The 115,343-nt window shown below is 72.2% G+C and carries 96 protein-coding genes (2 of these 96 cut by a window edge); 68 read left to right on the top strand and 28 right to left on the bottom strand.

Translation table 11 applies throughout. The features are described from left to right. The 7 genes from NAEX_RS02615 to NAEX_RS02585 form a co-directional block, all read left to right on the top strand. Window positions 1-176, top strand: the 3' portion of a protein-coding gene (locus tag NAEX_RS02615; protein WP_096333499.1) for an acyl-CoA thioesterase. The gene continues 211 nt to the left of window position 1, outside the view; the window shows 176 of its 387 coding nt (coding positions 212-387); the start codon falls outside the window, past its left edge; it ends in the stop codon at window positions 174-176. A gap of 9 nt (window positions 177-185) precedes the next feature. Next, a complete protein-coding gene (locus NAEX_RS02610) occupies window positions 186-395 on the top strand; it encodes a hypothetical protein (RefSeq protein WP_096325939.1) in 210 nt (69 codons plus the stop codon). Window positions 396-408: 13 nt separating this feature from the next. Next, window positions 409-1,329 (top strand): hypothetical protein, encoded by a 921-nt coding sequence (locus NAEX_RS02605; protein ID WP_096325938.1) that lies wholly within the window; start codon window positions 409-411, stop codon window positions 1,327-1,329. A 520-nt stretch (window positions 1,330-1,849) separates the two neighbouring features. Further along, on the top strand, window positions 1,850-2,920 hold the full coding sequence (gene argC / locus NAEX_RS02600; RefSeq protein WP_096325937.1) for an N-acetyl-gamma-glutamyl-phosphate reductase: 1,071 nt from the start codon (window positions 1,850-1,852) through the stop codon (window positions 2,918-2,920). Further along, window positions 2,917-3,750 carry an acetylglutamate kinase gene (gene argB / locus NAEX_RS02595; RefSeq protein WP_096325936.1) on the top strand — a complete coding sequence of 278 codons (834 nt, stop codon included), beginning with the start codon at window positions 2,917-2,919 and terminating at the stop codon, window positions 3,748-3,750. Before argC ends, argB begins: the two co-directional genes overlap by 4 nt. A gap of 20 nt (window positions 3,751-3,770) precedes the next feature. Further along, window positions 3,771-4,985 carry a M20/M25/M40 family metallo-hydrolase gene (locus NAEX_RS02590; protein ID WP_096325935.1) on the top strand — a complete coding sequence of 405 codons (1,215 nt, stop codon included), beginning with the start codon at window positions 3,771-3,773 and terminating at the stop codon, window positions 4,983-4,985. A gap of 52 nt (window positions 4,986-5,037) precedes the next feature. Then, complete coding sequence (locus NAEX_RS02585; RefSeq protein WP_096325934.1) at window positions 5,038-6,324, top strand: hemolysin family protein; 1,287 nt, start codon at window positions 5,038-5,040, stop codon at window positions 6,322-6,324. A gap of 110 nt (window positions 6,325-6,434) precedes the next feature. On the opposite strand, the gene NAEX_RS02580 is transcribed toward NAEX_RS02585, so the two are convergent. Continuing rightward, on the bottom strand, window positions 6,435-7,316 hold the full coding sequence (locus tag NAEX_RS02580; protein ID WP_096325933.1) for a Smr/MutS family protein: 882 nt from the start codon (window positions 7,314-7,316) through the stop codon (window positions 6,435-6,437). Window positions 7,317-7,326: 10 nt separating this feature from the next. Next, window positions 7,327-8,772: an MYXO-CTERM sorting domain-containing protein gene (locus NAEX_RS02575; RefSeq protein WP_096325932.1), complete on the bottom strand. Its 1,446-nt coding sequence runs from the start codon at window positions 8,770-8,772 to the stop codon at window positions 7,327-7,329. A 449-nt stretch (window positions 8,773-9,221) separates the two neighbouring features. On the opposite strand from NAEX_RS02575, the gene NAEX_RS02570 reads away from it, so the two are divergent. Then, window positions 9,222-10,637, top strand: coding sequence for a S1 family peptidase (locus NAEX_RS02570; RefSeq protein WP_170135393.1), 1,416 nt, complete (start codon window positions 9,222-9,224; stop codon window positions 10,635-10,637). Window positions 10,638-10,911: 274 nt separating this feature from the next. Here the strand turns inward: NAEX_RS02570 and ruvA are convergent, their stop codons facing one another. From ruvA to NAEX_RS02535, 7 genes are all read right to left on the bottom strand, one after another. Next, window positions 10,912-11,541, bottom strand: coding sequence for a Holliday junction branch migration protein RuvA (ruvA, locus tag NAEX_RS02565; protein WP_096325930.1), 630 nt, complete (start codon window positions 11,539-11,541; stop codon window positions 10,912-10,914). Then, a complete protein-coding gene (gene ruvC / locus NAEX_RS02560; protein WP_096325929.1) occupies window positions 11,538-12,041 on the bottom strand; it encodes a crossover junction endodeoxyribonuclease RuvC in 504 nt (167 codons plus the stop codon). Before ruvC ends, ruvA begins: the two co-directional genes overlap by 4 nt. A gap of 13 nt (window positions 12,042-12,054) precedes the next feature. Next, on the bottom strand, window positions 12,055-12,801 hold the full coding sequence (locus NAEX_RS02555) for a YebC/PmpR family DNA-binding transcriptional regulator (RefSeq protein WP_096333498.1): 747 nt from the start codon (window positions 12,799-12,801) through the stop codon (window positions 12,055-12,057). A gap of 440 nt (window positions 12,802-13,241) precedes the next feature. Beyond that, window positions 13,242-15,494, bottom strand: a complete 2,253-nt coding sequence (gene recD2 / locus NAEX_RS02550) for an SF1B family DNA helicase RecD2 (protein WP_170135392.1) — start codon at window positions 15,492-15,494, stop codon at window positions 13,242-13,244. Between the two features lie 42 nt (window positions 15,495-15,536). Then, window positions 15,537-17,192 carry a hypothetical protein gene (locus NAEX_RS02545; protein WP_096325927.1) on the bottom strand — a complete coding sequence of 552 codons (1,656 nt, stop codon included), beginning with the start codon at window positions 17,190-17,192 and terminating at the stop codon, window positions 15,537-15,539. A gap of 358 nt (window positions 17,193-17,550) precedes the next feature. Then, window positions 17,551-18,570: an LLM class flavin-dependent oxidoreductase gene (locus NAEX_RS02540; protein ID WP_096325926.1), complete on the bottom strand. Its 1,020-nt coding sequence runs from the start codon at window positions 18,568-18,570 to the stop codon at window positions 17,551-17,553. A gap of 89 nt (window positions 18,571-18,659) precedes the next feature. Further along, window positions 18,660-19,619 carry an ATP-grasp domain-containing protein gene (locus NAEX_RS02535; RefSeq protein ID WP_096325925.1) on the bottom strand — a complete coding sequence of 320 codons (960 nt, stop codon included), beginning with the start codon at window positions 19,617-19,619 and terminating at the stop codon, window positions 18,660-18,662. A 100-nt stretch (window positions 19,620-19,719) separates the two neighbouring features. On the opposite strand from NAEX_RS02535, the gene NAEX_RS02530 reads away from it, so the two are divergent. Both NAEX_RS02530 and NAEX_RS02525 read left to right on the top strand, forming a co-directional pair. Further along, on the top strand, window positions 19,720-21,033 hold the full coding sequence (locus NAEX_RS02530; RefSeq protein WP_096325924.1) for a BamA/TamA family outer membrane protein: 1,314 nt from the start codon (window positions 19,720-19,722) through the stop codon (window positions 21,031-21,033). A gap of 193 nt (window positions 21,034-21,226) precedes the next feature. Then, complete coding sequence (locus tag NAEX_RS02525) at window positions 21,227-22,312, top strand: STAS domain-containing protein (protein ID WP_096325923.1); 1,086 nt, start codon at window positions 21,227-21,229, stop codon at window positions 22,310-22,312. 169 nt (window positions 22,313-22,481) lie between these two features. Here NAEX_RS02525 and NAEX_RS02520 read toward each other — a convergent pair whose 3' ends face one another. From NAEX_RS02520 to dacB, 7 genes are all read right to left on the bottom strand, one after another. After that, window positions 22,482-23,225 (bottom strand): hypothetical protein, encoded by a 744-nt coding sequence (locus NAEX_RS02520; protein WP_096325922.1) that lies wholly within the window; start codon window positions 23,223-23,225, stop codon window positions 22,482-22,484. Window positions 23,226-23,310: 85 nt separating this feature from the next. Next, window positions 23,311-24,039, bottom strand: a complete 729-nt coding sequence (locus NAEX_RS51925) for a hypothetical protein (protein ID WP_096325921.1) — start codon at window positions 24,037-24,039, stop codon at window positions 23,311-23,313. A 199-nt stretch (window positions 24,040-24,238) separates the two neighbouring features. Further along, window positions 24,239-26,140 carry a sensor histidine kinase gene (locus tag NAEX_RS02510; RefSeq protein ID WP_096325920.1) on the bottom strand — a complete coding sequence of 634 codons (1,902 nt, stop codon included), beginning with the start codon at window positions 26,138-26,140 and terminating at the stop codon, window positions 24,239-24,241. After that, window positions 26,137-26,832: a response regulator transcription factor gene (locus NAEX_RS02505; protein ID WP_096325919.1), complete on the bottom strand. Its 696-nt coding sequence runs from the start codon at window positions 26,830-26,832 to the stop codon at window positions 26,137-26,139. The genes NAEX_RS02510 and NAEX_RS02505 overlap by 4 nt, the downstream gene beginning before the upstream one ends. 332 nt (window positions 26,833-27,164) lie before the next feature. Further along, a complete protein-coding gene (locus tag NAEX_RS02500; protein ID WP_096325918.1) occupies window positions 27,165-28,226 on the bottom strand; it encodes a diacylglycerol/lipid kinase family protein in 1,062 nt (353 codons plus the stop codon). A gap of 882 nt (window positions 28,227-29,108) precedes the next feature. Then, entirely contained in the window at window positions 29,109-30,170 is a 1,062-nt protein-coding gene (locus NAEX_RS02495; RefSeq protein WP_096325917.1) for a DUF2167 domain-containing protein, read from the bottom strand. Between the two features lie 39 nt (window positions 30,171-30,209). After that, window positions 30,210-31,700 (bottom strand): D-alanyl-D-alanine carboxypeptidase/D-alanyl-D-alanine endopeptidase, encoded by a 1,491-nt coding sequence (gene dacB, locus NAEX_RS02490; RefSeq protein ID WP_096325916.1) that lies wholly within the window; start codon window positions 31,698-31,700, stop codon window positions 30,210-30,212. A gap of 163 nt (window positions 31,701-31,863) precedes the next feature. Between dacB and NAEX_RS02485 the strand changes: the two genes are divergently transcribed. The 3 genes from NAEX_RS02485 to NAEX_RS02475 all read left to right on the top strand — a co-directional run bounded on the left by NAEX_RS02485 (window position 31,864) and on the right by NAEX_RS02475 (window position 35,810). Then, entirely contained in the window at window positions 31,864-34,071 is a 2,208-nt protein-coding gene (locus NAEX_RS02485; RefSeq protein WP_143140400.1) for a gluzincin family metallopeptidase, read from the top strand. A gap of 4 nt (window positions 34,072-34,075) precedes the next feature. Further along, window positions 34,076-34,663 (top strand): hypothetical protein, encoded by a 588-nt coding sequence (locus NAEX_RS02480; protein WP_143140399.1) that lies wholly within the window; start codon window positions 34,076-34,078, stop codon window positions 34,661-34,663. A 196-nt stretch (window positions 34,664-34,859) separates the two neighbouring features. Continuing rightward, a complete protein-coding gene (locus NAEX_RS02475; RefSeq protein ID WP_096325913.1) occupies window positions 34,860-35,810 on the top strand; it encodes an HTTM domain-containing protein in 951 nt (316 codons plus the stop codon). Between the two features lie 245 nt (window positions 35,811-36,055). Here NAEX_RS02475 and NAEX_RS02470 read toward each other — a convergent pair whose 3' ends face one another. Both NAEX_RS02470 and NAEX_RS49465 read right to left on the bottom strand, forming a co-directional pair. After that, window positions 36,056-37,357, bottom strand: a complete 1,302-nt coding sequence (locus NAEX_RS02470) for a zinc ribbon domain-containing protein (RefSeq protein ID WP_143140397.1) — start codon at window positions 37,355-37,357, stop codon at window positions 36,056-36,058. A 216-nt stretch (window positions 37,358-37,573) separates the two neighbouring features. Continuing rightward, entirely contained in the window at window positions 37,574-39,757 is a 2,184-nt protein-coding gene (locus NAEX_RS49465) for a hypothetical protein (protein ID WP_170135391.1), read from the bottom strand. 589 nt (window positions 39,758-40,346) lie between these two features. Here NAEX_RS49465 and NAEX_RS47200 point away from each other — a divergent pair. From NAEX_RS47200 to NAEX_RS02435, 5 genes are all read left to right on the top strand, one after another. Then, entirely contained in the window at window positions 40,347-41,480 is a 1,134-nt protein-coding gene (locus NAEX_RS47200) for a hypothetical protein (protein ID WP_143825500.1), read from the top strand. 167 nt (window positions 41,481-41,647) lie between these two features. Next, window positions 41,648-42,991, top strand: coding sequence for an FHA domain-containing protein (locus tag NAEX_RS02450; RefSeq protein ID WP_096325908.1), 1,344 nt, complete (start codon window positions 41,648-41,650; stop codon window positions 42,989-42,991). Between the two features lies 1 nt (window position 42,992). Beyond that, window positions 42,993-43,847 carry a PP2C family protein-serine/threonine phosphatase gene (locus NAEX_RS02445; RefSeq protein ID WP_096325907.1) on the top strand — a complete coding sequence of 285 codons (855 nt, stop codon included), beginning with the start codon at window positions 42,993-42,995 and terminating at the stop codon, window positions 43,845-43,847. A 22-nt stretch (window positions 43,848-43,869) separates the two neighbouring features. After that, a complete protein-coding gene (locus tag NAEX_RS02440) occupies window positions 43,870-44,325 on the top strand; it encodes a nucleoside deaminase (RefSeq protein WP_170135390.1) in 456 nt (151 codons plus the stop codon). 12 nt (window positions 44,326-44,337) lie between these two features. Continuing rightward, the gene (locus NAEX_RS02435; RefSeq protein ID WP_211302343.1) at window positions 44,338-45,324 is read left to right on the top strand and encodes an NAD-dependent epimerase/dehydratase family protein; all 987 of its coding nucleotides are present in this window, start codon (window positions 44,338-44,340) and stop codon (window positions 45,322-45,324) included. 103 nt (window positions 45,325-45,427) lie between these two features. Here the strand turns inward: NAEX_RS02435 and NAEX_RS49460 are convergent, their stop codons facing one another. The 4 genes from NAEX_RS49460 to NAEX_RS02415 form a co-directional block, all read right to left on the bottom strand. After that, complete coding sequence (locus NAEX_RS49460; RefSeq protein WP_170135389.1) at window positions 45,428-46,480, bottom strand: hypothetical protein; 1,053 nt, start codon at window positions 46,478-46,480, stop codon at window positions 45,428-45,430. A 173-nt stretch (window positions 46,481-46,653) separates the two neighbouring features. Further along, entirely contained in the window at window positions 46,654-47,289 is a 636-nt protein-coding gene (locus tag NAEX_RS02425) for a hypothetical protein (RefSeq protein WP_096325905.1), read from the bottom strand. Between the two features lie 64 nt (window positions 47,290-47,353). Next, entirely contained in the window at window positions 47,354-48,031 is a 678-nt protein-coding gene (locus NAEX_RS02420) for an RNA polymerase sigma factor (protein ID WP_096325904.1), read from the bottom strand. Then, on the bottom strand, window positions 48,028-48,933 hold the full coding sequence (locus tag NAEX_RS02415) for a carbon-nitrogen hydrolase family protein (protein ID WP_245913591.1): 906 nt from the start codon (window positions 48,931-48,933) through the stop codon (window positions 48,028-48,030). The genes NAEX_RS02420 and NAEX_RS02415 overlap by 4 nt, the downstream gene beginning before the upstream one ends. Before the next feature lie 213 nt (window positions 48,934-49,146). Here NAEX_RS02415 and NAEX_RS02410 point away from each other — a divergent pair, with 213 nt between their 5' ends. The 28 genes from NAEX_RS02410 (at window position 49,147) to glmM (ending at window position 81,930) form a co-directional block, all read left to right on the top strand. After that, window positions 49,147-49,812: a ribosome maturation factor RimP gene (locus tag NAEX_RS02410; RefSeq protein ID WP_096325902.1), complete on the top strand. Its 666-nt coding sequence runs from the start codon at window positions 49,147-49,149 to the stop codon at window positions 49,810-49,812. Window positions 49,813-49,833: 21 nt separating this feature from the next. Beyond that, window positions 49,834-51,246 carry a transcription termination factor NusA gene (gene nusA / locus NAEX_RS02405; RefSeq protein ID WP_096325901.1) on the top strand — a complete coding sequence of 471 codons (1,413 nt, stop codon included), beginning with the start codon at window positions 49,834-49,836 and terminating at the stop codon, window positions 51,244-51,246. A 13-nt stretch (window positions 51,247-51,259) separates the two neighbouring features. Then, window positions 51,260-51,661, top strand: coding sequence for a YlxR family protein (locus NAEX_RS02400; RefSeq protein WP_170135388.1), 402 nt, complete (start codon window positions 51,260-51,262; stop codon window positions 51,659-51,661). Window positions 51,662-51,664: 3 nt separating this feature from the next. Next, window positions 51,665-55,117: a translation initiation factor IF-2 gene (gene infB, locus NAEX_RS02395; protein WP_096325899.1), complete on the top strand. Its 3,453-nt coding sequence runs from the start codon at window positions 51,665-51,667 to the stop codon at window positions 55,115-55,117. A gap of 27 nt (window positions 55,118-55,144) precedes the next feature. Further along, window positions 55,145-55,558: a 30S ribosome-binding factor RbfA gene (gene rbfA, locus NAEX_RS02390; protein ID WP_096325898.1), complete on the top strand. Its 414-nt coding sequence runs from the start codon at window positions 55,145-55,147 to the stop codon at window positions 55,556-55,558. Then, entirely contained in the window at window positions 55,536-56,558 is a 1,023-nt protein-coding gene (gene truB / locus NAEX_RS02385) for a tRNA pseudouridine(55) synthase TruB (RefSeq protein WP_096325897.1), read from the top strand. The genes rbfA and truB overlap by 23 nt, the downstream gene beginning before the upstream one ends. A gap of 134 nt (window positions 56,559-56,692) precedes the next feature. Beyond that, window positions 56,693-56,962, top strand: a complete 270-nt coding sequence (gene rpsO, locus NAEX_RS02380; protein WP_096325896.1) for a 30S ribosomal protein S15 — start codon at window positions 56,693-56,695, stop codon at window positions 56,960-56,962. Between the two features lie 179 nt (window positions 56,963-57,141). Then, complete coding sequence (pnp, locus tag NAEX_RS02375) at window positions 57,142-59,247, top strand: polyribonucleotide nucleotidyltransferase (protein WP_096325895.1); 2,106 nt, start codon at window positions 57,142-57,144, stop codon at window positions 59,245-59,247. A 4-nt stretch (window positions 59,248-59,251) separates the two neighbouring features. Next, window positions 59,252-59,704 carry a dUTP diphosphatase gene (gene dut / locus NAEX_RS02370; RefSeq protein WP_096325894.1) on the top strand — a complete coding sequence of 151 codons (453 nt, stop codon included), beginning with the start codon at window positions 59,252-59,254 and terminating at the stop codon, window positions 59,702-59,704. Window positions 59,705-60,131: 427 nt separating this feature from the next. Beyond that, window positions 60,132-61,313 (top strand): protein kinase family protein, encoded by a 1,182-nt coding sequence (locus tag NAEX_RS02365; protein ID WP_096325893.1) that lies wholly within the window; start codon window positions 60,132-60,134, stop codon window positions 61,311-61,313. 43 nt (window positions 61,314-61,356) lie between these two features. After that, a complete protein-coding gene (locus NAEX_RS02360; protein WP_245913590.1) occupies window positions 61,357-62,349 on the top strand; it encodes a phosphoribosylaminoimidazolesuccinocarboxamide synthase in 993 nt (330 codons plus the stop codon). 155 nt (window positions 62,350-62,504) lie between these two features. Next, window positions 62,505-62,870 (top strand): phage holin family protein, encoded by a 366-nt coding sequence (locus NAEX_RS02355; protein WP_100792862.1) that lies wholly within the window; start codon window positions 62,505-62,507, stop codon window positions 62,868-62,870. Between the two features lie 86 nt (window positions 62,871-62,956). Continuing rightward, window positions 62,957-64,345, top strand: coding sequence for an amidophosphoribosyltransferase (purF, locus tag NAEX_RS02350; protein ID WP_096325891.1), 1,389 nt, complete (start codon window positions 62,957-62,959; stop codon window positions 64,343-64,345). A gap of 13 nt (window positions 64,346-64,358) precedes the next feature. Next, window positions 64,359-65,508, top strand: a protein-coding gene (gene prfB / locus NAEX_RS02345) for a peptide chain release factor 2 (protein WP_096325890.1) whose coding sequence is annotated in 2 segments (ribosomal slippage) — window positions 64,359-64,445 and window positions 64,447-65,508 — 1,149 coding nt in all. Because the reading frame shifts where the segments join, the coding sequence is not laid out codon by codon here. Then, entirely contained in the window at window positions 65,505-67,568 is a 2,064-nt protein-coding gene (locus tag NAEX_RS02340; protein ID WP_143140396.1) for an FtsX-like permease family protein, read from the top strand. Before prfB ends, NAEX_RS02340 begins: the two co-directional genes overlap by 4 nt. Beyond that, window positions 67,565-69,439 (top strand): FtsX-like permease family protein, encoded by a 1,875-nt coding sequence (locus NAEX_RS02335; RefSeq protein WP_096325888.1) that lies wholly within the window; start codon window positions 67,565-67,567, stop codon window positions 69,437-69,439. Before NAEX_RS02340 ends, NAEX_RS02335 begins: the two co-directional genes overlap by 4 nt. A 158-nt stretch (window positions 69,440-69,597) precedes the next feature. Further along, window positions 69,598-70,299 (top strand): ABC transporter ATP-binding protein, encoded by a 702-nt coding sequence (locus NAEX_RS02330; RefSeq protein WP_245913935.1) that lies wholly within the window; start codon window positions 69,598-69,600, stop codon window positions 70,297-70,299. Window positions 70,300-70,343: 44 nt separating this feature from the next. Continuing rightward, on the top strand, window positions 70,344-72,953 hold the full coding sequence (bamA, locus tag NAEX_RS02325; RefSeq protein ID WP_096325886.1) for an outer membrane protein assembly factor BamA: 2,610 nt from the start codon (window positions 70,344-70,346) through the stop codon (window positions 72,951-72,953). 222 nt (window positions 72,954-73,175) lie between these two features. Further along, the gene (locus NAEX_RS02320) at window positions 73,176-73,676 is read left to right on the top strand and encodes an OmpH/Skp family outer membrane protein (RefSeq protein ID WP_170135386.1); all 501 of its coding nucleotides are present in this window, start codon (window positions 73,176-73,178) and stop codon (window positions 73,674-73,676) included. Between the two features lie 23 nt (window positions 73,677-73,699). Next, complete coding sequence (locus NAEX_RS02315; RefSeq protein WP_096325884.1) at window positions 73,700-74,263, top strand: OmpH/Skp family outer membrane protein; 564 nt, start codon at window positions 73,700-73,702, stop codon at window positions 74,261-74,263. A gap of 137 nt (window positions 74,264-74,400) precedes the next feature. Next, window positions 74,401-74,859 carry a 3-hydroxyacyl-ACP dehydratase FabZ gene (gene fabZ, locus NAEX_RS02310; RefSeq protein ID WP_096325883.1) on the top strand — a complete coding sequence of 153 codons (459 nt, stop codon included), beginning with the start codon at window positions 74,401-74,403 and terminating at the stop codon, window positions 74,857-74,859. Then, window positions 74,856-75,494: a hypothetical protein gene (locus NAEX_RS02305; RefSeq protein WP_096325882.1), complete on the top strand. Its 639-nt coding sequence runs from the start codon at window positions 74,856-74,858 to the stop codon at window positions 75,492-75,494. The genes fabZ and NAEX_RS02305 overlap by 4 nt, the downstream gene beginning before the upstream one ends. 365 nt (window positions 75,495-75,859) lie before the next feature. Then, window positions 75,860-76,039, top strand: a complete 180-nt coding sequence (locus tag NAEX_RS02300) for a hypothetical protein (RefSeq protein ID WP_143140395.1) — start codon at window positions 75,860-75,862, stop codon at window positions 76,037-76,039. Window positions 76,040-76,199: 160 nt separating this feature from the next. Then, on the top strand, window positions 76,200-77,588 hold the full coding sequence (locus tag NAEX_RS02295) for a sigma 54-interacting transcriptional regulator (protein ID WP_245913588.1): 1,389 nt from the start codon (window positions 76,200-76,202) through the stop codon (window positions 77,586-77,588). Between the two features lie 21 nt (window positions 77,589-77,609). Further along, window positions 77,610-78,584, top strand: a complete 975-nt coding sequence (gene folP / locus NAEX_RS02290; protein WP_096333494.1) for a dihydropteroate synthase — start codon at window positions 77,610-77,612, stop codon at window positions 78,582-78,584. After that, window positions 78,578-79,570, top strand: coding sequence for a diadenylate cyclase (locus NAEX_RS02285; protein WP_096325880.1), 993 nt, complete (start codon window positions 78,578-78,580; stop codon window positions 79,568-79,570). Before folP ends, NAEX_RS02285 begins: the two co-directional genes overlap by 7 nt. Beyond that, window positions 79,567-80,565 carry a YbbR-like domain-containing protein gene (locus tag NAEX_RS02280; RefSeq protein ID WP_096325879.1) on the top strand — a complete coding sequence of 333 codons (999 nt, stop codon included), beginning with the start codon at window positions 79,567-79,569 and terminating at the stop codon, window positions 80,563-80,565. The genes NAEX_RS02285 and NAEX_RS02280 overlap by 4 nt, the downstream gene beginning before the upstream one ends. A gap of 9 nt (window positions 80,566-80,574) precedes the next feature. Further along, window positions 80,575-81,930, top strand: a complete 1,356-nt coding sequence (gene glmM / locus NAEX_RS02275; protein WP_096325878.1) for a phosphoglucosamine mutase — start codon at window positions 80,575-80,577, stop codon at window positions 81,928-81,930. Window positions 81,931-82,101: 171 nt separating this feature from the next. Here glmM and NAEX_RS02270 read toward each other — a convergent pair whose 3' ends face one another. After that, on the bottom strand, window positions 82,102-83,379 hold the full coding sequence (locus NAEX_RS02270; protein WP_245913586.1) for a DUF1552 domain-containing protein: 1,278 nt from the start codon (window positions 83,377-83,379) through the stop codon (window positions 82,102-82,104). A gap of 113 nt (window positions 83,380-83,492) precedes the next feature. Continuing rightward, window positions 83,493-85,628 (bottom strand): DUF1592 domain-containing protein, encoded by a 2,136-nt coding sequence (locus NAEX_RS02265; protein ID WP_096325877.1) that lies wholly within the window; start codon window positions 85,626-85,628, stop codon window positions 83,493-83,495. Between the two features lie 191 nt (window positions 85,629-85,819). Here NAEX_RS02265 and NAEX_RS51920 point away from each other — a divergent pair, with 191 nt between their 5' ends. Then, window positions 85,820-86,815, top strand: coding sequence for a DUF4215 domain-containing protein (locus NAEX_RS51920; RefSeq protein ID WP_245913585.1), 996 nt, complete (start codon window positions 85,820-85,822; stop codon window positions 86,813-86,815). A gap of 306 nt (window positions 86,816-87,121) precedes the next feature. Here the strand turns inward: NAEX_RS51920 and NAEX_RS02255 are convergent, their stop codons facing one another. Continuing rightward, a complete protein-coding gene (locus NAEX_RS02255; RefSeq protein ID WP_096325876.1) occupies window positions 87,122-87,514 on the bottom strand; it encodes a DUF423 domain-containing protein in 393 nt (130 codons plus the stop codon). Further along, window positions 87,511-88,041, bottom strand: a complete 531-nt coding sequence (locus tag NAEX_RS02250) for a YfeK family protein (RefSeq protein WP_096325875.1) — start codon at window positions 88,039-88,041, stop codon at window positions 87,511-87,513. Before NAEX_RS02250 ends, NAEX_RS02255 begins: the two co-directional genes overlap by 4 nt. Before the next feature lie 22 nt (window positions 88,042-88,063). On the opposite strand from NAEX_RS02250, the gene NAEX_RS02245 reads away from it, so the two are divergent. Beyond that, window positions 88,064-89,431: a replication-associated recombination protein A gene (locus NAEX_RS02245; RefSeq protein WP_245913583.1), complete on the top strand. Its 1,368-nt coding sequence runs from the start codon at window positions 88,064-88,066 to the stop codon at window positions 89,429-89,431. A 265-nt stretch (window positions 89,432-89,696) separates the two neighbouring features. Here NAEX_RS02245 and NAEX_RS02240 read toward each other — a convergent pair whose 3' ends face one another. Beyond that, window positions 89,697-91,049: an FAD/NAD(P)-binding protein gene (locus NAEX_RS02240; RefSeq protein WP_096325874.1), complete on the bottom strand. Its 1,353-nt coding sequence runs from the start codon at window positions 91,047-91,049 to the stop codon at window positions 89,697-89,699. A gap of 127 nt (window positions 91,050-91,176) precedes the next feature. Between NAEX_RS02240 and NAEX_RS02235 the strand changes: the two genes are divergently transcribed. The 7 genes from NAEX_RS02235 to NAEX_RS02205 all read left to right on the top strand — a co-directional run bounded on the left by NAEX_RS02235 (window position 91,177) and on the right by NAEX_RS02205 (window position 100,407). Continuing rightward, a complete protein-coding gene (locus NAEX_RS02235; protein ID WP_096325873.1) occupies window positions 91,177-91,911 on the top strand; it encodes a pyridoxine 5'-phosphate synthase in 735 nt (244 codons plus the stop codon). A 32-nt stretch (window positions 91,912-91,943) separates the two neighbouring features. Further along, window positions 91,944-92,291 carry a (2Fe-2S)-binding protein gene (locus tag NAEX_RS02230; RefSeq protein ID WP_211302341.1) on the top strand — a complete coding sequence of 116 codons (348 nt, stop codon included), beginning with the start codon at window positions 91,944-91,946 and terminating at the stop codon, window positions 92,289-92,291. Window positions 92,292-92,355: 64 nt separating this feature from the next. After that, on the top strand, window positions 92,356-93,657 hold the full coding sequence (locus NAEX_RS02225) for an aspartate kinase (RefSeq protein WP_096325872.1): 1,302 nt from the start codon (window positions 92,356-92,358) through the stop codon (window positions 93,655-93,657). Window positions 93,658-93,667: 10 nt separating this feature from the next. Beyond that, complete coding sequence (locus tag NAEX_RS51915; protein WP_211302340.1) at window positions 93,668-94,180, top strand: ComEA family DNA-binding protein; 513 nt, start codon at window positions 93,668-93,670, stop codon at window positions 94,178-94,180. A gap of 330 nt (window positions 94,181-94,510) precedes the next feature. Then, entirely contained in the window at window positions 94,511-96,277 is a 1,767-nt protein-coding gene (locus NAEX_RS02215) for a DUF4215 domain-containing protein (protein ID WP_096325871.1), read from the top strand. A 393-nt stretch (window positions 96,278-96,670) separates the two neighbouring features. Beyond that, window positions 96,671-98,452 carry a DUF4215 domain-containing protein gene (locus NAEX_RS02210; protein WP_096325870.1) on the top strand — a complete coding sequence of 594 codons (1,782 nt, stop codon included), beginning with the start codon at window positions 96,671-96,673 and terminating at the stop codon, window positions 98,450-98,452. A 236-nt stretch (window positions 98,453-98,688) separates the two neighbouring features. Further along, a complete protein-coding gene (locus tag NAEX_RS02205; RefSeq protein ID WP_170135385.1) occupies window positions 98,689-100,407 on the top strand; it encodes a DUF4215 domain-containing protein in 1,719 nt (572 codons plus the stop codon). A 373-nt stretch (window positions 100,408-100,780) separates the two neighbouring features. Here NAEX_RS02205 and NAEX_RS02200 read toward each other — a convergent pair whose 3' ends face one another. Continuing rightward, the gene (locus tag NAEX_RS02200) at window positions 100,781-104,827 is read right to left on the bottom strand and encodes a hypothetical protein (RefSeq protein ID WP_096325868.1); all 4,047 of its coding nucleotides are present in this window, start codon (window positions 104,825-104,827) and stop codon (window positions 100,781-100,783) included. A 123-nt stretch (window positions 104,828-104,950) separates the two neighbouring features. Here NAEX_RS02200 and NAEX_RS02195 point away from each other — a divergent pair, with 123 nt between their 5' ends. From NAEX_RS02195 to coaBC, 13 genes are all read left to right on the top strand, one after another. Next, complete coding sequence (locus NAEX_RS02195) at window positions 104,951-105,949, top strand: YceD family protein (protein ID WP_096325867.1); 999 nt, start codon at window positions 104,951-104,953, stop codon at window positions 105,947-105,949. Window positions 105,950-106,068: 119 nt separating this feature from the next. Beyond that, window positions 106,069-106,254, top strand: coding sequence for a 50S ribosomal protein L32 (gene rpmF, locus NAEX_RS02190; RefSeq protein WP_096325866.1), 186 nt, complete (start codon window positions 106,069-106,071; stop codon window positions 106,252-106,254). 6 nt (window positions 106,255-106,260) lie between these two features. Further along, on the top strand, window positions 106,261-107,322 hold the full coding sequence (gene plsX, locus NAEX_RS02185; RefSeq protein ID WP_096325865.1) for a phosphate acyltransferase PlsX: 1,062 nt from the start codon (window positions 106,261-106,263) through the stop codon (window positions 107,320-107,322). Window positions 107,323-107,372: 50 nt separating this feature from the next. Next, entirely contained in the window at window positions 107,373-108,296 is a 924-nt protein-coding gene (fabD, locus tag NAEX_RS02180) for an ACP S-malonyltransferase (protein ID WP_245913581.1), read from the top strand. Next, window positions 108,296-109,093 (top strand): 3-oxoacyl-ACP reductase family protein, encoded by a 798-nt coding sequence (locus NAEX_RS02175; RefSeq protein WP_245913579.1) that lies wholly within the window; start codon window positions 108,296-108,298, stop codon window positions 109,091-109,093. The genes fabD and NAEX_RS02175 overlap by 1 nt, the downstream gene beginning before the upstream one ends. A gap of 55 nt (window positions 109,094-109,148) precedes the next feature. Next, window positions 109,149-109,394 carry an acyl carrier protein gene (gene acpP, locus NAEX_RS02170; protein WP_096325863.1) on the top strand — a complete coding sequence of 82 codons (246 nt, stop codon included), beginning with the start codon at window positions 109,149-109,151 and terminating at the stop codon, window positions 109,392-109,394. Between the two features lie 9 nt (window positions 109,395-109,403). Continuing rightward, window positions 109,404-110,642: a beta-ketoacyl-ACP synthase II gene (fabF, locus tag NAEX_RS02165; RefSeq protein ID WP_096325862.1), complete on the top strand. Its 1,239-nt coding sequence runs from the start codon at window positions 109,404-109,406 to the stop codon at window positions 110,640-110,642. An 8-nt stretch (window positions 110,643-110,650) separates the two neighbouring features. Beyond that, entirely contained in the window at window positions 110,651-111,091 is a 441-nt protein-coding gene (rpiB, locus tag NAEX_RS02160; protein WP_096325861.1) for a ribose 5-phosphate isomerase B, read from the top strand. Between the two features lies 1 nt (window position 111,092). After that, window positions 111,093-111,704, top strand: a complete 612-nt coding sequence (nrdR, locus tag NAEX_RS02155) for a transcriptional regulator NrdR (protein WP_096325860.1) — start codon at window positions 111,093-111,095, stop codon at window positions 111,702-111,704. Continuing rightward, on the top strand, window positions 111,701-112,936 hold the full coding sequence (ribD, locus tag NAEX_RS02150) for a bifunctional diaminohydroxyphosphoribosylaminopyrimidine deaminase/5-amino-6-(5-phosphoribosylamino)uracil reductase RibD (RefSeq protein ID WP_096325859.1): 1,236 nt from the start codon (window positions 111,701-111,703) through the stop codon (window positions 112,934-112,936). The genes nrdR and ribD overlap by 4 nt, the downstream gene beginning before the upstream one ends. A 60-nt stretch (window positions 112,937-112,996) precedes the next feature. Beyond that, on the top strand, window positions 112,997-113,731 hold the full coding sequence (locus NAEX_RS02145) for a riboflavin synthase (RefSeq protein WP_096325858.1): 735 nt from the start codon (window positions 112,997-112,999) through the stop codon (window positions 113,729-113,731). 7 nt (window positions 113,732-113,738) lie between these two features. Then, window positions 113,739-114,899, top strand: coding sequence for a 3,4-dihydroxy-2-butanone-4-phosphate synthase (gene ribB, locus NAEX_RS02140; RefSeq protein ID WP_096325857.1), 1,161 nt, complete (start codon window positions 113,739-113,741; stop codon window positions 114,897-114,899). A 16-nt stretch (window positions 114,900-114,915) separates the two neighbouring features. Continuing rightward, window positions 114,916-115,343, top strand: the 5' end (the start) of a protein-coding gene (gene coaBC, locus NAEX_RS02135) for a bifunctional phosphopantothenoylcysteine decarboxylase/phosphopantothenate--cysteine ligase CoaBC (protein ID WP_096325856.1). 856 nt of this gene lie beyond the right edge of the window; 428 of the gene's 1,284 nt are visible here — the first part of the coding sequence; its start codon is at window positions 114,916-114,918; its stop codon lies beyond the right edge, outside the window.

Genomic DNA, 115,343 nt, shown 5'->3' with positions numbered 1-115,343 from the left:
TCACGAACGTCGGGTCGACCTCGCTGACGATCCGCGTCCGGGTCGAGGCGCACGAGCCGATCGGCGGCCGCAGCGTCGAGGTCACCACCGCCGAGCTGGTCTACGTGCAAGTCGACGACCGCGGCCGCCCGGTGCCGATCCAGCGCACACTTCCGCCCCGCGACGCGGAGTGCTAGCTTGCCGGCATGAAGCGCCTCACTTGTTCCCTGTTCGCCCTGTCTCTCGGTCTCACCGCCGGCTGCGCCGAGCAGCCGGGCAAGAAGAAGGAAGAGGAGACGAAGACCGAGACGAAGACGGTCAACGGCAAGACGGTCGAGACGAAGACCGAGACGAAGACCGAGACGAAGACCGACACCAAGCCGGCCGACGCCGCGCCCGCGCCCGAGGCGAAGTAGTCCGGCATCGGCGATGCGGCTGCCGCTCCGCCATCCGCCGCACGGGCGCGACGCTCCGCTGCGGCGCTGCGCCTATCTCGAGGCGCTCGCCGAGCACGCGCGCGGCCTGGCCTTGGGGCCAGCCGCCGATCTGGTCACGCCTCGCGGCTCGCGCGGGCGGTTCGGCAGCGCGCTGCAGTGGCACTTCGGGCTCGAGCCGCACGACGGCCTCGATCGCCTCGACTGGGAGGACCGCATCGAGCTCAAGCTCGTGTCGGTCTGGCGCGCGCGCGACGGCCTCGCGTGCGACAAGCTCAAGGTCTGCGACCTCACGATCGACCCGTGGCACAAGCTCGGCAACGTGCTGTGGGTGTTCGCCGATCGTCTGACGCGGGTGGTCGTCGGCCATCGCTTCACGCGCCTGAGCGGGCCGATGCGCGAGCGGCTCGAGGCGTCGTGGACGATCGACCCGCACTTCGAGCGGCCGTCGCTGTTCGTCGAGGCGCGCGAGCAGGAGCAGCGGCAAGCGCCGGCGTACTACCTCAGCGCCGCGTGGTTCCGCGCCGAGGGGCTGTTGCCGCGCGAACTGCCGGGCGTGCTGCCGTTCGACTCGCGCTGGTGGTCGAGCGCGCGGACGGGCGGGCGCGATCCGCTGATCACACTGTGGCGCGGCGAGCCGCAGGGCGAGCTCGTCTGTCCGCGCTGCGGCGGGCCCATCCGTGCCGACCACGAGCGGCTCGGCCGCGACGGCTGGGCGCCCGCGGTCCACGCGATGCCGTTCGGCGAGCGGTGCGGTCTGCGCGCTCACTTCGCGGTGGCGGCCTCGCACCTGGCTCTCGGGCCAGGCGAGCCGGGCCGCGCCGAGCTCGAGTCGGCGCTGCAGGGGCTGCTCGGGCCCGACCAGGTCGAGCGGCTGGCCGACCACGTGGTCGAGCCCGAGGATCACCTGCACTGAGATCCGGCTGGGGGCCTTAAAATCGAGAACCCGAGATGCCGACCAAAGCATCCCGGGTCCCCCCCCAGATCTAAGATGTTGCTACTGCACCGACCAAGCGAAGCGCGACAAGCTCAAAACGACTCGATAAGTCAGGCGAAGTCTTTAGTTTTTAAGTCAGGCGCGAAGGTTCAAGCCAAAGAAGAAGCCAAGGCCAAGCGGTAAGCGGTAAGCGACGTAGGCGAAGCTAAGGAAGGCTCAAGTCAGAAGGCCAAGCGGAAGGGCTAAGGTAAGTAGGGTCGTCGGCGTTGTCCCCGGCGACACCGACCTAGGAGTGCAGGTCACGAGCCAGGGTGGCAAGTTCCCGAGATCATTGATGACAGGTTGTCAGGTGCGGCGCCGCTCCGCCCGGGTATGACATCGCTGTCAGGCATGGCCCGCCGGCCGCCGCGACAGGCCATGACACCGATGTCGTGCGGGTGCGAGGCCGGACATCGCGCGCGTCACGGGCATCTGCTAGGAAGTCCGGCACAGAGGCCCCATGTCCACGAATTCGCGGCCACGCGTGACGATTATTGGCGGAACCGGCTACGGCGGCGCCGAGCTGATCCGGTTACTTCGTTGGCACCCCGGCGTCGACCTGGTCCGGGTGACCAGCATCGACCAGGTCGGTGAGCCGCTCGAGGCGGTCCACCGCAACTTGCCCAAGACCGGCCTGGTGTTCGAGAACATCCCCGCGGCCGAGGCCGCCCGGGACGTCGACGTCGTGTTCCTCGCGCTGCCGCACAAGGTCAGCGCGACCATGGCGGGCGAGCTGGCCGAGGTGCCGGCGCGGGTGATCGACCTGTCCGGCGACTTCCGCCTGCGCGACAAGGACGCCTACAAGACCTTCTACGGCGACGTTCATCCGCACCCCGAGCACCTCGGCACGTGGGTCTACGGCCTGCCCGAGCTGCACAAGGCGGCGATCCGCGAGGCCCGCCGGGTCGCCTCGCCGGGCTGCTTCGCCACCGCGATCGCCCTCGGCCTGCTGCCGCTGGCCCACGCCGGCCTGCTCCGCGGGGCGATCCACACCGTCGCCATGACCGGCTCGTCCGGCTCGGGGGCGTACGCGCAGATCGGCACGCACCACCCGCTGCGCGCCGGCAACCTCAAGACGTACAAGGTGCTGAACCACCAGCACACGCCGGAGATCGAGCAGACGCTGCGCGACGCGGCCGGCCGCGGCGGCCACGGCGGCGAGTTCTCGCTGGCGTTCGTGCCGGTGTCGGCGCCGCTGGTCCGCGGGATCCTGGCGACCAGCATCGTCCCGGTGCCCGGCGACCTCGACGTCAAGGCGCTCTACGGCGAGTTCTACCGCGACGCCCCGTTCGTCCGCGTGCTCGGCAGCAAGGTCGGCGCCGAGGTCGTGGCGATCAAGGGCAGCATGTACGTCGACCTGTCCTGGACTTTGGGACAGGTCGATCCGGCGACCGGCCAGCGTCAGCTCGCGGTCGTCAGCGCGCTCGACAACCTCGTCAAGGGCGGGGCGGGGCAGGCGGTGCAGTCGATGAACCTGATGCTCGGGCTCGCGGAGACGGCCGGCATCGACGCCCCGGGGCTGTGGCCATGACGACGGCGGTCCTCAAGTTCGGCGGCGAGGTCATCGCCGACGCGCCCGCGCTGGCGGCGGTGCTCGCCGACGTCGCCCGGCTCACCGCGGCCGGGTGGAAGTTCGCCATCTGCCACGGCGGCGGGCCGCAGGCCAACGCGCTGCAGGAGCGGCTGGGGCTCCAGCCGGTCAAGGTCGGCGGCCGGCGCGTCACCGACGAGGCGACGCTCCAGGTCATGAAGTACGTCCTCGCCGGCGAGCTCTCGGTCGACGTCGTCGCCGCCGCGCTCGCGGCCGGGGTCGGCGGCGCGCTCGGGATCTCCGGCGTCAGCGCCGGCCTGGTGTCGGCGCGTCGGCGTCCGCCCACGCGCGTGAGCGGCGGCGGCGAGGAGCTGGTCGACTTCGGCCTCGTCGGCGACGTCGTCGAGATCCGCACCGCGCTGATCGAGCACCTGTGGGCCGGCGGTTACACGCCGGTGATCAACACGCTCGGCGTCGGGCTCGAGACCGCGGGCTTCGCCTGCCCGGTCTACAACATCAACGCCGACACGGTGTCGTCGGCGATCGCCGGCGCGCTCAAGGTCGATCACCTGTTCCTCATGACAGGTGTGCCGGGCGTGCTGCGCGACAAGGACGACCCGACCACGCGGATCGCTCGCCTCAGCGCGGCCGAGGCCCGCGGCGCGATCGAGATGAAGGTGATCGTCGGCGGCATGATCCCCAAGGTCGAGGAGGCGCTCGCCAACCTGGCCCTCGGGATCGGCGCAGTCCACATCCTCGGCGCCAGCGCCGGCGCGCTGCAGGCCGAGGCGGCCACGCCCGGCAGCGTCGGCACCGTGCTGGTCGCCTGACGCTGCTACACTCGCGGCCCATGCGCGACCCACTCCTCGGCGCCGCCCTGCGCGCGGCCGTCGACGCCGCCTTCGAGACCGAACAGGTGCCGCTGCTGCAGCGGCTGGTCGACCTCCCGAGCCACACCTACGCCCGCGACGACGTCGAGATCGCAGCCGCCGCGCTCGACGAGGCGGCCGCGGCGGTCGGGCTCACCTGTACCAAAGTACCTGACCCTACGGGCAGGTTCGCCGACCACCGGGTGTACGCCGACCCGAGCGTGGGCGACGGTCCGTCGCTGGCGCTGGTCGGGCACATCGACACCGTGTTCCCGCGCTCGCTCGGGTTTTTGAGCTTCCGCCGCGACGGCGACGTCGCCCGCGGCCCCGGCGTGCTCGACATGAAGTCGGGGCTGACCTCGGTCATCTTCGCGCTGCGGGCGTTGCGAGCGGTGGCGCCGGCGCGGGCGGGCTTGCCGGTGCGCTTCATCGTCGTCAGCGACGAGGAGGTCGGCTCGCCGAGCAGCGCGGCGATGTACCGCGAGCTGGCGCCGAAGCTGACCGGCGCGCTGGTGTTCGAGTCGGGCCGCGAGGGCGACACGATCGTCACCCGCCGCAAGGGCGGCGGGCTGTTCACGATCACCGTGCGCGGTCGAGCGGCGCACGCCGGCAACAACCATCGCAAGGGCGTCAACGCCATCCACGCGCTCGCGCTGCTCGTCGATCGCGTCGAGCGGCTCACCGACTACTCGCGCGGCGTCACGCTCAACGTCGGGCTCATCGAGGGCGGCACCGCCAAGAACACGGTGCCCGCGAGCGCGAAGTGCCAGATCGACGCGCGCTTCGAGACGGTCGCCGACGCCGAGCGGGTGGCCGCGTTCCTGAACGCGCTGCAGCGCGAGCCGTTCGCCGGGCTCACCGATGTCCCCGAGCGTTTGCGCGAGGTCGTCGTCGAGGTCACCGGCGGCATCACGCGCCCGCCGATGGAAGCGTCGGCGGCGAGCCAGCGGCTGCGCGGGGTCTACGAGCCCTACGCCGCGGCATGCGGCCTACAAGTCGGCGAGTGCCCGCTCCAGGGCGGCGGGTCCGACGCCAACTTGCTCGCGGCCGACGGCGTGCCCTGCGTCGACGGCCTCGGCCCTTACGGGCAACACTTTCACGAGACCGAAGAGTGGTGCAGCCTCGACAGCCTGCGCCGTCGCACTGCGGCGCTGGCGTGCTTCCTCGCGGAAGAGGCCGGTACTTGCTTCCGGTGACGCCCGCTTGCAGAGGTCTCGCGTCTCGTGAGAAATTCGTCGGGACGCGCCGATGAGCGATGCCGACGTCCTGGGGCTGTTGATCGTCGTCCTGTGTCTGGCCGCGAGCATGTTCTTCTCCGGCTCGGAGACCGCGATCACCAGCCTCGACGCGCACAAGGCCAAGCGCCTGGTCGAGGACGGCGGGCGGCAGGGGCGCGTGGCGGCGTTCTGGGTGCGTGAGCCGGTGCGGGTGCTGTCGACCATCCTGGTCGGCAACAACATCGCCAACACGTTGATGGGCGCGGTGGTGACCGCGCTGGCGATCCGTCACCTCGAGGGCGGGCCGTGGGGCGGCTGGGCGGTCGGGGTCGCGGTGTTCGTGACGACGGTGATGCTGCTGATCCTCGGCGAGATCACGCCGAAGGCGCTCGGCCGGATCTACTCCGAGCGGCTGGCTCTGCCGGCGCTGTGGGTGCTGCGCGGGCTCAGCAAGCTCATGGCGCCGGCGCTGTGGTTGCTCACCGCGGTCACGGGGGTGATCGTGCGGCGCTTCGAGCCGAAGGAGGGCGCGTCGGGCGGCAGCAAAGTGACCTCCGACGACATCGGCTACCTCGTGCAGGTCGGCCAGCGCGAGGGCTCGATCGATCCGGGGCAGGCGATGCTGCTCGCCGGCATCGTCCGCTTCGAGGCCAAGATCGTCCGCGACATCATGATCCCGGCCAGCCGGATCATCGCGGTCAACCTGGCGTGGACCGTCGCCCAGGTGCGCGAGGTGGCGCTGCGCTCGGGTCACAGCCGGCTGCCGGTCTACGAGGGTCAGCCGGGCAACATCAAGGGCGTGCTGCACATCAAGCAGCTCGTCGACCTGGCCGACAACGAGCGGCTGGCGCGGGTCGTCCGCCAGCCGGTGTTCGTCAGCCAGACGATGCGGCTGCACGACCTCCTGCAGCGGTTCAAGGAGCAGCGGGTCCACCTGGCGATCGTCGTCGACGACGCCGGCGACGCGGTCGGCATCGTCAGCCTCGAGGACGTGCTCGAGCAGATCGTCGGCCAGATCTTCGACGAGAGCGACCGCGCGCCGCTGACCCCGGTGCCCGACGTCAGCGGGGCGGTGATCGTCGAGGGCCAGGACAGCCTGACGCGGGTCGAGGAGCGCCTCAACGTCGAGCTGACCGACGTCGAGGGGGTGATCAGCGTCGGCGACCTGCTGACGCACCTGGCCGGCCAGATCCCGATCGCCGGCTCCGTGTTCGTGTGGGAGGGCCTGCGCTTCGGCGTGCTCGAGGCCGACGCGCGCCACGTGATCCGAGTCCGCGTCGAGCCGACCGGCGGCGACGAGGCGGACGACGACGACTGACCGTTTCGACATGCTCGCAAAGGCATGTCACCGAGGACATGGCGTGGAGGGCATGTCTGGAAGGGAATCTTTCGTGCTGCCGCGGAACGATGCCCGGCAGCTTCACGGGGTCACGCCCGCGGGCGCAGCTGGAGGATGACCGAGCCGTATTCGCCGCGGACGTCGAGCTCGGGGGCCCAGGCGGCCACGTCGGTCTCGCCGGCCACCGAGGCGCACCACTCGGCCAGGGCTTCCTTGAGGACGGGGTCGCCGGGGCTGCCGAGGCCCTTGCCGGTGACGACGCGGACGTAGCGGCTGCCTGCCGCGCGTTCGCGGGCGACGAAGGCGATCAGCGCCTCGACGGCCGGTTCGCGGCGCAGGCCCCGGAGGCGCAGGGTCGGCAGGCGGCCGCGGCGGGCGCGGGCGACCAGCTCGGCGGCCGCGCGCGCGTGCTCGCGGGTGCGGCCGGGGTCGTCGCGCCAGCCGGCGCCCGCCCAGGCCCGGCCCTGCAGGGCCGCGACGGGGCTCGTGGGGGGCGGGGCAGCGCGCTGCGGGGCCACGCCCTGCGCGCGCATCAGCGTCGTGAACGCCTCGGCGTCCTCGCGCTCGCTGGCGGGAGCGGCGGAGCGTGCGTCCGCGGCCGTGCTGTTCGCAGCCGGCCGGGACGCCGGCTGCGAGGCGCCGGTCGGTCGTCCTTGCGAGCCCGTCGTCTGCGGCGAGCTGGTCGCAGAGACCTGTCGCTTCAGACCTGCCCCAGCGGGCAGGCGAGTGACGACCCGCAGGGCGTCGAAGTCGAGCGGGTCGCCGGTGGCGAGGGCCGCGAACGCCCGCGCCATCAGCTCACGCTCGCTGATGAGCTGCGGCTGCGGCTGCGGCGGGGGCGCGGGCGGGGGCGGCGCGGGCAGGCCGTCGGGGAACAGGGCGGCCAGCGGAGCGCGCAGGCGGCCCTCCGGCTCCGGCGGCGCGGACCGGGGCGAGGCTCCGGTCCGGCCGGGACGTCGGCGACGCGGCATGGCCGCAGGGTCAGGTGCGGCGCCGGCGGACGAGGCCGAGGCCGGCGAGGGCGAGCATCCAAACGGACATGTCGCGAGAGACAGGCGCGGTCACGCAGTTGCAGCCGCTCTCGTCGGTGCCGGGCTCCATCGGCGCGGTGGCGGTGGCCGGGCCGACGGTGACGTTCGAGCCGCTGTCGTCGCTGCTGCCCTCGGTGTCGCTCTCGCCAGCCGGGCCGCCGCTGGTGGAGTCGGAGGTGTCGCCGCCGGTGGTGGGCTCGCCGCCGGTGGTCGGGTCGGTCGGCTCGACGCCGACATGGATGACGGCCTCGGCGAAGCCGATGTTGCCGTCGTGGTCGAGCGCCTCGACGCGGATGGTATATGTGCCCTTGGGCGGTTTGATCGACCACTGCTTCTCGCCGGAGTAGGCGGGCTGCTCGATGTCGGCCTCGGGGATCATCATGCGCCAGCCGTAGCCCTCGAAGTTGTCGCTGATCTCGGCCTTGACGAGCACGTCCGTGCCGGGCTCGATCATCGCGCCGTCCTCGGGCGAGAGCAGGGTGACGGTCGGCGCCACGTCGTCGACCGAGTTGGCGCCGAAGTAGGCCATCAGCTCGGCGACGTCGTTCTGCGCGCCGCCGTTCTCGCCGCAGAACTCGTCGTGGACGTACTCGCAGCCGATCGGCCCGGTCGCCGCGTTGTAGGCCGTGCAGGTGTCGGCCCACACCTTCTTCCCGAAGGTGGCGTACGGGTACATGATGTTGTCCTCGCCGTCGATGTGGTCGAGGCCCCAGGCGTGCGCGGCCTCCTGCAACGCGGTGGTGCCGAGGACCTGGATGTCGCCGGCGACCTCGGTGAAGGCGAAGGTCGTGTCGCGCCACCACGTGTCGCCGCAGTCGAGGTTGCAGGCCACGCCGAGCACGCCGTTGGGCAGGCCGATCACCTGCGGCTTGCCGCCCATCATCACCATGCTGTACGGCAGGTGCTTCGGCGGCGCCTTCTCGTAGGCGATCCGCACGCCGAACGGGGCCATCGCGTCCTTGAACACCTGGATGATCGCCAGCGCCTCCTGCTCCGAACGCTGGAACTGCGGGTACTGGACCGTGCCGCCCTGAATGCACGGCGACTCCATCAGCGCCGAGTTGGTGCCGCCCGTCATCTCGCCGCCGAAGAAGTTGAGGAAGACGGTGTGGCGCTTCGGCGGGGTGTCCCAGGCGTACGTCGGCCGCGGACCGGCGGAGAGATCGTCCTCGGCCATCGCCCGCGGCATCACGACGCTGCCGGCGTGGATGAGGTCGTTGTCCTCGAGGTACTTCTCGAAGGCGGCGCGGCGGGCCGCGATCTCCTCCTCGGTGAGCTCGGGCGCGGCCTGCACCGGCTGGCCGAACAGGGTCTGCTGTCCGGGATCGGCCGAGGCGGCGAGCGGGGCGAGGGCGAGCGCGCAGGGGATCGAGATGTAGGCGATGGGGCGAGTCATAGGGGTCCGACCGCACGCTATCACAGCGGTGCGGCGGCGATCTCGGCTGCGGCCGGCGGCGCGCGTGTGGCAGGGCATGCGCCGCCGCGTGGGCCGGGAGCGACAGGGGTGCCGCTTTCCGCGATTGCGGGCGTGGGCGCGTTCGATGAACGCCGACTCATGATCTGCGAGGCTGCCCGTGGATCGGCGGGCCGGATCTCGGCCCACTCCCCACCTCGCCGCGCGCCCTCCGCGGGCGATGTTCGTGCTGGCTTTTGGGACAGGTTCTTCGGGATAGGTGACATGTCGGTGGCCGCGACGGCGGGTGCGGGCTCGGCCGCGGCGGCCCGCAGGGACGCTGAAGTTCGCGCGGCGGCGCGCCCGGGCCGCGGAGCGCGTCCGTGGGCGCCACCACACGAGATTTGGCGCCGGGCTGGCCCGCGCCCGAGGCGTGCCGTAGCCTGGAGGTTGTGCCTGCTGCGCTCCGGATCCTGTCGCTCTGCGCCGCCCTCGTCGCCCTGGGCTGCGCGAGCCGTCCGATCGGCGACGTGACGCTCGAGCGCGGCAAGACCGGGCGCGTGCAAGGGGACCTGGCGGTGGCGCAGAAGGGGGCCGCCGCGGTCGCGGTGATCTCGACCGACGTCGGCCGCGGCCTCGCGTTCGTGGTCGATCCCGACGGCTACCTCATCACCAACCGCCACGTGATCGAGGACGCCGACCACATCGAGGACGTCACGTTCCCGGCGCTCCGGCCCCAGCGCAGCTTCGCCGCGGTCCGCATCGTCTACATCGACCCGAGCCGCGACCTCGCGCTGATCAAGCTCGACGTCGACGCGCCGCTGCCGTCCCTGTCCCTTGCGACAGTCGGCTCGGCGCCGATCGAGGAGTACCTGCACGCCAAGGACCGCGTGCTGCTGCTGGCGCGCCCGGGCGAGGACGAGGCCGCGGGCGCGGGCGGCAAGCGGCCCACCGGGTTCGTGGCGCGCACCGGCAACGTCCGCGAGCTCGAGGTCTACAACCCCGCGGTCGGGCCGGGGGCGTTCTTCGGGCTGTCGCAGGCGGTGCGGCGCGGGCAGAGCGGCGGGCCGGTGCTCGACCGCTACGGCCGTGTGGTCGGGGTCGTCAGCTGGACGTGGAAGCACCGCGTCGGCGGCTACGCGATCCCGATCGCCGAGGCGGCGCAGATGCTGAGCGAGCGCCCGGCGATGGACACCCCCGCCGAGCAGAGCGCGCGCGCGGCGGAGCGGGCCCGCGGCTTCCTCAAGGCGCTCGACGGCGGCGACCTCGAGGTCGCGCGGCGCATGATGTCGCCGACCTACAGCCGGAAGATCCGCCAGCGCACCATGACGACGATCGCCGAGCAGCTGCCGGGCGACGGGCGCGCGGCGGTCCAGCAGTTCGTGGCCGCGCTCGAGGACATCATCGACTCCCAGCCGACCGGCGCCGAGGAGCTGCCGTTCTCCAAGGTCCAGGACGTCGTCCTCCGCACCGGCACCCGCGGCTTCATGGAGGCGCTCGGGGTCGAGGGCGCGCTGTCGAAGGACCAGGTGATCAGCTTCTTCTTCGAGTTCGCCCAGGCCTACGTCGGCGCCCGCTACTTCGCCGAGAGCGACCAGGACGCGGCCATGAACGCGGCGATGATGCGCCTGCAGACCGTCGACGCCGCCCGCACCTTCGCGTTCGCCGAGGCGACCGGCCGCTTCAAGCGCGGCGCTCACCTCGAGGTCGAGCGGCTGGAGATCGTGCCCGGCGCCTACGCGCCGCACGCGGTCGTCACCCTCCGCAACCGCGACGCCGACGGCCGCCAGCCGACCACGCTGGTGATGCAGATGCGGCTCGAGTGGGGCGACTGGTATGTCGCCGAGCTGCAGACGGCCGGCGGCTGAGCTGGTTTGAGAGACAGGTCGCCGTGACGACCACGGGCGCCGCTGTGCCGGGCCAGGCGGGCCGGGGCCGGATCGGCCCGCGCGCCGCGAAGGAGCGGCCGTCGCGGGGCGGCGGCCATCCGGGCCGTCGCGGCCGCCGGCTGTCCCGAGGGGCAGGACGCTCGTCCGCGAGCGATCGCCGGCGCTGCGCGGTGTCCCGTGACATGTCTGGGACGACATGTCCTTCGAGACCGGTGCTTCAAAGCATGTCCCGATGGACATGCCTCAAAGCGCCTCAGCGCTCCATCAGCTGGGCCAGGGTCCGGCGGACCAGGTCGTCGAGCGAAGCGGTGACGGGGCCGCCGGCGGTGAGCTTGGCCAGGGCGACCTCGACCTCCTTGACGCGCCAGCCGAGGTCGACCAGCACCTGCTTGGCCTCCTCGACGATCGCCGGCGGCTCGGGCTCGGCCTTGGCAGGGGCCGGGCCGCGCGGGGGGCCCTCGAGCTCGGCGGCGAAGCTGGCGACCTTGTCGGCGAGCGACAGCAAGATCTGCTCGGCGGTCTTCTTGCCGATGCCGGGGATCTTCGTCAGCATGACCTCGCGGCCCTGCGTGAGGTGATCGACCAGCTCGGCCAGCGGGAAGCCGCCGAGGACCGCCATCGCGTGCTTGGGGCCGACCTTGGGCACGCCGGTCAGCAGCAGGAACAGCTGCTTCTCGGCCTGGGTGGCGAAGCCGAACAGCAGCAGCGCGTCCTCGCGGGCGTGGGTGTGGACCCACAGCGCGCAGTGCTCGTCGGGGTCGCCGACGGCGGCCAGGGTCTGCAGCGACACGCGCAGCTCGTAGCCGACGCCGCCGACGTTGAGGACGACGACGCCCTGCCTGGCGTCGCGGTGGACGACGATGCCCGACAACCAGCCGATCATGGACCTGTCCTCCGGGGCAGCTTGGGCGCGTGCGCGTGGCACAGCGCGATGGCGAGGGCGTCGGCGGCGTCGGCCGTGGGGGGGCGCGCCAGCCCGAACAGCAGCTGCACGCGAGCCATGACGTCCTGCTTGGTGGCGCGGCCGTGGCCGACGACGGCGCGCTTGACGTAGGCGGGCGGGTACTCGGCGACCTCGAGGCCGCGCTCGGCGGCGACGGCCATCACGGCGCCGCGGGCCTGGCCCAGCTTGAGCGCGGAGCTGGCGTTGACGCCGTGGAAGGCGGCCTCGAGCGAGAGGACGCGCGGGCCGAACTCGGCGATGAGCTCGGCGATCGTGCGGGCGAGGACGGACAGGCGCACCGGCATCGGGTCTTCCTCGCGCAGGCGGATGACGCCACACTCGACGTAGGCGGGGCGAGCCCCGTGCCGGTGATCGAGGAGGCCGTAGCCGACGATCCGCGTTCCGGGATCGACGCCGAGGATCCGCGTGGCAGGCGTCAACGGGGTCCGCGGCCTACGGGCCGTGCTCCTCCATGACGTCGTCGGGCAGGGTGGCGTTGGTGTAGCAGCTCTGGACGTCGTCGTGCTCGTCGAGCTTGGCCCACAACTTGGCCACCGAGACCGCCACGTCGCCGTCGAGCGCCTTCTCGTTCTCGGGCTTGACGATCCACTGCACGCCGCCGGTCGGCTCGAGATCGGCGAGCTCGGACTGCAGCCCGGCGAGGTCGCTCGGCGACGACATGATCGCCCAGGTCTCGCCCCAGTCCTGGATGTCCTCGCCGCCGGCCCCGAGGGCGCGCTCCATCAGCGCCTCCTCGCTGATCTTGGCCTTGGGCACCTCGAGCACGCCCTTGTGGTCGAACATCCAGGCGACGGCGCCGTTCGACACCATCTCGCCGCCCGACTTGCCGAAGGCGGTGCGGATCTCGGCGACCGTGCGGTTCTTGTTGTCGGTCAGCACCTCGACGATGAAGCACGAACCACCGGGGCCGCGGCCCTCGTAGAGCACGTTCTCGAAGGTGACGCCGGCGAGCTCGCCGGTGCCCTTCTTGATCGCCCGCTCCTGGTTCTCCTTCGGCATGTTGGCGGCCTTGGCGGCCAAGAGCGCGGTGCGCAGGCGCGGGTTGCCGGCCGGGTCGCCGCCGCCGTCCTTCGCGGCGACCATGATCTCGCGGGCGATCTTGGTGAAGATCTTGCCACGCTGGGCGTCGAGCGCCCCCTTCTTGCGCTTAATCGTGGACCATTTGCTGTGGCCGGACATGCTGACCGAGGTCAGTACCACACGCGCCAGACGGAAAAAAGCACCCCGCAAGGCCGGGGAGGGGGCCCTGGGGCGCGTCCTCGCCGAGGCCCGGGGGCGCGCCGGCAGTGCGTCGGAACGTGCGTTCCGGCTCGTGCGCCGGCCGGCGGCGGACGCGGCGACCGGCTGCCCCGGCGCCTTCGTCGACCCCGGGAGTTCCACCGCGAGAAGGCGACGTCGCCGACCGTGAAGAGGCCGCGAAGGCGACGGAGATCGAGCCGCGGCGCCACCCCGGGCCGCCGCAGCGCCTGGCGCCGATCCCGCGCGGCCAGGTCACGCCCGGGCCAGGGGGCCGGCGCGCCGCGGAGGGCGTTCGGACATGCCCTCGAGGACATGCCTGATAAACCATGTCCGTCAGGGCATGTCGTAAAGGACATGTCCGAAAAGCGTGGCCACGGCGCTCACGCGCCGTCGATGTGGCGCACGGTCCGGCGCTCGCCGAGGCGCTCGCGCAGGGCGGCGAGCAGGCGCTCGCGCAGTCCGGTGAACCGGCGGGCGGCGTCGCTGCGGTGGACGGCCTGGGTCAGGGCGCGCGGGTCGGCGACCAGGACGCACAGGCGGCGGGCGCGGGTGACGGCGGTGTAGAGCAGGTTGCGGCGGAGCATGACGTGGTGCTCGCCGAGCAGCGGCACGACCACGGCGGGGAACTCGCTGCCCTGGCTCTTGTGGATCGAGACGGCGTAGGCGAGCTGCAGCGCGCTGAGCTGCTTGCTGTCGTAAGGGACAGGGTCGCCGTCGATCTCGACGGTGAGGATCTGGCGCTCGGGGTCGACGGCGGTGACGAGGCCGATGTCGCCGTTGAAGACGCCGCGCTCGTGGTCGTTCTTGGTCTGCATCACGCGGTCGCCGACGCGGAAGGTCCGCGGCGGGCGGCCGGGCAGCACCAGCTCGGGCGCGCCGGCGGTGTGGTGGGCCTGCAGCGCGGCGTTGAGGGCCTCGGTGCCGGCCTTGCCCTTGTGCATCGGGCACAGCACCTGGACCTCGGTGCGCGGGTCGAGGCCGTAGGCCTTGGGGATCCGCTCGGTGATCGCCTTGAGCACGAGCTCGTGGGCGCGCTCGCTGTCGCGGGCCTGGACGACGTAGAACTGGCCGCCCTCGGCGCGGTCGGACTCGGGGACCTTGCCGCGCAGGATCGCGTGGGCCGAGGTGACGATCGACGAGCCCTCGGCCTGGCGGAAGATCTGGGTCAGGCGCACCACCGGGATCGGCGAGTCGGGCCGGTCGGCCGCGGCGAGGACGTCGCGCAGGACGTTGCCGGGGCCGACCGAGGGCAGCTGATCGGCGTCGCCGACCAGGAGGAGCCGGTGCTGGGGCGTGAGCGCCAGCAGCAGCGCCTCGGCCAGCGGGAGGTCGAGCATCGACGCCTCGTCGATCACGACCAGGCCCTCGGGCAGCGGGTTGTGGGCGTTGTGGAAGAACTCGCCGGTGCCGCCCTCGATCTCGAGCAGGCGGTGGATCGTGGTGGCGCGCTGACCGGTGGCCTCGGCGAGCCGCTTGGCGGCCCGACCGGTGGGCGCGGCCAGCAGCACCGGCGACTCGTTGGCGAGCGCGGTGTCGATGATCGCGCGGGTGACGGTGCTCTTGCCCGTCCCTGGCCCTCCGGTCAAAACGACCAGGCCGGCGTCGCGGATCGCCGCGATCGCGGCGAGCTGGCCGGCCGACAGCCCCGGCGGCGGCGCGACCTCGGTCCAGCGCCCGCGACCCTTGCCGGCGCCGAGGGCGATGTCGGTGAGGATCTCGGCGACGTTGCGCTCGGCGTCGTAGAAGCGCGGCGGGTAGCACAGCGGCGGCAGCGGCTCGCCCTCGTCGCCCTCGCGCTGGTCGAGCACGAGCGCGCCGGAGCGGACCAGGGCCATCGCCGCGGCCTCGATGCGGACCGGCGGGAGCTCGAGCAGGCGCTCGGCGTTCTGCACGAGGATCGGCAGCGGCAGGGCGCAGTGGCCGTTCTGCTCCGACTGCTCGAGGGTGTGGAACAGGCCGGCCTCGATGCGCTCGTCGCTCTCGAGGTCGACGCCGAGGGCGCGGGCGATCTTGTCGGCGGTGATGAAGCCGATCCCGCGGACCTCGCGGGCCAGGCGGTAGGGGTGCTGGCGCAGGACGGTGAGCGCGGTCTCGCCGAAGCGCTGGCTGATCGCGTCGGCGAAGTGGGTCGGCAGATCGAGCTCGAGCAATTGATTCTCGATCTCCGCCGTCGGGCCGCCGCGCGCGGTGTGGTGGGCCAAGATCCGCTCGAGCGTCTTCGGGCCGATGCCCTCGACCTCGAGCAGGCGGCGCGGCGACTTGTCCAGGATCGCCAGGGTGTCGAGGCCGAAGCGCTGGACGATCCGCTCGGCCTTCTCGGCGCCGAGGCCGGGGTAGCGCTCGAGCCGGCGCTGGATGCCCGGCAGGGTGGTCGGGGCCTTGGCGGCGATCCTGGCGAAGTTGAATTGCTTGCCGTAGTTCGGGTGGTGCGTCCACTCGCCCGCGGCCGTGACCTGCATGCCCTCCTCGATGCCGGTCGAGCGGCCGACCCACGTCTGCGGCGCGACCTCGCCGGGCCGCACCACCCGTAGCACCGTGTAGCGGGTCTGCGGGTTGTGGTGGACGACGCGCAGCACGGCCCCCTCGATCCGCTCGCCGGCGGCGTCGTCTGCGGGGGTCTCGGGGGACGCCATGCGGCGGCGGAGCATCGCCGATCGCGCGCCGGTCGGCAACGTTCACGGGCCGGTGCCCGGGTTCGCGCGGCCGCTCGGGTGCGGCGCCCAGGCGGCGGGGGTGTCGCAGCCGCCCGGGTCGCGGGCGAGCGAGCGCCCCGGGAGATCGCCCGGGTCGTGCCAGCCGCCGTAGCTGTCCAATACGACAGGGCCTTTCGGACCTGACTCGAAGACCAGGATGAGCGCCTCGCCGGGGCTGTTCTTGAGCCCGCCGGCCGCCAGCGAGGCGTCGACGCGCAGCAGCGAGGCGCCCGGCGGGGGGCCGGGATCGTCGCCCTGGGCCGGGTCGTAGGCGGCGGGGACGACGACGTGGCGCTGGCCGGGCGCGGAGGTGAACGGCGGCAGGAGATCGCCGCCGGCGAGGTCGAGGGCGCCCGCGGGACCGTCGACGAGGCGCAGGCCGCTGACGAGGAGCGGGTCGCCGGCGGCGCGGAGGTCGGCCAGCTCGACGAACTCCTGCGCCGGCTCGCGGCCGCGCGGGTTGGCCAGCACCTCGGCGAGCGCGAGCGGCGGGGCGCCGCGATCGAAGCTGCCCCCGAGGACATGTTCCGAGCTGCGCTCGGCGGCGCGACCGGCGAGATCCCAGGCCTGGAGGGTGGCGGTGACGCGGGCGCCCGCGGGGGCGTCGAGGCGGAGGGCGAGGTCGACGGGGCCGGGCGGGGCCACGAGCTCGCGCGCGCCGGGGCCGGCGGTGAGGCGCAGGCGCAGCGGCTCGTGGGCGTGCAGGCGGGCGTGGAGGCAGCGGCCGACCTGGGCGAAGGACAGACCGGCGAGGTCGGGCGGGCGGAGGTCGGGGCCGGGGCCGCTGCGAAAGGCGGCGAACTCGCGCGGCGCGACGACCCGGCGGCCCGCGCGGTCGCGCAAGCTGCCGCCGCCGAGCTCGTAGACGACGCCGGGGAGCAGCGGCGCGGATGTCCTCCAGGACAGGCAGAGGCCGGGCACCCAGCCGGGGCACGGGACGGGGTCGAGGAGGTCGCGGTGGTGATCGGCGGCGCGCAGCTGCAAGGTGTCGCCAGGGGCGGCGACGACCGGGCGGGGGAAGGCGGTGTCGACGCGGGCGAGATCGGTGGGCACGAGGTCGGCGCCGGGCGGCGGCGAGACGAGCCGCGGCGCCGGGCCGGAGCTGGCGGGACCGGCCGTGACGAGGTCACGCCGCCACACGGCGGCCTCGCCGTCGTCGTCGACCAGCGGGGCGCCGCGGCGGTCGCGGGCGAACACCAGCAGGCTGTGGCGGGCGTGCGCTTCGAGCGGACGCTCGGGGGTGACATGGAGGCGGGTACCTGGCCGATCGGGCAGGTCCTCGAGCGTCAGCGCGAGCGGGATGGCGCGCTCGAGCGGGTCGCCGCGCTCGAGCGCGCGGAGGTCGGCGTCGGCGACCGGGTCGATCTGGCAGCGCCCGCGCTCGCAGCTGCCCTCGTCGCACTCGGGGGTGAGCGCGCAGGCGCCGACGGTGTCCCAGGCGAGCAGGGCGACGCGCAGGCGGCGAGGGTCGAGCGGCTCGCTGAACTCGAGCCGCCACGGGCCCGCCACCGGGACCTCGACGGCGCGCGGGCCGGGCAGGTCGCTGGCGACGACCTGCGGGCCGTCGAGGTCGGCGTCGAGGACGAAGTCGATGCAGGAGGGCGCGAAGGCGAGGGCGAGGAGCAGCCGGAGTCTCACACCGAGAGGTCGCGCGGCGGCAGGAAGGTCTTGCAGGGGGGCGACGTGAGGAGAGGCGACAACGCGGGTTGGTTGCCCTTTCTCGGCGAGACAGGGAGCTTCTCCCGGCCGCAGAGCTCGCGGCAGCCGCGGACGGCCTGGGTTCGTCCCCGGCTGTCCTGGGAGGCGCGGACCCGGGGGCCGCCCTCGCGTGGAGGCGGCTCCGGCTCGCTCGCGGACTTCGACCGACGCGGCCGCGTCGTCGAGCCCTTCCACGGGGCCCGCCGATGCGAACTCTCGACATGTCACGAAGGGCATGTCGTCAAGGTAATGTTTGCCGGGACATGTCGTCGAAGACATGCCAGTAAAGACATGTCCTTCAGCGCAGCAGCGGCATGACGTCGGCGGCGAAGCGCTCCATCTCCTCGGCCTGGGGGCTGCACTGGAGGAGCAGGAGGTCGACGCCGGCGGCCTCGAAGCGGCGGATCCGGTCGGCGACCTGCTCGGGGGTGCCGACCAGGCCGGCGCGCAGGCCCCGGTTCGAGACCGAGTAGTCCTCGCGGCTGACCTGCTGCTCGAGCTGGGTATTCTGTAAGAAATCGCGGTAGTTGGCGTAGCCGGGCGAGCCCTCGGAGACGTCGGTGATCCGCGCGCGCTCGCGTTCGGCCTCGGCCTCGCTGGCGCGGACGATGACGTAGGCGGCCATGCCGTGGCGCATCGGCGGCAGGGCCAGGGCTTCCCGGCGGCGGCGCATGTCGGCGATCTTGGGGGCGACGCGCTCGGGCGGGTCGCCGTGCATGACGTAGGCGTCGCAGGCGCGGGCGATCAGCGACTTGGCGGCCTCGGACTCGCCGCCGGCGTAGATCACGGGCCTGCGCGCCGGCTTGGGCGCGAGCACGCAGGCCTCGACCTGGTAGTACCGGCCGCGGAACGAGAACTCGGGCTCGCTCCACGCGCCGGTGACGACGCGCAGCCACTCGTCGGTGCGGGCGTAGCGGTCGTCGTGGCGCTCGAAGCGGACGCCGTAGCGGCGGGCCTCGTCGGACCACCACGAGGAGACGACGTTGAGCGCGAGCCGGCCGCCGCTGATCCGGTCGAGGTTGGCGGCCTGCTTGGCGAAGATCGCCGGGCTGTGGAAGGTCGGCCGCACGGCGACCATGAGCTCGAGGCGGGTGGTGACGGCGGCCAGCGCGGCGGCGGTGGTCCAGGCGTCGAGCGTCGGCGCGGCCGGGCCCTTGATGTCGTTGAGGAACAGCTCGGCGACGAGGGTGAGGTCGTAGCCGAGCTCCTCGCTGCGCACGGCGAGCCGGCGCGCGTAGTCCCAGGTGGCCGCCATGCCCTCGTCGGGGACGTTGCGCAGCCAGCCGCCGAACACGGGGAGCCAGTAACCGAAGCGCATGTCCGTTCCTACGTGGTCGAAGGGTCAGACGCCGGCCGGCCGGCGAGAGGGGACGGGCGTCGCATGTCCGTTCCTACATGGTCGGAGGGTCAGACGCCGGCCTCCCAGCGGGCCTGCAGGTAGTCGACGCAGCGGGCGAAGGCGTCGAGGCCGACGACGTTGGGGGCGTCGGCGACGAAGTTCGAGAGGGCGTTGATGTCGTAGTAGTAGATCTCGCCGTCGCGGTCGTCGACGAGGTACTCGACGCCGCCGACGTCGAGCGAGGCGGCCTCGGCGATCGCCTCGACCGCGCGGATGACCTCGGGCGGGGGCGTGTAGCCCTGGACGCGCATGCCGGTCCTGGGGGCATCGAGGGCGCAGGCGGAGCGCACCAGGTCGCGGCCGTCGGCGGTCTGACAGGCGTCGGCAGGGCACAGGTTGAACGAGGAGGGCGGGGGGAACACCTCGATCGCGTAGAGGAACTTGCGGCCGACGACCTCGACGCGCACGATCCGACCGCCGCGCAGGGGACACAGCTCCTGCACCAGCGCGGTCTGGTCGACGCCGAGATCGAGCTCGCCGCGCTCGGCGGCCGCGACGAGCTCGGCCGGGCTGTCGAAGCGGCGGATCCCGGCCCCGCTGCCGCCGACGTTGGCCTTGACGAGGATCGGCCAGCGCAAACCCTCGGCGGCGGGGAGCGCCTGGCTGGCGTGGTTGATGACGCGAGCCCGCGGGTAGCCGAGGCCGAGGTCGTCGAGCAGTCCCAGTTGGTCGGCCTTGGAGACCTCGTAGCGATAGACGGCGCTGCCGTTGACGACGGGGATCTTGCGCCGCTCCCAGTGCCGCAAGATGGCGAGGGTGTAATGCGTGGTCTGGCCGCGCCCGCGCAGGTAGGCGGAGGGACTTGCGCGGTTGAACACGAGGCCGTACGGGGGCTCGCGCTCGGCGGGGTCGAAGCGGCTCTGATCGGCGGCGAGACGGACGACGGGCAGGCGCCGCCGCTCGAGCTCGCTGAACAGAGGACGGAACCAGTCCGGGTGCTCGTAGAAGATGGCGATCGGGGCGGGCATCTTCGCAGTGCGCGCAAGTTAGCGCGTCGCGCGCTCCACGGGCAAGCCGGTCCTTGCATCGGCTGCGCGCGCGGTCAACACTGCCCCGGACCCCGAATCCTTGTTCGCAGCCTGCGCCATCGCCCTCGCGCTCGCGCCGTCGCCCGTCCCCGGCGCGACGCCGGCGACGCCTCCGGGCGTGCCCCCGGAGGGGCCGAAGCTGCCGCCCAGCAAGCCGATCGCGGTCGAGAACGGTCCGCCGAGGCCCGAGTTGCCGGAGGCGAGCGTGCCGGTCACGCCGCCGACAGGTCGACGCTTCCGCAAGCGGACCCGTCGCCAGCGCGACAACCGGCACCGCCTGCTGCCGCTGCCGCACCTCAGCTCGCAGCCCGCGACCGGCCTGACGCTCGGCGGCTCGCTCAACTACGCGTACCGCCTGCCCAACGACAACTTCAACCGCGTGTACGGGCTCGCGTGGTCGCGCGTGTCGACCAAGCTGGTCCAGGATCACATCCTCAGCGCCCGCATGCGCGACATGCTGGGCCGCCGCGAGATCTTCAACTTCGGCTTCTGGGCCTCGCTCGACCCGGTCTATCCGTTCTACGGGGTCAACAACCACGGCACGATCAGCTCGGGGGAGCTGGAGGCGCCCTACAACCTGATCCGCATGGACAACTGGGGCGGGTGGTTCACGTTCGAGCACCCGCTCTACACCGTCGAGCGGCCCGGACGGTCGCCCGGGACGCTGCGCCACTACTCGGGGATCTTCTACTACGTGGACGTGATCCGCGGCTACGCGAACAGCCGCCTGTTGGAGGAGCTGCCGAGCGCCGAGGGGACGTGGCGGCGCGGCATCGTCCGCCTCGGCCTGACGTGGGACAGCCGCGACAACGACTGGAGCCCGACCGAGGGCAGCCTCATCGACGTGACGTTCGACGCGGCCGGCAAGTGGACCGGCTCGACGTCGAACTGGGGCCGCTTCCACGGGACCATGCGCCACTACTGGTCGCTCGGGCAGTCGAAGGTGGTGCTGGCGCACCGCGTCACGTTCGACTCGCTGTGGGGCGAGCCGCCGCTGATGACGCTCGGCGAGTTCGGCGGGCTGTTCCCGATGGACGCCTACGGCGGCGCGTTCGTCGGCCGCGGCTTCGGTCGCCGCCGCTTCATCGGCAAGCACAAGGCGACGGCCTCCTTCGAGCTGCGGTTCGCGCCGGTGGAGTTCAAGATCCGCCGCCACACGCTCGGGGTCGGGCTCGAGCTGTTCGTCGAGGCGGGTCTCGTGTCGCAAAAGATGACCGACCTCCTCAAGCACTGGTACGTGTCCGGCGGCCCGGGCCTGCTGCTGATCTGGGACCGCTTCGTGGTGTTCCGCGTCGAGGGCGGCTTCGGCAAGGAAGGCGGGGCGCTGTACCTGCAGAGCGAGCACGCGTTCTGAGGACATGTCCTCGCGGACATGTCGGCGAAACTTGTTTCTGCAACGCGTTCCAGCGCCGCGTGTCGGACGACGTGCGGCGGGCTGCCGCGCCGTGCTCCGCGGCAGCACGGTCGGCCCCGCGTGTGTGAGGCGGGTGCGGCGCAGGGCCGCGGAGCGGCGACGCCGCCGGCGGAGGATGTGGTGAAATGCGGCGATGGAACGACGTATCGGGGGCCATCGGGTCCCGTTCGCGGTGGTCGGGCTCGACCTGGAATTGCGGGTCACCGAGTGGAACGAGGGCGCCGAGCAGCTGCTGGGCGTGACGCGCGACGCGGCGGTCGGTCGCGACGTCGCGGAGTTGGTGCCGACTCACGGCGGTGACTGGCGAGCTGTCCTCGGGGACAGCCAGACCGTGCGCCTGCCGCTGGCGGACGGGCGCGTGATCGAGTGGTCGCCGGCGGCCGAGTACGACGAGGCGGGCGCGCGGGTCGGGGCGGTCTGCTACGGGCGCGAGGTGACGGCGGCGGCGGCGGCCGAGAAGCAGGCGCAGCTCGAGCACGTGGCGCTGCGCGCGTTCCTCAGCCACCTGCCGACGGTGGTCAGCGTGTTCGACCGCGAGGGCACGTACATGCTGCTCGAGGGCAAGGGGCTCGAGTCGGTCGGCATCGCGCCCAATCAATTCGTCGGGCACAACGCGTTCGCGCTGTACGGCGACAGCGAGACGGCTGCGTTCATCCGCCGCGGCCTCGCCGGCGAATCAATGCCGATGACGGTGCTCGAGGAGTATGGGAAGATCTGGGAGAACTGGCACATCCCCGTCCCTCCCGGCAGCGACGCGGGCCTGGTGACGATCACGATCGAGGCCACGGCGACCCGCGCGCGCGAGCGGGAGCTGCTCGAGAAGATCGAGCTGATCGAGCGCCAGCAGCGGGTGATCCGCGAGCTGTCGACGCCGATCATCGAGGTGTGGGAGGGGATCCTGGCGCTGCCGCTCATCGGCCTGGTCGACAGCGTGCGCACGGCGGAGATCATGGACAGCCTGCTGCAGGCCGTGGGCCGCATGCGCGCTCGCCATGCGATCCTCGACATGACGGGGATCGAGGTGGTCGACACGTCGACGGCGAACCACTTGATCGCGATGATCCGCGCGATCCGCCTGCTCGGCGCGGAAGGGGTGATCACGGGCATCAACCCCGGCATCGCCCAGACGATCGTCACGCTCGGCGTCGACCTGCGCGGGATCGACGTGTTCGCCACGCTGCGCGAGGCGCTGAAGCACTGCATCGGCGCGAAGAGGTGACGACGAAGCAGGCGCACGCGCCGAGCTCGGAGGAGCGCTCGCACGCGTGACCCGGGTCGGCCCGTGCCGAGGCGTGCTCGAACCGTGGGTCGTCGTCGCAGAGCGCCGAGACGCGTCGGCCCGCGGGGCCGGGGCGCCGCGGGCCGAACCGGGGGGCGGAGGGCCGCGATCAGAAGCGGTAGTTGAGGCCGAGGCCGCCGCCGTCGAAGCGGGGCATCGGCGCGACGGCGAGGCCGGACTTGCCGACCGGGATGCCGGCGAAATTGCGCTCCCACTGCTTGTAGCGCGAGTAGCGGACGGCGCCGACGACACCCATGACGAAGGTGGCGATCTGGATGCCGGAGACGAGGAACAGGCCGAAGGTCTCGCGCGCGCTGTCGGAGCCCTGCGAGGCCAGCATCGGCCCGACGAACGGGACCATCAGCGCCTTGCCCATCTCGCGGCAGTCGTGCTTGGTGCGGTTGCAGCCGCCGTGGCCGTCGTGGCTCATGGCGCCGGCCCAGGCGGTGAGCAAGTAGGTGGTGCCGAACATCGAGAAGCCGGCGATCATCAGGCCGAGGCCGCGCTTGGGCGGCGGCGGCGGGCGGCGCGGGGCGGCGGGCGCGGCGGGCGGCGGGGCGACGATCACGGTGGTGGTGGTCGGGCCGCGCAGCGTGGGGTCGCTGTACGGCTGCACCGTCGGCGCGGTGACGACTACGGCCTCGGCCACCGGCTCGGGCGGGGCCGGCGGCGCCTCGGGCACGGGGACCGCCTCGACGATCACCTCGTGCGTGCCCGCCGGGGCGTAGCCCGCCGGGACGTCGTCGGCGTGCAGCTTGACGAGGTAGGGGCTGGCGGCGGCGGTGTTCGGGACCAGCGGGAGGCCGACGAGGCTGACGGCGGCGGTGAGGGCGGCGATGCGTGACGTGAACATGAGGACAGGTCCTTGCGTTCAGGTGACCGGGAGCGAGCTGAGGGGCCGCGGGGCGTGGTGAAGACGCGAGGCGCGAGGAGCGAGGTCAGAAGCGGGCGCCCAGGGTGAGGGTGCCGCCGTCGAGGAAGCGGGTGGGGGCGACGCCGAGGCGCAGCTTGTTGCCGAGCTTGAGCCCGTCGACGCCGACGTAGCGCGGCTCGCGGCCGTCGCGGACGAACTGCACGGTGCCGATGATGCCCATCGTCAGGCCGGCGATCTGGACCAGCGCCGGGAAGGCCATCAAAACCTTGGGCGTGATCGCGTCGGTCTCGATGTAGGGGATGGCCATGAACGGGCCGATCGCGGGGATCAGGCTGAAGGCGGCGGCGTTCTTGCAGTTGGGGTTGCGGGTCAGGTTGCAGGTGTCGTGGACGATCGCGGCGACGAAGGCGGTCGCCAGGTACGACGAGCCGAACATGACCCAGCCGCCGATCATCAGGCCCTTGCGCCGCTTGCGGGGCATCGGCGGCGGCGGGGCGTAGCCGACGGTGGTGGGCATGCTGCCGGGGTCGGCGTAGGGCTGCGGGCCCTCGGCGACCGGGGCGGGCGCGGCCGGGTCGGCGTAGGGCTGGGGGGCGGCGACGGGCGCCGGAGCGGCCGGGGTCGGAGCCGCCGGCGCGGGGCCGGACTCGACGACGACGGTCGTTTCGGTGGGCTGGACGTTGGAACGAAGGGACAGGTTCGCCGGGACATGGCCCCAAGGACTGGCGAAGACCTCGGGGCAGGCGAGCGTGACGGCGAGGGCGGCGGCGAGCGGGGCGGCGCGGCGGATCATGCTGAGCTCCTCAATGGGGGCGAGCGTGCATTAGTTTGCCCCCGGGCCCTGGCCTCAGCAAGACGCGTACTTCCGCCCGACAGCCGGGGGCCGCCCGCAAGTCGGCGATATTGTTCGAGGCCGGCCGGCTGCGCGGGGGCGACGGGCGGCCGTGGTGTGGCGAGATGCCGCGCCGCCGCTGCAGGCCACGACGCGACGATCACGTCGGCCGGGCCGCGGCGGATGCGAGCGGGAAGCGGACCTGGAGCTCGGCGCCGCCGCCCGGACGCGCGAGCGCCACGGCCTCGCCGCCGTGCCCGCGGGCCAGCTCGCGCACGAGGGCGAGGCCGAGGCCGGTGCCGGGGGTGTGGGCGTCCCGCTCCCGCGCGACCCGGTAAAAGCGGTCGAACACGCGGTCGCGGTCGGCCTCGGGGATCCCGGGGCCGCGGTCCTGGACGCGCAGGACGGCCTGGTCGCCCTCGACCTCGAGCGCCACCCGCAGGCCGGCCGCGCGCTGGTCGGCGGCGTACTTGAGGGCGTTGTCGAGGAGGTTGACGAGGATCTGCTCGATCGCCTGCGGGTCGCAGCGGACGACCACCGGCTCGTCGGGGAGGGCGAGCTCAACCGGGGGGAAGCCGCGCCGCTCGACGTGGCGCGCCTGGTCGTCGACGATGTCGCGGATCTGCGCGGCGAGATCGCCCGGCCGCAGCTGCAGGACGCGCCGTCCCTCCTCGAGCTGGGCGACGGCGAGGACGTTCTCGACCAGGCGGCTCAGTCGCACGCTCTCGTGGGCGAGGTCGTCGTAGAAGACGGGCAGCCGCTCGGGCGCGACGAGGCCCTCCTGCAGCATCTCGGCGTGCATGCGCAGGGTGGTCAGCGGGGTCCGCAGCTCGTGCGAGACGGCCGAGACGAAGGCGGTCTTCTGCGCCGACAGCTCGTCCGACCGCCGCGCGGCCCGGGCGATGGCGACGAGCGCCGCCGCGACCACGCCGCCGAGGCCGAGCAGGACGCCGAGCTGCAGGACGAGCGAGCCGCCGGGCGGGGCCGCGGGGGCGGGGAAGCAGAACGCGAGGTCGGGCAAGACCTCGTCGTGGACCGGCCGCGCGAGCGCGCACGCCTCGGCGGCGGAGGTCGCGGCGATCGTCGGGGTGGCCTCCGGCAAGGCGTGGCGGGCGACCAGCGCGGCGAGCCACTCGCCGGCGAGCCGGCCCTCGTCGAGCACCGCCCCCTGCACCGAGCCGGCGCCGGCGTGGCTGACGACCCGCTGCAGGACGACGGTCCGGCCGAGCCGCAGGTAGGTCATCGGCGAGTAGTCGAGGCTCGGACCCGCCTCCTGTGGAATGTCTTCAGGGACATGCGCTTTCGGCAATGGCCTTTGCGACCCGTCCGCAGAGACATGTCCTTGGGGACCGGCCGCGTACTGCTGCTGGATCGCCTCGAACACCGGCTCGGCGCTGGCCTGCTGCGGGGGCGGGGCGTTCTGCGCCTGCTGGCTCTGGATCGCGTCCCAGGTGACGAGGTTGCGGCTGGTCTGCGGCAGCCGGACTTTCTGGGCCCGTTCGGCGGCCAGGGCGTCGCCGCGGCGGGCGTCGGCGAGGTCGCGGTAGGCGGCGTTGCCGAGGTCGTTGAGGGCGACGGTGAGCGATGGGTCGCCGGCCGGGGCGCCGCTGCCGAAGCTGAGGGCGCGCAGCGGGGCGAACTCGGGGCCGGCGACGGTCGCCTCGACGGCGACGGCCCGCGGCGAGCCGCCCGGCTCGGTCGCGTAGGGGGTGCGCACGCGGCCGTCGGGATCGATCTGGAAGTAGGCGGAGATCCGCGGGTCGTCGGGCTCGCCGGCCAGCGGCGAGAGGGCGACGGCCTCGCCGAGCGCGAGCACCTCGGGCGGGCGGTAGAACCGGCCGTAGTGCTCGAACGGGCGCGCGTCCTCGCGGCGGCGCAGCTCCTCGAGGCTCTCGCGCACGGCGGCCCGCAGCAGCTCGGCGGCCTGGACCAGCTCGCCCCGGCGCTGCTCGGCGAGCATGGCCCGCTCGCGCAGGCCGGCGAGCAACCAGCCGAGCGCGAGGGCGAGGGTCGGCGCGGCGACGCCGAGGCCGAGGGCGAGGGTGCGGCGGGCGGGGCTCATCGCGCGTCCCAGCGGTAGCCGCGGCCGCGGACGGTGCCGATCCAGTCGTCGCCGCCGGGCAGCTGGCGCAGCTTGCCGCGCAGCTGGAGGATGTGGACGTCGACGGTGCGGGTGCGGACGGTGCCGTCGTGGTAGCCCCACACCTGGGTGAGGAGCTCCTCGCGGGTGACGCCGACGCCCGGCCGGGCGCGCAGGAAGTCGAGGATCAGGCCCTCGCGGGCGGTGAGCTCGAGCTGTCCCCCGGGCCAGGTGATGGTGAGGCGGGCGAGGTCGACGAGGGCGTCGCCGACGCGGAACGATGGACTGGCGGGGGCCGGGCGCGCGCGGCGGAGGAGGCCGCGGGCGCGCGCGAGGAGCTCGCGGATCCCGAACGGCTTGGTGACGTAGTCGTCGGCGCCGGCGTCGAGCCCGGCGACGATGTCGGCCTCGGCCCCGCGCGCGGTGAGGACGAGGACCGGCACGAGGTCGCCGCGGGCCCGCGTCTGCCGCAGGACGCCGAGGCCGTCGACGCCCGGCAGCATGATGTCGAGGAGGACGAGGTCGAACTGGGCGCAGGCGAGGCGGGCGAGCGCGGCGTGGCCGTCCTCGGCGACCTCGAGCGCGTAGCCCTGCGAGCGGAACAGCTCGACGAGGCCGTGACGGATCGCCGGCTCGTCCTCGACGATCAAGATCCGCGGGGCAGGCTCGGTCACCCGTCGATCGTGGCACAGTTCGCGGCGGCGTCGGTAAGAGGTCGGTAAAACCTCGCGGACGGGGGCGCAGGGACCGAGGGCGGGCTGTCGCAGACCGAAGGGGACGGACCCGGGGCGCGGGCGAGCGGTGCCGAACGCGTGAGGCCTGGTCGGTCTCGCGGGTCGACGGTGAGGCGGACCCGCGTCGGCGAGGAGACGTCCCGGGGGCGACGAGCCGGGCGAGAGGCGCGGCGTCTGTCCCGAGAGTCAGGTGAAGCGATGGCCTGAACGTCGCCGGTCGCGACGAGCCCCGGCGGCGCGAGTGCGGCCGGGGCTGGCGGACCCGCCGGAGCTCAGTTGGAGGCGAAGGTCGGCAGCTCGACGCGGGGGCCGAGGGTGAGCTCGACGTGGCCGAGGCCGTGGAACTGCTCGCCGTCGATGACGGGGTTCAGGACCTCGCCGTCCTCGGCCGTGATCCGCACGCGGCGGGCCTTGTCGTCGTAGACCTTGCGGCCGAGGATCGGGGTGCCGAGGACGATGTTGGGGACGTTGGCGACGACGCCGATCGGGGTGGTGTCGAGCGCCTGGAAGTGGAGGACGCCGCCCTCGCGCGCGTGGCGGAAGCAGCGGACGACGCCGGCGAGGTTGATGTCGATCGCGCCCACCTGCATCGAGGCGAAGCTGGCGAACGGGAGCTCGCGGCCGTCGACCTCGACGCGGGCGCGGGTGGGCCGGAAGAAGTCGGTGGCGTAGCTGCGCATCTCGTCGGGGATGAAGCGCTGCAGCGGGGGGGCGAGGTTGCTGGCGAGGGTGCTGACCAGCGCGCCGCCGGCGGCGGCGCCGATGACCCCGGCGATGGCCAGCGCGCCGCGCTCCTTCGGCAGGGCGTAGAAGCGGTCGAAGAACGCCTGGGCGACGCCGCCGAGGGCGGCGGCCAGGCCGACGCGCTCGAACGCGGGCGCCTGCGTGCTGTCCGAAAGTTCCTGTCCGATCGGGGCGCCGACGATCTTGCAGGTGTCGATGGTGACGGTGGGGATCGGCTCGCCGCGCTCGAGCCGGCCGACGAGGCGGCGGACGATCGAGTCGGCGTCGCCCTTGAGGCCGGCCTTGCGGGCGACGAAGTCGACGGTGCCGCCGTTGGTGGGGACGACGATCGGGAGGCGCGTGGCGCCGGTCTGCCGGGCGTCGGCGTGGAGGGTGTTGAGGACCCAGTGGAGGGTGCCGTCGCCACCGTCGCACACGAAGTAGCGACAGCCGGCCTCACGCAGGTTACGAATCGCCCTCGGGAGCTCGTCGAGGCGCCGGGTCTCGACGACCGCGCCGTAACGCCCGACAGCCTGCTCGAGCGCGCGCCGACGCTGCGGCCGGCGGTAGTTCTTCTTCGAGTTGGGGTTGGTGATGATGCCGACGTCCATTGCGACCCCGAAGTGACGAGGGAAGACATTACGCGCCCCGATCGGGTGCGACAAATTCTGACGCACGCCCGCTGAGCACGCCGTACGCCGCGATCGGGATGGTGCGCAATCGAATGCGCAGTGCGTCACTCGGCCAGCGCGGCGCAGCGGCGGCGAAACGCTGATCCCCCGCGGCGCTCCGGCGGCGACGCAGGCGGCTGCGCAGGCCGGTGCGCACGGCGATCGCGGCGCTCGTGAGCGAAGGTCCGCCGCCGCTGCGCCCGCAGGCCCACGGGCCTGGGCCGATCCCCCGCCGCCGGCGCAGGGCGCAGCGACGCGCGCAGGGAGCGGCTCCGGCAGGTGTCCCGAAAGTCAGGCGTTCCCGGCGGCGGGGGAGGCGCCCGGCGCCCGGTCGACCCGGTCTGCCTCCGAGGGCATGCCTTTACAGACATGTCCCGAGAGACCGATCGACGCGGGCCGATGTACCTGTCGCGAGAGACAGGCGTGGCGCCGAGCCGCGGCGGCCGAGGAGGCGCAGCGCCGGCCTCGAACAGGCAGGCCGCGAGGGCGGGTGACCATGAAGCAGATGTCTCGAGAGACAGGCGCGAGCGCCGCCTGCGGGGGGCGGCCGCGAGGGGTTCACCTGCCTCGAGAGCGATGTCCGCGAGGTGCGACCGGGAGCGCGACGGCTGTCCCGGACGGGCCCGTCTTGCGAGCCCCTTGCTCGGAGCGGGCGCGAGCCGACGCTTCCGGGGCACCAGGGACCGGTCTGCTCAGGCCCTCAAGCCCCTGCGGTCCCGTCGAGGTGGCGACGAAACGCGGCCAGCCCGGGGGCGGCCCGCTCGCGCACCTGCGGGTCGGGGTCGCCGTCGCGGCCTGTCCCCGAGGACCTGTCCCGCGGGGCTATTCCTTCTTGCGCGTGAACCAGGCGCGGATGCCGGCGAACAGGCCGACGATGGCGAGGACGATGAACTTGCCGCCCTTGGCGAGGAGGGCGAAGATGCCGGCCTTGGCGGCCAGCTTGCCGGCGATCAGGCCGCCGATGCCGTAGGCGGCGACGGTGTCGATGTCGGGGTTGAAGTCGCTGTAGCGGTTGCCGTCGTCGAACTCGACCAGGCCGTAGATCTTCTCCATCTCGGGGCGGATCTCGGCGAGCTGGGTCATGCCCGACACGGCGTTGAGCTCGAGCACGCCCTTGCGGCCGAGCACGCGCACGGCGTAGTTGAGCGAGTTCTCGCCGCCGTCGTCGCCGCCGAGCTCCTTGGCCCAGTAGAGGCTGTGGCGCGACTGGTCGTAGCGCGGCGGCTCGGCCCAGCCGACCAGGTGCATCGCCGGGAAGCCCATGGCCTTGCGCGACTCGTTCTCCTTCTCGGTCGCTTCCTTCATCTGCGCCAGGAGCTCGTCGTAGTCGATGCTGGCGGCGTCGGCGTCGTCGACGTGGCCCTCCTCGACGTAGGAGAGGACGACGCCCCAGCCGCGCGGGTCGGCCGGGCTGAGCTTGGCCGGGACGATCATGCCGAGCGGCAGCTCGCCGGGCGGGTTGTGCCAGGCCTCCTCGATCACGCGCCGGGCGTCGGCAGGCCCGAGGAAGCGGTAGTCCTGGCCGAGCCGGAGGGTCGCCAGGCCGTCGCCGATCTTGATGTCACCTGTCTGATAGGTCAGCTTGCCGTCGAACTCGGCGGTCATGAGGATCGCCAGGCCCTCGGCGATCAGCTTCTCGTCGTCGCTGAGGGCCTCGCCGCGGTCGATCTTGCCGGCGAGCGCCTGGATGCCGGCCTCGTCGAGCTGGGCCAGCTTCTCCTGCTGGGCGGGGCTGAGCGCGTCCCAGCCGGGCGGCGGGGCCTCGTCTTGCGGGGCGCCGGCCGGCGGGGCCGCGGCGCTGTTGCCGTCCTCGAACACGGTGGCACGAGCGGTGAGCGGGGCGCCGGCGAGGAGCGCTCCGAGGACGAGGGCGGCGTGCTTCATCGCGCCAGGCTAGCACCGGGCTCAGGCGGACGATAGTGGTCAGGGCCGGGCCGCGACGGCGCCGGCGAGCAGCTCGGCGATCTGGTTCTGGAGATCGCGCGCCTGCGGGGCGGCGAACACGTCGAGGTCGTTGAAGAGGATGGCGAAGGCGAGCGGGGGGCGGCCGACGGCGCCGGCGTAACCCGAGAGGGTGGAGACGCCGTCCAGCGAGCCGGTCTTGGCGCGCACGAACCGGGCGGCCCGGCCCTCCTGCATGCGCCCGCGCAGGGTGCCGTCGACGCCGGCGATCGGCAGCGAGGCGAGGAAGTCGGCGCCGTAGCGGAAGTCGCGATGGACGGCGATCAAGAGCTGCACCAATTGCGCCGCGCTGATCCGGTTGGCGTCGTAGAGGCCGGAGCCGTTGTTGTAGACGAAGCCGTCGACGCCGACGCCGAGGCCCGCGAGCCAGGTGCGGACGCGCGCGAGGCCGCCGGCGAAGCTGGCCGGGGTGTGGTCGTCGAGGCTCTTGAGGATGTGCTCGGCGACGTAGTTGTTCGACAGCTTGTTGACGCTGCGCACCAGCACGCTGAGCGGCTCGCTGCGCACGAGGGCCAGGCGCTCGCTGTCCTCGGGGACAGCTTCGAACTTGACCGCGCTGCGCCCGAGGCTGATGCCGCGCTGCTTGAGGACGAGGCGGAACACCTCGCCGGCGTACTCGGCCGGGCGCGCGACCGGGTAGCGGTACTCGGCCGCGGCGGCGTCCTTGCCGATCGCGCCGTCGACGGCGATCTCGACCACGCCCTCGGCGGTGGTGCCGATGGCGAGCTTGAGCTGGTTGCGCGCGCCGGCGACGGTGGTGGCGGTGTTGGCCTTGAGCTTGAGCGAGGGGACCGGGGGATCGATGGCGACGATCGCCGGGTCGCCCTCGCCGGCGCCGGGGCGGGCGAGGACGACGTAAGTGCCGAAGTTGACGGCCGTGGCGCCGCCGGGGGCGCGGAACGAGGCCAGCTCGTCCTTCTGATCGAACAGCGGCGGCAGCTCGTCGCGGTCGTAGGCGGTGCTGTCGAGCACGAGGCCGCCGGTGACCTTGGTGACGCCGAGCGCCCGCAGGTCGCTGGCCAATTGATAGAGGTCGGCGGTGACGAGCGACGGATCGCCGCCGCCCTTGAGATAGAGGTCGCCGTCGACGGTGTGGCCCTTGAGTGCGCCCTTCTTGGCGTAGACGCGGGTGACGTAGCGGTGCTCGGGGCCGAGGAGCGACAGCGCGGCGGCGGTGGTGACGAGCTTGATGTTGCTGGCCGGGTTGAGGCCGAGGTCGGGGTTCTTCTCGTAGAGCCGGGCCCCGGTGGCCATGTCGACGACGAGCAGACCGACGCGCGCGCGGGCGAGGAACTTGGCCTGCAGCAAGAGATCGATCTGGCCGGCGAGGTCGGTCGGCGCGGCGGCAGGCGCGGACTCGGCGACCGGGGTCGCGGCCGACGTGGGCGGAGCGAGGCAGCACACGAAGGCCGCGGCGGCGGTTGCGAGGCGCTGGCCGAACGAGGGGCGCACCCGGGCAGGCTACGTGATTTGCCGGCCCAACGTCCAATTTGCGTCGCGCCGCCCGCCCATGGCAGGCCCGTCGCCGGCGCGGACCTGGGGTGATCGGCCGGCGTCTTGGGTCGCCGCCCGGCCGGCGATCTTGGGTATGCTGGTGGCCTCGGCAGGAGCGCTCATGACGGTCGCGCGGAGCTTGCGGTGGTTCGGGTTCGGTTTCGGGCTGTGCGTCGCGTGGCCGCGCGCGCTCGCCGGACCGCCGGAGCTGGCCGCGGAGGCCCGTACGCTGCCGATGTCGCTGCGCAGCGGGGCGGCGACGGTGGCCCTCAAGTCGTACACGCTGCACGGGATCCCGGTGCGCGGGGCGTTCGCGACGGTGCTGTCCGAGAAGACAGGTGAGCGCGAGGTCGCGGCGTCGCGGCCGCTCGCAGGTCCGCAGCTGCGGCCCGAGGAGGCGCGGATCGACGTCGCGGAGGCGGAGGCGATCGCGGCCGCCCACGCGCACGCGGAGGGGCCGGAGGAGCCGGGCACGCTGGTCTACAAGCTGATCCTCGGCGAGCCGGTGCTGGCCTACGAGGTCGAGCTGCCGCTGCAGTGGGACCCGGAGCCGAGCAAGAAGACGATCTGGGTGTCGGCCAGCTCGGGCATCGTCCTCGACGAGTGGGAGCACGTGCGGTCGTCGCGGGCGCGGGTGTTCCAGACCAACCCGGCGTCGACGCCGGTGCCGGTCGAGGTCGAGCTGGCGGGGATCCACGCGACCGGGCCGGGGCAGCCGCTCGAGGGCGACCGGATCCGCTCGTTCAACTGCACGCTCGAGGCGCCGCCCGACGACCAGATCCAGCCGTGGTGGGCCGAGGGCAAGTGCTACGCGGTCCACCGCGCGGTGTCCGACGAGAACGGCGACTACTTCCTGCCGCTGCCCGACGTCATCTTCCCGCAGGACAACGCCGACGACGACGACCTCTACGCCGAGCTGTCGATGTACTACCACGCCGAGCGCTTCATCGACGAGATGAGGCGGTTCGGGGTCGACGCGTTCAAGTGCGAGCTGTCGACGATGCTCGCCAACTACCGCACGACCGAGCTGTCGACGGCCTACCCCGACCTCGACTACACGCCGCTGAACAACGCCTACTGGACCAACACCTGCGACCCGGAGAAGGGGCCGACGATGATCTTCGGCCAGGGCGCGGCGGTCGACTTCGGCTACGACGGCGACGTCGTCTACCACGAGCTCGGCCACGGGATGGTGTCGCTGCTGACGCCGGACGGGCTCGGCGACCGCACGCTGCGCCCCGACGGGGTGCTCAACGACGCCGGCGGGATCAACGAGGCGGTCGCCGACTACTTCTCGGTGATCCTCGCCAACGAGCCGCTGCTGGGCGACTACGTGGCCCGCTTCTGGCCCGGCTACGGCAACGCGATCCGCAACGCCGAGAACACCAAGCGCTGCCCCGACAACACCGTCGGTCAGGTCCACAACGACGGCGAGCCGTTCATGGGCGCGATGTGGGCGGCGCGCAAGCGGATCGGCCGCGAGAAGATGGACCCGGTGGTGTTCGAGCTGCTGCCGCGGCTGCCGAGCGACGCGGACCTCGAGACGGCGAGCTTCACGGTGCTCGAGATCGCCGAGGAGGCGCTGGCCCGCGGCGAGTGGACCGAGAGCGACATCGACGTGCTGGTCCGCGGCTTCGACGCGCGCGGGCTGTACGACTGCCCGCGCGTCCACGTCGACCCGGAGAAGGTGGCGAACGGGGCGTCGCTGTACCTGCGCGGCAAGACGACCGGGGTGACGCCGTTCTTCCCGGGGCCGATGCAGCTGCGCCACGAGGTGCCGGCGGGCAGCGACAACGTGATCGTGCGCTTCCGCCTCGGCGGCGACGCGGGGCCGCCGGACAACCCGACCGGGGTGGTGGTGCTGCTCAAGCGGGCCGACGAACCGATCACGTTCGAGTACACGCTGACGGCGGTCGACAAGAACCCCGACGGCTCGAACAAGGGCTCGGTCCGCGAGGTCATCCAGGTGACCGGCGACTGGGACCACCAGCTGGTGGCGAGCCGCCTCGGCGAGTCGGACAATCAACTGGTGCTGCGCGGGTTCCGGCCGGGCGAGGTGGTCCACGTGGCCCTGGCCAACCTGACCTCGGGCGAGCAGGTCGCCAGCGGGACGTCGATCGTCAGCGTGCCGCCCGAGTTCCTCGACGAGGGCACGGTCACCGTCGACGTCGGCCCGCCGGAGGAGGTGACCGACGGGCAGGGCGTCGACGCGTCGGAGATCCACACCGGCGAGCCCGCGGCGAGCTGCGCCTGCCGCAGCGACGGGTCGCCCGCGCCGCTGGCCGTGCTCGCGCTGCTCGGGCTGCGGCGCGGGCGGAGGCGGCGCTAGCGGCATGGCTGGCCTTCGGGACAGGTTGAAGACGGCCTGGAACACCCTGCTGCCGCTGGCGCTGGTGGTCCTGATCGTCGGACCCGGGCTGCCGAACGCGGCGCTCGGCGAGCTGCCGGCGACGCTGGCGCAGTGGCAGAAGAAGATCAGCGTGGTCCAGACGTGGAACATGTACGCGCCGGACCCGACCCGCGCGCACACGTACCTTGCGGTCTACGCGGAGTTCGAGGACGGCCGCCGCGAGGCGCTGCCCGAGGCCGCGCAAGCGCAGTCCGGCTGGGGCACGACGTGGGCGTGGCAGAAGACGCGGGTCGACATCTGGCGCTACTACGCGGTCCTGAACCCCGACAAGCCCAACAACAACCGCACGTGGTACCTGCGCTCGCTGTGCGTGCGCGAGGCCCTGGCCCGCGAGCAGCCGCCGCGCAAGATCGTGGCCGAGCGGGTCCGCCGGCGCTTCACCCCGCCCGACCGCGTGCGCGCGGGCAAGCCCGGGCTCGGGCCGGTCGAGCGCAAGCCGCTGGCGACGATCGACTGCAAGACCTGGCCGGTGCGCGAGATGCTGGCGGACGCGCAGGCGCGACATGGCTGAAGCGGCAGGTCCCGACGGACAGGGGGAAACGGTCGCTGCGGCGGGGATCGCGGCGAGGGCCGGCATGGTCGATGCGACAGGGTCCGAGGGACATGGCGTGGGGGACAGCCCGGGACCGGACGGGGCGACGCTCGCCGACGGGGGGACGGCCGGACCGTCCGCGGGCGGGCGCGACGGGCCTAGCGTCGAGGGGCGCGTGTCCAAAGGGGCAGGTTTCGAAGGACAGGGCGCGAAGGACAGGCGCGGGCGGCTGGCTCGCCTGCGCGACGCGCTGCTGACGGGCGAGGAAGATCCGGCGGCGCTCGGGCTGCTGCGGATCGGGCTGGTCGCGGTGTTCACCGCCAGCCTGCTGGCGCACGTCGGGGCGGTGGCCGAATACTTCTCCAGCGCGTCGCCGCTGGCCGGGCAGTACGCGCGCCAGGCGTTCCCGACCCGCTGGTCGCTGTTCTTCACCGTCGACGATCCGCTGGCGGTGCAGGCGATCTTCGCCGCCGGGGTGGTGGCGCACCTGCTCTGGCTGGTCGGGCTGTTCACGCGGCCGGCGGCGCTGCTGAGCGCGCTGTTGTGGGTCAGCATGGTCGGCCGCAACCCGCTCCTCTACGCGATGCCGGACCAGCTGCACTCGGCGATGATCGTGTGGCTGGCGCTGATGCCGACCGGCCGCGGGCTCAGCCTCGACGCCCGCTGGCGCGGCAAGGGCGGGCCGGTGCCGGTGTGGTGCCGCCGGATCGTGCAGCTCCAGCTCGCGGTGGTGTACACGTCGACCGGGCTGGCCAAGCACGGGGCGACCTGGAAGTCGGAGGGGACGGCGATCTACTTCTCGATGGTCAGCCCTTACAACCGCCACTTCGACCTGACGCGCACCCTGGCCATGCTGCAGCCGTACGTGCTGCGGCCGATCACGTGGCTGGTGCTGGCCTGGGAGGTCGGGTTCAGCGGGTTCTTGCTGGCCCACTGGCTGCGCGAGCGGTGGCGGAAGATCCCCGACCTGCGCTGGCTGTTCCTCGGCTTCGGGGTGGCGATGCACGTCGGCATCCAGATGATGATGTACGTCGAGTGGTTCACGCCGCTGACGTTGGCCAGCTACCTGGCGTTCCTCCGCCCCGACGAGGTGCGGCGGATCTTGCGGCGGTTGGCGCGGACGTGAACCGAGGGGCATGGTCGATCGGGCATGCGCGATGGGGCATGTCCTCATGAGCATGTCCAGTGGGGCATGGACGCCCGCATGCGTGTGGACGGCGTCGGAGCCTCGACTCGCCGGCGCGCTCCAGCCGTGAGCCGCAGCCGCTCGGGTGCCGTGCGAGCGATCGTCGCCGTCCGGCGCGCCGAAGCAGGCCGTGACTGGCGGCGGTCGGTCGAAAACTCCGAGAGCGCCCGACCCGAGCGGCTGGCTCAAGGGGCAGGCGGCGCGGCGGCCGGGGTCGACTGCGACGCGTCCGGCTCGGCGCTCTCGGGGTGGGCGCGGCGCCACGCCTCCTCGGCGGCGAGGCGCTCGCGCGGGTGGTGGATGACGCCGACGACCTCGCCGCGGCAGCGCGGGCAGACCGTGTCGCCGGGGGCCAGCGGGGCGCCGCAGCGCGGCTCGGAGCAGCGCGACTCGCGGAGGAAGCGGCCGAGGACGAGGCCGGTGACGCCGAGCACGACGGCGATCAGGGGGATCGTGCCGGCCTCGAGCTGGAGGCCGCCCTTCATGCCGGCGACGACGCCGCCGAGCATGAGCGCGCCCATGCCGAGCGTGCGCCCCAGCCGGGCGGCCATGCTGCGCTCGACGCGGAACACGGGCTTGCCGGCGTTGATGCCGACGATCCCGGGATCCTCGTCGCGCCGGGTCTCGGGGGCGGCGTCGGGATCGTCGGTGAACGGGACGGTGAGCGCGGCGAGGTCGGGCCCGGGCGGCCACTGCTCCGGCGGCGGCAGGCCGAGCTGCTGACTCACCGGCGGCTCGGCGCGGTCGAGGGCGGCGTAGGCGTGGCGCAAGAACGCGGCCTGGTTGGCCTGCAGGAGCTTGCCGATCCGCTGCCGCTCGGCCCGCGGGAGGCCGCGCGCGTGCAACTGGGCGGCCAGGAGAAAGCACAGCGACTGCGGCGAGAGGACGCCGAGCCGCGCGGGGGCGCGGCGGGTCTGCATCGGCCCGGCGGCGGTGCGGACGGTGTAGCGCAGGGCGGCGTCGGCCGTGAGCACGCCGAAGCCGAGGAAGACGCCGGTGAGGTCGATGCGCGGGTCGAAGGCGTCGGTGGTGGGGAGGCCGAAGTGACGGCGATAGACGTGCGCGACCACCCGCGCGGCGGCGGCGACGATGGTGTGCGGGTCGACCATGGCCGAGCTCTCGGCGCCGACCTTGACGAGGTCGCGCTCGAGCGCGGCGAGCCAGACGACGAGGTCGTGGCCGCGCGGCGAGCTGGGCTTGCCGAGCACCTCGCCGCGGCGGGCCGGGTCGGCGTCGTAGATGGCGACCTCGACCCGGAGCTGGCCGAGCCCGGCGTAGCGGAGCAGCCGCCGCACGAGCCGCCGCAGGCTGCCCTCGCCGCCCTGCCAGCGATCGGGGAAGAATTTCGCGCTCGGCTCGAGCAGCGGCGCGACGAGCAGCGGCGCCGGACCGCGCGCCTCGACGAGCGCGGCCAGCAGGTCGAGCAGCGTGCGACGCTCCTCCAGGGGCGGCAACATCAGGCCGTCGTCGTCTCGCTCGGTCGACACGGCGGGGAGGTGTAGCACAGCCGCCTGGACGGCTGACGGTTCCGGCGCGGCGCGGGGGGCGAGAGCCGATGCGGACGGTCCGCCGCGCGGGCCGCCGGCGAGCGCACGGCGTCGGCCCGGTCTGACGTTGTTCCTCTCCTGGAGCGAGTGATCGTCGTCTCGGAGGACGTCGGCGGGCTCGTCCGCCGTGCCGGCCGACACAGAGGAGGAGGCGGCTCAGCCCTTGGCCTTGCCGCTCGGGGGCGTGCCCGCGGCGCCGCCCGGATCGCCGGCCGGGGGTTTGGCTGCCGGCTGTCCCTTGGGACTGGTGGCGTCGGCCGGGGGCTTGACGGCGGGCTGTCCCTTGGGACTGGTGGCGTCGGCCGGGGGCTTGGCGGCGGGCTGTCCCTTGGGACTGGTGGCGTCGGCCGGGGGCTTGGCGGCGGGCTGTCCCTTGGGGCTGGTGGCGTCGGCCGGGGGCTTGGCGGCGGGCTGTCCCTTGGGACTGGTGGCGTCGCTGGCTTGCCCGGCGTCCGTAGTCTTCGCCGGCTGTCCCTTGGGACTGGTCGCCCTGGCGGGGGGCTGGGCCGGGGCGGGCTGGCTCTTGGTGCCGGCCTTGGCGGGCTGTCCCTTGGTGCCGGGGGTCGGGGCGAGCTCGGGCTCCGGTTCGGGCGCGGGCTCCGGCTCCGGCGCGGCGACCGGCGCGGCTTCGATGTCCTCTGCGGGCGCGGCCGGTTCCGCCGGCGGCGGGACGTAGGGCGCGGGCACGACCGGGTAGACCTTGCTCTCGCCGCCGAGGACGTGCTCGAGCAGGAGCGGCTCGCCGGTGGCTCGCCTGGCCCGCAGGACCACGACGGCGCGCTCGCCCTCGCCGAGGCCGGTGGGGATCCCGCTGACGCGGTTGCGCTCGCCGGGGCGCAGCGCGACCTTGCGGACGATGGTGCGCGCGCCGGCGGCGTCCTGGCGGAGGACCAGCACGACCGCGTCGACCAGGCCGGGCGGGACCGCGAAGTCGAGGTTGCCGGCGGTCGCGTCGAAGTCGAGCTCGGGCCAGGCCGGCCACAGCCAGTCGAGCAGCGAGCGGGTGACCTCGATCGCGCGCGGCGCGAGGTGGACGAACTGCTCGCGATAGACGGCCTCGTCGACGTAGGGGCGGACGCGGCCGTCGTCGTCGGTGTCGAAGGCGGCCAGCGGGCGGCCGGTGCCGCTCTGGATGTAGCCGCGCAGGGCCGGCCACGGGTGCAGGCGGGCGCCCTCGAGCTCGGCCGGGTCGAGGCGGCTGCCCTGCAGCAGCTCGGCGGCGGCGGCCTCGGGCGTGAGGTCCTCGTCGAGGAAGCGCGGCGCCGGGACGCTGGCCTCGGACAGGAAGCGGCGGGCGGTGAACACCGCCAGGCCCTCGTAACCTGTCCCTTCGGGCAGGACCAATGCGCCAGGGTCCTTGCTCGGCGCGGCGCCGCCGAACAGGTGCTCGGCGAGCGAGCCGGCCAGCGGGATCCCGCGGGCGCGGGCGACCTCGTCCGGGGTCCGGCGGCCGGGCAGGGCGCTGCGGCCGAAGGCGAGCCGGGCCAGCTCGGCGAACGGCAGGCCGCGGTCGCCGGGGCTGGGCGACAGCGGGCTGAAGAAGCCGCTGACGTCGCCGCGCGCGTGGGCCGGCACGGCGAGGTCCTGGGCCACGTGCAGCAGCGCGCCGAGGCCGACCAGCGCCAGCGCGAGGTGGTGCGCCCGCGCCTCGGGGTCGGGCAGGGTCGACGACAGCTCGAGGTGGCGCCACATCTGCGGCGGGGCCAGCGGGTCGGCCTCGTCGCGCAGGAACGAGATGACCGAAGGGCCCTGTCCCGAGAAACCTGTCTGTGTGGCCAGGGCCGCGGCCGAGCCGCCGTTGTGGCGGACCTGGCGCAGGCGCAGCAGGCCGGGGCGCGGCTGCGGGTCGCTGAAGTCGCGGCGCAGCGGGTCGTCGCGGTCGACGAAGTGGTGGACGGCGCGCGCCGAGGGCACCAGCTCGGCCAGCACGCCGACCTGCAGCCACTGCAGCGCCGGCAGCTCCCACAGGTCGCCCTGGACGCAGTAGCGCTGGGTCTCGAGCGGGGCGCCGAGGCCGGGGCAGGCGCCCGGGCCGCCGAGCGCCTCGAGGCCGCCGAGCTGCAGCGCCGCCGTCAGCATGCGCCGCTCGGGCGCGGTGAGCCGCCGGGGATCGACGCGCAGCGGGGTGAACAGGCCGCGCTGCAGCTCGCTGGCGGCCATCCAGCGCAGGTGCAGGGCGCTCTCGAGGAGGGCGCGGTCGACCATGCCGAGGTGGGTCGCGCGGGCGTCCCACGCCGCGGCGGGGGCAGGGGCGGCGAACACGGCGAGGGCGGCGGCGAGGGCGGAGCGGCGCAGCCAGGCGCGCAGGCGGCCGCCGCGTGGACGTGTCTCGGAGGACATGGTCGAAGCGACCTGGGTCTGGGAACCGATCGAGGAGGACGGCGCGGGCGAGGCGGTACGCGGGCGGCCGCCGCAGGGACGTGTCTCGGAGGACATGGTCGAAGCGACCTGGCCTTCGGGACCGGTCGCGAGGGACGGCGCGGCTGCGAGCGGGCGGCCGCCGCGGGGACGTGTCTCGGAGGACATGGTCGAGGTGCCCTGGCCTTCGAGACCGGTCGCGAGGGACGGCGCGGGCGAGGCGGCCGCGGGGCGCCGCAGCCGGTGGCGCAGGCCGATCATGGCCGCTTGCCCTTCCCGGCCGGCTGGCCTGACTCGGGGGACATGGTCGAAGCGCCCTGCCCCTTGGGACCGGTGGCGCCGGTGGTGGGACCTGGCTCGGGGGACATGGTCGGAGCGCCCTGGCCCTTGGGACTGGCGACGCCGGCGGGGTTGCTCGCGCCGGCGCCGCTCGGGGCGGCGGTCTTGCCGGGGACGGCGCCGCTCGGGACGCCGGGGCGGCCGGCGGGGCGGCGGCGCCCGGGGCGGCGGGCGTGGCCGCGGTGCCGGCCGGGTCGGGGACCGACTTGAGGCGGTCGAGGTTGCGGTAGACGTGCTTGGCGAGGATCAGCGCGCTGTCGAGGTCGACACACTGCTGATCGCCGCAGGTCAGCAGCACGCCGATCTTCTGCGTGCGGTCGACGAAGCCGATCGCGTGGACGCCGTCGGCGGTGGTGCTCCACGTCTCGGGGGTGATGTCGCCGCCCGGCTTGACCTTGCCGAAGGTCTCCTGAATCGTGGCCGCGACCGGGTCCATGCCGCCCGGCGGGGCGCTCCAGACGCGCAGCGCGAGGTCGTGGCGCTCGTCGCTGTGGATCGCCTGCAAATGGACGCCGTGATAGAAGTTGGTGCGCTTGAGGTCGGTGAGGTCCTTGACCTCGAAGGCCTCGGTGTAGCCGGTGCGCTGGCGGACCTCGTCGGGCGTGAGCAGCCCGCTGGCGTCGAGCACCTCGGCGACCACCTGCGCGGCCGGCTTGCTCGCCTCCTCCTCTTCGACGGCGACGACAGGGCCGCCGGCGCCGCCGAGGGCGCGGAACAGATCGAGGTTGGCCAGCTCGGCCTCCCAGCGCACGGCCTTGTGCAGCGGCCGCGGCGGCGCGAGGAACAGCAGGTGCTCGGCGTGCGAGTCGCTGTTCTGCCACTTGCGCAGCTCGACCCGGTTGTGGCGCACCGTGAAGTCGGAGCGCGGGCCGCCGGTCGGCACGGCGTCGGAGCGGTACCCGGCGTAGCCGCGCTTGTAGACGATGAGGTAGGCGTCGACGAGCCGCGCGGTCGAGCCCCGCACCGACAGCCGGGCCGGCGGGATCCGGTAGCGACCCGTGGCGTCGGTGGTGACGCTGGTCGTTTCCGCGCCCCACGGGCCGATGAAGCCGTCGCCGCGGTCGTACGACCAGACCGCGACCACCGTGGCCTCGGCGACCGGCTCGCTGGTGGCGGCGTCGACGACCTGGCCGTCGAACGGGCCGAGCAGCGAGGCGTCGGTGACCACGTCGCGCGCGCCGACGTAGCTCGGCGGGCGCACGATCGGGGCGCAGGCCGCCAGCAGCGGGGCACCCAGCGCGGCGGCGACGACCAGGACGGCGCGCAGTCGGCGGAGGAGGCGAGGCGATCCGCGGCCGGACGCGTCGCCCCGGCGGGGGGCATGCGAGCACGCCGCGCGCCCAACGGGCGAGGAAGACCGGCCTGACGACGGCTCGGGCCCGGCGGGCGAGGGCGACGAGCCTGACTGTGCGATGACGACGCTCAATTGACGCGGTCCGAGCCGGACGGGTACCCTGACGGGGCGAATAGCGGGCGAGCGCGGGTCTATCCCACGCGAGCGACCCTGGCAAGCCTTCTCCAGGCACGACGCCGATGACGGAGTGGATCCCCTGTCCCGCCTGTGGCACCGAACACGCCCCAGAGGCCGACGCGTGCGAGATCTGCGGTTATCGCCTGTCGCAGCCGGCGCCAGTGAGCGCGCTCCCGAAGTGCGCGCGCTGCGGGCAGCCGCTCGGCGACGGCTTCGAGTTCTGCCAGATCTGCGGCCTCCGTGTGCATTCCCGCCGGCCGCGCCCGAGCACCCAGAACATGAAGCTGATCCCGCGACGCTTGCTCGAGGGCACGGGCGAGGTGGAGCCGGCACGCACCCCGGTACCGGAGCCGGCGCCGCGTTCTTCCGCGGTCGAGCCGGCCGCCCCGGCCGCCGAAGCGGGGGCGGGGATCGTCCCGGCGGCGGCGACGGCGAGCCCGGCGCCGCAGGTCGTCACACCTGTCCCGAACGCCAGCCCGGTCGAGGCCGAGGCCCGGGCCGGCAGCAGCCCGTTCGAGGCCGCGGCGGGTGAGTCGGGCCAGGGCTCGTGGGGCCAGGCCCGGGTGGTGCCCGGCGACGGGGTGCCGGTCCCGCGCGAGACGCCCGGCCCCGGCGACACGGCCCGCATGGGCCAGGCCGCGCCGGCGACCGAGCAGGCCTCGGTGTCGGTGACCGGCACGCCCGGCGGCCCGTCGTGGTCGGCGCCGATGGCGAGGCTGGCGGTCGAGTCGTCACGCCGCTCGGCCGGGGCGGCGCCCCTGCGGGTGGTGCTGGTCAAGCGCGACGGGTCGGAGGGCGAGTCGGTGGCGCTGCGCGGGACGCTGGTGGTCGGCCGCAAGCAGGGCGACCTGGTGTTCCCGAGCGACGAGTTCCTGAGCCCGGCCCACGCCCGCCTCGAGCCGGCGCCCGGCGGGGGGGTGCGCCTCGGCGACCTCGGATCTCGCAACGGGGTCTACGTCCGGATCTCGCGGCCGGAACCGGTGTTTCCGGGCGATCTCTTCCTGGTGGGTCACCATTTGCTGCGGCTCGAGAACCTGCCGGCGGGCGGCCGCGAGCAGGAGCTCGACGGCGAGTCGACCCGCCTGTTCGGCACGCCGATGCAGCCGGCCTGGGGCCGGTTGACGCTGATCGGGGTCGGCGGGGCCGAAGCCGAGGTCCACTGCCTGCGCGCCCCGCAGATCGTGTTCGGCCGCGAGCTCGGCGACATCATCTTCCCCACCGATCCCTTCGTGAGCTGGCAACACGCGCAGCTGGCGATGGAGCTGCGCGGAGACGCGATGACGGTCCTGCTGACCGACCTCCGCTCGGCCAACGGGACCTACCTCAGGATCCGCGGGGATGTCATCCTTCAACCGGGCGACATGTTCCGGGTCGGGGACCAGATCTTCCGCGTGAGGATGCACTGAGGTGGCGCAGCTCGAGGTGTTCGCGAGGACCGAGGTCGGTTGCGTCCGCAAGCGCAACGAGGACCACTTCGTGGTCCAAAACCTCCAGACCGGTGAGCGAGGGCTCCTGCCGCACCAGCGCGTGCAGCCGCTGACGTCCCGCGGGACGCTGATCGCGGTGTGCGACGGGATGGGCGGGGCGGCGGCCGGCGACGTGGCGTCGGCCCTCGCGGTCGACGTGCTGTCGGCGGTGATCCACTCCAAGGCGCCGTTCGCCAGCACGGCCGCGGCGCAGGAGGTGATGCAGGAGGCGATCACGGCGGTCAACGACAAGATCCGCGCGGCGGCGGTCGAAGACCCGGCGCGTCACGGGATGGGCACGACGCTGACCGCGGCCCTGGCCTTCGGGCCAGAATTGCTGATCGGCCACGTCGGCGACTCGCGGGCGTACATCCGCCGCGGCCGCTCGCTGACGCAGATCACGACCGACCACAGCGTGGTCGGCCAGCTGATCGCGGCCGGCCGCCTGCGCCCGGACCAGGCCCGCGACTACGAGCACCGCAACGTGCTGCTGCAGGCGCTCGGGGTCCAGCCGCGCGTCGGCCCCGAGTTCGACGTGGTCCAGCTGCGCGCCGGCGACGTGCTGCTGCTGTGCAGCGACGGCCTCACCGGGCCGGTCACCGACGAGCAGATCCTCGGGCTGATGCTCCGCTACGAAGACCCGCTGCGCTGCTGCCGGGCGCTGACCGAAGCGGCCTGCGCCGCCGGCGGCCCCGACAACGTGACGGTGGCGATCGCGCGGTTCTCCGGCGAGGGCCTCGAGCTGCCCCACGGCCGCGAAGAGGTGGCCGTCCACCGCGTCCAGGTGGCAGTCTGACCGGCGCGTGCATGCTGTGGCCGTGACCGACGACGACCGGTTCTTGTGCCGCGCGCTCGAGCTCGCCTGCGACAACGCGCTCGCGGGCGGTCGCCCGTACGGCGCGGTGGTGGTGCGCGCAGGGCAGCTCGTGGCCGAGGCGGTCAACGAGCTGCACCTGCGCTCCGACCCCTCGGCCCACGCGGAGATGCTGGCGCTGCGCGCGGCGGCCGCGACGCTCGAGCGGCTGCAGCTCGACGACTGCACGGTGTACGCGAGCGGGCAGCCGTGCCCGATGTGCCTGGCGGCGCTGCACCTGGCGAGCGTGCGCCGGGTGGTGTTCGCGTACAGCAACGCCGACGGCGAGCCGTACGGGTTCACGACGGCGGCGCTGTACCGGCAGATGGCGCTGCCGCTGACGGAGCAGGCGCTGGAGATCGTGCAGGGCGACGCGTCGCTGTGGCCGGACAACCCGTTCGCGCTGGCGTCGCGGGGCTGATAGGCTGAGCCGGTGAACGACGCGGTGCTCGTGACCGGCGGGGCCGGGTTCATCGGCTCGCACACGGTGGCGGCGCTGCGCGCGGCCGGCCTGCGGGTGGTGGTGCTCGACGACTTCAGCACGGGGCGGCGCGAGAACCTGGCCGAATGGACAGACGACCCGCAGGTCGCGGTGGTCGAGGGCGACGTGCGCGGCGAGGTCGGGCTGCTGCTGGCCGGGCACGGGCCGTTCGCGGCGGTGGTCCACCTCGCGGCCCAGACGTCGGTGGTGCGATCGATCGCAGCGCCGATCGACGACCTCGACGTCAACCTGCGCGCGACGACCCGCCTGGCGCTGTGGGCGGCGGCGGCCGGGGTGCGACGGTTCGTGTTCGCGTCGTCGGCGGCGGTCTACGGCGAGCCGCGCCGGGTGCCGGTGGCGGAGACCGAGCCGACGACGCCGCTGTCGCCCTACGGCGCGGCCAAGCGGGCGGCCGAGCTGTACCTCGGCTGCCTCGGGCCGCTGCACGGGCTTCGGGCGGTGTGCCTGCGGCTGTTCAACGTCTACGGGCCGCGGCAAGACCCCAAGAGCCCGTACTCGGGGGTGGTGGCGACGTTCCTGGCCCGCGCCCGCCGCGGCGAGCCGCTGACGATCTTCGGCGACGGCCGCCAGACGCGCGACCTGATCTACGTCGGCGACGTGGCCCGGGCGATCTGCCTGGCCGTGGGGGCAGGGTCGGAGGGACATGTGCATCGGGATATGTTCTCCGGGCCACCCGAGCCGGCGGGGATCAACATCGGCACCGGCCGCGAGGTGGCGATCGTCGAGCTGGCGGCGGCGGTGCAGCGGGCCTGCGGCGCGGGCGAGGGGGCGATCGCGTTCGCACCGGCGCGCGCGGGGGAGATCGCCCGCTCGGCGGCGACGACCGACAGGGCCGCCGAGCTGCTGGGGTTCCGCGCGCAGGTCGAGCTCGACGAGGGGCTGCGGCGGACGGCCGCCTGGCTCTCGGGACAGGAGTGAGGCCCGCGAGGCGAGCGTGCCGGCGGACGTCGGCTGGAGTTCGCGCGCGACGGGATGTCTGCCGGGACATGTTCGTTCGAACATGCCCGACAGGGCAGCCCCCTCACCACTCCTCGTAGACGCTGGGCAGCAGCTGATCGGGCAGCTCGTCGCGGTCGATGACGCGCGGCAAGAGCTCGACGACGCGCTCGGCGGCGTCGTCGGACAGGTCGTCGACCAGCGGGAGGGCGAGGCGGCCGAGGCGGCCGAGGACGTCGGCGCGGGCCTGGAGGACGTCGAGCAGGTCGTCCTCGTCGCGCAGGACGCCCTCGACCGAGAGGACCGTCCACGGGTGCAGCGGCGCGGCGCACAGCTCGTCGAGCAGCGCGACCAGGTCGTCGCTGCCGGACAGGTAGACCTGGCGCAGCGCGGGCGCCCGCAGCCGCCGCAGGGCGCGGACGACGTCGCTCGTCGACGCCGGCTCGTCGTCGCGGCTGAGGCACAGCACCAGCCGCTCGAGCGCGGGGAGGTCGCTGTCTCCCAGGCCGGCCAGGGCGCCGGCCGGCAGCGGATCGCCGAGCAGGTGCAGGTGCTTGAGCCGGGGGTGCCGGCAGCCGCGCAGCTCGACGGCGCCGGTGACGTAGGCCGACTCGAGCGCGGGCAGCCCCTGCAGCAGAAGGTCGAGCCGGCCAGGGCTGTTGTCGCGCTGACGCGTGACGGTCTGGAACGGAGCGTCGAACACGAAGCGGCGGACCTTCGCGAGCGGCCGCTCGGCCAGCGCGACGGCCAGCGCGTTGCCGGGGCTGGCCGGGTCGCACACGACGTGGAGGCCGACGGCCGCGCGCGCGGCGGCGACGTCGGGCAGGACCTCGCAGCGGGTCCGCACGCCGGCGTCGTCGGTGAACACGCAGCGCAGGCGGTGATGCTCGCCGTCCCACTCGAACAGGCCGTCGTGGACGTCCCGCTGGGCCTGCTCCTGCACGAGTCGGCGGCTGGTGACGCCGTAGCCGTTGCGACGCAGGCGCCCCAGGACGTAGTCGAGGTGCGACCGGGCCTCGGCGTCGTCGTCGAAGGTCTGGGTGACGCTGTGTTCGCCCTCGCCGGTGACGAGGTCGCAACCATCATGGACGATGCGGATGGTGTCGCTGCCGCGGGTGAGGATGTGCTCGGTGGCCACGCGCGCGCAGCCTATCGCAGATCCTGGCCGGTGCGCGGCCTGCTGCGCAGCGACCGAGGGGCGGCGCAGGCAGTGGTTCAGGGCGGCGCGGATGGAGCCGCGGCGCTGGTGCCTCGCGACGGTGCGGGCGGCGCGGACGCTCGTCGCGCTGGCGGACGGGCAGGCTCGGCGGGTCAGGCGGCCTCGCGCTGGCGGCGGTGCAGGGCGGCGCCGACGAGGCCCGCGACGAGCAGCATGAGGACGCCGGCGCCGAGGTGCGAGGGCAGGGTGTGCTCGAGGCCGGTGATCACGCAGTGCCAGGTGGTGGTGTCGATGCCGACGAGGGCGATCGCGGCGGCCAGCCACAGCGCGCCGGCGCTGCGCCGCCGCTGGGCGAAGGCGCCGCTGAGGGCGCAGACCGCCAGCACCAGCGCGCCGGCCCCGAGGGTCAGGGCGCCGCAGCCGATCTGGTAGATCGGGTGGTCTTCGAGACCTGTCGGATAGGACCTGTCGAGAAGAGCAGGTCCGGCGGCGACCAGGAAGGCGACGGCGGCGGCGACCAGGCCGAGCGCGATCCGGGCGGCGCGCCCCGGGAACCACAGGCCGAGCCCGAGCGCCGGCAGGACGAACAGGGCGAGGCCCCACACCAGCGCCTGGAGGACGAGGATCCAGGTCGGCTGGGCCCAGAAGTCGTCGCGCGCGCCGGTGGCGACGAGGCCGACGATCGGGATCGCCACGGCGAGCAGCCAGGCCGGACGAAAGTGCTGCAGGCGCTCGCGCCGGCGCTCGCCGAGGTCGTCGGCGATCAGCGCTTTGGCGTCGATGGTCACGCGCGACCTCCCGACGCGATGCGACGCGCTCCGAAGCACGGCTGGATGACGACGCGGGGCGTGGTCATGCCCCACCTCGCGCGAGCAACACGAGCAGGGCGCGCAAGGAGGGCGTGAGCCACTGCGCGAGGGCCTTGTAGGCGCGGTGGGCCCGGACTCGCACGGCGCCCTCGCGGATCCGCAGGCGCGCCGCGATCTCGGCCATGCTCAGGCCCTGGAACTTGTGCAGCTCGACGATCTCGCGTTGACCGGCGGGCAGCTGGGCGAGGGCGTCGCGGACCCGCGAGGTGATCTCCTGCGCCTCGGCCTCGCCGATCTCCAGCTCCTCGGGGGTCGGCAGGTCCGAAGGGATCTCGGCCAGCGGGTCGCGCTCGCCGCCGTCGGGATCTCCGGGCTCGCGGCGGCGGCGCTCGCGGACCTGGGCGCGCAGCCAGTCGACCGCGAGGTTGCGCGCGATCGTGAAGTACCAGGCCTGCACGGCGCCGTCGGGGCTGGCGCCCTGGACCTGGAAGCGGGCCCGGGCGAGGTGCGCTTTGAGCCAGGTCGCCTGGACCAGGTCCGCGGCGGCGGCGGTGTCGCGGACGAGGTGCACGAGGAAGGCCGTGAGGCGAGGGGCGAGGGCGGCGTGCAGCGCGGCGAAGGCCCGCGCGTCGCCGTCGAGGTAGCGGTCCATCAGCGCGTAGAGGCCGGGCGGAGCGCTGCGGCCCGTGCCGGCGGCGCGGCCGGTGCCGGTGGCGGTCACGCCGGGGTCTCGTCGGCCGACAACGTGACGACCTCGGCCGGAGTTACGCCGTGGAGGCGGCGGTGCGTCAGCGCGGGCAGGTCGCTGCGGACGCGCTGGAGCAGGTCGGCCCGCAGCCAGGTGAGGGCGAGGCCCTCGCCGCGCGAGACCTGGGCGATGACGGCGCCCCAGGGGTCGACGGCGAGGCTGTGGCCGAAGCTGTGGCGGCCGTGGCCGTGGGGCCCGTACTGCGCCGGGGCGAGCACGTAGGCCTGGTTCTCGATCGCGCGGGCGCGCAAGAGCGGCTCCCAGTGGTCGATGCCGGTCAACAGCGTGAAGGCCGAGGGCACGACGAGGATCTCGGCGCCGGCGGCGGAGAGCGCGCGGTAGAGCTCGGGGAAGCGGAGGTCGTAGCAGATGCTGAGGCCGATCTTGCCGAACGGCGCGACGAGCACGTGCGGAGTCTCGCCCGCGAGGATCACGTCGGACTCGGAGGCGCGCGTGCCGTCCGGCAAGGTGGCGTCGAAGCGGTGGATCTTGCGGTAGACCGCGACCACGCGGCCGCCGAACACGGCGACCAGGGTGTTGTAGAACTTGCCCTCGACGCCGGCGGGGGGCAGCTCCGGCAGGCCGCCGAGGATGATCACCGCGGCCGGGTACTCGCGCGAGAGAGAGAGGAAGGGCCGCAGCACCGGCGGCGGATCGCCGTGGAGATCGCCGCCCGGCCCCAGGGCGCGGAGATCGACCGCCCACGGCCGGCGGTCGAGGCCCGGCGGGGCGACGGCCCAGAAGTTCTCGGGCAACACGACGAGCTCGGCGCCGTGCACGAGCGCCTCGCGCGTGAGTTCGGCGGCGCGAGCGAGGCTCGGGACCGGGTCGGCCCCGCTGCCGAGCTGGATCAGGGCGGCGCAGAGGTCTCGCACGGGGCGATGGTAGCGAGAAAACGCCCGTCGCCAAGCTCCCGGAGCCCCTGACTCCAGGACGGGACCATCGGGGGCCTCCGGGCCTCACGCCCCGGGAAGGGGGTTGCTCGCCTTCAAGCGCCGTGCTACAGGCCCGGCCAGCAAATTGCCTTTCGCAAGCGAGCAGGCAACTGGCCGAGCTCGCTTTTTTCGTTTGTCTCGAATCCCACGCGCATGGCCACGAGGCGCCCGACACACAACAAGAGCCCGAAGCACCCGCCGCAGCCCGCGGCGGTCGACGACGTCGCCGGCGCCGAAGCCGAACACGACGCGCACGAGGGGCACGAGGGGGCGGTGCGCCTGCTCGAGGCGGCGGTCGAGCCGGTGGCGCGGGCGATGGGCTTCGAGGTCGTGCTCATCGAGTGGGCCGGCGGTCGCGGCGGCCGAGTGGCGCGCGTGTACCTCGACCATCCCAACGGCGTCTCGCTCGACGACTGCTCGCGCATGAGCGGGGTCCTGAGCAACGCGCTCGACGCCGCCGAGGCCGACCCCGAGACGCCGGAGCTGACCGCGTTGCTGTCGCAGCCGTACACGCTCGAGGTCAGCTCGCCCGGCGTCGACCGGCCGCTGGTGCGCCTCAGTCACTTCGCCCGCTTCGTCGGCGGGCGCGCCGTGGTCCGCACGTTCCACCCGCTGCCGGGCCAGGGCAGCGCCGAGCAGCGGACCTTTCACGGGCGGATCGTCGGCACCGAGGTCGACGCCGCCGATCCTGCCGACGATCGCCGCGGCACGGTGCTCTTGCGGTCGCTCGACAGTGATACCATCTACAAGATCTCGCTCGCCGACATCCGGCGGGCCAACCTCGTGTACTCGCCCCCGAGTACGGGGGGGCACGGCTAGGACAGCAGAGGTCATCGGTCTATGGAAGAACAGCTCAACCTCAGTGCGGTGCTCGACCAGGTCTGCGACGAGAAGAAGATCTCGCGCGAGGTCCTGATCGAGACGGTCGAGCAGGCGGTCGCCACCGCGGCGAAGAAGGTCTTCGAAGACAAGGAGATCGAGGCCAGCTTCGACCCGGAGACCGGGCACGTAAACCTGTTCCAGGTGCTCTACGTGGTCGACAAGGTGACCGCGCCGCACCGCGAGATCAGCCTCGAGCAGGCGCACCGCGCCGGCCTCGAGGCCGAGATCGGCGACGAGCTCCTCTTCCAGATCTTCTATCTCGAATCCGACAAGAAGCGCGCCGAGCAGCAGGCCAAGGACTACGCCGAGATTGAGGCGCTGCAGTTCGGCCAGCACGGCTTCGGCCGCATCGCCGCCCAGACCGCCAAGCAGGTGATCATCCAGCGCGTCCGCGAGGCCGAGCGCGACAACCTGTTCGACGCCTACAAGGACAAGAAGTCCGAGCTGATGACCGGCATCGTCCGCCGCTTCGAGCGCGGCTCGATCGTGGTCGAGGTCGACAACGGCAAGGCCGAGGCGATCCTGCCGGCGCGCGAGCAGGTGCCGCGCGAGTCGCTGCGCCCCGGCGACCGCGTGGTCGCGTTCGTCAAGGACGTCGACAAGTCGGCCCGCGGCCCGCAGATCATCCTGTCGCGGACCCACCGCGGCCTGGTCGAGAAGCTGTTCGAGCACGAGGTGCCCGAGATCTACGAGGGCATCGTCCGCATCGAGGCGTGCGCGCGCGAGCCGGGGGCTCGCAGCAAGATCGCCGTGTCCTCGCGCGACCGCGACGTCGACCCCGTCGGCGCCTGCGTCGGCATCCGCGGCAGCCGCGTCCAGGCGGTGGTCCAGGAGCTGCGCGGCGAGAAGATCGACATCGTCCCCTACAACGACGACCCGGCCCGCTTCGTGTGCAACGCGATCCAGCCGGCCACCGTGTCGCGCGTCCTCATCGACGCCGAGCGCCACACGATGGAGCTCGTGGTCCCCGACGACAAGCTGTCGCTGGCGATCGGCAAGAAGGGCCAGAACGTCCGCCTGGCCTCGCGCCTGACCGGCTGGCGCATCGACATCTACTCCGAGTCGAAGCTCAAGCAGATGGAGCGGCGCTCGCTGGCCGAGATGGCCGCGATCCCGGGCGTCGGCGACGCCGTCGCCCAGGCGATGTTCCAGATGGGCTGGCGCAACCTCCGCGACGTCGCCATCGCCGACGCGGAGGAGCTGGCGCAGGTCCCGGGCGTCGGCTCGGTCGAGCGCGCCGAGCAGATCATCGAGGTCGCCGACGACGCCGCCTCGGGCAAGCTCGAGCTCAACGTCAAGTACCCCGAGCCTCCGCCGGAGGAGACCGGGGAGGATCACTACAGCGACGACGGCGACGGAGGTGGCGAGTAACATGCACGCGCCGATGCGCACTTGCGTGGGCTGCCGCGCCGTCCGTCCCCAGGCCGAGCTCCTGCGGACGAGGATCCTGCTCGCCGACGACGGCGAGCAGGTGCTGGTCGTTCCGGACGAGTACGTCCGGACATGTTCGAAGCGCCATGGCCTTTCGGCCAGCGGGCGCTCGGCCTACGTGTGCCCGGCGCGCGCCTGTCTCGAGCGCGCCGCCCGCCGCGGCGGCTTCGCCCGCGCGTTCGCCCGCAAGACGCCGGCGGTAGACCCCGCCGCGTTGTGGCGCGCGCACGAAGAGGCGCTCGCGGGCAAGATCGATCTCCTGAACCGCAGCGGCGGTACCGCCGCTGCGGCGCGCGTCCAACGTCTCGCTGCCGTGGCGACCGCCATGCGCGCCGCGGTGGGGAGGGTTTCCTGAGTTATGGCCAAGATTCGCGTCTACGAGCTCGCCAAAGAGCTGGGCAAGGACAACAAGGTGATGGAGAACCTGATCCGCGGCCTCGGGGTCGAGATCAAGGGCGTGATGAGCACGCTCGACGACGACCAGGCCGAGCTCGTCCGTCGCCACATTCAAGGCGGCGGCCGCCGCGAACCCGAGCGCAACGACCCGCGCGCCAGCGGTCCGGCTGCGGTCATCCGTCGTCCCGGGCGTGGCCCGCGGCCGGAGGAAGAGGAGCAGCCCGAGGTGGCGGCTCGTCCCGCGCCGCCGACCGTGCGGCCGGCCTCCGTGCAGCAGCCGCAGCAGCAGCAGCCCGCGCCGGTGATCCGCCGTCCCGTGCCGCCGCCGACCGCCGGGCAGCCGGTGGTGCGGCCGAGCGCGCCGGTGGTGCGTCCGAGCGAGCCGTCGCGCCCGCCGGAGACCCCGTGGTCCACGCCTGCGGTGACGCAGCCCCGTGAGCCGCAGCGCGAGGTCCGGGCCGTCGCCGAGCCGATCGAGGTGCGCGAGCGGCCGAGCGAGCCGGTCGAGGCGCGTCCGAGCCAGCCCGTGCCGCCGCCGGTCCAGCCGTCGGTGCAGGCCGAGCCCCCGGCTCCGCCGGCCCCGCCGCGCCCGGTCGCTCCGCCGAGCGAGCCCGTGGTGGCCGAGCCGGTCCGCAGCGAGCCGGTCGAGCCGGCGCGCCCGGCCGAGCCGGCACGCCCGGCCGAGCCGGTCGTGACCGCGCCGCCGCCCGTGGCCGCCCCGCAGCCCCCGACGCCGCCCGCCCCGGTCCCGCCGGTGCAGTCGCAGCCGGCCCAGCCGGCCCAGCGTCCGGGGGCGCAGCCGCAGCCGCAGGCCCCGGTGCAGCGCCCGGCTCAGCCGCCGGTGACGCGGCCGGTCGAGTCGCGTCCGGAGGTCCGCCGGCCCGAGCCGTCGCGGCCGCAGCCGCAAGCCCCGCGGGCGCCCGCGCCCGAGGTCGGCACGCGGATCCAGCTCCCGCCGGGCACCAAGCGCCTGCCGGGCGGCGTCGCTTCGCGCATGGAGGACAGCCCCCGGGCGGAATCGCGCGGCGAGCCGCTGCGCAACGAGCCGCACCGCCGCGGGCCCGACGGTCCGCGCGGCACGCCGCCGCAGGGCCAGGTCGGCCCGGTCGGCACGCCGCTGCGTCCGGGCGTGCAGACCCGCCCCGGTCCCGGCAAGCCTGGCGCGCCGACCCAGACCGGCACGCGGCCGCTGGGCAGCGGCCCGCAGCTCGGCCAGACCGGCCCGCGCGGCCAGGTTGTGCAGCCGGCGCCGGTCACCGGCCGTCCGGGCGATCGCCCCGGCGCGGGTCCGTCCGGCCGTCCGGCGGCCCCCGCGGCCCCGCAGGCCCAGCAGCAGCCTCCGCAGCAGCAGGCGCAGCAGCCGCAGGCCTCGCTCGAGTCCGACGCGGCCAACCGCCGCGTCGTCCGCGACGAGTCGGGCGTCATCGTCGGCGCCGCCCCGCAGCGCGCCGAGCCGAAGATCCTCGGCTTCGTCCAGCTCGCCAACCGCCCGCGGCCGCAGCAGGTGATCATCACCGACGCCAGCGACAGCCAGCAGCGCGGCCGCGCCACGATCCGCAAGGAGCGCGAGGAGCGGGCGCAGCAGCAGGGCCGCAAGCGCAAGACGATGATCCGCAACGTCCGCGGCCGCCCCGGCGCGCCCGGAGCCCGACCCTCCACGCAGGAGATGTCGGAGTCGAAGAAGCGCATCCGCGTCGACGAGGCGATCCCGGTCGCCGACCTCGCGCACCAGATGGGCAAGAAGGCGACGATGCTGCTGAAGACGCTGTGGGGCATGGGCCTGCGCGGCGTCACCATCAACAGCTCGATCGACGCCGAGACGGCGGAGCTGGTGGCGGCCGAGTACGGCTACACCGTCGAGAACGTCGCCTTCCAGGAGGACCAGTACTTCGACGAGGGCACCGAGGAAGGGGCCGGCGACGCGCGCGCGCCCGTGGTCACGATCATGGGCCACGTCGACCACGGCAAGACGTCGCTCCTCGACCGGATCCGCAAGGCCACGGTCGCCGAGGGCGAGGCCGGCGGCATCACCCAGCACATCGGCGCCTACAAGGTCAGCACGGCCAAGGGCGACGTGGTGTTCCTCGACACGCCCGGTCACGAGGCGTTCTCGGCGATGCGCGCCCGCGGGGCGCAGGTCACCGACGTCGTCGTGCTGGTCGTCGCGGCCGACGACGGCATCATGCCGACCACGGTCGAGGCCATCAAGCACGCGCGGGAGGCCAACGTCCCGCTGGTGGTGGCGCTCAACAAGATCGACAAGCCCGACGCCAACCCCGGCCGCGTCAAGCAGATGCTGATGGAGCACAGCCTGGTCGGCGAGGAGTACGGCGGCGACACCATCATCTGCGAGGTGTCGGCGAAGACCGGCAAGGGCATCGACCACCTGCTCGAGATGCTGGCCATCCAGTCGGAGATCCTCGATCTCCGGGCCACCACCGAGGGCCGGGCGATCGGCGTCGTGCTCGAGGCGCGCGTCGACAAGGGCCGCGGCCCGATCGCCACCGTGCTCGTCGAGGCCGGCACGCTGCGCAAGGGCGACATCGTGGTCGCCAACGAGTTCAGCGGCAAGGTCCGCGGCATGCTCGACGACCGCGGCCGTGCGCTCGAAGACGTGGGACCCTCGACTCCGGTCGAGGTCCTCGGCCTCGACGGCGTGCCGTCGGCCGGCGACCGCTTCAACGTGGTCGAGAGCGAGAAGGCCGCCCGCCAGCTCGTCACCCACCGCCGCGAGGTCCGGCGCCGCAAGGAGAGCGCGCGCTCGGGTCCCAGCATCGCCGACTTCATCCAGCGCAAGAAGACGCCGACCCTCAAGATCGTCCTCCGGGCCGACGTGCAGGGCTCGGCCGAGGCGCTCAAGCAGGCGTTGCTCGAGCTGTCGACCGACAAGGTCAAGGTCGAGGTCATCTCGTCCGGCGTCGGTGCCATCACCCAGACCGACGTCAAGACCGCGTCCGCCGGCGAGGCCGTGATCATCGGCTTCAACACCAAGCCGGTCGGCAAGGCCGGTCAGATCGCCGACGCCGAGAAGGTGCCGGTCCACACCTTCAACGTCATCTACAACGCGCTCGACAAGACGCGTGAGCTGATGGTCGGCCTGCTCGAGCCCGAGTACCGCGAGCGCGATCAGGGCGAGGCCGAGGTGCGGGCGCTGTTCCCGATCCCGAAGGTGGGTGTGGTCGCCGGTTGCCGCGTCATGCGGGGCCTCATCCAGCGCACGAGCCACGTCCGCGTGGTCCGTGGCGGCACGGTCATCCACAAGGGGAGGATCTCGAGCCTTCGCGTCATCAAGGAGGACGTGAAGGAGGTCCGCGAGGGCTTCGAGTGCGGCATCGTGATCGACTCGTTCCCCGAGGTGGAGCCGGGCGACATCCTGCAGGCGTTCGAGATCGAGACGATCGCGCCGACGCTGTGAGGCGACGGAGAGGGCAGGGGAGCGCGTATGGCGAGTAACCGGATGCAACGGGTCGAGGAGACCCTGCGCCGCGGGATCGCCGACGCGCTCCTGTTCGGATCGATCAACGACCCGCGGCTGCAGGGCGTCAATTTCAGCGTCACCGGCGTCAAGGTCGACACCGAACTGACGCTGGCCCGCGTGTTCGTCGACCTGCTGTCGCCCGACCGCGACCGCGCCACGGTGCTGGCGGGGCTGCGGTCGGCGGCCGGCGCCGTGCGGCGCGAGCTGCAGGGGCGGGTCCAGCTGCGACGGATCCCCGAGCTGCGGTTCGAGTTCGACGAGAGCATCCAGCGCGGCCTGCGGATCGAGACGATCCTGTCCGAGATCGCAACGCCCCCGGCCGCGCCCAAGTCCGAACAGGACGACGAGGACGAGGGTGGCGAGGGCGACGGCGACTGAGCGCTGCGGCGTCCTGCTCGTCGACAAGCCGGAGGGGCCGACCTCGCACGACGTGGTCGGTTTCGTCCGCTGGGTCCTGAACGAGCAGGGGGTCGGCCACTGCGGCACCCTCGACCCGCTCGCCTCGGGCCTTTTGGTCGTGTGCGTCGGCGCGGCGACGCGGCTCGTGCCGTACCTCAGCGCAGTCGACAAGGTCTACCGCGCGCGCTTCGGCCTCGGTCGCGCGACCACCACGGCCGACCGCGCGGGCGAGACGATCGCCGAGGCCCCCGTCACGCCGACGCAGGTGCGCGCCGCCGTGAATGTCCTGAAGGACATGTGCGGCGCGCTCGAGCTGCCGCCGCCCGCCTACTCGGCGGTCAAGCTCGAGGGTCGACCGGCCCACGCCCTGGCCCGGCGCGGTGAGGTCCTGGCGCTGCCACCGCGGCCGATGGAGCTGCGGTCGGTCACCGAGATCGAGGTCGGTGACGACGCGATCGACGCCACGTGTGCCGTGAGCAAGGGCACCTATATTCGCAGCCTCGCCGAAGAGCTCGGTCGTCGCGTCGGCCTGCCGGCGCACCTCGCCGGGCTGCGCCGCCTGGCCTGCGGGGGCCTCGATCTCGCCGCCGCGGTGCCGGTGCTCGTCTCCGCGCGGTTGCCGGATCGGGCCGGCGCGCCGCCCAAGTTCCGCCTCGGGCTCGCCGAAGCCGGCCCGCGCGAGGCCATGCGGGCGCGGCTCGAGGCGGCGCTGCGCCCTCCGGGCGAGGTCTTGCCGTTCCCGGTGCGCCGCGTCGCCGGGGCCGAATCCGACGCGCTGGCCGGGCTCCTGCACGGCCGGGTGGTCGGGGGGGACGCCTTGCCGGCCGTCGCGCCGACGCTGGCCGAGGGTCACGAGGCCGCGGCGAGGCAGGCGCTATGGTTTCCGGACGCGCTGGTCGTCGTCCGGCTGGATGGGGCCGAGTGGCGACCCGAGAAGGTCCTTCACGTCGCGGCGCCCGCCGCCGAGGCGGACTCGTGACCGGGCCGACGGAAAAGCGTCGACCCGTGCGCGAGCGGCCTTGACACGCCGGGGATTTGCCTGGATTTTCCGCCTACACAAAAAAGCACACCACCTTCTGCGGGGGCACGGGCCGCCCGCACCGAGAATCCGAAATGTCTCTCTCTCCTGATCGCACGGCCGAGATCGTCAGCAAGTTCCAGACCCACCCGAACGACACCGCGTCCCCGGAGGTGCAGATCGCCCTCCTCACGTCGCGGATCAACTACCTCACCGAGCACTTCCGCGGCCACGCCAAGGACTTCCACTCGCGCCGGGGTCTGCTGAAGCTCGTCGGTCAACGCCGTCGCCTCCTCGACTACCTGCGCAACCGCAGCGTCGACCGCTACCGGACCCTGATCGGGGCGCTCAACATCCGCAAGTAAGGCTGAGAGCAGAAGGGGGACTCGTCCCCCTTTTCGCTTTTGGAGCCTCTGGCGCCCGCGCAGGTCAGCCGCGCTGATCGGCCGTGGGAACGCGCCGGCATGTCGGCGCGGGCGCGTCGTGTCCGACGCCCAATGGGCAGGACCCCAAGTTTCGCATCCACGGCGGAAAGTTTCCCCCAATGAACGTCATCACCGAGACCTGCGCCGTGGGCGAGGTCCAGATCAGCATCGAGACCGGTAAGCTCGCCAAGCAGTCGAGCGCCGTCGTCCTGCGCTGCGGCGAGACAGCCGTGCTCGTCACGGCGGTCAGCAGCAAGGAGCCGAAGGACCTGCCGTTCCTCCCGCTCACCTGCGAGTACCGCGAGTACCCGGCCGCCGCCGGCAAGATCCCCGGCGGTTATTTCAAGCGCGAGGGTCGCCCCACCGAGTGGGAGACGTTGACCTCGCGCTTCATCGACCGGCCGATCCGGCCGCTGTTCCCCAAGGGCTATCGCAGCGACACCCAGGTGATCGCCACCGTCCTGTCGCACGACAAGGTCCACGAGCCCGACATCCTCGCGATCACCGGCGCCTCGGCGGCGCTGCACCTCAGCGACGCGCCGTGGGCCGGCCCGATCGCCGGCGTCCGCGTCGCCCGCGTGCAGGGCAAGCTGGTCGCGTTCCCCTCGTGGGATCAGATGAAGATCGCCGACATCCTGCTGGTCGTCGCGGCCAGCCGGGACGCGATCGTGATGGTCGAGGGCGGCGGCGATCAGGTGCCCGAGAAGGACATGATCGACGCCCTCATGTTCGCGCACGAGGCCGCGCAGCCGCTGCTGGCCGCGCAGGAGCGCCTGCGCGAGCGCGCCGGCAAGGCCAAGCGCGCGCACGTCGAGCCGGCCGTCGACGAGGCGTTCCGCGCCGAGGTCATGGCGGCGGCCGAGGAGGACCTGCGGGCCGCGTTCTCGATCACCGGCAAGCACGAGCGCCGCGACGCGATCGCGGCCGCCAACAAGAAGGTCATCGAGCGCTTCGCCGCCAGCCACCCCGAGCGCGGCGCCGAGGTGCTCGCGGCGCTCGGCAAGCTCGAGAAGAAAATCGTGCGCAGCCGCGTGATCAAGGAGGGCCGCCGGCTCGACGGCCGCGGGACCCGCGACGTGCGCCCGATCTACATCGAGGCCCACCCGTTCCCGCGGCCGCACGGCTCGGCGCTGTTCCAGCGCGGCGAGACGCAGGCGCTGGCGACCGTCACCCTCGGCACCGAGAGCGACGCGCAGCGGCTCGACACCATCCGCGGCGACGTCACCCGCAGCTTCATGCTGCACTACAACTTCCTCCCGTTCTGCACCGGCGAGGCCAAGCCGATCCGCGGCCAGTCGCGGCGCGAGGTCGGCCACGGCGCGCTGGCCGAGCGGGCGCTGAAGTACGTCCTGCCGGCGCAGGAGAAGTTCCCGTACACCATCCGCATCGTCAGCGAGACGCTCGAGTCGAACGGCTCGTCGTCGATGGCCGCGGTGTGCGGCGGCTGCCTGGCGATGATGGACGCGGGCGTCCCGATCAAGGCGCCGGTCGCCGGCGTCGCCATGGGCCTGATGCAGGAGGGCAGCGAGATCGCCATCCTCTCCGACATCCTCGGCGACGAGGATCACCTCGGCGACATGGACTTCAAGGTGACCGGCACCAAGACCGGCATCACCGCGCTGCAGATGGACATCAAGATCGAGGGCCTGAACCGCCAAGTCCTCGAGGCCGCGCTCGAGCAGGCGCGGGAGAGCCGGCTGCACATCCTCGGCAAGATGCTCGAGGTGCTGGCCGAGCCGCGCGCCGACATCAGCAAGCACGCGCCGCGCATCGTCACGATGCAGGTCAAGGTCGACAAGATCCGCGAGGTCATCGGCCCCGGCGGCAAGACGATCCGCGCGATCATCGAGCAGACCGGCTGCGTCATCAACATCGAGGACTCGGGCCGAGTGGCGATCGCCAGCAACGACATCGCCCAGATCGAGCGGGCCAAGCGCCTGATCGAGGGCCTCATCGCCGAGCCCGAGGTGGGCGCGACCTACCACGGGGTGGTCAAGCGGATCGTCGACTTCGGCGCGTTCGTCGAGATCCTCCCGGGCACCGACGGCCTCGTCCACATCTCGGAGCTCGAGGACAAGCGCGTCGACCGCGTGACCGACGTGGTCCAGGAGGGCGACGAGGTGGTGGTGAAGGTGATCAATGTCGATCCCACCGGCAAGATCCGCCTGAGCCGCCGCGCCGCCTTCGGGGTCGACCCCTCCGAGGTGCAGAACCTGCGAGGGTGAGGGGATGTCGCACGTCCAGCCGACGCTGCTGGTCCGCAAGGTCCATCCCCAGGCCGAGCTGCCGCGCCGCATGAGCGCGGAGGCGGCCGGGATGGACCTGGCGGCCTGTCTGCCGGACGGGCCCGTCGAACTGGCGCCCGGGGAACGCCGTTTAATTCCCACGGGCGTCGCCGTCGCTATCCCCAGCGGACACGAGGGTCAGGTCCGTCCGCGATCGGGGCTGGCCCTGCGGCATGGGCTCTCGATCGTGAACGCACCAGGTACAATCGACGCCGACTATCGTGGGGAGCTCAAGGTCATCCTCGTCAACCTCGGGGCCGCGCCGTTCGTCGTCGCGCACGGCGAGCGAATCGCTCAGCTCGTGGTCGCCCCTGTCGTCTTCCCTGCGGTCGTCGAGGTCCAGGACCTGCCGGCGGCCGCGCGTGGTGATGGTGGCTTCGGCAGCACCGGGGTCTAGCCGCGGGAGCGTCTCATGGATTTGAGCGCCGGAACTTCGCTCGAACAGCACACCACGCTGTGCGGCCGCTTCGAGCTCATGCGCGAGGAGCCGGCCAACACCGGCGTGCAGCTCTTCGGCCCCACGCTCGCGGTCCTCGACACCCAGACCGGCGAGCCCGCCCGGGCCTGTGTCCTCGACGCTGCGCTGCTGCCCACGCCCGAGGCCCGCGCCGCGTTCGTGCGCGAGCTCGGCGAGCTCGGCGAGCTGCAGGACTCGGCGCTCGTGCCCCAGGTGTTCGTCGGCCAGGACGGCGAGCGCGTGGTCGTCTGTTACGACCCGCTGCAGGGCGCGTTCGCGTTGCGCGACATGGACGACGGCCCGCGCTCGTCCGACCTCGCCAACGAGCTGCAGCGGCTCGCGCGGCAGCTCGCGCGCGCTGGCGGCGTTGCACGGCCGCGGCCGCGTCCACGGCATGCTCGCGGGCGAGGCCGTGTTCGTCGGCCCGCGCGGCCCGGCGGCGTTCCAGCACGGGTTCGCCCCGCTGTGCGCCCGCGCCGAGCTCGAGCGGCGCTGGAGCAGCGTCGATCCGGCGCTCCTCGCCCCCGAGCTGCTCGCCGGCGGCGAGTTCACGCCGGCCTCCGACACCTACGCGTGGGGCGTCGCGCTCATGGAGTTCGCCACCGGCCTGCGCGGCGCCGAGGCCCTCCGCGCCGCCGAGCCGCCGGGGCTGCAAGCGGGGCTGTGGGCGCTGATCGCCGCCAGCCTCGCCCGCGATCCGGCCGCGCGCCCGCAAGGCGGCGCCGAGCTGGTGCGGCGCCTCGAGTCGCTCTCGCTCGCCGGCACCGCCGAGGCCGCGCCCGAGCCGATCATCGACCTCACCCCGGCCTCGCCGCCGCCGCCGCCGCGGACCTCGAAGCCGGCCGGCGAGGTGTCGACGCCGTCGATCGCCGTGCCGCCGGCCCCGCCGCCCGCGGCTCCGCTGCCGCCTGTCCTCGAGACCCTGTCCGTTCCGACAGGTCCTTCGGTACCTGGCCTTACGGTCAGGGAGGCGCCGAAGGTCACCGCCTCGGCGCCGGTCGAGCAGCCGGTCATGGGCCTCGAAGATCTGCTGTTCGGCGAGGGCTCGATCCGCCCCAACACCGTGTCGGCGCTGCGCTCGAGCTCGATCCCCTCGGGCACCTTCGCGGCCGTCAGCGCCGGCGGCTTCGCCAACCCGCAAGACCCCTCGGGTCGCTCGAACAGCGGCCTGCGGCGCGTCCACGTCCTCACCGAGGACAGCATCGTCCGTCGCGGCTCGCCGTCGCCCTCGCGGCCCGACATCGTCGTCGAGCCGAGCGGCGGCGACACCAGCCCCACGGCGGCCCGCTCCGACGTGCGTGAGATCGATGCGCCGGTGGCCCCGGTGCCGGCCCCGACGACGCCGGCGTCGACGCCCGCGATCGTCCCGGCGAAGACGCCGCCGGTCGCTGAGCCCAAGGCACAGGCGGCGGCCTCCTCGCTCACCGCTGGTTCGTCGCTGACGTCGAGGCCGCCGGAGGTGCCCGCGCCGCGGCGCACCGACACCGGCTTCTGGCTGGTGATCGCCGCCCTGTTGGTCGCGGTGGTCCTGGCGTGGGCGTTCACCTGAGCGCGCCCCCCGCGCGGCGCGGTCCGGGTATGGTCCGCGCCGCATGGCGGTCACCGACACCGAGTCCCCCGAGATGCGGCGCGCGCTGGCGCCGGGCGGCACCCTCGACGCGCTGCCGGACGACTTCGACGTCCTCGGCGCGCGCTACAGCGGCAAGGTCCGCGAGAACTTCACGCGCGGCGGGGAGCGGCTGATCCTCGTCACCGACCGCGTCAGCGCCTTCGACGTCGTGCTCGGCACCATCCCGTTCAAGGGTCAGGTGCTCAACGGCCTCGCGCGCTTCTGGTTCGACGCCACCGCCGCGATCTTCCCCAACCACATGCTCGGCGTACCTGACCCTCAGGCCATGCGCGCCGTCGAGTGCACCCCGATCCCGGTCGAGTTCGTGGTCCGCGGCTACCTCACCGGCGTCAGCGACACCAGCATCGCCCGCGCCTACGAGCGCGGCGAGCGGACCTTCTGCGGCCACGCCTTGCCCGACGGCCTGCGCCGCCACGAGAAGCTGCCGCACAACCTGCTGACGCCGTCGACCAAGGCGCCGAAGGGCGAGCACGACATCAGCGTCAGCCGCGACTGGCTGGTCGAGCGCGGGCTCATCGACCGCGAGCGCTACGACGCGCTCGAGCGCCGCTGCCTGGCGCTGTTCGAGGCCGGGCAGAAGATCGCGGCCGAGCGCGGGCTCATCCTCGTCGACACCAAGTACGAGCTCGGCGTGCGGCCCGACGGCGAGATCGTGCTGATCGACGAGATCCACACGCCCGACAGCTCGCGCTACTGGTACGCCGACAGCTACGCGCAGGCGATGGCGCGCGGCGAGGATCCGCGCAGCCTCGACAAGGAGTACCTGCGGCGCTGGCTGGTCTCGCAAGGGTTCCGCGGCGAGGGGCGGCCGCCGGTCCTGCCCGACGAGGTCCGCGCCGAGGCGGCGCGGCGCTACATCGAGGTCCACGAGCTCATCACCGGTCGCCGCTTCGAGCCGGACACCGAGCCGCCGGTCGCGCGGCTGCGGCGGAACCTCGGCCTGCCGCCGCGCTAGGGCCGCGGCGATCCGAGCCGTCCTCGCGCCGGCGTCGGGCAGCGTCGCGGTGGTGATGGGACCGGCGGAGCGCGGCCAGCGGGGCGGACGACCGCGAGGGGCGTCGCCGTGGCCCTCGCTTGCAAACGGCGGGCGGGCGGGTCACGCTGGCGGCGATGACGTCGCTCGTCGCTTCCTGCCTCGCGTTCACCTTCGGCCTGATCGTCTGCTCGGCGCTCCTGCCGGGAATGATGGTGCGAGACCTGTGGAGCGCCTTCAAGGCGGCGCTGATCTGCGGGCTGCTCAGCGCCGTGCTCGGCAAGGTGCTGTTCTTCCTGCTGTCGCTGGTGTTCTTCTTCCCGATCCTGATCAGCGGCCCGCTGGGCGCCTTCCTCGTCCAGGCGTTCGTCAACGCGATCCTGCTCGTCATCACCGAGAACCTGGTCGACGGGGTGCGGTTCGTCCGCTGGCGCACGGCGCTGTGGGCGGCGATCGGTCTGACCTTGCTGCAGATGTTGGTCACGCGGGCCGTCGCCGGCTAGCGAGCACCTGTCCGCGCGTCGGCTCACGGTCCAGGCGGCGCCGGCGCCCGGCCCCGCTGCGTGCGTGCTGCTAGGCTTCGCGCGCCATGTGCGGCGTGTTCGGCATCTTCAATCACCCCGAGGCGGCGAACCTCACGTATCTCGGCCTGCACGCGCTCCAGCACCGCGGGCAAGAGTCGGCGGGCATCGTCACCAGCCAGGAGGGCACGCTGCACGCGGTGCGCAAGATGGGGCACGTCGCCGACGTGTTCGTCAACGGCGCCTTCGCTCAGCTGCCCGGCCGCATCGCCGTCGGCCACGTCCGCTACACCACCGCCGGTGGTTCGCTGCCGAAGAACATCCAGCCGCTGACCGCCGAGTATCGCCACGGCTCGGTCGCGCTGGCGCACAACGGCAACCTCGTCAACGCCGAGCAGCTGCGCGAGGAGCTCGAGCACGACGGCGCCATCTTCTCGAGCCAGAGCGACACCGAGGTCATCTTGCAGCTGCTCGCGCGCAGCCGCGAGCCGACCTTCGTCGAGCGCCTGTGCGACGCGCTCGGCCGGGTCCAGGGCGCCTACAGCCTCGTGCTCGTCACCGAGGACAAGCTGCTGGCCGTCCGCGACCCGCACGGCTTCCGCCCGCTGGTGCTCGGCCGCCTGCGCAACCACCCCGAGTGCTACGTCGTCGCCTCCGAGACCTGCGCCTTCGACCTGATCGAGGCCGACAAGATCCGCGACATCGCCCCCGGCGAGATCCTCGTCATCGACCACACCGGCCTGCGCAGCGTCCAGCTGCGCCGCGACAACCGCCGCTTCTGCGTGTTCGAGCACGTCTACTTCGCCCGCCCCGACAGCGTGCTCGACGACCTCGCGGTCTACGAGGCGCGGATCGCCATGGGCGAGCAGCTCGCGCGCGAGGCTCCGGTCGAGGCCGACGTGGTCGTGCCGGTGCCCGACAGCGGCGTGGTCGCGGCGCTCGGGTTCGCCAAGGCCAGCGGGATCCCGTTCGAAATGGGCCTCATCCGCAATCACTACGTCGGCCGCACCTTCATCGAGCCCAAGGACTCGATCCGCCACTTCGGCGTCAAGCTCAAGCTGAACCCGGTGCCGCCGGTGCTGCGCGGCAAGCGGGTGGTGGTGGTCGACGACTCGCTGGTGCGCGGCACCACCTCGCGCAAGATCGTGAAGATGATCCGGGCCGCCGGCGCCAGCGAGGTCCACCTGCGGATCTCGTCGCCGCCGGTGATCAGCCCCTGTTACTACGGCATCGACACGCCGACCCGCTCCGAGCTGATCGCTGCCAGCCACACGCCCGGCGAAATCGCCCGCTACCTCACGGCCGACTCGCTGGCTTACCTCTCGCCCGAGGGGCTGATGAGGGCGGTGCGCGGCGATTCTGGTACAACTTACTGCGACGCGTGCTTCACCGGCCGCTACCCGATCCGCTTCATCCCCCCGCCCGGGCGCCGTCAGCTCCGCCTGATCGAAGCCTGAGCCCTGGTACACCATGAACGACGCCACCAGCATCCTCCCCGAGCACAACAAGGTCACCGAGCAGCTCGCCCGCCTCGCGCACCGCCTGAACGAGCTGCGGAGGCATCTTTGACTACGACGGCAAACGCGAGAAGCTGGAGGAGCTGGACGCTCAGACCGCCGATCCGGCGTTCTGGGGCAACAGCGAGCGCGCCCAGGACGTGCTGCGCGAGCAGTCGACGCTGAAGAAGGTCATCGCCGACCTCGACGACGCCAAGACCCGCTACGACGACGCGCAGACGCTGTACGAGCTCGGCCGTGAAGAGGGCGACGAGGCCAGTATCCGCGACGCCTGGTCGGCGCTCGAGTCGCTCGACCAGCGGATCGGCAAGATGGAGTTCCGCCGCATGTTGTCGGGTCCGCACGACGACAAGGGCGCGCTCGTCACCATCAACGCCGGCGCCGGCGGGGTCGACAGCCAGGACTGGGCGCAGATCCTGATGCGCATGTACATGCGCTGGGGCGAGCGTCACGGCTTCAAGGTCGAGGTGCTCGACCTCCAGGAGGCCGAGCAGGCCGGCATCCGCAGCGCCGAGCTCGAGATCACCGGCGAGTTCGCCTACGGCTACCTGCGCTCGGAGATCGGCGTGCACCGGCTGGTCCGGATCTCGCCGTTCGACGCCAACGCGCGCCGGCAGACCAGCTTCGCCAGCGTGATGGCGCTGCCCGACCTCGGCGACGAGGAGTTCGACATCGAGGTCAACGAGGCCGACCTCGAGATCGACACCTTCCGCTCGAGCGGCGCCGGCGGTCAGCACGTCAACAAGACCGACTCGGCGGTGCGCCTGCGCCACTTGCCGAGCGGCATCGTCGTCGCCTGCCAGGTCGAGCGCTCGCAGCACAAGAACAAGGCCACGGCGATGCGCATGCTCAAGGCCAAGCTGTGGGACCTCGAGCAGCAGCGCCGCGAGGCCGAGCGCGAGAGCCTGCAGGGCGAGCGCAAGAAGATCGAGTGGGGCAGCCAGATCCGCTCGTACGTGCTGCAGCCGTACCAGCAGGTCAACGACCACCGCACCGAGCTCAAGAGCTCGGCCGTCCACGCCGTCCTCGACGGCGACCTCGACGAGTTCATCGAGGCGTACCTCCTGCAACAGTCGCAGTCGTCCGCGGAAGCGCCGTCGTGAGCCGAGCCCGTCCCGCCGCGTCGTCCCGGTCGGAGGCTCCGCCGAGCCTCCACTGGCAGATCGCGTGGCGGCACCTGCGAGCGGGTGACCGCCCGCCGTCGTGGGCCTGGCCGGCTGTCGGCCTGGCCGTCTACTTGCTCGTGGTCGGCGGCGGCTTCGTGCTCTACGCGCTCTACGGCTTCTCGCCGGTCGAGGCCGGCCTGCCCGAGCGCGTCGCCCTCGACTCGAGCCTCGTCGGCCTCGGCTTCGACCCGACGGCCGACCTGCCGCCGCCGGCCCAGGCCTACTTCGGCGTCCTCGGCGCGATCACCCTGCTGCTCGGCGCGGGCCTGCTGCTCGGCGCCGTGCTGTCGCTGGTGTTCACGCTGCTCGCCACCGTCATCACCGTCAGCGTCATGCTCGGCTGCATGGCGCTGGTCGTGGTGCTCAGCCTCATGACCGGCCTCGAGCTCGAGCTGCGCGACAAGATCCTCGGCCAGCGCGCGCACATTCGCGTGGCGGCGGCCGACGGCCGGCCGTTCGCCGACTACCGCGACCTCGCCGAGGCGATCGCCGACAAGCCGGGGATCCTCGGCGCCAGCCCTTACCTACAGGGCGAGGTCATGGTCCGCAGCGGCTTCCAGCGCCAGGGCGGCATCCTCCTCGGCATCGACCCCGAGCTGCACCGCAGCGTGTCGAACCTGCCCGACATCCTGCGCGAGGGCGACTACGAGTTCCTGGCCCACCCGGAGAAGATCCCGGAGTCGGAGTTCGGCTTCGAGATCACGCCGGTCGAGCCGCCGCCGGCGCAGGTCGACGCGGACGAGCCGAAGGAAGGGGAGGGCGCCACGGCCCTGCCTCATGTGACAGGCGCGGAAGGACATGTCCCCGAGGACAAGCCCCAGCTCGTCGACGACGACCCCGACGAGGGCTGGGAGGACCCGGAGGTCGAGATCCCCGCGCTGCGCAAGAAGGGCGCGCTGCCGCCGGCCAAGCCCGAGCCGGCCGAGCCCGAGCCGGCCAAGCCCGAGCTGGTCAAGCCCGGCGCGGTGCCGACCTCGCCGGCCGCGGCGATCCCGACAATCCCGCGCAGCCCGTTCGGCATCGTCCCCGCCGGTGAAGAGGACGAGGGCTGGGAGGATCCGGAGGTCGAGATCGGCAAGCTGCGCGCGTCGGGCAAGCTGCCGCCGGCGCAGGCGGCCGCCGAGGTCCAGCCCGAGCCTGCGCCCGAGGTCGAGGCCGAGGTCGAGGAGCCGCCGGCGCGGGCCGCCGTGGTCGACGGCCTCTTGATCGGCGCCGAGAAGGCCAAGGAGCTGGCGGCGCGCACCGGCGATCAGGTCCAGCTCATCACCCCGATCGGTCGCATGACCCCGGCCGGCCGGATCCCCGGCGTCATGGCCGTGCGGGTCGCCGGGGTGTTCGACGCCGACCATTACGACTACGACCGCTGGCTGGTGTACGCCTCGCTGCCGGTGGCGCAGGCGTTCCTGCGCGCCGGCGATCGCGTCACCGGCCTCGAGGTCAAGGTCGACGACCTCGAGCAGCTCGACGTCCGCCGCCAGGCCGTGCAGGACGCCGTCGACGCGGCCGGCCGCGACGACCTCATCGTCCAGGACTGGCAGGAGCTGAACCGCAGCCTGTTCTCGGCGATGGCGCTGGAGAAGATCGCGGTGTTCGTCGCGCTGCTGTGCGTGATCCTGGTCGCCTCGTTCGGCATCCTCGGCTCCAACTTGATGAGCGTGATCGAGAAGTCGAAGGAGATCGCGATCCTCAAGACGATGGGCTGCACGGACACGCTGATCCAGCGGATCTTCATCTCCGAGGGGCTGTGCCTCGGCATCCTCGGCGGCTTGCTCGGCATCGCCACCGGCATCGGCCTGTGCGGCCTGCTCGATCGCTTCGGCCTGCCGCTCAGCGGCTCGCTGCAGAGCTTCGAGCAGCTGCCGGTCGCGATCGACGCCTTCGAGGTCGTGCTCGTCGGCGTGTCGTCGCTCGTCATCGTCTGGCTGTCGAGCCTCTATCCGGCGCGGATCGCCTCGCGCATGCGGCCGGTCGACGCCCTGCGACAGGCGGAGCGATGAGCCTGTCGCTGCGGGTCGCCTGGCGGCACCTGCGGGCGCGCCGACCGCCGGGCTGGACCCGGGCCGTCGGCGCCGCCGCGCTGGTGCTGGTCGCCGCCGGGACGGCGGCGGTCGTCTGGTCTTTCGGACAGCCGACCTCCGAGCCCGGCCTCGAGCTGTCGAACGCCGACCTCGCCTACGTCATCGGCAGTCTGGCCGCGGCGATCGGCCTGCTCGTGTTCAGCTTCGCCGCGACCGTCCGCGGCTTCACCTTGCTGGTCGCGATCACCGGCTTCTCGGTGGCCCAGGGCTGCGCCGCGCTGGTGCTGGTCCTGAGCCTGCTGGGCGGCCTCGAGGGCGACCTGCAGCGCCGGCTGCTCGGACACCGCGCGCACCTCCGGATCGCGCCGCCCGCCGGCTCGGAGATCGTCAACCCCGAGCCGCTGGTGAGGCGCGTGCAGGCGGTGCCCGACGTCGTCGGCGTGAGCCCCGAGCTCGCCGGGCCGATCATGATCCGCAGCGGCTTCGGCCGCGCCGGCGTCAACCTCGTCGGCGTCGACCCGGTGCTGCACGCGGCCGCCTCCGGCCTGCCGGACGAGGTCGTCGAGGGCGACTACGCCGCCTTCCTCGACCCCTCGCGGCTGCCGCGGCGCCCGTTCCCGGTCATCGAAGCCGCCCGCGTCGCGCCGGAGGATGGCCTTTCGGATATGGCGAATGAGACAGGTCCCGAAGGCCCTGTCGAGGCGCCGCCCGCCGCGGACCACGAGGCCGAGGCCGAGGTCGTGGACGAGGGCGACGACTCGGGCGGCTGGGAGGACCCGGCGCAGGAGATCCCGCGGCTGCGCGCCGAGGGCAAAATCCCGCCGGCACGCGCCCCGGGGCCGCCGCCCGCGCCCGAGGAGGATGACGGCGGCGGCTGGGAGGACCCGGAGCAGGAGATCCCGCGGCTGCGCGCCGAGGGCAAGATCCCGCCCGCTCGGCCGCCCGTGGTCGAGGAGCCGGCCGACGCGGAGCCGTCGCTCGCCGACCAGCTCCCGGCGCCCGAGGACTCGCCGGCCGCCGAGCCCGCGGACGACCTGCCCGGCGAGGACGACCCGCGGACCGTGCCGGTGCTCCTCGGCATCGAGCTCGCGGCCGAGCTCAGCGTCACCGCCGGCGATCCCGTGCAGCTGATCACGCCGGAGGGCCGGATGACCCCCGCGGGGCTGGTGCCGGGCGTCCTCCAGGCCCGCGTCGCCGGCGTCTACGCCACCGGCGTCTACGACGACGATCGCGACTACGCCTACGTCCCGCTGCCCGACGCGCAGGCGTTCTTGCGGGCGCCGGGCGCGGTGACCTCCATCGCCGTCCGCCTGGGCGACCCCGACGCGCTCGCGGCGGCCAAGGCCGGCGTGGTCGGCGTCGCCGGCCCGGAGCTGGTGGTCGAGGACTGGCGCCAGATCCACCGCGGCCTGTTCTCGGCGATGTTCCTCGAGAAGGTCGCGATGTTCGTCGCGTTGCTGTTCGTGATCCTCGTCGCGGCCTTCGGGATCCTCGCCACCAACATGATGAGCGTCATGGAGCGGTCGGCCGAGATCGCCATCTTGAAGGCCATGGGGGCCCGTGATCGCCTGATCGCCCAAATCTTCGCGCTCGAAGGAATAATCGTCGGCGGCGTCGGTTGTGTCGGTGGGATCGCCGCGGGTCTGGCCCTGTGCGCGTGGTTCAGCGAGCGCGGCATCCCCTTGCGCAGCGACGCCTTCACCCTCGAGGCGCTGCCGTTGCGCGTCGATCCGTGGGAGGTCGCGCTCGTCGCTGCCGCCGCGCTCGTGCTCGTGAGCCTGGCCAGCGTGCTCCCCGCGCGTGCCGCGGCGGCGCTGCGGCCCGTCGACGGCCTCCGGCGCGGCGAGTGACCCGCGACTCGCATTGACAGGGGAATGGGGCGCGTCTAGGGTTGCGCCGGCAACGGCCCCCCATGAGCGCGAGTGCTGATCGAGCTGTAAGGCCCGCGGCGGCCAGCCCCGCGGGTTCTGTGGCGCCTGGCGCCACGCCGCTCGTGCGCGTCGTCAACATGGTCAAGGAATTCACGCACGGCGCCCAGGTGCTGCAGGTGCTGCGAGGCGTCGACCTCACGCTCGAGCCGGGCGAGATGGTGACCATCATCGGCGCCTCGGGGGCGGGCAAGTCGACCTTGCTGCACTGCCTCGGCACGCTCGACCTGCCGACGCGCGGCAGCATCTTCTTCGGCGACACCGACATCACGCGCCTGTCGCCGCCGGAGCTGGCGAGCTTCCGCAACCAGACGATCGGCTTCGTGTTCCAGTTCCACCACTTGCTGGCCGAGTTCACCGCGCTGGAGAACGCGATGATGCCGGCCTTGATCGGGCGCGTCGCCGTGAAGGAGGCGCGCGAGCGGGCGGGGGAGATGCTCAAGGCAGTCGGCCTGTCACACCGCCTCAACCACCGGCCGGGCGAGCTGTCGGGCGGCGAGCAGCAGCGCGTCGCCATCGCCCGCGCGCTGGTCATGCAGCCGGCGCTGCTGCTGGCCGACGAGCCGACCGGCAACCTCGACACGCGGACCAGCGACGAGGTGCACGACCTTTTGTTCCGCCTCAACGACGAGCGGAAGATGACGCTGCTGATCGTCACTCACAACATGGAGCTGGCGCGCCAGGTGCCGCGCCGGATCCGCATGGAAGACGGGCGTCTCGTCGACGATCAGCGCGGCCCAGGCCGCGCCGGCGACGAGCGGAGCGCCGCGAAAGCCCCGTGACGGAGCGTCGTTTTCACAGCTCCGCTCGCGGAGAGGCGCTTCGCGTGTGGCTGGCCCGCCGCCCCTGGTCCCGCGCGCTGGCGTTGCTGGTGTCCGCGCTGCTCTGTCTCGTGGGACAGGTCGCGGTCGCCCTGCCGAGCATGGCCGACATCGGCAGCGAGTTCTTCTTCCGCGCCGCCGCCGCCGGCGTGCCCCAGGAGCTCTACGGCCAGCCGATCGTCGACATCCGCTTCGAGGGCAACCGCCGGGTCGAGAGCGAGGCGATGATGCTCGAGCTCGAGAGCCACATCGAGGCCGTGGTCAACCCGCGCAACCTGGCGACCGACATCAAGCGGCTGTGGGGCCTCGGCAAGTTCGACGACATCCGCGTCGAGGGCGAGCTGACGCCGTCGGGCGTGGTGCTCACCTACATCGTCAAGGAGCGGCCGACGATCCGGAAGATCGTCGTCGAGGGCAACAGCAAGATCAAGCTCGACGACATCAACGAGCAGCTCGACCTCAAGCTCAACGCGATCCTCGACGTCGGCGCCGTGCGGGCCAACGTCGAGAAGGTCAAGCAGCTCTACGTCGAGAAGGGCTTCTTCCTGGCCGAGGTGACCTACGGCCTGCGCCCGGTCGAGGACGAGATCGGCAAGGTCGACATCCAGATCGTGATCAGCGAGGCGGCCGAGACCATCGTCCGCAAGATCACCTTCATCGGCAACCAAGCCTTCACCGACGACGAGCTGCGCAAGCACATGATCACGCGCGTCGGCGGCTACCTCAGCGTCGTCACGAAGAAGGCCGGCGGCGTCTTCAACAAGGAGGCGTTCGCCGGCGACTTCCAGATGTTGAAGCAGTTCTACACCGACAACGGCTACCTCGACGTCAACGTCAAGGACCCGGAGCTGAGCCTCAGCCCGGACCGTCGGTTCGTCTACGTCACCGTCCCGGTCGACGAGGGCCCGCAGTATCGCGTCGGCAAGATCCGCGCGAAGGAGGTCCTCGGGCGCGGCGAGCAGGCTCTCTACAACGAGAACGTCCTGGCCGACTCGATCACCCCCGTGATCAAGGAGGGCGACGTCGCCTCGATGGGGAAGATCCAGACGATCATCCAGGACATCGAGCGCCGCTACAAGGACGCCGGCCACGCCTACGTCAACGTCATCCCGGACGGCCGCCAGGACCGCGAGAACCTCAAGCTCTACATGACGCTCGAGGTCGGCAAGGGCCCGCTCGTCTACGTCGAGCGCATCAACATCAGCGGCAACGACAAGACCGCCGACAAGGTCATCCGCCGCGAGATGGCGCTGCGCGAGGGCGACCTCTACTCCGAGAGCGGCAAGGAGCAGTCCGAGTTCAACGCGATGCGGCTCGGCTACTTCAACCAGGTCACGATCTCGACCAGCAAGGGCAGCGCCGAGGACAAGATCGTCCTCAACGTCGAGGTGACCGAGCGCCTGACCGGCACGTTCCAGGTCGGCGCCGGCTTCAGCACGATCGAGAACTTCGTGCTGCAGGCGCAGATCCAGTACGACAACTTCCTCGGCCGCGGCACCACGGTGACCCTCGTGGCCCAGATGTCGAGCCTGCGGCGCCTGTTCAACCTCGCCTACATCACGCGCTACTTCCTCGACTCGCGCTGGAACTTCTCGTTCAACATCTTCAACTCGCGCAACGTGTTCCCCGGGTTCTCGCGCGAGAGCACCGGCGTGCGCCTGTCGTGGGGTTACCCGATCCCGCGGATCCCGAACCTCATCCTGTTCGCCGGCTACTCGTTCGAGTACATCAAGGTCGGCTTCGGCAACTTCGGCTCGTTCGGCGGCTACTACGGCGGCGGCGCCGGCCTGTTCACCGGCGGCGCCTACTCGACGCTCTACAGCGGCCAGGCCCTGATCTCGAACCTCTTCAACAACGGCATCACCTCGGCGATCACGGCCAGCCTCCGCTACGACACGACCGACAACTACCTGTTCCCGACCGAGGGCATGCGCCACGAGATTCGGGCCGAGTTCGCCAACAAGTACTGGGGCTCGCAGAACCGGTTTAACCGCTACGACGCCAACTTCCGCTTCTACTTCCCGATCATCCGCAGCAAGCAGGCGTTCCGCGCCTGGCTCGTGTTCAAGACCCGCCTGCAGGTCGGCTTCATCCACAGCCCGCAGGACAAGGGCGTGCCGGTGTTCGAGCGTTACTTCCCCGGCGGCATCTTCGGCGACGGCGGCATCCGCGGCTATCGCCTGCGCAGCCTCGGCCCTGCGATCAAGGTGCTCGGCAGCTCCGACCCGACGGCGACCCTCATCCCGTACACGATCGGCGGCAACCTGCTGACGGCGTTGAACCTCGAGCTCGAGTTCATGATGGTCCCGCCCGCCAACATCAAGGGCGTGGTCTTCATGGACATCGGCAACGCCTACAACACCGAGCCGCTGTACTGCGTCGAGGCCAACCCGGTCGAGCAGCCGAAGAGCGATCCGTGCACGCTCTTGCGCCCCGGCGCGCCGGGCTTCCTCAAGTCGCTGCGCCGCTCGGTCGGCTTCGGCTTCCGCTGGCAGTCGCCGATCGGCCCCCTGCGGTTCGAGTGGGGCTTCCCGCTCGACCGCCTGCCGCCCACCGAGTTCTATTACGGCGACGAGCCGGTCGTCTTCGAGTTCAACGTCGGCAACAGCTTCTGAGAACCCCGCCAGGACCGGGTTTGCGGCGCGCCCAGCGGCAAATCGGGTGAGCTAGGCCACACCCTGACGGCCGCTCCAGGTCGCCAGGCCGCATGAATGCAGCTGTAAGTCCCCGCGTCCGAGGCCAGCCCGGTTGCCCCCCTGCGCGGCGCCGGCTAAGGTCCGCCCGTTATGCCCTCTACCTCGCGCGTTCTCCTCCTCGCAGCGGCTATGACGGCCGGCGTGCTCGGCGCCTCCACGGTCGCCGCCGCGCCGGCTGCCACGCTTAACGCCCTCAAACAGGTCGCCCTCGTCGACCTGCAGCGCTGCCTGCTGGAGACCACGCAGGGCACCAAGGGCAAGAAGGACCTCGAGTCGGTGTTTGCGAAGGGCCAGTCGCAGCTCGACAAGAAGACCGAGGACCTCAAGAAGAAGTACGAGGACCTGATGGCCAAGCGGGCGATGCTCTCCGACGAGGAGATCGCCAAGCGCCAGCAAGAGCTCGTGGTCAAGGACCAGGAGCTGCAGCAGCTCTACGCCCAGCTCCAGGAGGACGTGGCGACGAAAGAGGCGCAGCTCACCGAGAAGATCTACAAGAACGTCGCGGCCATCGTGAAAGACATCGCGGCGGAGGAGGGTCTTCAGATCGTACTGGTCCGCTCGCCGGCGACGGTCCTGTACGCCAACCCCAAGCTCGACATCACCAACCGCGTGATCGTCGCCTACGACAAGAAGCACAAGTGACTCACCTGAAGGATCGCCCCGCCATGTTCACCCCCCAGCGTCGTTTCGCTCGCCTCTTGTCCGCCGCCGCCGTCGCGCTCGCCTTCGTCAGCGGCGCCGGCTTCGCCCCGGGCGCCGTCACTCCGGCCCAGGCGACCATCCCGCAGATCCGCGGCGTCGCCGTCGTCGACATGCAAAAGGTCCTCGCCGACACCAAGCAGGGCCAGGCCGCCCGCAAGAAGCTCGAGGACAGCTCCAAGGCCAAGCAGGAGAAGCTCGAGCAGAAGCGCAAGAAGCTCGAGGCCGACACCGGCAAGCTCAAGAGCCTCCAGGGCGAGAAGCTCGCCGCCGCCGAGGAGGCGCTGCAGAAGGAGTACATGGAGATGCAGCAGATCTACATGACCATGCAGCAGGAGCTCACGCAGCAGGAGTCGCGTGTCCTCGAGGACATCTACAAGAACTGCCAGACGATCATCGACAAGCTGGCCGCCGAGAAGAACGTCGACCTCGTGCTGATCCGCGAGGACTCGACCGTGCTGTTCGTCGAGCCCGGCCTCGACATCACCGCCGAGCTGGTCAAGCGCTACAACGCCAAGTACCCGTCGTAAGCCGCTTCCGTTCGCTCGTCCCGGGCTCGCGCACGTCGCTGCGCGCCCGGGCGTTCGCGTTTAATCGCCGGCGTGGCGCTCGCCCCGGCGCCGCGGTGGGCGCGGCCGCGGCGGCCTGATAAGCTGGGCGTCGACCGATGCTCCTCGACGCCGTCCAGCTCCAGAAGATCCTGCCGCACCGGTATCCCTTCCTCTTCATCGACCGCGTGCTCTCGGCGACCCCGAACGAATCGATCGTGGCCCAGAAGCTGGTGTCGATCGGCGACCCGATCCTGCAGGGCCACTTCCCGAACTATCCGATCCTCCCCGGCGTGGTCCAGGTCGAGGCGATGGCGCAGGCGGCCGTCGTGCTCGCCAACCTGTCCGGCGTGTTCGACCCGGCGCTGCACAACTGCTTCTTCATGGGCATCCAGGAGGCCAAGTTCCGCGCCCCGGTGGTGCCCGGCGATGTGCTGACGATCGAGGTCAAGGCGCAGCGCCTCGGCCGGATCGGCAAGTTCTCCGGCGAGACCCGCGTCGGCGAGCAGGTGAAGAGCTCGGGCGTCTTCACCGCGATCATCGAGCCCAAGCGCAGCGACGCCGGGGGCGCGGCGTGAAGATCCACGCGGTGTGCCTGGCGCTGCTGCTCGCATCCTGCGCACAGCGGGACGTCCGCGGCCTCGCGCGCGCGAGCGAAGGCGCCGCCGGTGCGGTTCGTCGCGGCGACGCGAAGGAACTGTCGAGCCACGTGCTCGTCGGCGCGCGCGCGCGCGTCGATTACGCGGCGATCCTGGGCGACAAAGCGGCCCGCCAGCGCTGGGCGAAGACGCTGAAGAAGCCGGCGGAGATCCGCCCGCGGGCGGTGGTGTTCCTCGCGCCCGACGCCCCGGTGGACGTGCGCTGGACGCCGCGCGGCTGGGTGTTCGCCGAGGACCCGACCCTCGTGTACGACCAGTCGACGCCCCGCGCTGCGCTGCGGAGCCTGGTGCGGGCGAGCCTACAACGCCGCTGGGACGTGCTCCTGGGCCTCGCCCCCGAGCGCTACCGGCTCGGCCTGTCGGAAGACGATCTCCGTGCCGCCTGGACCGAGGGCGAGCATGCGGACGCCTTGCAGACGGCCCGCGATCGCCTCGCGGCTCGGCTGGGTGATCGCATCGTCGCGGACGCGCACGAGGCCGTCCTCGACCTGGGAAACGCCGAGGTCGCCCGACTCGAGCGGGAAGGCACCCGCTGGGTCGTGGTTGACTTCTGAGTTTGTCGCGACGAACGCCCCCAGGCAAGGTCGTCAGCGCCGCCTGGACTCAATTCGAGCGTCGTAGACCTGGCTCCGGTGTACGCCTGACGCACACTGGAACAGCGCTCAACGGCGCGAAGACAATTCTTGCCAACAAGCGTGGCGGCGTTAGTCTCAAACGTAAGGTGGCGAACCAAGAATTCAGGCGCTCCGAACCGGATGGTGGGCACATCAGGGTCGGAGCTGCGTGTGGAACGAGCCACCTCGTTCGTGGGGAGGATTGGTACTCCCCGCGGACCGGCGGTGCAAGCGCCGCCCTCGTGAGCTTTGAAACAAACGGCCCGGTAGCTTATTCGGATTTCTGGCGAAAAAGGCAGGTGTTCATGCGACCAGCCCTCGAGAAGCAGAAGCAGGTCCCTAGCAAGAAGATCCCGGGCAAGCGGACTCCGACGCTGCAGATCGAGCTCGAGCTGCCGCGTGTACCCGCCGACGAGCTCGATGAGCGGCCGTCGTCGCCGGAGCCGTCGGAGCGCGGCGTGGCCATCGTCGACTTCTACGTCTGAGGAGTTTTTTCGCGCGAGGTTCGGGGTGCTTCGGGGCCGAGGCACCCCGAAAATTTTTCTCTGCGGCCGTGCGACCTCAACGCTGTAAATCTTCGCCAGACGCTCCGTACCGGCCGTTGTGTGCTTCCCGCAGAGGAAGCCCCCTGGTAGCGTGGAGCACATGGCGCACGAGATCGAAGCAGCGGTGGATTCGACGGTGGTCCAGGACGATGCCGAGCCCATGCGGCACTCGGGTTTTCGGCTGGTCGTCCTGAACGGCGAGCTCCGCGGCCGCGAGATTGATGTCACCCAGGATGTCGTCCAACTCGGCAAGTCACGCCAGTGCGACGTGGTGTTGCCCGACGAGTCGGTGAGCCGGATCCACGCGGAGATCCGGCGGCAAGGCGACAGCTATCGGGTCCTGGATCAACAGTCCACGAACGGCATGTTCATCGGCGGCGTGCGGGTCAGCGACGGCTTCCTGCGCCCGGGCGATGTCCTGGGGCTCGGCAAGGTCCAGGTCCGATTCATGCCCAGGGACTCGCGGGTCGAACTTCTTCCTAGCGAAGCCGACAGCTTCGGTCCGGTCTGCGGACGCAGCCTTGCGATGCGCAAGATCTTCGGCGTCCTCGAGCGCGTCGCGGGCGCCGAAGCGACCATCCTCCTGGATGGAGAGACAGGTACCGGTAAGGCCCTGCTCGCTCGGGCGATCCACGATATGTCGCCGCGGCGCGACGGCCCCTTCGTGGTCGTCGACTGCGGTGGCACGGCCGCGGCTCAACTCGAGGTCGAGCTGTTCGGCCACGAGGACCGGCGCGGCGCCTTCGAGCTCGCGCACGGCGGCACGCTGGTGTTCGACGACATCGGCGAGCTGCCCGCGGACCTCCAGCCCAAGCTCACGCGCGCCCTGGAGAACGGCAAGGTCCGCCGCCACGGGGTGACCGACGAGCTCGAGGTCGACATCCGCGTGCTGGCCACCGCGAGCCGCGGGCTGCGAGAGCAGGTCAAGTCGGGCGAGTTCCGCGAGGACCTGTACTTCCTGCTCGCCGTCGTCCACATCGAGGTGCCGGCGCTGCGCGACCGTCGCGAAGACATCCCGATGCTCATCGATCAGTTCTCGCGGCGCCTGCCTCCGGGCATGTGGCGCGCGCCTGGCCCCGAGGCCATGGCCCGCCTCGTCGGCTACGACTGGCCCGGCAACGTCCGCGAGCTCCGCAACGTGGTCGAGCGCTCGGCGTACCTGTCGCCCGACGGGGTCATCGACCTCATCACGACCGGCAACCTCGGGCGCGCCGGGCGCGAGCAGCAGGTCGCGTTCGACCCGACCCTGACGTTCCGCGAGCAGAAGGAACGCGCGGTCGAGCTGTTCGAAGAGACCTACCTGAATTGGCTGCTCCAGCGGGCCGAGGGCAACATCTCGCGGGCGGCCCGCGAGGCCGATATGGACCGCAAGTACCTGCACAAGCTGCTGCGCCGCTACGGGATCGACGCCAAGCAGTTCGCCGCCGGGCGGGGCGGGGCCGCAGGCGGGCACAGCGACAACAGCGACCCGGGCGTGTCATTGGCGTAATGGCGCGCTACCATGGCGGCGATGTCCTTCGCCGCCGACCGCGCCTCCGCTCGTGACGCCGGCGCGCGGCCCGAGCTCGCGCCCGCGTGGGTCCACGCTCGCGGCGCGCTCGACGTGAGCGCGCCGCGAGTGATGGCGATCGTCAACGTCACGCCCGACAGCTTCTTCGACGGCGGCAACCTGCTCGCGCCCGAGACCGACGATCCCAGCGTCAGCGTGGCGGCGCGGCTGTGCCGGTCGTATCGCCAGCAGGGCGCCGACATCCTCGACGTCGGCGGCGAGTCGACGCGGCCCGGCGCGACGCCGGTGGCGCCGGACGTCGAGCTGCGCCGCGTGCTGCCGGTGATCCGCGGGCTCGTGGCCGATCCGGAGCTGGCCGGCGTGCCCATCAGCGTCGACACGCGTCACGCCTCGGTCGCGGCGGCGGCGATGGCGGCCGGCGCGGCGATCATCAACGACGTCAGCGGCCTCGCCGACTTCGACATGGCGCGCGTGGCCGCCGACAGCGGAGCCGGCCTCGTGATCGGTCACCTGCGGGGCGAACCGGCGACGATGATGCGGGACATCCGGTTCGAGCGCGTGCTCGTCGAGGTCGCGGCCGAGCTCGGACGCGCGGTCGAGCGGGCGCTGCGAGCCGGCGTCGCCGCCGATCGGATCGCCGTCGATCCCGGCATCGGCTTCGGCAAGACCGCCGAGCACAGCGCGGCGCTGGTCGGCGCCGCCGACTACCTGATGCGAGAGACAGGTTGTCCGGTGCTCGTCGGCGCCAGCCGCAAGGCGTTCCTCGGGGTCGTCGGCGGGCGCCCGCGGCCGGTCGAGGAGCGGCTGATCGGCAGCGTGGTGGCGGCGGTGATGGCGGCGCTCGGCGGCGCGGCGATCGTGCGGGTCCACGACGTCGCGGCGACGGCCGAGGCGCTGCGGGTGGCCTGGGCGATCCGCAACGCCTCGGCGGCGGCGCGCAGCGAGGCGGAGGAGGTCGAGCGGGGGCGATGGTGACGCCGCGGGACTTCATCGAGGCGCTGACGTGGCGCGACGGGCTCGACTTCGGGATCCTGCTGATCCTGGTCTACGCGGCGCTGCGCCTGCTCCAAGGGACACGTGCGGTGCCGGTGCTGCTGTCGGTCGCGGTGTTCGGGGGCATCGCCGCCGCCGCCAGCGCGCTCGACATGGTCGCGGTGGCGGCGCTGGTCCGCTACTTCCTCGAGTACGTCATCATCATCCTCATCGTCGTGTTCCATCAGGAGCTGCGGCGGATCCTGCTGCACATGGGCCAGCGGCTGCTGCCGCAGGGGCACCGCGACGCGGCCCGCAGCGCCGTCAGCGAGCTGGTGGTGGCGGTCGAGCGGCTGCACCGCGCCCGGCTCGGCGCGCTGTTCATCCTCCAGGGCGAGATCGACGTCCTCGACGTCGTCAGCGACCGCGGCCGTGAGATCGACGCGTCGCTGCACGCCGACACGCTGGTGGCGCTGCTGATCCCGTACTCGATCAACCTCACCCACGACGGAGCGGTGTTGATTCAGAACCTGCGGATCGCCCGCGCCGGCGTGATCTGCCCGCTGACCCAGCGCGACCGGCTCGACCCGGCGTTCGGCACGCGTCACCGGGGAGCCATCGGCGTCAGCGAGGAGAGCGACGCGCTGGTCGTCGTGCTCAGCGAGGAGCGCGGCGAGATCCGCACCGTCCATCGCGGCGCGATCTCCGATCCGCTGACGCCCGAGCAGCTCGAGGAGCGGATCTCTCGCTGGCTCGAGCAGCCGCGCGCCGAGGCGTCGCGGCCGGCGCCGCCGAGCGAGAGCCTGGCGGTCGCCAAGGGCGCGGCCCGCAGCTACATGGACCTGCGCAAGGCCAGCGAGAGCGCCACCGACATGCGCCGGCGCGGCAAGGAGGGCGCGGCCGACGAGAAGTGGAACGACAACGACTTCCTGCATGCGCCGTCGGTGACCGACTTCTCGCCGGCCGCGCGCAAGGGAGGTGAGGGGTGACGCGCGCGCTTCGGTGGCTCTACGGGGCCCTGTTCAACCATCTGCTGACCAAGCTGACGGCGCTCGTGCTCGCCAGCGGGTTCTTCATCTTCACCCGCGACGACGTCACGCGGCGCTTCACGATCCCGCTCAAGGTCAACACCGATCCGCGGCGCGTGCTGCTGACGAAGCTGCCGGAGACGGTGACGGTCGAGCTGCACGGCTCGTGGGCGCGGATGAACCGCCTGTCGAGCCACGACCTCGGCAGCGCCCAGCTCGACCTCACGGGCGCACGGCCGGGCCCGCTCGAGCTCGACCCGGCGACGATCGTGATGCCGCCCGGGGTGATCTTCCGCGGCATGGACTACGAGAAGGTCGACCTGCGCTTCGACCCGGTGATCGAGCGCGCGGTGCTGATCAGCGCCGCGGTGCGCGGGCTGGTCCACCCCGACTACGAGCACACTGGCACGCGCGTCGACCCGCCGCGCTGGCGCGTCCACGGCGGCAGCAGGATCGTCGGCGAGCTGGCCAACCTCAACACCGACCCGATCGACGTCAGCGGAGCCACGGCCGACGTCGAGATGGTGGTGGGCCTCGGACAGCTGCGCGAGGGCGCGGAGTACACCGGCGTGGCCCCGGGCGAAGTGCCGAAGGTGACGGTGTCGGTGGCGATCCGGCCGAAGGTCAGCGAGCGTCGCTACGAGGTCCCGCTGACCTGGCCCGTCGACCAGGAACCGCCGCACGGGGCGCCGCTCAAGGTCGCGGCGGTGGTGCGCGGGCCGCTGCCGTCGCTGCGACAGATCGACGCGATCCCGAGCGCGGTGGTAGCGACGGTGCAGCTGCAAAAGCCGCAGGAGGACGCGCCGGCCGGCGCGGTGCTGGTCGATCTCGGGCTGTCGGAGGCGGTGCCTCCGGCGCTGCGGGCCAACCTGACCTTGGAGCCAGCTCAGGAGCGCATCATCCTTCCGCCTTCGCCCGCCGAAAAGCCGCTGGACGGCGCTGGTCGCGGCCATTAATAAGGGCGCATGGCGAACGAGCGTCGGTTGTTCGGCACCGACGGGATCCGCGGCCCCGCGGGTGTCCCGCCGATGACTCCTGAGATCGCGTTGCGGCTGGGGATGGCCGTGGCGGCCCACTTCGGTCGGCGCGGCAGCGTCGTCATCGGCAAGGACACGCGCCTGTCGGGCTACATGTTCGAGACGGCGCTGGCCGCCGGGGTGTGCGCGATCGGGGCCGAGGTGCTGCTGGTCGGGCCGCTGCCGACCCCGGGCATCGCCTACATCACGCGCTCGATGCGGGCCGACGCCGGCGTCGTGATCTCGGCCAGTCACAACCCGTTCGCCGACAACGGCATCAAGCTGTTCGCGGCCGACGGCTTCAAGCTGCCCGACGACGTCGAGGCGCACCTCGAGCAGTTGATGGAGCCCGGAGCCGTCGACGAGCGGGTCGCTCGCGGCCGCGACATCGGCAAGGCGGCGCGCATCGACGACGCGGCCGGTCGCTACCTCACTCACCTCAAGCAGAGCTTCCCGTCGTCGCTCGCGCTCGACGGCCTCAAGATCGTGGTCGACTGCGCGCACGGGGCCGCTTACAAGGTGGCGCCGACCGTGCTGCGCGAGCTGGGCGCGACGGTGATCCCGATCGGCACGAGCCCCGACGGCGTCAACATCAACGACGCGTGCGGGGCGGTGCACCCGCAGGCGATGTGCCGCGCGGTGGTCGAGCACGGGGCCGACCTCGGGATCGCGCTCGACGGCGACGCCGACCGCGTGGTCTTCAGCGACGCCCGCGGCGCGGTGGTCGACGGCGACGCCATCCTGGCCGTGTGCGCGCTCGACATGCACGCTCGCGGGGCGCTGCGCGGGGCCGCGGTGGTGGCGACGGTGATGTCCAACATGGGCCTGTCGCGCTGCCTGGCCGGCAGCGGGATCGGGGTGGTCCGCACGCCGGTCGGCGATCGCTACGTCGTCGAGGCGATGGTCCAGGGCAGCTACAACCTCGGCGGCGAGCAGTCGGGTCACGTGGTCTTCCTCGACCACGGGACCACCGGCGACGGCATGGTCGCGGCCCTGCAGGTGCTGGCGATCATGCAGCGCAGCGGCCGCTCGCTGGCCGACCTGGCCGGGGTGATGACGCGCTACCCGCAGCTGCTCAAGGCGATCCCGGTCGCGCGCAAGGTCCCGCTCGACCTGCTGCCGGAGCTCGGCGCGGTGGTGCGCGGGGCGGAGGCCGAGCTCGGCGACGACGGCCGCGTGCTGGTCCGCTACTCCGGCACCGAGGCCAGCCTGCGCGTGATGCTCGAGGGCCCGGACCTGGCGCGGCTCGAGGAGCTGGCCGGCCGGATCGGCGAGGTCGCGCGGCGCGAGCTCGCGGCGCCGTAGCGAAGCATGTCTCAAGAGGCATGCTCTGAAGGGCATGACGATTCGGGCATGCTCGATAGGGCATGTCCGCAAGACCACCTCGGCGCCGGCGACCGACGCGGCTCGCGGCCCCCGAAAGCACGCGCCGCGCGGGCGGCCCGGAGGCTCACCCGCGCGGCGTGTCGTCGAGCTTCAGACCTTGAGGTTCGGCAGCGGGCCGACGCCGTCGTCGCCGAAGCCGTCGATCGGCACGCCGAACATCTCGGCGATCGAGATGAACAGGTTGCCGAGCGGCGGGGTCTCGCCGTACTTCACGTGGCGGCCGGGCGTGATGTGGCCGCCGGCGCGGCCTGCCAGCAGCACCGGCAGGTTGTTGTGGTTGTGGGCGTTGCCGTCGCTGATCTCGGACGACAGGAACACCACGCAGTTGTCGAGCAGCGTGCCCTCGCCCTCGGGCGAGTTCTTGAGCTTCTGCAGCAGCTTGGCGAACTGGACCATCTCCCAGCGATCGATGATCTCGAGCTTGGCGAAGTTGTCCGGGTTGTCCATGTGGTGCGAGATCTCGTGGTGCGCCCCGGGAGCGCCGATGAACGAGTAGTCGCGGTAGCTGCCGGCGTTCTCGAGCATGAAGGTGATGATGCGGGTCTGGTCGCACTGGAAGGCCAGCACCATCAGCTCGGTCATCAGGTCGACGTGCGTCGTGAAGTCGGGGTAGGCGCCCGAGAACATCGCCGGCAGCGAGCACACCGGGTCGGTGTTCTCGTCGGTGAGGCGCTTCTCGAGGTCGCGCAGGCCGGTGAGGTACTGGTCGAGCTTGTCGCGGTCGGTCTTGCCGAGCTTGGTCTGGAGCGCCTCGACCTGGCCGGTGGCGTAGTCGATGACGCTGATCCGGTTGGCGCGCCGCTTGGCCTGCTCCTCGGCGGTCGCCTCGGGGTCGAAGCCGGAGAACAGCAGGTCGAAGATGACCTGCGGGTCGTACAGCTTCGGCAGCGGGGTCTTGGCGTCGGCCCACGAGATGTTGCTGGTGTAGGCGCAGCTGTAGCCGCTGTCGCAGTTGCCCATGGTCGCGCCGTTGGCGGTCCCGAACTGCAGCGAGCGGTGCGGCGTAGCGTCGCCGATGGCGTTGGCGATCACCTGGTCGATCGAGATGTCGTTGTTGATGTCGGTCTCGGACTTGGTGACGTGGGTGCAGGTCAAGAACGCCGAGGTGCCGCCCGCGTGGTCGCCCGGGCCCTCGGGCTTGGCGGGCAGGTTCTGCAGGCCGGTCAGGACCAGGATGTCGCCCTTGAGGTCGACCATGGCCTGCGGGTCGACCAGCGGCGCGAGGATCGGCGTGATCTCGAAGCCCGGACCCTCGGTCGCGGGCGTCCAGGACTGCATGTGGATCCCGTTCGGGAGGTAGTAGAAGAGGGCGCGCAGGGGCGGGGGCTCGGGGTCGGCCCCGCGGGCCCGCCGGGCGACGGGCGCCATCGCCTCCAGCCAGGGCAGGGCGATCAGGGCACCAGCCCCGCCCAGGAGGGTACGGCGCGAGAGAGAGAAGCGACGCGGCATCGTGATGTCTCCGGAGAATGGGGTGGTGAGGTTCACATCGCGGGGTCGCCGCGGCGCATGCGGAACGGCTCGCTGGTGACGAGCGAGACGACGAGGTCGGAGAAGCGACGGTCGTTGGCCGAGAAGGTCTCGGTGACGTCGTCGAGGTACGGGATGTCCTTCAGCCCGACGGCCCGGCCGAGCGCGTAGATGAAGGTCTTGCGGGCGACGCAGCGCAGGAAGTCGGGCTCGGCGGCGATCAGCGTCTGCATCTCGAGGCCGTCGGCGAACGGCTTGCCGTTGGGCAGGGTGCCCGAGGCGTCGATCGGCAGGCCGTTGTCGAGGTCGCGCCAGGCGCCGAGCGGGTCGTAGTGCTCGAGGCCGAAGCCGAGCGGGTCCATGGTGACGTGACAGCTGATGCACTCGGGCTTCTCGCGGTGCGCCTCGAGGATCTCGCGCTGCGTCTTGCCCTCGACCGGGTTCAGCTTGGTGTCGACGCCGGGCGGCGGCGGCGGCGGGACCTGACACAGCAGGCTCTCGAGCACCCACTTGCCGCGCTTGACCGGCGAGGTGTGGTCGGCGTGCGAGAGCACCGTCATCAGGCCGGCCTTGTTGAGGATGCCCTGGAACGGCAGCTCGCCGAAGTCGACCGGGGTGAACTCGGCGCCGAACTGGCCCTCGATGCCGTAGTGCTGCGCGAGCGTGGCGTCGACGAAGGTGTCGGTGGCCGTCAGCATCTCGAGCATGTCGCGGTCTTCGGAGAAGAACGCCTCGGCGAACAGGCGCATCTCGGTCCGCATCGACTCGCGCATGGCGTCGTTCCACTGCGGGAACAGGGCCACGTCCTTGAAGGCGACGGCGATGTTGCGGATGAGCCACCACTGACCGGCGAAATTGTCGATCAGCGCGCGGGCGCGGTCGTCGGCGAGCATGCGCCGGGCCTGGGTCTCGAGCACCTCCGGGTCCTGCAGGGTGCCGGCGGCCGCGGCGGCGAACAGCTCGTCGTCGGGCATGCTGCTCCACAGGAAGTACGACAGGCGCGAGGCCAGCTCGTAGTCGCTGAGCGGGTGCGGCGTGAGGTCGGTCGGCGCCGGGTCGAGCTCGACGCGGTAGATGAAGTAGGGCGAGACCAGCACGGCCTGCAGGGCGACCCGGAGGCCCGACTCCCAGGTGTCGCCGGCCCCCTTGGCGTCGGCGATGAACTTCATCAGCGCGTCGAGCTCGGCGCCGGTGACCGGGCGTCGCCAGGCGCGCTCGGTGAACTTGGTCAAGATCTCGCGCAGACAGACCTCTTCACCGTCGACGTTCGGGTCGCACACCATGATGCGCGTGCGCAGCGGGTTGTCGCCGTCGGGCAGGTCGATCGGGCCCTCGACCTTGAACCAGTCGACCAGCAGGTTGCGGTCGGCCATGTTCGGCTCGTCGTAGTAGTCGTTGGTGAACTCGACGGCGAACTTGTGGACGCCGGCGGTGGCGTCGATCGTGATCTCGTAGACCTGGGCGCCGTTCTTCACCGCCTCGACGTCGAACATCGCCACCGGCGCCCCGTCGACGGTGAGGTTCATGTGCGGCAGGTCGGGCCCGGCCTGCTGGCCCCACACGCGGGCGCTGAACTTGTACTGGCCGTCGTAGGGCAGCTCGATGGTCTGGTACACCTCGCCGTTGATGTTGAGGTTCCACGCGTCACCGGCCGCGCCGCCGCCCGAGGCGAGCGCGTCCTCGGCCTCGATCTGCCAGGTGCCCGGGTCGGTGATCGGGATCTCCATCGCCTCGAGGATCAGACCTTCGGCGGCCCGCTCATAGAGCTCGGCCTGCAGCGGCGAGGTGCTGAGGACGTCGGAGATGTTGTCGAAGCCGAGGCCGAAGTCGTCGGCCGGGAAGCTGTCCGCGGGCCGCTGCGCGGTGCCGAGGAGGTCCTTGACCGTGTTGTTGTACTCGGTGCGGTTGAGCCGGTGGACGGTCACGCGCCCGGGGTCGGCTTCGTCGCCGCCCTCGGTCGGATCGCCGGCGGTCGGGTCGTCGGTCTCGCCCGCGGTGCCCTCGGTGGGCCCGCCGGTCGGCGACGTCATCGTGTTACCAGCCGTGGCCGGCTCGTCGGTGTCGTTGGCGGTCGGGCTGCCGGGACAGGCGGCCAACCACACGAGCCCGAGCGCGGCCCCGAACCAGGGGCGGTGCGTTTGCCTCGTCATCAGAGCCTCAATCGGGCAAGGCCCGCCGGCTGTCAACTGACGCCGAGAGCCCGCACCCTCGCCGTCACAAACCACGCGCGATCGCGTCGCAAAACCCCCGGGCCCGCCTGATCGAGGGGTCGGCCTTGCACGGGTACGGGGCCCACGAGTACCTTGAAGGGCATATGTTACGCGCTTGTAGACGGTGGGGGTTGGCGACACGAGCGATTGTTTTTGCGCACCTGATCAGCGGCTGCTTCGCCGTCAAGATCGACACGACGGACACGCTCTCGACCTCCATCACGACCGATACGCTTACCGACACGATCACCGACACGCTGCCGACGTCGATCACGACGCCGACGACGATCGATCCGCCGACGACGATCGATCCGACCGACACCGGGCCGACGACGACGATCGATCCGACCGATACGGACCCGACGATCACCGATCCGACCTTCACGACGATCTTCACCGACCCGACGATCGGGCCGACGACGGTGACGGTGACGGTGACGACCGAGCCACCCGCGGACTGCGGCAACGGGATCGTCGAGGACGGCGAGGAGTGCGACGACGGCAACTCCTCCGACACCGACGACTGTCCGACGACCTGCAAGAGCGCCGTCTGCGGCGACGGCTTCGTCCGCGCCGGCGCCGAGGTGTGCGACGACAAGATCAACGACAACTCGTACGAGGGCTGCGCGCCTGGCTGCTCGGCGCTGGGGCCCCGCTGCGGCGACAGCGTGCTGCAGGCGGCGGAGGGCGAGCTGTGCGACGACGGCAACCAGACCGCGGGCGACGGCTGCAACGCGTGCTTGACCGAGAACCTGCCGGGCGAGTGCGGGCAGGCGGTGGCGCTGGCGCAGCCGGGTCGCAACGTGGCGTCGCAGGTGGACGAGGTCGAGTGCGACCTCGACCTGCCGGCCGAGGGCCGGTGGTCGCGCTTCGTCGGCTCGGCCGGCTCGCGCATGCCCACCACCGCGCCGCCGCAGTTCTCGTGCGGGACGCACGCGCCCGGCTGGCTCAACGGCTCCGAGCCGGCCCCGGCCGACGGGGTGGTGGCGCGCGAGATCTGCTTCCACTGGGAAGACGAGACGTGCCACTTCAAGGCGCCGATCGCGGTGCAGAACTGCGGGCCGTTCATCATGTACCGCCTGCCGGCGCCGCCGACCTGCGCGCTGCGCTACTGCGGGGTCGACTGAGGCGACGGCGCCGGGGTGGGCCGGGCCGGCTCGGCGCGTCGGGGTCGCTCCAGGGAGGCCAGGCTAACCCGTGCGAGTGGGGGCGGCGCGGTCTGGACCGCCGGGTTCGCGGGGGCGATGCGCCGCCGACCGACCGGCGGCGCAGCTCCGGAGCGCGAGGGCGCGGTCGCTCCGTCCCGTGCGCGATTGGACATGCCCATACGCGCATGTCCGATCACGCATGCCCGATCGCGCATGTCCTGCTGGACATCGCGCGCCGGGGCGCCGGCCGGGCCGCGGTTCCGGGCGGGAGGCGCTCGCGGCCTACTACGTCACCTGGCGCAGGCCGAGGACGACGATCGTCAACCAGCCGGCGAGCAGGCACAGGCCGCCCAGCGGGGTGACGGCGCCGAGGACCCGCGGGCCGCCGAGGGTGATGGCGTAGAGGGTGCCGGAGAAGATGGCGATGCCGGCGACGAACAGCGACATGGCGACGCCGTGGAGGCCGGTCGGCTCGCCGCGGGCGGACAGGGTGAGGGCCCACAGCGCGACGGCCAGCAGGACGACGGCGTGCAGCTGCTGGTAGTGCGCGCCGGTGTGCCAGATCTCGAGCTCGCGCGGGCCGACGCGGTCGCGCAGGCCGTGGGCGCCGAACGCCCCGGCGGCGACGCCGAGGAAGCCGAGGAGGCCGGCGAGGATGATACCTGTCTTTGCGGTCATGGTGACTCCGTGGGCAAGGCCGTCGGCAAGGCCGCGATCTCGGCCTCGAGCCAGCTGCGGAAGTTGAGCTCGCGGCCGTCGGGCAGGCGGACGAAGTAGGAGCGGCCGCCGAAGAAGGTGCGGCTGCCGATCTGGTCGAGCCAGTCGGACAGCTCGTCGAGGCCGCGGCCGAGCCAGCGCGACTTGGTCTCGAGCATGGCGGCGAAGTCGAAGCCGCTGTAGCGCTTGCGGCTGCCGTCGGACGTGACGGACACGAAGTCGTAGTCGCTGGCGCGGACGAGGGCGATCGCGGCGCGCACGGGCGGCGAGATCACGGCCTCCTCGGCGGCCCGCCGCTCGGCGTCGCTTTCCTTCTTCTTCTCGCGCTCGACGTGGCGGTCGGAGGCGTTGCGCAGGAAGGACTGGAACTTCTCGTCGCAAGCGGGCCCGGCGGCGGCGACCACGGCGACCGCGAGGGCCAGCGCACGCGGCGAGACCGGCCGCTGGCGGGCGGTCGCAGGCGCGGAAGGGGCGGCGCGGCGCGTCACGCCTGGTAGGCTACCACGCACCGTGCAGTCCCACGCGAGCGACGACCTCTTCGAGCGCGCCTGGCAACGCGACCCCACGCTGGTGCCGCTGGCCGAGCGCATGCGGCCGCGCCGCCTCGACGAGGTGGTGGGGCAGACGCACTTGCTCGGGCCGGGGAAGATCTTGCGCCGGATCGCCGACACCGGGCGGGTGCCGAGCCTGATCTTGTGGGGGCCCCCGGGGACGGGCAAGACGACGCTGGCGCGGCTGCTGGCCGAGCACACCCAGAGCGCGTTCTGCGTGCTGTCGGCGACCTCGGCCGGGGCCCGCGAGCTGCGCGAGGTGGTCGAGGCCGCGCGCCGGCGCCGGGCCCACGAGGGCCGCGGGACGCTGCTGTTCGTCGACGAGATCCACCGCTTCAACAAGGCCCAGCAGGACATCCTCTTGCCGCACATCGAGGCGGGGGTGTGCTCGCTGGTCGGGGCGACCACCGAGAACCCGAGCTTCGAGGTCAACGCGGCGCTGCTGAGCCGGGTGCGGGTGCTGCAACTGCGGCCGATCGAGGTCCGCGACCTGGTGGCGCTGCTGCGGCGCGCGCTCACCGACGAGGAGCGCGGGCTCGGAGCGCGCAAGCTCGAGGCCGAGGACGGGCTGCTCGCGGCGATCGCCCACACCGCCCAGGGCGACGCCCGGCGCGCGCTCGGGACGCTCGAGCTGGCGGTCGACCTGGTGCCCGAGGGCGAGACGCGGCTCAGCCGCGAGGTCGCGCAGCAGGCCGTCGGCGGCCGCGCGCTGCGCTACGACAAGGCCGGCGAGGAGCACTACAACGTCGTCTCGGCCTTCATCAAGAGCATGCGGGCGAGCGACGCCGACGCGGCGGTGTACTGGCTGGCGCGCATGCTCGAGGCCGGCGAGGACGTCGACTTCGTGGCCCGGCGGATCGTGATCTTCGCCGCCGAAGACGTCGGCAACGCCGAGCCGCAGGCGCTTCCAGTGGCGGTGGCCGCGGCCCAGGCGGCCCACCAGATCGGCATGCCCGAGGCCGTGCTGCCGCTGACGCAGGCGGCGCTGTTCCTGGCCCTGGCGCCGAAGAGCAACACGGCGCTGACGGCCTACGCCAACGCGCGCAAGGACGTGCTGCGCGCCGGCAGCCTCGAGGTGCCGCTGGCGGTGCGCAACGCCGTGACGCCGCTGATGCGCGAGGCGCAGTACGGGGTCGGCTACAAGTACCCGCACGACTTCGAGGGCGGGGTGGTCCCGGGCAACGAGAGTTATCTGCCGGAGGCACTGCGAGGGCAGCGCTACGCCCACCCGGGGCCGCGCGGGTGGGAGGCGGCCGCGTGGGCGCGCCTGCAGCAGCTGCGCGAAGGGACAGGCGGAAGCGAGGAGCCCGAGCCCGCCGGGGAGTGACGGGGGCTGCGTCTGGCAGTCCGAAGCGGCAGGCGGGCGGCGTTGCAGCTGTCCGGAGGGGCAGGCCGCGGAGGTTGCGGCTGTCTGGATGGACAGGTGCGAAGATGTCTGTCCGGAGGGACAGGCCGGTAGAGGTCATGGCTGTCCGGAGGGACAGGCGAGCAGAGGCCGTGGCTGTCCGGAGGGACAGGTGAAAAGGTCGCAGAGGCTCGAAGGAACAGCTCGTGGCGGCGGCTGTCCCCGAGGACAGCTCGCCGTCTCGCCCTCAAGCGCGGCCGCGCAGCCGCCCGGCCAGCGCCTGGCACTGCGGGGCCAGCTCGAGCACCGCCGTCGTCTCCCACAGCTGCGGCCGGCGCAGGCTGCCGACGGCGTGCAGCCAGGTCGAGGCGTGGCCGTGCGCGTCGAGGACCGCCCCGTCGTCGGCCACGCGCGCGCCGAGCGGCTCGGGCACCAGCAGGCCGCGCGCGATCAGGGCGCGCAGCAGCGGGTCCTCGCCGTCGCGCGGGTCGGGCGCGGGGCCCGTGGCGTTGAGCAGCGCCTCCACGCGCAGGTGGACGCGGGCCGAGCCGCCGCGCGGGCGGATCGTCGCCGCGATCGCGTCTGTCCCGAGGGACATGTCCTCGACGCGCCCGGCGTGGACGTGCAGCCGCCCGGCCGCGCGCAGCTCGGCGATCGCGGCGGCGGTCGCCGGGGCGGCGCGGTGGCGGTGGGCCTCCCAGTAGACCCGCAGGTGACGGACGAACCGCTCGCGCTCGCACGCCGGCCAGCAGCGCCAGATCGCCTGCGTCACCGGGCGCAGGTCGGCGAGCACGTCGCGCCAGTCGCCGCCGCGGGCCGCCTCGGTGCGGGCGGCCGCCCGCAGCGCGTGCAGGGCTCCGCGGGCGGTGGCCGGCCAGTCCGCGTACGCGGGAGGATGCGGGTCGGGCGGGCGGGCCGGGTCGCGGTGGGCCTGTGGCAACAGGCCGTGGCGCGAGAGCAGGTGGATCGGGCCGCGGTGGCCGGCGCCGTCGAGCCCGAGCGCGAGGTCGAGCGCCGACAGACCTGTCCCGAAGACCAGCACCGCTGCGGCCGGCGCGATCGCGGGGCCCGGCGCGCTCCAGGGGTCGTGGACGTAGCGCGGATCGGCGCGGACGCGGGCGTCGAGGCCGGCGGGCAGGCGCGGCGGCAGGTTGCCGGGGGCGAGGACGACGTGGTCGGCGAACAGCCGCGACCCGTCGGCCAGCGCGAGGGCGGCCGGCCCGGCCGCAGGCGGCTCGACGTCGACGACATGTCCGGTGAGACATGTGACGCCGGCCTCTACGGCGGCGACGAGCTGGCGCAAGTAGTCGCCGTAGAGGCCGCGCGGCAAGAAGCTGCCGCCGGTGACGGCGGGGTCGCGCGCGCGGGCCCAGCGGACGAAGTGCTCCGGGTCGTCGGCGAGCGCGCTCATCCGCCCGGCCGGGGTGTTGAGGAGGTGGCGGGGGTCGGCTGTCCGATAGGCCAGGCCCGGGCCGAACTCGCCGCGCCCGTCGATGAGGATCACGCGCGGGCCGCCGGCGCGGGCGAGGTGCCAGGCGAGGGCCGCGCCGCAGAAGCCCGCGCCGACGACGGCGACTGCGGGCGCGGACGCGGACGGCATCTTGCGAGCCTAGTGCCCGGGCCGCGCGGCATCAACGGGGCCGCGCCGGCCGCGTCCGCGCGGGAGGTCGCGCGGCGCCGGCGACAAGGGAGGTGACAAGCGCGCGCGCCGGTGCTATCCGCGCGGCATGGCCGCCCGCCTCAGCGTCAACGTCAACAAGGTCGCGACCCTCCGCAACGCCCGCGGCGGCGATGTCCCGAGCGTGATCGCGGCGGTGCGGACGATCGTGGCGGCCGGGGCGCCGGGGATCACGATCCACCCGCGCGCCGACGAGCGGCACATCCGGGCCGCCGACGCGCGGGCGATCGCGGCCGAGCTGGCGCCGCTGCGCCAGCAGATCGAGTTTAACATCGAGGGCGACCCGCGGCCCGACCTGCTGGCGATGGTCGAGGAGCTGCGGCCGCACCAGTGCACCCTGGTGCCGGTGCGGCCCGGCGAGATCACGAGCCAGGCCGGGTGGCCGACCGACACCTCGCGCGCCGAGCTCGGCGCGATCACGGCCCGCCTGCACGGGCTCGGCGTCCGGGTGTCGCTGTTCATCGAGGCCGACGTCGAGGCGGTCCGCTGGGCCGCGGACGTCGGCGCGCAGCGGATCGAGCTGTACACCGAGCCGTACGCGCGGGCCTTCGCCGCCGGCCGCGGCGAGGCCGAGCTGGCCCGCTTCGCCGCCGCCGCCGCGCTGGCGCACGAGCTCGGGCTCGGGATCAACGCCGGCCACGACCTCGACCTCGACAACCTGCCGCTGTTCAGCCGCCTGCCGCACCTCGACGAGGTCTCGATCGGCCACGCCCTGATCAGCCACGCGCTGTTCGTCGGCCTCGACCGGGCCGTCCGCGACTACCTGGCTGCCCTGACCGAGTAGCTCGCTGTCCGGGTGGACATGTCTCTATGGACATGTCCATGGAGACAGCCATGCCCCGGCGCCCGGGAGCGCGCGTGCGCCCGCGCTCGCGGGCGGACGTCGACGGGCGGCCGGCCCTGCGGTATCCCAGAGGGGTGCGGGTGCTGCTGTGCCAGTGCAACACGGTCTTCGAGCACGAGGTGATCGCCTGCGTGCGCCGCGGGGCCCGGACCGTCGAGGAGGTCGGCGACGACTGCGAGGCCGGCACCGGCTGCGGCAGCTGTCGCGGGGCGATCAAGACCATCCTCGAGGAGGAGGCGCAGAAGCGGCGCGCCGGTCGCGACGGCGGCGCGCCTGAGGCGCTGTTCCAGCTACCGCTGTTCAAGACGCGAAAAGATTAGTGCCCCCGCACCGCAATTGCGGTACAGCAACGGCGCACGGGACTGCGCGTCCCGATCGAAAGCCATGCTCATCGTGCAGAAATTCGGCGGCTCTTCGGTCGCCACCCTCGAGCGGATCCGGAACGTCGCCCAGCGGGTCCTCGCCACCCAGCGCACGGGTCAGGACGTGGTCGTCGTCGTGTCGGCGATGGCGGGCGAGACGAACCGCCTGATCGGCCTGGCCAACCAGCTGGCGAGCGAAGGCGAGGGGCAGGTCGGCCGCACCAGCAAGGGGCCGTACGTCGCCAGCGAGCGGGCCGGCGACCGGGCCCACGAGCGCGAGCTCGATCAGCTGGTGAGCACCGGCGAGAACGTCAGTGCGGCGCTCCTGGCGATGGCGATCCAGAACGCGGGCGGGCGGGCCATCTCGCTGGTCGGGCACCAGATCGGCCTGCAGACCGACGCGACCTACACCAACGCGCGGATCCTCGGCTTTTCGCACGGGCGCATCCGCCAGGAGCTGACCGCCGGCAACGTCGTGGTGTGCGCCGGCTTTCAGGGGCTGAACGCCGCCGGCAACATCACCACGCTCGGCCGCGGCGGCTCCGACACCTCCGCGGTCGCCCTCGCGGCGGCGCTGAAGGCCGACGTCTGCGAGATCTTGACCGACGTCGACGGGGTCTACACCACCGACCCGCGGATCGAGCCGCGCGCGCGCAAGATCCAGCGCATCACGTACGAGGAGATGCTCGAGCTGGCGAGCCTCGGCGCCAAGGTGCTGCAGATCCGCAGCGTCGAGTTCGCGATGAAGTTCGGCGTGCCGGTGCACGTGCGATCGAGCCTGAACGAGAGCGAAGGGACGTGGATCGTGTCTGAGCAGAAGAGTCTGGAGTCCGCGGTCGTGACCGGCGTCGCCCTCGACCGCAACGAGGCCAAGGTCACCCTCACCAACGTGCCGGACGTGCCGGGCACGATCGCGTCGATCTTCGGCGTGCTCGCGGCGGCCGACATCGTCGTCGACATGATCATCCAGAACGCGAGCCGCGGCGGCTCGACCGACGTCACCTTCACGGTGCCGGAGAACGACCTGAAGAAGGCGGTCGCCGGCCTGCGCAGCCTCGAGCTGCCGGGCGCCGGGCCGATGGAGATCCTCAGCGATCCCGACATCTGCAAGATCTCCATCGTCGGCGTCGGCATGCGCACCCACGCGGGCGTCGCGTCCAAGGCGTTCGAGATCCTCGGCCGCGAGAACATCAACATCCAGATGGTTTCGACCTCCGAGATCAAGGTCTCGGTGATCGTCCACGAGCGCTACGGCGAGCTGGCCCTGCGGGCGCTGCACGCCGGGTTCGGCCTCCACGAGGGGCCGACGAGCAGCGCTGCTTGAGGTCGCCGCGGTGGTCCGCGTCGGGGCGATCGTCGCGCTGGTCGCCGCGCTCGTCGTGGCGCTGGCCGCCTGGCTGCGGCCGACCGCGCCGGCGCTGCTGGTGCGCACGGCGTGCGACTTCGCGGTCGAGGTCGACGGCGTGCTGCGCTGCGACGACGAGGCGCCGCGCGACGTCGCGGCGCTGTGCGGCGCCGGGTCGTCGAGCGCCGCGCTGATGCACGGCGACGCGGTGACGCGCGACTCGCTGTGTGCCGCGACGTCGCCGCGGCCGGGCACCGACGGCTGGAGCCGCATGCGCGGCGAGGATCTCGCGGCGCTGGCGATCCCCGTAGATCTCAATCACGCGTCGGCCAGCGAGCTCGAGAGTTTGCCGGGGATCGGTCCCGAGCTCGCGCGGCGGATCATCGAAGGAAGACCTTACGCCACGGTCGACGACTTGCAGCGCGTGCGCGGGATCGGTCCTGCGCGGCTGACCGCTGTTCGCCCGCGGGCCCAGGTGGAGACCCGCGGACAGGGCCTTTAGGCCAGGTGCGAAAGCACAGGGCGGAAAGGCCATGTCGTGAGTCTGCGCGCACGCGGGCGGCGTCTGCGTGTGAGGAAGCGACCGAAGGTAAAATCACGTGTCGTATGCGGCCGAGCGGACGGCGTCGCGCCGTAGGCGCTCGTACGCGCCTGAATTGGCCGCAGGCGACGTATGGCTCAGCCTGCGAGTACCACGTCGGCCGACGCTTGATCGGATCGACGAAGTCCGAAATCGTGGCGCCGTTGTTTCAATCCGTGTCGCGCGGACACCGCTGTGGCACGCAAGTCCGCGCCCGTGCTCGGGCGCACCTCGTTCAGGAATTCACGGACCATGAAGATTCGACCCATCATTCGCCTTCTCACTGCTGGGTTCTGCGCCGCCACGCTGGTCGCTTGCGGCGAGGACGGCGGCGGGCTCACGGGCGCCACGGCCAACAACACCGAGGGTGGCGCGACGACCGACGGCGGGGACACGACGGCCGGTCCCGGCGGCAATTCGGAGACCCAGTCGGGGCCGACCACCACCTCGCCGACCACCGGCATGGGGGTGAGTGACACGCAGGCCACGACGGATGCGACCACCACCGAGGGAGAGACCTCGACGACGTCGACGACCGACGAGACCTCGACGACGGAGAGCGCGATGCCGGAGTGCGGCAACGGCGTGCAGGAGGGCAACGAGGAGTGCGACGACGGCAACGACGTGGAGGGCGACGGTTGTGAGCCGGGCTGCGTCATCACCGCGGTGTGCGGCAACGGCACGGTCGAGCAGGGCGAGGCGTGCGACGACGGCAACACCGAGGACGGGGACGAGTGCAGCGCGGACTGCCTCACCGCGACGCCGCAGCAGGACTGCGGCAACGGCACGGTCGAGGATCCCGAGCAGTGCGACGACGGCAACCAGGACCCGGGCGACGGCTGCGAGCCGGACTGCACGTTCACGCCGGCGATGTGCGGCAACGGCATCAAGGAGCGGGGCGAGCAGTGCGACGACGGCAACATGGTCAACGGCGGCCCGCAGGACTTCTGCCTCAACAATTGCACGCCGTTCTTCCCGGCCAACTGCCAGGCGCCCGCCGACTACGTCACGTGTGACAACACGCCGGACGTGATCACCAACAAGGGCGACAAGACGAACATGCTGAAGGCGATGGGCATCTGCAACGCCGCGCCGAACAACTCGATCATCACGTCCGACTTCCAGCACTCGAACCCGGTCAACAAGAGCTGGCAGGTGGCCAAGGGCTACGGCACCTACATGTTCGATCATGACAATGATCCGCAGACGCCGAACCAGCGCCTCTACAGCCCGCGCGAGGGCGACGCCTTCCTCATCATCTCGAACGGCGACATCGTCGCGCCGAACGCCGACGGCATCGTCATCGAGGCGCCGAACAACCAGGGCACCACGAACAACGGCAACCCCGACGGCGGCCCGCTGCCGGCGCCCTTCAAGGCCCAGGACGGCAGCAACAACGGCCAGGGTGGCACGCCGTTCATGAACTGCGACAACGGTGCGGGCGACAACGACTGCTCCGACACGATCCAGGCGCAGTGGGAGATGACCAACGCCGACGGCAACGACCGCATCTACTTCAGCTTCAAGACCGTCGTGCCGCCGGGGACCTACGGCTACACCTTCGAGTTCGCGTTCTGCTCGGCCGAGTGGCCGGTCTACGTCGACAGCGTGTTCAACGACCTGCTGATCGCCTACCAGGTCGACCCGACGCCGGACGACCCGAACGCCAACCCGCCGATCGATCCGTACAGCGGCAACGTCACCTTCATCCCCGACCCGAACGACCCGACGAAGGGCCTGCCGATCACGATCACCGCGCTCGACCCGTACTTCATCCAGCAGGGCTACACCGGCAACGAGCCGCAGCTGGCCGGCACCGGCTTCGAGACCCACGCGTGCTCCGACTGGTTCACGGCCAAGGGCGGCGTGCAGCCGGGCGCCGAGATCACCATCGGCTTCTTCCTGGCCGACATGTCCGACCAGTACCTGTCGACGGCCACGCTGCTCGACAACTTCCGCTGGGACTGCGAGGGTTGCGTCCCGAGCGAGGTCGACGACTGCGGCGTCCAGCCGATGTGATCGCCGCGCAGGCGTGAGCGACCGGCGAGGCGCGCACGGCGACGTGCGCGCCTCGTCGCGTCTCTTGACTGTGACATTCGTGAATGTGACGTTGCGGCGAATCGAGCGAGTCGAACAATCGTGACGTCCAATCGTCGATTGCGCGCTCGTTCGGGCGGAGCGGCCGCCGAGCTTGCGGCGGCGTAACGGCGCGCGCTTGGGCATCACGCGCAAGTTCGTGCGTCCTGCGCCCCCGCAGCGGTCCAGTGACTGACGTCCGGCGTCGCGATCGGGTCGCTGCGTCGTCGGCGGACCCGCGCATGTCCCGGCTTGATCAACCGTGGAATATGGGAAATCGTGGCGTTGCCGTCACGCATTCGAGGACGGCCGCTTCTCTGCGAGTAGGACTCAACCATGACGACTCGACCGATCATTCGACTTCTTACGACTGGTTTCATCGCCTCCGCGCTCGCTGCGTGCGGTGACGACGGCAGCAACGTCTCCACCGCGTCGGAGGGCCAGACTCAGGGCGACGACACGACGACGACGACGAACGACTCGAACCTCACGCCGGGCAGCGCCACCGAGTCGGACAGCGCGCCGACGACCGAGTCGCCGACGACGGGCATCAGCGACAGCGACACGCAGGGCACCACCGACGGCACGACCACGGACGCGACGACGACGTCGACGGGGACCGAGACCGAGGGCGTGACCGAGGCGATGCCGGAGTGTGGCAACGGCGTGCAGGAGGGCAGCGAGGAGTGTGACGACGGCAACGACGTCGAGGGCGACGGTTGTGAGCCGACCTGTACGATCACGGCGGTGTGCGGCAACGGCCAGGTCGAGGGCGGCGAGGCCTGCGACGACGGCAACACCGAGGACGGCGACGAGTGCAGCGCGGACTGCCTCACCGCGACTCCGCAGCAGGACTGCGGCAACGGCACCGTCGAGGATCCCGAGCAGTGTGACGACGGCAACGTCGATCCCGGCGATGGTTGCGAGCCCGACTGCACGTTCACGCCGGCCGAGTGCGGCAACGGCATCAAGGAGCGGGGCGAGCAGTGCGACGACGGCAACATGGTCAACGGCGGTCCCGGCGACTTCTGCCTCAACAACTGCACGCCGTTCTTCCCGGCCAACTGCCAGGCGCCGGCCGATTACGTGACCTGCGACAACACGCCGGACGTGGTCACCAACAAGGCCGACAAGACCAACGCCCTCAAGGCGATCGGCATCTGCAACGTCGCGCCGAACAACTCGATCATGACCTCGAACTTCCAGTTCTCGCAGGCGGTCGACAACAGCTGGCAGGTGGCGAAGGGCTTCGGCACGTACACCTACGATCACGACAACGACCCGCAGACGCCGAACCAGCTGCTCTACAGCCCGCGCGAGGGCGACGCGTTCCTGATGCTGTCGTCCGGCTTCATCGCCGCGCCGAACGGGCAGGGCGTGGTCGTCGAGGCGCCCAACTCGCAGACGCACGACAACAACGGCAACCCCGACGGCAACGTCAATCAGGTCCCGCTGCCGCCGCCGTTCAAGAACCAGAACGGCAGCAACAACGGCGCCGGCGGCACCCCGTTCCAGAACTGCGACAACGGCGTCCCGAACGGCGACAAGGACTGCTCGGACACGCTGCAGGCGCAGTGGGCGATGACGAACGGCAACGCCAACGACCGCATCTACTTCACCTTCAACACGACGGTGCCGCCGGGCACGTACGGCTACACGTTCGACTTCGTGTTCTGCTCGGCCGAGTGGCCGAGCTGGGTCGGCTCGTCCTATAACGACCTGCTGATCGCGTATCAGGTCGACCCGACGGCGGACGACCCGAACCAGAACCCGCCGGTCGATCCGTACAGCGGCAACGTCACCTTCATCCCCAACCCGAACAACCCGGACAGCGGCCTGCCGCTGACCATCACCGCGCTCGATCCGTACTACGACGGCCCCGGTTACACCTACGCCGAGCCGCAGCTGGCGGGCACGGGCTTCGAGCAGCACGCCTGCTCCGACTGGTTCACCGCCAAGGGCGGCGTGCAGCCGGGCGCCGAGGTCACGATCGGCTTCTTCCTGGCGGACATGTCCGATCAGTACCTGACCACGGTCGCGCTGCTCGACAACTTCCGCTGGGACTGCGAGGGTTGCATCCCGAGCGAGGTCGACGACTGCGGCGTCCAGCCGATGTGAGGGATGTGGCGTGCGGAGCGGGTCGCACCTCCGGGCGCGGCCCGCTTCGCCGTTAAAGCGTGTGATGTGTCGCGAGCACGACGTCGCGCCTGGCGGACTTACGCCCTTGAAAGGGTCTGGCGAATGAGAAACGCTGGCAACGATCGGCCAGGCCCGTGCGGTTGGCCAAGACCTTAGAACCCAGGACGATGACCATGAAGACTTCCATGCTTCGACTCTTCTCTACCGGACTTTGTGTGACCGCGCTCGCGGCGTGCGGTGACGCCGTCGACAACATCACCGGCGTCACGGATGGCCAGACCGAGGGCAACACCTCGGGCGACACCACCGACACCAACAACGCGACGCCGGGGAGCAACAGCAACTCGGAGAGTGAGACGACGCCGACGACGACGCCGACGACGGGCATCAGCGTGGGCGAGACGCAGGGCACGACCGACGTGACGACCACCACCTCCACCACGACCGACGAGACGTCGTCGTCGACGACGGAGAGCGCGATGCCGGAGTGCGGCAACGGCGTGCAGGAGGGCAACGAGGAGTGCGACGACGGCAACGACGTGGAGGGCGACGGTTGTGAGCCGGGCTGCGTCATCACCGCGGTGTGCGGCAACGGCACGGTCGAGCAGGGCGAGGCGTGCGACGACGGCAACACCGAGGACGGGGACGAGTGCAGCGCGGACTGCCTCACCGCGACGCCGCAGCAGGACTGCGGCAACGGCACGGTCGAGGATCCCGAGCAGTGCGACGACGGCAACCAGGACCCGGGCGACGGCTGCGAGCCGGACTGCACGTTCACGCCGGCGATGTGCGGCAACGGCATCAAGGAGCGGGGCGAGCAGTGCGACGACGGCAACATGGTCAACGGCGGCCCGCAGGACTTCTGCCTCAACAACTGCACGCCGTTCTTCCCGGCCAACTGCCAGGCGCCCGCCGACTACGTCACGTGTGACAACACGCCGGACGTGATCACCAACAAGGGCGACAAGACGAACATGCTGAAGGCGATGGGCATCTGCAACGCCGCGCCGAACAACTCGATCATCACGTCCGACTTCCAGCACTCCAACCCGGTCAACGTGAGCTGGCAGGTGGCCAAGGGCTACGGCACCTACATGTTCGACCACGACAACGACCCGCAGACGCCGAACCAGCGGCTGTACAGCCCGCGCGAGGGCGACGCCTTCCTCATCATCTCGACCGGTGAGATCGCCACGCCGAACGCCGAGGGCGTCGTCATCGAGGCGCCGAACAACCAGGGCACCACGAACAACGGCAACCCCGACGACATGCCGCTGCCGCTGCCCTTCAAGGCCAAGAACGGCAGCAACAACGGCGTCGGCGGCACGCCGTTCATGAACTGCGACAACGGTGCGGGCGACAACGACTGCTCCGACACGATCCAGGCGCAGTGGGAGATGACCGCCGCCGACGGCAACGACCGCATCTACTTCAGCTTCAAGACCGTCGTGCCGCCGGGGACCTACGGCTACACCTTCGAGTTCGCGTTCTGCTCGGCCGAGTGGCCGAACTACGTCGGCACCTCGTGGAACGACCTGCTGATCGCCTACCAGGTCGACCCGACGCCGGACGACCCGAACGCCAACCCGCCGATCGATCCGTACAGCGGCAACGTCACCTTCATCCCCGACCCGAACGACCCGACGAAGGGCCTGCCGATCTCGATCACCGCGCTCGACCCGTACTTCGACGGCCCGGGCTACACGTACAACGAGCCGCAGCTGGCCGGCACCGGGTACGAGCAGCACGCGTGCTCCGACTGGTTCACGGCCAAGGGCGGCGTGCAGCCGGGCGCCGAGATCACCATCGGCTTCTTCCTGGCCGACATGTCCGACCAGTACCTGTCGACGGCCACGCTGCTCGACAACTTCCGCTGGGACTGCGAGGGTTGCATCCCGAGCGAGGTCGACGACTGCGGCGTCCAGCCGATGTGAGCCGCGCCTCGCTGCGCGCACGACGAGGGCTCCGGAGCGCCGCTCCGGGGCCCTCGGGCTTTTTTTCGATAGAAAAGCGACCCGGGGACGCGAGCTCGGCGCCGCCGCGGCCTGAGGCGCTGGCGTCGAACCGCGAGCGGACGGGCGGCGGGCGCGTCGAGGCGCCGCGCCGCGTGGTGGGCTGCGTCGGCCGCGACGCGGACCCGGTGATGCGCGGTGCCCTCGACGTCCGGCGCAGGTTTCGCGGCGCAAAGACGGGGGACAGGGCCATGTCCCTTCCAGCATGCGCGGACGGGCATGTCCGGACGAACATGGGCGCTCGGACATGCCCGAAGCGACATGTCCCCGAGCATCCGCCGGGGTCGGCGGTCGCTCAGGGCTTCTTCTCGACCGGCGGGGTCGCCGGGCCGGCCGGCGCCGCGGCGGGCAGGGCCTTGGGGGCGGGCTGCTGGGCGGCCTTGAGCCGCTTGCGGCGGGGCTCCCACACGGCTTTGGGGCGCAGGGGGATCCGGCCGCCGAACAGCGAGAAGTAGCGCTGGACGCCGTCGTTGCCGCCGCCGAGGATGCCGAACAGGGCGCGCCAGTGGAGGCCCTTCTTGGTGCCGATGCTCTCGCCCTGGGCGTCGCGGATCGGCTGTTCGTCGCGCCACCACCAGCCGAGGCCGGGGCCGACGACCTGGACGTCGCGACCGCGGCCGCGGTGGCGCGCCCACAGGGCCGGGACGACCTGGGTGACGCGGCCCTTGCGGCGGATGTCCCACCACAAGAAGGCGCCGAAGGTGCCCGAGTTCTCGCCGCGCTCGATGTGCCAGATCAGCGGGAACTGGACCCAGTCGTTGTCCTGGCCGCGCCGGCGCTGGAACAGGAGGGCCGGGAAGACGCTGGTGAAGGTCGTGTCCTTGGCCCAGTTGTTGTCGCGCAGGAACAGCGGGAGGAGCCACGTCATGCGCCGCTCGGCGTAGCTGTGCGCGGTGTAGAAGAGCGGCGGCGCGACCACGGTCGTCACCTTGTGCGGCCGGCGGAAGTTCCACACCATCAGGCCGGCCTGGAACCACCGGTAGTCCTCTCGGTGGGCCCCGACGAACAGCGGCGGCAGGACGACCGTGGTGCTGCGATCCTTGGTCCGGTAGGCCTTGCGGAAGAACAGCGGGAAGAAGACGGTGGTCTTGAACTGCCGCGTGGTGGTGTGGCCGAAGTTGAGCGCGTACCAGGTGAGGCGCTCGCCCGGGCGCACGTTGGCGCCGCCGAGCAGGGTGAGGAACCGGCGGCCGCCCGGGTCCTTGTCGAAGTAGTAGAGCATCAGCGCGCCGTGGCTCGTGCGGCCCTTGCCGTCCTTGCCGTAGAGGAACAGCGGCCACGAGCCCCACAGCGTGTAGCGGCAACGATCGTCGTCCTCCTCGCGGAAGCCGCACTTCTGGTAGCGGAACGCGAACGGGACCACGCCGGTGAAGCGGTAGTTCTTCTGCAGGCGGAAGATGTCGAAGAAGATCGGCGGGGTCAGGCTGAAGCGCGTGAAGTTGAACTGACCCTTGACGCCGACCACGAACGGGAACGCGACCCACGAGCGGCGACCGTTGGCGCGGCGGCGGTCGAACCACAGCGGCACGGCGATGGTGGTGTGCTCGAGCTTGTTCTTGTCGGCCTGGTGGAAGATGAGGGGCAGCGAGATCAGGCGCCGCTTCTCGACCGAGTCGTGCCACCAGTAGACGGGCACCACGCCGGCGTTGAGCGAGGTGCGGGTCAGGCGGTGGAACGCCGGGCCGGCGATGATCGTGTGCGTGCGCCGGACCTTGTCGCGGCTGTAGAAGAACGGCAGCACCAGGCCGGCGTCGACGTCGATGCCCTCGGGCTGGCGCTGGCGGAAGTAGAACGGGACGACGGCGAGGTTCTTGCGCGGCTTCTCGCCGCGGGTGGCCGTGCGCCAGACCAGCGGCGACCACATGTCGAGGTCTTCGCTCGGCGCGCGGTGGCGAGCGAACAGCGGCGCGACCACGAGGTTGCTGGCGACGCCGCCCTCGACCTTGCGGCGGTCGTAGAAGACCAGCGGGATCAGGCCGAAGCCGCGGCGGGTCGGATCCTTGTAGCCGCGGAAGCCGTAGAGCAGCGCGGCGGCCGACCAGGTGCGCTGCTCCGGCGTGCGGTAGGCGCCGCCCAGCGGGGTGAGGGTGAGCGCCTTGCCGTCCTTCTGGCGGCGGTAGAACAGCGGGAACAGGGCGGTGTGGCGCTCGCCGCCGGGGCGCTTCACGTCCCAGAACAGGTTGAGGACGCCGAGCGTGCGGTGGTCGGGGCCCTTGTCGCGGGCGAACACCAGCGAGACCGTGCGCGAGCGCTGGGCCTCGACGTCGTGGACGTGGCCGAACAGCAGCGGCGGGACGATGCCGTAGCGGAACTTGTCGTCGCGGCCGGCGAACACCAGCGGGGCGAGGCCGCCGTGGCCGCCGGTCTTGACCTTCTTGGCGTAGGCCGGGCCGAGCACCCACAGGTCGCTCGGGTTCTGCGGGTCGGTGTCGCGGCGGTGCCAGAACAGCGGGGTGATGGTCTGGTACGAGCGGGTGCCGTCGCGGCCGACGAACGCGAGCGGGGCGAAGCCGGCGTCCCAGCGCTCGCCGCGGCGGCTGTAGTAGCCGAGCACCGCGGCCGAGACGGTGCGCGAGCCCTTGCCGCCGAAGGCGCTCGGGTCGTGCGAGTGGCCGAACAGCGGCGTGACGACCTGGAAGCTCTTGCCGCCCGGCTCGTTGCGCACGAAGGTGAGGAGCGGGGTGATGCCGAAGCCCCAGCGGCCGTCCTTGCCCGAGCGGCCGCCGCCGAGCAGCGTGTAGACCCGCGTCTCCTGCGGGCTCTTGCGCGCGTACACGAGGGGCACGAACACGCTGCTGGTGACGCCGGCCTTGACGTCGCCGAACTGCCAGAACAGCGGGAAGAACACCCGGTTGCGCTGCTCGGGGTCGCGGTAGCTTACCCACGGGAACACCGACCAGGCGACGCTGCCGCGGTCGCGGTTCTCGGCCCGCCACACCAGCGGCGTGGCCGAGAACAGCTTGCGCGTCGGCGTCTGGCGCGAGAACGTGAGCAGCGGCGGCACGGCCCACGAGCGCCGGCTGCGGGCCTTGTCGCTGCGCTGCACGTACAGCAGCGTCCACAGGTCCTTGCGGTTGCCGTACTCGCTCGACTGCCAGTGCACGAACGGCAGCACGGTGTGCCACTTGACCCCGCGGGCCTTGTTCTGCCCGCCGAGGTACAGCGGCACGCCGACGTTGACGGTGCTCGGCCCGCGGGTCACGCGGTAGAACAGCGGGAAGCCGACGAAGTAGCGCAGGTCGTTGAGCGGGTCCTTGTCGGTGGTGTTCTTGTGGCCGTACCAGAACAGCACCGCCGAGAAGCCGCGCATGCTGTCGGGCGTCTTCTGGTGGTAGTGGAACGGGACGACGACCAGGTTCTTGACCGACTTGTTGCCCCACCGCCAGACGAACGGGAACTGGCCGAAGCTGTACTGCTCGCCGACCCGCTTGTAGCCCATCAACAGCGCGACCGCGCCCCAGCCGCTGGTGCGCTCGCTGAACGAGCCGAAGAACAGGATCGCCGGCGACAGCCAGCGCCGCTTGGCGGTCCGCTGGCTGTACCAACCTGTCGTGAGGGACAGGTTGAAGTGGAACAGCTTCTCCGGGTGGTTGGCGGTGCCGGTGCGGTGGAAGAACAGCGGCGGCAGCGTCAGCGCGCGCGTGCGGTGCGTCGTGTAGGTGCGGTCGATCCAGAACGGCGGGACGCTCTTGCCCTTGACGAAGCGCGGGGTCTCTTCCTGCGGCTCGGGCTCGGCCTTGGGCTCGGTGGTGGTGATCGGCGCGAACAGCTGGCCGTCCGCCGCGGGGGCGGGGGCGGGCGTCGGCGGCTCGGCTTCGGCGGCTTCGCCCTCGCCCTCGGGCGCCGGCTGCAGGTTGGGCGCCGGGCGGGTCAGCGGGCTGGCCGAAGGGCCAGGTCCCGAAGGCGCTGGCGCTGGGGACATGTCCTCGGGGGCAGGTTCCGCAGGCGCCTCGGCGGGCTCGCTGCTGGGCGGCGGCTCGGGCGGCGGCTCCCCCGGCAGGCGCCGCGGGGTGGCGCGCGGCGGCGGCCCGAGCAGCAGCGGCGCGCCGAGGCCGGCGACCAGGTCGGCGGCGCGCAGGCCCGGGGCGGCGCGCAGGCTCGGCAGCAGCGGCGGCGCGGGCGGGGCGACGACCCCGAGCGCGCCGGTGCGGGTGCGGGCGTGGCTGTCCTGAGGGACAAGTCCGATCAGACAGGCGCCGACCAGGCACGACACCGCGAGCACGCGCGAGCGACGGTCACCGGCCTCGAGCACGCGCGGGCGCGCGGGCTCGGCGAGCGAGGCGTCGAGTCGGGGGCTCGCGTCGGCGCCTCCGAGGCGCGCAGTGGGCTCAGAGGCGACCAAGGGCCGGGAGGCAATAGCCAATCCGCGTTTGCCGTGTCAACCAAAGGATCCGGGGCTGGCGGCGAAAGGATCCGGGCTGGCGGCGGTTTGACAGCCCTGGCGCCACGCGCTACATGCGGCCGGATGAAGGCCGCGACCCGCGACGACGGCACGCAGCTCCCGCCGGAGCTTGACCTCGATCTCGTGGCCCTGGCTCGCTCCGGGCCGGGCCCCTACGTCATCCAGGCGGAGCTACCCGCGCCGTGGATGAAGACGGTGCTGGCGCACACCGACGCCGAAGTCACGAGCGCCGGCTCCACGTCGCTCGAAGTCACGGCGATCGGCGAGGGCACCAGCTATCTGGTCCGTGGCACCATCCAGGGCGGCTACAGCGTCCCCTGCGCCCGGTGCCTGGCGCCGGCGGCGGTCTCGGCGGGCGGGGAGATTTGCGTCCACTTCGTCCGCGATCGCGTCGGCGACGCCGACGACGAGGACAGCGAGACCGAGTCGCCGGACGAGCGCAGCTTCTCGGGCACGCGCATCGATTTGCGGCCGCTGCTCGTCGAGCAGGTGCTGCTGAGCTATCCGATCCGGGCGCTGTGCGCCTTCGGCGAGGCGTGCCGCGGGCTCTGCATGCACTGCGGCGCCGAGCTGAACGGTCAGCCGCTGGGGCCGTGCGCGGCGTGCGGAGCGGCCGACGCACAGGTGCCGCTCGTCACCCTCGAGGACAAGGACGAGGGCGAGGGCGAGGCGCCGGCGAAGCCCACGACCTCGTGGCAGGCGGCCTTGCGGCAGCTGGCCGATGCGGGCGTGGACGAGGACGACGACACCGACGCCGACAACCAGGCCTTCTCCGGACCTATTCCCGGCGACGACGAATTCGATCCCGGGTTCGGCGAGCCCGAGCCGCGGCCCGGCGACAAAACCCCATTGGCCGGCAAGGGAGCCGGCGAACCGGCGAGCAGATCGTCCCCGACGAGCAAGTCGGGCGCGGCCGGCAAGTCGGCGGCCGCGAGCAAGTCGAGCACGGGCAAGGCGCCCGCCCAAACGGGCCACAAGTCGGGCAAGGCGACCCGCGGGTCCTCCGGCAAGCCCGCGACGAAGCCGTCGGCGCGGCCCGCCCCCGGCAAGAAGAAGCAGTGATCCCTGCCCGGAGGTTTGAGTTATCTCAGGTCCTCCGGGCGCTCTATCGCCCCCAGCGCCGATTGTGGCGCTGGGAAAAGCGCTAGACTCCCGCCCCCGCTTCCAAGGCGGTTCGTGTCATGGCTGTCCCCAAGAAGAAGAAGTCCCAGTCCCGTCGCGACATGCGGCGCGCCCACCACGACAAGCGCTCGGCGCCGACCCTCGTCGCCTGCCCGAACTGCCAGGAGCGCGTGCGTAGCCACCACGTTTGCCCGGCCTGCGGCCACTACAAGGGCCGTGAGGTGATCACGATCGCGCAAGAGTAATAAGAGGTGGCGGCGACGAGGAAGATCGCGCTCGACGCCTTCGGCGGTGATCACTGTCCCTTCGTCGAGGTCGAGGCCGCAGTCCTCGCCGCGCGCGCCGGGCAAGAGGTGATCCTCGTCGGCGACCGGGCGCGCCTCGTTCCGCAGCTCGCGCTGCTCGGGATCTCTCGCTACGACGGCGAGGACGGGATCACCGTCCACCACGCGTCGGAGACGATCACCATGGAGGACACCCCCTCCAAGGTGGTCCGCTCCAAGCCCGACGCGTCGATGCTCGTGTGCTTCGACCTGGTCCGCCGCGGTCAGGCGGCCGCGGTGGTCTCGGCCGGCAACTCGGGGGCGATGCTCGCCTGCGGGCTGTTCCGCTTCGGCCGGCTCAAGGGGATCGACCGCCCGGCGATCGTCTCGAGCTTCCCGCGGCCGAAGGGCGGTCCGTGCGTGCTGATCGACATGGGCGCGAACGTCGAGTGCAAGCCGATCAACCTCGTGCAGTTCGCGGTGATGGGGGCGATCTTCTCCAGCACCGCTCACGGCAAGAAGCCGCGCGTCGGCGTGCTGTCGAACGGCAGCGAGGAGGGCAAGGGCACCGACCTCACGCGCGCGGTGCACCGCCTGCTGTCGGCCCACCCGAGCCCGGCGTTTTCCTTCCACGGCTACGTCGAGGGCAAGGACTTCTTTAAAGACACCGTCGACGTCATCGTCACCGACGGGTTCACGGGCAACGTCGCGCTGAAGGTGATGGAGGGCACCGCGAGCGGGATCGTCGGGTTCTTGCGGGCGGCGGTGATGCAGACCGCGCGCACGAAGCTCGGCGGGCTGATCCTGCGCCCGGCCTTCCGCGCCCTCGGCGAGCAGCTCGACCCCGACTCGTACGGCGGCGCGCCGCTGCTCGGCGTCGACGGGGTCGCGATCATCTGTCACGGCGGCGCCGGGCCGAAGGCGCTCGCGGGCGGGATCCGGATCGCCGCCGACTACGCGGCGCGCGACCTCACGCCGGCGCTGCGGGCCGCGATCGGCGATCACCGCGAGCTGTTCGCCGCGGCCAAGCGCGAGGAATCACCTGCATGAATGAACATGTCTCTTCGGACCGTGCTGGGGTCGCCCGGCCGCTCGCGTTCATGTTCCCCGGTCAGGGCAGCCAGGAGCCCGGCATGGGCAAGGCGCTCGCGGAGGCGTTCCCGGCCGCGCGGCGCGTGTTCGCCGAGGCCGACGACGCGCTCGGCGAGCCGCTGTCGCGGCTGTGCTTCGAGGGCCCGGCCGAGGCGCTGGCGCAGACCGCCAACACCCAGCCGGCGATCCTCACTTGCAGCGTCGCCGCGTGGACGGTGGTCACGAGCGAGCTCGGGCTGCAGCCTGCGGCGCTGCTCGGTCACAGCCTCGGCGAGTTCTCGGCCCTGGTCGCCGCGGGCGCGCTGTCGTTCGTCGACGCGGTCAAGCTGGTGCGGCTGCGCGGCCTCGCGATGCAAGAGGCCGTGCCGGCGGGCGTCGGCGCGATGGCGGCGGTGATGGGCGCCGACCCGGCCGCGCTCGAGCAGTGGTGCGTGGACGCCAGCGTCGGGGGCGAGGTCGTCAGCCCTGCCAACGAGAACGGCGGCGGGCAGATCGTGATCGCCGGGCACGCGGCGGCGGTCGAGCGAGTGGTCGCGCGCGCGAAGGAAGGTCGCGCGAAAGCGATGAAGCTCAACGTGTCGGCGCCGTTCCACTGCGCGTTGATGCAGCCGGCGGCCGAGCGCGTCGCCGCGGCGCTCGCCGACATCGACATCTCCGCGCCGCGTGCGCCCGTGATCGCGAACGTCGATGCCGAGCCGTATCCGACGACGGGCGGTCCGCAAGACGTCCGCGATCGACTCGTTCGCCAGATCACCGGCCGCGTCCGCTGGGAGGCGAGCGTGCGAACGGTGATGCGCATGGATATCTCTCGCGGGCTCGAGCTCGGGCACGGCAAAGTGCTCCACAACTTGATTAAACGCATCGACAAGGGCTTCTCGGTCGTCGGCGTCAGTTCCCCGGCGGACCTCGATGTGCTAAAGCTCGGCACCTAGTGTCGGGCCACGAAGCCAATCCTCAAGCCAGGGCGCTGCCGCCGTCGCTCGCGCTCACCGGGCGCGTCGCGCTCGTCACCGGGGCTTCGCGTGGCATCGGCCGGGCGATCGCCCGCGTGCTCGCGCAGCGCGGCGCGACGGTGGCAATCAACTACGCCGCCCGCGAGGGCGCCGCCCGCGAGCTGTGCGACGAGATCGTCGGCGAGGGCGGCGCGGCCCGGCCGTTCGGGTTCGACGTCGCCGACGCCGCCGCGGTCGAGGCCGGCGTGCAGCGCGTCGTCGCCGAGCTCGGCGGCCTGCACATCCTCGTCAACAACGCCGGGATCTCGATCGACGCGCTGCTGATGCGCGCCTCGCCGGCCGACTTCCAGCGCGTCCTCGACGTCAACCTCAAGGGCGCGTTCTTCTGCGCCAAGGCGGCCGCTCGTCACCTGCTCAAGGCCAAGGCCGACGGCCGCATCATCAACATCAGCAGCGTCATCGGCGAGCAGGGCAACGCCGGTCAGGCGATGTACGCCGCCGCCAAGGCCGGCATGCTCGGGCTGACCCGCTCGCTCGCCCGCGAGTTCGCCAGCCGCGGCGTGACGGTCAACGCCGTCACGCCGGGCTTCTTCGAGACCGACATGACCGCCGCGAGCGTCCAGGGCGACGCCCGCGAGGCGCTGCTCAAGCAGATCCCGCTCGGCCGGATCGGTCGACCCGAAGAGGTTGCCGAGGCCGTCGCTTACCTGGCCGCGCCGGCCGCCGCCTACGTCACGGGGCAAGTCCTCGCGATCAACGGCGGCCTGCGCATGTGAAAACCGTCGTTCGCCTTTGTTCGCCGCTTGTGACCCGTCTGGAGAGGGAACCACTATGACGACAACCGACATCGAGAAGCAGGTCATCGAAATCGTCCGTGAGCAGCTCGACGTGAAGCCCGAGGACTGCACGCTGGACAAGATCTTCACCGACGACCTCGGCGCCGACTCGCTGGCGATCGTCGAGCTCGTCCTCGCGTTCGAGGAGCACTTCGAGATCAAGATCCCCGACGAAGAGGTCGAGAACATCAAGACCGTCGGCGACGCGGTGAACTACATCCGCGCGCGCCGCAAGGCCTGAGAGGTCGTTGTGACGGGGCGCAGGGTCGCGATCACGGGAGTGGGGCTCGTCAGCCCGCTGGGCGTCGGCAACGACGAGAACTGGCGGAGCTTGTGCGCGGGGAAGTCGGGGATCGGGCCGATCACGCGGTTCGACGCGAGCGCGATGACGACGCGCTTCGCCGGCGAGGTGCGTGACTTCGACCCGACGCGGTGGATCCCGAAGAAGGAGGTCCGGCAGATGGACCTCTTCATTCAATACGCGATCGCGGCCGCGGCGATGGCGGTCGAGGACGCGAAGCTCGGGCCGCCCGACGACCCCGAGCGCTTCGGCGTCTACGTCGGCGCCGGCCTCGGCGGCCTGCCGTTCCTCGAGTCGACGCACGACTCGCTGCGCGAGAAGGGGCCGCGCCACGGCATCAGCCCGTACTTCGTGCCGGCGATCATCGTCAACCTCGCGCCCGGCCAGATCTCGATCCGCCACAACTACCGCGGGCCGAACATGAGCCACGTGTCGGCCTGCTCGACCGGCGCGCACAGCATCGGCGAGGCGTTCCACCTGATCGCCCGCGGCGGCGCCGACGTCATGATCGCCGGCGGCACCGAGGCGACGGTCTCGCCGCTGGCCGTCGGCGGGTTCGGGTCGATGCGGGCGCTGTCGACCCGCAACGACGAGCCCACCAAGGCGTCGCGGCCGTTCACGCTGAGCCGCGACGGCTTCGTCCTCAGCGAAGGCGCGGGGCTCCTGATCCTCGAGGAGTGGGAGCGCGCCAAGGCCCGCGGGGCCCGGATCTACGCCGAGATCGTCGGCTACGCGGCCACTTCCGACGCGCATCACATCACCGCGCCGTCGCCCGACGGTGAGGGCGCGCAGCGCTGCATGCGGCTCGCGCTGCGCGACGCGGGCCTGCCTCCGGAGGCGGTCGGGTACATCAACGCCCACGGCACCTCGACCGGCGCCGACGCGACCGAGACCGGCGCGATCAAGGCGGTGTTCGGCGAGCACGCGCGCAAGCTGGCGGTGTCGTCGACGAAGTCGATGCACGGCCACCTGCTCGGGGCCACCGGCGGGCTCGAGGCGGCGATCTGCGCCCTCGCGCTGCACCACGAGGTGCTGCCGCCGACGATCAACCTCGACGACCCCGACCCCGAGTGCGACCTCGACTACGTGCCGCACGAGGCGCGCAAGGTCGCGGTCGACGTCGCCCTCTCGAACAGCTTCGGCTTCGGCGGCACCAACGCGTGCCTCGTGTTCAAGCGGACAGGTTGAGACCGACCATGCGCGTTCACCTCGGCAGCGACCACGCGGCGATCGACCTCCGGCGCGAGCTCGCCGTCGCGATCGCGGCGTTCGGCCACGAAGTCGCCAGCGAGACCGGGCCGTCGACCGCCGCCGAGTCGGTCGACTACCCGGACGTCGCGGTGGCCGTCAGCGGGCGCGTGAAGGCCGAGCCTGGTTCGGTCGGCCTCCTGGTCTGTGGGACAGGTCAGGGGATGGCCATGGCGGCCAACAAGCAGGCCGGCATCCGCGCCGCAGTGGTGATGGATCCGTTCAGCGCGGCGATGGCCCGCGAACACAACGACGCCAACGTGCTCTGCCTGGGCGCGCGGGTGGTCGGCGTCGAGCTGGCGAAGGTCCTGCTCAGGACCTTCCTCGACGCCCGCTTCGCCGGGGGGCGCCACGCCCGGCGGGTCGAGAAGCTGGAGCCCGGGGGGTAGGTTGCTCTGCCCGGTCTGCCGCAGCGGGAGCATCAAGGTCCTCGACTCGAGGGAGAGTCGGGACGGCGGTGCGATCCGGCGGCGCCGGGCGTGCCTCGACTGCAACCACCGCTTCACCACCTACGAGCGCATCGAGACCACCCCGCCGATCGTGCTCAAGCGCGGGGGCGGCAAGCAGGCCTTCGATCGCAACAAGATCCGGGCCGGGCTGCAGCGCGTGTGTCACAAGCGGCCGGTCGACGACGAGCAGATCGAGGCGCTGATCGGCGCGGTCGAGCTGTGGGCCGCGACGCGCGGGGAGCGGGAGATCCGCGCCGAGGAGATCGCCGACCGCATCACCCGGCTGCTGCGGCCGCTCGACCTGGTCGCCTACGTCCGCTACCTCGCCAGTCACGGCGTCTATCACAACGTCGACGAGTTCGTTCACCTGCTGGGACAGATGGAGAAGGCCGCGCACACCAGCCCCGAGGGCCAGCGCACGCTGTTCGAGATCGACGCGCGCGGGCAGATCCAGCTCAGCGCGCCGAGCCGGCTGTTCGTCGAGGCCGAGGACGAAGCTGACTCTGGGGACAGGTCAGCCGCGGCCGCCGTGCCGGACAGCGAGGTCTCGTGAGCGAGCCCCAGCTGGCCGACCTGCTCGGCGGAGCGGACGGGGTCGCCGACGACGGACCGGGCGCGATCGCGGCGGCGCTGGCCAGCGCGCCGGCGGTGAACGAGTCGCCGGAGGCGCGCGACGAGCGGCTGATGGACGCGGCCGTGGCGCTGGCCCGCTCGGGCACCGGCGCGACCTATCCCAACCCGTGCGTCGGCGCGATCGTCGTGCAGGGCGAGCGAGTCGTCGGCGCCGGCCGCAGCGCGGTCACCGGGGGCCCGCACGCCGAGGTGTCGGCGCTGTCGCAGGCGGGTGGGGCGGCGCGAGGCGCCACCGTCTACGTCACGCTCGAGCCGTGCTCGCACTTCGGCCGCACGCCGCCGTGTACGGGGGCGCTGATCGCCGCGGGCGTCGCCGAGGTCGTGGTCGGTACGCTCGATCCGGCGGCCCACGCCGGCGGCCGCGGCCTCGAGCTGCTGCGCGCGGCGGGCATCCGCGTGCGCCACGGCGTGCTCGCGGGCGCGTGCGCGTCGGCGCACGAGCACTACCTGCACCACGAGGCGACGCGGCTGCCGTTCGTGACGCTGAAGATCGCGTCGTCGCTCGACGGCCAGATCGCGGCTGGCTCCGGGGACAGCAAGTGGATCACCGGCGAACCGGCGCGGCGGCTCGGGCACTGGTTGCGGGCCCGTCACCACGCGATCGCCGTCGGCGCCGACACGGTGCTGCGCGACGATCCCGCGCTGTCGGTGCGCATGGTCACCGGCGTCGATCCGCTGCCGGTCATCTTCGACAGCGCGCTGCGCGTGGCCGGGGCGGTGCGCCGGCCGACGCTGCTGCGCCCGGGCACCGTGGTGCTGCACACGAACCGCGCGCCGGCGGCGGCGCAGCGGGCGGTCGACGACCTCGGCCTGCGCCGCATTGAGCTGGCCGGCGACGCCGAGGGTCGCGTCGACGTCGCCGGGGCGTTGCAGGCGCTGGGCCAGCTGCCGCTGCGTTCGCTGCTGGTCGAGGGCGGCGGGCGGATGATCGCCAGCTTCGTCGCCGCGGGCGCGTGGCAGCGGTTCTATTGGTTCCATGCGCCGGTCGTGCTCGGCGACGGCAAGCCGGCGGCGGCCGGGCTCAAGGTCGCCGCGGTCGCCGACGCGACGCGGCTTCGTCCGCTGCTGCGCACCGACGTCGGAGTCGACGGCCTCACCATCCTGGTCCCACCTGCGGATCGCGCCGAGGAGCCCGCAAGACGCGAGAGCTGACGCCGGTGGCGGCCGTTGCGGGCCGTCGATCCGGCCCGTGATCTGTGCCATAACCCCCGCATGTTCACCGGCCTCGTGCGCGGCGTCGGCACGGTCGAGCGCGTGATCCCCGGCGCGCAGCGACGCACCTTCGTGATCGCCTACGCCCTGTCGGAGGGCGATCGCAGCCTCGGCGCGAGCGTCGCGATCTCCGGCGTGTGCCTCACCGTGGTCGCCTCGACCGCCCGCGACTTCACCGTCGAGGCGGCGTTCGAGACGCTGGCGGTGACGACCCTCGGCGACCTGCGGCCGGGCAGCCGCGTCCACCTCGAGCCGGCGCTGCGCCTCGGCGACGCGCTCGGCGGGCACCTCGTGTCGGGCCACGTCGACGGCCTCGCGCGCGTGCGCAGCCGGGTCGTCCGCGGCGACGCGCTCGAGGTCTGGTACGACGTGCCGGCCGAGCTGGCCCGCTACATCGCCGTCAAGGGCAGCGTGTGCGTCGACGGCGTCAGCCTCACCGTCAACGCGGTCGACGCCCGCGGGTTCGCCGTCGGCCTGATCCCGCACACGCTCGCGGTCACGACCCTCGGCGAGCGCAAGGTCGGCGACGCGCTCAACCTCGAGGTCGACCTGATGGCTCGCTACGTCGCCCGCCTGCTCGGCGCCGGCGACGAGCCGGCCCGCGCCGCCGCGCCGCCGCTCACGCGCGAGGTCCTGGCCCGCGCCGGCTACCTCGACGGCGCGGACTACCCTGACTCCGGGGACAGGTCCGAAGCGACATGTCCCGATGCATTTGTCTCTGAAGACAACCAGTAGCACCATCATGAGCGAAACGACCAACTACGAGCACGTGGAGCGCTGCATCGAGGTCATCCGCCGCGGCGGGATGATCGTCCTCGTCGACGACAAGGACCGCGAGAACGAGGGCGACCTGGTCTGCGCGGCCGAGCACTGCACGCCGGAGCAGGTCAACTTCATGTGCCGGTGGGGCCGCGGCCTGATCTGCCTGGCGCTGACGGCCGACCGCGTGCGCGAGCTGCGGCTGCCGATGATGGTGCCGACCGACCCGGGCCACATGGGCACGGCGTTCACGGTCTCGATCGAGGCGCGCAGCGGCGTCACCACCGGCATCTCGGCGGCCGACCGCGCGCAGACGATCCGCGTCGCCAGCGACGAGAAGTTCGGCCCGCACGACGTCGTCAGCCCGGGCCACATCTTCCCGCTGCGCGCCCAGCCGGGCGGCGTGCTGGTCCGCTCGGGCCACACCGAGGGCTCGGTCGATCTGGCCCGCCTGGCCGGTCTGCGCCCCGCCGGCGTGATCTGCGAGATCATGCGCGACGACGGCGAGATGGCCCGCATGGACGACCTCGAGGCGTTCGCGCGCACGCACGACCTGCCGATTTTGACGATCGCCGACCTGATCGGCTACCGCCTGCAGCGCGAGACGCTGATCGAGGAGATCGCCCGCCAGCCGCTCGAGTCGCCGATCCTCGGCATCACCGCGCAGGACGGCTGGACGATGCACACCTTCCGCTCGACGGTCGAGCCGGCCAGCTTCTACGTCGCGCTGTGCAAGGGCGACCTGCACCAGCGCGAGGACGGCGACGACGCGGTGCTGCTGCGGGCCCAGCGGTCGCAGGTGCTCGAGGACGTGTTCGGCGTGACGGGCGACGGCGCGGCCAGCCGGATGCGGGCGAGCCTCAAGCAGATCGACCGCGCCGGCCGCGGGGTGTTCCTGTACGTCCTCGGCCACCGCTGGCCGTCCGACCCGCTGCTGACGCCGCGCACCGCCGAGGCGGCGCCGGCGCTCAAGCCGGCGGAGGCGGGCTTCCGCGAGTTCGGCCTCGGCGCCCAGGTGCTGCGCAGCCTCGGCATCCACCGCATCGAGGTGATCACGAACAACCCGCGCAAGATCGTCGGCCTGACCGGCTTCGGCATCCACACCGTCGGCGCCGTGCCGCTCGAGGAGGGGCCGGTTGGCTGAGGCTGGCACGACGGACATGTCCCTGGGGACACGTCCGCGCGGCCGTCGCGTCCTGCTGATCGTCAGCGGCGGGATCGCGGCCTACAAGACGCCCGAGCTGGTGCGGGCGTTCGTCTCCGCCGGCTGCGAGGTCCAGGTGGTGATGACGCCAGCGGCGGCGGCGTTCGTCAGCGAGCTGTCGCTGGCGACGGTCTCGACCCGGCCGGTGCGCAAGCGCTTGCTCGACCCGGAGGAGGAGGGCCACGTCGGCCACATCGAGCTCGCCGACTGGCCGGACCTCGTCGTGGTCGCGCCGGCCACCGCGGACCTGCTGGCGCGCGCGACCGCGGGGATGGCCGACGACCTGGCCGCGACGGTGCTGCTGGCCACGCGCGCGCCGGTGCTGTGGGCGCCGGCGATGAACACCAACATGTGGCGGCACCCGGCGACGCAGGCCAACCTGGC

The sequence above is a fragment of the Nannocystis exedens genome (assembly GCF_002343915.1).
Taxonomy (GTDB): Bacteria; Myxococcota_A; Polyangia; order Nannocystales; family Nannocystaceae; genus Nannocystis; species Nannocystis exedens.
The sequence above is the reverse complement of the archived record's forward strand: the minus strand, read 5'-3'. Positions and strand labels throughout refer to the sequence as shown.

Excerpts from the sequence above, each read along its gene's own strand:
- NAEX_RS02410 (WP_096325902.1), top strand. The coding sequence starts at position 49,147 with ATGGCCACGAGGCGCCCGACACACAACAAGAGCCCGAAGCACCCGCCG.
- nusA (WP_096325901.1), top strand. The coding sequence starts at position 49,834 with ATGGAAGAACAGCTCAACCTCAGTGCGGTGCTCGACCAGGTCTGCGAC.
- NAEX_RS02480 (WP_143140399.1), top strand. The coding sequence starts at position 34,076 with ATGGCTGGCCTTCGGGACAGGTTGAAGACGGCCTGGAACACCCTGCTG.
- NAEX_RS02540 (WP_096325926.1), bottom strand. The coding sequence starts at position 18,570 with ATGCGCTTCGGTTACTGGCTCCCCGTGTTCGGCGGCTGGCTGCGCAAC.
- NAEX_RS02605 (WP_096325938.1), top strand. The coding sequence starts at position 409 with ATGCGGCTGCCGCTCCGCCATCCGCCGCACGGGCGCGACGCTCCGCTG.
- ruvA (WP_096325930.1), bottom strand. The coding sequence starts at position 11,541 with ATGATCGGCTGGTTGTCGGGCATCGTCGTCCACCGCGACGCCAGGCAG.
- purF (WP_096325891.1), top strand. The coding sequence starts at position 62,957 with ATGTGCGGCGTGTTCGGCATCTTCAATCACCCCGAGGCGGCGAACCTC.
- pnp (WP_096325895.1), top strand. The coding sequence starts at position 57,142 with ATGAACGTCATCACCGAGACCTGCGCCGTGGGCGAGGTCCAGATCAGC.
- NAEX_RS02240 (WP_096325874.1), bottom strand. The coding sequence starts at position 91,049 with ATGCCGTCCGCGTCCGCGCCCGCAGTCGCCGTCGTCGGCGCGGGCTTC.
- NAEX_RS02520 (WP_096325922.1), bottom strand. The coding sequence starts at position 23,225 with ATGTTCACGTCACGCATCGCCGCCCTCACCGCCGCCGTCAGCCTCGTC.
- NAEX_RS02495 (WP_096325917.1), bottom strand. The coding sequence starts at position 30,170 with ATGAAGCACGCCGCCCTCGTCCTCGGAGCGCTCCTCGCCGGCGCCCCG.
- NAEX_RS02210 (WP_096325870.1), top strand. The coding sequence starts at position 96,671 with ATGACGACTCGACCGATCATTCGACTTCTTACGACTGGTTTCATCGCC.
- NAEX_RS49465 (WP_170135391.1), bottom strand. The coding sequence starts at position 39,757 with ATGTCCTCCGAGACACGTCCACGCGGCGGCCGCCTGCGCGCCTGGCTG.
- glmM (WP_096325878.1), top strand. The coding sequence starts at position 80,575 with ATGGCGAACGAGCGTCGGTTGTTCGGCACCGACGGGATCCGCGGCCCC.
- dut (WP_096325894.1), top strand. The coding sequence starts at position 59,252 with ATGTCGCACGTCCAGCCGACGCTGCTGGTCCGCAAGGTCCATCCCCAG.
- NAEX_RS02315 (WP_096325884.1), top strand. The coding sequence starts at position 73,700 with ATGTTCACCCCCCAGCGTCGTTTCGCTCGCCTCTTGTCCGCCGCCGCC.
- NAEX_RS02265 (WP_096325877.1), bottom strand. The coding sequence starts at position 85,628 with ATGACGAGGCAAACGCACCGCCCCTGGTTCGGGGCCGCGCTCGGGCTC.
- NAEX_RS02230 (WP_211302341.1), top strand. The coding sequence starts at position 91,944 with ATGTCCATGGAGACAGCCATGCCCCGGCGCCCGGGAGCGCGCGTGCGC.
- NAEX_RS02295 (WP_245913588.1), top strand. The coding sequence starts at position 76,200 with ATGGCGCACGAGATCGAAGCAGCGGTGGATTCGACGGTGGTCCAGGAC.
- fabD (WP_245913581.1), top strand. The coding sequence starts at position 107,373 with ATGTTCCCCGGTCAGGGCAGCCAGGAGCCCGGCATGGGCAAGGCGCTC.
- argB (WP_096325936.1), top strand. The coding sequence starts at position 2,917 with ATGACGACGGCGGTCCTCAAGTTCGGCGGCGAGGTCATCGCCGACGCG.
- NAEX_RS02215 (WP_096325871.1), top strand. The coding sequence starts at position 94,511 with ATGAAGATTCGACCCATCATTCGCCTTCTCACTGCTGGGTTCTGCGCC.
- rpmF (WP_096325866.1), top strand. The coding sequence starts at position 106,069 with ATGGCTGTCCCCAAGAAGAAGAAGTCCCAGTCCCGTCGCGACATGCGG.
- NAEX_RS02400 (WP_170135388.1), top strand. The coding sequence starts at position 51,260 with ATGCGCACTTGCGTGGGCTGCCGCGCCGTCCGTCCCCAGGCCGAGCTC.
- NAEX_RS02235 (WP_096325873.1), top strand. The coding sequence starts at position 91,177 with ATGGCCGCCCGCCTCAGCGTCAACGTCAACAAGGTCGCGACCCTCCGC.
- NAEX_RS51925 (WP_096325921.1), bottom strand. The coding sequence starts at position 24,039 with ATGATCCGCCGCGCCGCCCCGCTCGCCGCCGCCCTCGCCGTCACGCTC.
- NAEX_RS02255 (WP_096325876.1), bottom strand. The coding sequence starts at position 87,514 with ATGACCGCAAAGACAGGTATCATCCTCGCCGGCCTCCTCGGCTTCCTC.
- fabZ (WP_096325883.1), top strand. The coding sequence starts at position 74,401 with ATGCTCCTCGACGCCGTCCAGCTCCAGAAGATCCTGCCGCACCGGTAT.
- NAEX_RS02585 (WP_096325934.1), top strand. The coding sequence starts at position 5,038 with ATGAGCGATGCCGACGTCCTGGGGCTGTTGATCGTCGTCCTGTGTCTG.
- NAEX_RS02225 (WP_096325872.1), top strand. The coding sequence starts at position 92,356 with ATGCTCATCGTGCAGAAATTCGGCGGCTCTTCGGTCGCCACCCTCGAG.
- NAEX_RS02535 (WP_096325925.1), bottom strand. The coding sequence starts at position 19,619 with ATGCCCGCCCCGATCGCCATCTTCTACGAGCACCCGGACTGGTTCCGT.
- NAEX_RS02590 (WP_096325935.1), top strand. The coding sequence starts at position 3,771 with ATGCGCGACCCACTCCTCGGCGCCGCCCTGCGCGCGGCCGTCGACGCC.
- NAEX_RS02580 (WP_096325933.1), bottom strand. The coding sequence starts at position 7,316 with ATGCCGCGTCGCCGACGTCCCGGCCGGACCGGAGCCTCGCCCCGGTCC.
- NAEX_RS02485 (WP_143140400.1), top strand. The coding sequence starts at position 31,864 with ATGACGGTCGCGCGGAGCTTGCGGTGGTTCGGGTTCGGTTTCGGGCTG.
- rbfA (WP_096325898.1), top strand. The coding sequence starts at position 55,145 with ATGGCGAGTAACCGGATGCAACGGGTCGAGGAGACCCTGCGCCGCGGG.
- infB (WP_096325899.1), top strand. The coding sequence starts at position 51,665 with ATGGCCAAGATTCGCGTCTACGAGCTCGCCAAAGAGCTGGGCAAGGAC.
- NAEX_RS02500 (WP_096325918.1), bottom strand. The coding sequence starts at position 28,226 with ATGGACGTCGGCATCATCACCAACCCCAACTCGAAGAAGAACTACCGC.
- NAEX_RS02300 (WP_143140395.1), top strand. The coding sequence starts at position 75,860 with ATGCGACCAGCCCTCGAGAAGCAGAAGCAGGTCCCTAGCAAGAAGATC.
- NAEX_RS02285 (WP_096325880.1), top strand. The coding sequence starts at position 78,578 with ATGGTGACGCCGCGGGACTTCATCGAGGCGCTGACGTGGCGCGACGGG.
- NAEX_RS02360 (WP_245913590.1), top strand. The coding sequence starts at position 61,357 with ATGGCGGTCACCGACACCGAGTCCCCCGAGATGCGGCGCGCGCTGGCG.
- rpiB (WP_096325861.1), top strand. The coding sequence starts at position 110,651 with ATGCGCGTTCACCTCGGCAGCGACCACGCGGCGATCGACCTCCGGCGC.
- rpsO (WP_096325896.1), top strand. The coding sequence starts at position 56,693 with ATGTCTCTCTCTCCTGATCGCACGGCCGAGATCGTCAGCAAGTTCCAG.
- NAEX_RS02555 (WP_096333498.1), bottom strand. The coding sequence starts at position 12,801 with ATGTCCGGCCACAGCAAATGGTCCACGATTAAGCGCAAGAAGGGGGCG.
- NAEX_RS02335 (WP_096325888.1), top strand. The coding sequence starts at position 67,565 with ATGAGCCTGTCGCTGCGGGTCGCCTGGCGGCACCTGCGGGCGCGCCGA.
- NAEX_RS02145 (WP_096325858.1), top strand. The coding sequence starts at position 112,997 with ATGTTCACCGGCCTCGTGCGCGGCGTCGGCACGGTCGAGCGCGTGATC.
- NAEX_RS02270 (WP_245913586.1), bottom strand. The coding sequence starts at position 83,379 with ATGGCGCCCGTCGCCCGGCGGGCCCGCGGGGCCGACCCCGAGCCCCCG.
- acpP (WP_096325863.1), top strand. The coding sequence starts at position 109,149 with ATGACGACAACCGACATCGAGAAGCAGGTCATCGAAATCGTCCGTGAG.
- NAEX_RS02355 (WP_100792862.1), top strand. The coding sequence starts at position 62,505 with ATGACGTCGCTCGTCGCTTCCTGCCTCGCGTTCACCTTCGGCCTGATC.
- argC (WP_096325937.1), top strand. The coding sequence starts at position 1,850 with ATGTCCACGAATTCGCGGCCACGCGTGACGATTATTGGCGGAACCGGC.
- NAEX_RS02575 (WP_096325932.1), bottom strand. The coding sequence starts at position 8,772 with ATGACTCGCCCCATCGCCTACATCTCGATCCCCTGCGCGCTCGCCCTC.
- folP (WP_096333494.1), top strand. The coding sequence starts at position 77,610 with ATGTCCTTCGCCGCCGACCGCGCCTCCGCTCGTGACGCCGGCGCGCGG.
- recD2 (WP_170135392.1), bottom strand. The coding sequence starts at position 15,494 with ATGGCGTCCCCCGAGACCCCCGCAGACGACGCCGCCGGCGAGCGGATC.
- NAEX_RS02610 (WP_096325939.1), top strand. The coding sequence starts at position 186 with ATGAAGCGCCTCACTTGTTCCCTGTTCGCCCTGTCTCTCGGTCTCACC.
- NAEX_RS02330 (WP_245913935.1), top strand. The coding sequence starts at position 69,598 with ATGGTCAAGGAATTCACGCACGGCGCCCAGGTGCTGCAGGTGCTGCGA.
- ribB (WP_096325857.1), top strand. The coding sequence starts at position 113,739 with ATGAGCGAAACGACCAACTACGAGCACGTGGAGCGCTGCATCGAGGTC.
- NAEX_RS02525 (WP_096325923.1), top strand. The coding sequence starts at position 21,227 with ATGGAACGACGTATCGGGGGCCATCGGGTCCCGTTCGCGGTGGTCGGG.
- NAEX_RS02450 (WP_096325908.1), top strand. The coding sequence starts at position 41,648 with ATGACGGAGTGGATCCCCTGTCCCGCCTGTGGCACCGAACACGCCCCA.
- NAEX_RS02195 (WP_096325867.1), top strand. The coding sequence starts at position 104,951 with ATGAAGGCCGCGACCCGCGACGACGGCACGCAGCTCCCGCCGGAGCTT.
- NAEX_RS02510 (WP_096325920.1), bottom strand. The coding sequence starts at position 26,140 with ATGAGCCCCGCCCGCCGCACCCTCGCCCTCGGCCTCGGCGTCGCCGCG.